Below are 115,343 nucleotides of genomic sequence, written 5' to 3' on the forward strand. Positions count from 1 at the left end.
GAGCGGCCAAAGGGAGCAGACTGTAAATCTGCCGTCACAGACTTCGAAGGTTCGAATCCTTCTCCCACCACCATCTCGAATATTCTCCTGATCTGCCCAAGATAATCTCAATCACCATTTTCTTCGGGGAGAGGGATGAGAACCTTCGACTAAGGTTCGAGTCGAGCAGCGCGAGACAACGCGCGCAAGCGCGGCCCGCAGGGTGAGGCGCAACGCGCCGAATAATCCTTCTCCCACCACCATCACGAAAATGCTGCCTTTCTGCCCTAAGAAACCAAAACCATCATAGTTATCTGGGGAGAAGGATGAGAACCTTCGACTAAGGTTCGAGTCGAGCAGCGCGAGACAACGCGCGTCAGCGCAGCCCGCAGGGTGAGGCGCGACGCGCCGAATAATCCTTCTCCCACCACCATCTCGAATATTCTCCTGATCTGCCCAAGATAATCCCAATCACCCTATTCTGCTGGGAGAGGGATGAGAACCTTCGATCAAGGTTCGGGTTGAGCAGCGCGAGACAACGCGTCGAATAATCCTGACATCAAGCCCTTCTGATACAGCCTGTCTACCACTCGTTGAAATTGCCCTGCTCTGCCATGACTTTTACTGCAAAAATCGCTACCATCCTGCTTATCATTCGCTGAAGGTCATCCCATGAAATTTATTTCATTTAACATTAACGGCTTGCGGGCTCGCCCCCATCAACTTGAAGCGCTGGTCGAAAAACATCAGCCGGACGTCATCGGACTGCAGGAAACCAAAGTTCATGACGATATGTTTCCGTTAGAAGACGTGGCAAAGCTGGGCTATAACGTGTTTTACCATGGTCAGAAAGGCCATTACGGCGTGGCGCTGCTGACCAAAGTTCAGCCGGTGTCTGTGCGCCGTGGGTTTCCTGGCGATGACGATGATGCGCAGCGTCGATTGATCATGGCCGAGATCCCCAGCCCGATCGGTGATATCACCGTAATAAACGGCTATTTCCCCCAGGGCGAGAGCCGTGACCATCCGACGAAATTTCCGGCGAAAGAGAAGTTTTATCGCGATTTGCAAAGCTATCTGAGTGACAGCCTGGCCGCCGATAAGCCGGTACTGATCATGGGTGATATGAATATCAGCAGTACCGACCTTGATATCGGTATCGGTGAAGACAGCCGCAAGCGTTGGTTACGCACCGGTAAGTGCTCTTTCCTGCCTGAGGAACGTGAATGGATGGATCGCCTGCTCAGTTGGGGCCTGGTCGATACATGGCGCGCACAGAACCCGGACGTTAACGACCGTTTTTCCTGGTTCGACTATCGCTCAAAAGGCTTTGATGATAATCGCGGCCTGCGCATCGATCTGCTGCTGGCGAGCACCGGGCTGGCGTCGCACTGCATTGAAACCGGGATTGATTATGACATCCGCGGCATGGAAAAACCGTCCGACCATGCCCCGGTCTGGTCAACCTTCCGTTTCTGATACGGCCCTGACGCGTGGTAAAAAGCCACGCGTTTTTATTTCACAATTTTCCAAATCAAATTGTTGGTACCCAGCGATTTCTCATCGCGCGCGCACTGCAGCAGCACCCCTTCTGACTTCACTACCGCGCCTTCCGTATAGTTACGGTTTTCAAAAATACAGCACTGCAGACAATTCTGCTGGCGGTTTTGTCCCTGCGTCCAGGCTTCCGCTGGCATATTAACGATCACATCGGTATCGCTACCGCCTGCATCACCCTGTTGGTGACGATAGTTAGCCTGTGCCGGGTTGCAAACAGCCATCACAGCCAGGAGGAGCCATGCTGATTTCATTATTCGGTTTCCTTAGTTTTACGCCTTGCTTTACGCTGCGGACGTTTTTGTCCGGTAGATGGTAAACCACGAAACGCCTGTCCCGACGGCTGCTGCCGCGCCTGCTGAATTAACCCGCTCAGCGTTTGTACCAGCGGCTGCATAAACTCATCGTAACGACAGGCTTTTTCACTGATACGCGTCAGGGTCGATTCCCATTGAGCCGTCATATCCGGCCGGGCAGCGAGATCCGGTAATGAATGGATCAATGCTTTGCCTGCATCAGTCGAATGAATATAGCGTCCTTTCTTGTGTAAAAATGAACGGCGGAACAATAACTCAATAATGCCTGCGCGCGTGGCTTCCGTTCCTAAACCATCGGTCGCACGCAGCACTTTCTTTAATTCTTTATCCTGAACGAAGCGCGCAATGCCGGTCATGGCCGACAGCAAGGTTGCATCCGTAAAATGGCGCGGCGGCTGAGTCTGCTTCGCCAGTACCTCACCGCGCTCGCACAGCAGCGCATCGTCTTTCGCGACGACAGGCAACGGCGTGCCATCATTTTCTTCATCACGCTCTTTACCGCCGAGCAGCGCTCGCCATCCTGCCTCAGCCAGAAAACGGGCTTTGGCAACAAATTTACCGCCCGCGATATCCAGATCGATGGTGCATTTACGGAACACCGCATCCGGGCAAAACTGCATTAAATATTGCCGGGCGACCAGTCCATAAACCTGCTGTTCGTTTTCATTAAGCCTGACGGCGCTGGCGCGAGCGGTGGGAATGATGGCGTGGTGCGCATCCACTTTTTTGTCATCCCAACAGCGGTTTTTGCGGTCTGCATCAAACTCCGCTGGTGGCGTCAGGTCAGGTTGATGCGCCTGAATCGCATTGAGTACGGCGTGGCGACCGGCAAAATGTTCGTCGGGCAAATAACGGCTGTCAGAACGCGGATAGGTGATCAACTTATGGGTTTCATACAAACGCTGGCACACATCCAGTACCGCCTGCGCACTCAGCCCAAAGCGTTTAGCCGCCTCGATTTGCAGAGTAGAGAGAGAAAAAGGGAGCGGCGCGATCTCGTTCTCGCGCTTGTCATTGTAGGCGGTAACGATAGCTGGCTGACCGCTGATGCGTGCCACCACATGCTCCGCCAGGGAGCGTTTCAGCAGCCGACCTTCTTCATCCTGCCAGGGCTCACAGGCTTCGCTGGGGACCCAACTGGCGGTAAAGCGACTCTCATCCGGCGTGACAATGTGCGCTTTGACTTCAAAGTAGTCTTTGGGGACAAAATTCACGATCTCTTCGTCCCGACGTACCACCAGCCCCAACACCGGCGTTTGCACCCTTCCCACTGACAGCACACCATCATAGCCCGCATTGCGGCCCAGCAGCGTCCAGGCGCGCGTCATATTGATACCGTAAAGCCAGTCGGCACGTGCACGTGCCAGGGCGGACACGCAGAGTGGAATAAATTCGCGATTCTCACGCAGCCGGTTGATGGCCCGTTCCACCGCTTGTGGGTTCAGGTCGTTAATCAGGCAGCGCTGCACTTTACTGCGTTTCTCTGCGGGGAGTTGCAGATAATCCAGCACTTCATCCACTAACAGCTGCCCTTCCCGATCGGGGTCACCTGCGTGGACCACTTCATCGGCCTGCGCCAGTAATCCCTCCACCACTTTAAGTTGTTTCGCAACGGAAGGCCGCGGCTGCAGACGCCATTTTTCAGGGATAATCGGCAGATCCGCCAGCGACCAGCGCGCATAACGGCTGTCGTAAACATCAGGCTGCGCCTGCTCAAGTAAATGCCCCACGCACCAGGTGACAATCTGATCATTGCCGCAGGCGATGAAGCCATCACCACGCCGGTGCGGTTTAGGCAGCACGTCGGCAATGGCCCGTCCAAGGCTGGGTTTCTCTGCAATAAACAAACGCATTAAATCGGGTAATCCTTAACGTCAGCAAACAACAAGGGTGACAGCGCAAACCGGTCAGCGGAGGGTTGAGCGGCACGATGCCTGCCCCTTAGCCCGCTGAACGGTTGCATCACACGCACAGGCCTGGAGAAGAGTATGCGCTGCCAGATGAAGCAGCGCTATGGTAGCCTGGCGGCGCGCGGCTGATAAGCGCGCCGGGTTCAATGCTGAACTATTCGCACAATAACCGCACAATCTCTCGTCTGGGAGCGTTCAGAAATAGCGAACGAACGGCGCCGTGTCGGGATGTACCACGGTAGTGCTGGATTTCAGCTGCGGTGTGCCCAGGTAAAGGAAACCCACGATAGCGTCCTGTTCCCGGCAACCGAACGCGTCGCGTACCTGCGGATCGTCGGTCCAGGGACCACTTCGCCAGATACCATTAAAGCCCTGGGCGACCGCCGCCATCTGCATGGCCATCACCGCGCAGCTTGCCGACGCGATTTGCTCCCAGCGAGGCACCTTGTGGTTCAGCTCACAGTGGGCCACAACGGTAATAATCATCGGCGCACGAAACGGGGCCTGGCTGGCTTTGTTAATGGCCTTTTCATCCAGTTGATTGTCCCGCGCCGCCTTCTCAAGCAGCTGGCTGAGGCGATCGCGGCCCTCATTTTCCACTATGATAAAGCGCCACGGTTGCAAGGTACCGTGATCGGGCGCGCGCATGGCGGCGCGCAGGATATTATCCAGCACCTCGCCGCCGGGGGCTGGCTCCGCTAAGCGGGAGGCCGAACGACGATTAACCAATAATTCAAGTGCATCCATGTTTTTCTCCTGAGGGGTTAAAGCACGCATAATCCTGGCACAGGTGGATTTTTTGTAACAGTCCAGGGTGATTTCCTGCTGACTTTTGTTGCGCCGCTCTTTAGGATGAGGTCGTCAACGGAGACCTGGCCTACAAAGCGGCTATTTCCGGTATATCAATATGGAGAGTGTGATGCGCACATTGTGGCGAATAATTGCTGGTCTGTTCCGCGGGATCTGGCGAGTGTTGAACTTTATCAGGGAATGTATCCTTAACCTGTTCCTGATTTTCTTGATTGTCGTCTGTGTCGGGATCTGGCTTCAGGTCAGCGGCTCAGGCAGTCATTCTGCCCCGGTGCAACAAGGCGCTTTAAAAGTTGATCTGACCGGTGTGCTGGTCGATAAACCTTCCGTCAGCAATCGCCTGAGTAAAATTGGTCGCCAGTTATTAGGCACCAGCAGCGACCGCCTACAGGAAAACTCCCTGTTTGATGTGGTTGATGCGATTCGTCAGGCAAAGGGCGACAGCAATATTAAAGGCATGGTGTTAGATCTGCGTGACTTTGCCGGCGGCGATCAGCCGTCGCTGCAGTATGTTGGTAAAGCGCTGCGCGAATTTCGTGAGAGCGGCAAACCCATTTACGCCTTCGGCGACAGTTACAGTCAGGCCCAGTACTACCTTGCCAGTTATGCGACAAAAATCTACCTGTCACCTCAGGGGACCGTTGACCTGCATGGTTTCGCCACCAATGGGTTGTACTACAAAACGCTGCTCGACAAGCTGAAGGTCAATTCACATGTCTTCCGCGTTGGCACCTATAAGTCTGCTGTTGAGCCTTTCCTGCGTGATGATATGTCGCCTGCCGCGCGCGATGCGGACACCCGTTGGGTGGGACAACTCTGGCAGAATTACCTTAATACCGTGTCGGCTAACCGTCAGATCACCCCTGAGCAGCTGTTCCCTGGCGCTACAGCCATCATTGCCGGCCTACAGGCCGTTAAAGGCGATACCGGTCAGTATGCGCTGGATAACAAACTGGTCGATGTTCTGGGCTCACGTGCTGATGCCGATCAGATGCTCATCAAGACCTTTGGTTTTGATAAACAGAGCAGCGATTATCGCAGCGTCAGTATTTATGACTACAACGTTAAACCGGACGCCAGCCAACAGAAAGGCAATATTGCCGTTGTTATGGCCAGCGGCGCCATCATGGACGGTGATGAAACGCCGGGCAATGTAGGCGGTGATACCACGGCGGCACAGATTCGTGATGCGCGGCTGGACCCTAAGATCAAAGCGATCATTTTGCGGGTCAACAGCCCTGGCGGTAGCGTAACGGCCTCGGAAGCTATCCGTTCCGAACTGGCCGCGGCGAAAGCTGCCGGTAAACCGATTGTGGTTTCCATGGGCGGGATGGCAGCTTCAGGTGGTTACTGGATTTCCACCCCAGCCAGCTACATTATCGCCAGTCCTGTCACCCTGACCGGTTCTATCGGTATCTTCGGCGTGATTAATACGCTGGAGAATACCCTGGACAGCATCGGTGTCCATACGGACGGCGTCGCGACCTCACCCCTGGCGGATGTCGCCAGCACCAAAGCGCTGCCGCCTGAAGTTCAGCAGTTGATGCAGTTGACCATCGAAAACGGTTACCACAACTTTGTTGGACTGGTTGCGACCTCACGTCACAAAACGCCGGAGCAAATCGACGCCATCGCCCAGGGTCATGTATGGACCGGAAGCGACGCGAAAGCCAATGGACTGGTGGATGCACTGGGTGATTTTGACGATGCGGTGAAGAAAGCGGCCGAGCTGGCGAAGGTTTCACAACCGCAGCTTGACTGGTATCAGGAAGATCCCGGCTTTGTCGATTTGATGCTGAACCAGATGAACGCCTCTGTTCAGGCCGTGCTGCCTGGCCAGCTGAAAGCCTGGCTGCCCGCGCCGATGTACGATGTCATGAGCGCCATGCGAAATCAGCCCGGCCTGTTCGACCATCTTAACGATCCACAAAACCGTTATGCCTTCTGCCTGACCTGCGGTGAAGTGCGATAAACCTCTCAGCCCGACTGCTGGTCGGGCTGCTTTTCCCTGCTGTTCCCCTTATACTGCGCGTTTTACAGCAAGTCTGAGTTCACCTATGCAAAAGAAAAACATCTACGTTGCCTACACCGGCGGTACCATCGGTATGCAACGCTCTGCTCAAGGTTATATTCCGGTTTCAGGTCACCTACAGCAAGAACTGGCAAAAATGCCCGAATTCCATCGCCCGGAAATGCCTGACTTCACGATCCATGAATATCAGCCCCTGATCGATTCGTCCGATATGACGCCTCAGGACTGGCAGTCCATTGCCGAAGATATCCGGCTGAATTACGACCGCTATGATGGCTTTGTAATCCTGCATGGTACAGATACCATGGCTTTTACCGCCTCAGCATTGTCATTTATGCTGGAAAACCTGGCAAAACCGGTCATTGTGACCGGCTCGCAAATCCCGTTAGCCGAATTGCGCTCAGATGGTCAGCAAAACCTGCTGAACTCGCTGTATGTTGCCGCTAACTATCCGGTTAACGAGGTAACGCTGTTTTTTAATAACACCCTCTATCGCGGTAACCGTACGACAAAAGCTCATGCCGACGGATTTAATGCGTTTGCCTCACCCAATCTGTCAGCCCTGCTGGAAGCCGGCATCCATATTCGCCGCCTGAACACACCGCCTGCACCGCAAGGTCAGGGCGAGCTCATCGTACATACGATCACGCCGCAGCCCATTGGCGTGGTGACGATTTATCCCGGCATATCGGCGGATGTCGTGCGTAACTTTTTGCGCCAGCCGGTTAAAGCCCTTATTTTGCGCTCTTACGGCGTAGGCAATGCCCCGCAGAACGCCGAGTTCCTGTCTGAGCTACAGCAGGCCAGCGAGCGCGGCATTGTGGTGGTTAACCTCACCCAATGTATCTCCGGTAAGGTCAATATGGGCGGCTACGCAACCGGAAATGCGCTGGAACATGCGGGCGTCATCAGTGGCTTTGATCTGACGGTAGAAGCCGCCCTGACAAAACTTCACTATCTGTTAAGTCAGGATCTCTCAAGCGAGCAAATCCGTGCCAAAATGCAGCAAAACCTGCGTGGCGAACTGACCGAAGATTGAGACGGAGCAAACGGGAATGAAACGGGCACTGATCATTATTGATATTCAGAACGACTTCTGCCCCGGCGGCCCCATGGCCGTTACAGAAGGCGATCATACGGTAGAGATTGCTAATCGCTATGCCCGTGCCTTTCGCGAAAAAGGTGAGTGCGTTGTGGCATTACAGGACTGGCACCCTGCCAACCATGGCAGTTTTGCCTCCGTGTCTGGTGAGCCGGTTTATACCCTGGGTGAGCTTAATGGTCTGCCCCAAATCTGGTGGCCGGATCATGGGATTCAGCACTCAACCGGCGCAGACTTTCATCCTGGGCTTGACCGCAGCCTGTTTGACGCGGTCTTCCACAAGGGTGAAGATCAGGACGTTGACAGCTATAGCGCCTTTTTTGATAACGGCCACCGGCGTAAAACCGAGCTGGACAGCTGGTTGCGTGCGCGCGACATCACGCATCTGGTGATGCTGGGCCTGGCGACCGATTACTGTGTGAAATACAGCGTTCTGGATGCACTGGAACTGGGCTATCAGGTCAACGTGGTGGCAGAAGGTTGCCGGGGCGTGAATCTCAATCCTGAAGACAGCGAAATTGCCCTGGCGCAGATGGCAGCACAGGGTGCGGTTATTATCTGAAGCTGAACGTGAAGGGTTGGCTTGTTGCCAGCCCTTCACGTCTCGAACGGCCTGTCACTTTCACAGGCTGTCCAGGCTTAATGCAGGTTGATACGAGTCACGTCTGGCTCAATGCCAAACTCGTCTTTCAACTGCTTTTTAGACTTGGTGACCATCTCGCCGTCTTTACCGATCGTCATATGCTGTGGGGCCTCGTTATTCCGCGCCTGCCACATCATCACCAGTTGCAGGCTGTTATCACGCTGCTGCTGGGTAAGCGCCACGCCATCCGGCCATTTTCCGGTTTCCACAGCCATAACCAGACGGTCATAGATTTCAGGCGTCATGGCATCAAGCATCGCGTCAAGTTGCTGTTTCATCGTTATCCTTTCGTCTCGTCACCCTGCTGATCGGTAAAGTTCAGCGAGGCGGAATTAACACAGTAGCGTTCACCGGTAGGTTGTGGACCGTCCGGGAAAACATGACCGAGATGGGCATCACAACTGCCACAACGGATTTCAACACGCTGCATACCATGTGAATTATCTTCCAGATAGCGAATCGCGTCATCGCTTACCGGCTGATAGAAGCTGGGCCAGCCACAACCTGAGTCATACTTGGTGTCAGACAAAAACAGGGGAGCGTTGCAGACCAAACAGTGGTAGATCCCTTCCTGCTTATTGTGCAGCAGCGCACCGCTGTACGGTGGCTCCGTTCCACGCTGCTGCGTGACATAACGTTGCATCTCAGTCAGTTGGGCGATTTTTGCTTCGGGTGCGGTTTCTTTAGGCATTTGAGCAATTCCGGGATGTCATTCTGTAAAAATCGACTACTATTCTAACAAACGATCAACATTAGTCGGGTCTTTTTTTGTGCTCAACCCTTCAGTCCGTATCCTACAAGGTAGATTTGTGACTTCGATCACCTTTTCTCTGGCATATCCCTATATATTCGGCGAAGGATTCAACAGAGCACGTTTTTTTCAGGTGCGCGCAAGCGGTTGCGGCACAAATAATTCCTGTTGAGTGGATTGACCTGTCGCAACAATTGACACGATTCCGCTTGACGCCTGGTAAGGTTTTTGTAATTTTACAGCCAACCTTTTATTCACTAACAACTAGCTGGTGGAATATATGACTATCAAAGTAGGTATCAACGGTTTTGGCCGTATCGGTCGCATCGTTTTCCGTGCTGCTCAACAGCGCTCTGACATCGAAATCGTTGCTATCAACGACCTGCTGGACGCTGACTACATGGCGTACATGCTGAAGTACGACTCTACTCACGGCCGTTTTGACGGCACCGTTGAAGTACAGGACGGCGCTCTGGTTGTTAACGGTAAGAAAATCCGCGTTACTGCTGAGAGAGATCCGGCTAACCTGAAATGGGACGAAGTCGGCGTTGACGTCGTTGCTGAAGCAACCGGTATCTTCCTGACCGACGAGACTGCACGTAAGCACATCACTGCGGGTGCCAGGAAAGTCGTTCTGACCGGTCCATCTAAAGATGACACCCCAATGTTCGTTCGTGGTGCAAACTTCGACAAATATCAGGGTCAGGACATCGTGTCTAACGCCTCTTGTACCACTAACTGCCTGGCACCACTGGCAAAAGTGATCAACGACAAGTTCGGCATCGTTGAAGGCCTGATGACCACCGTTCACGCGACCACCGCGACACAGAAAACCGTTGATGGCCCGTCTCACAAAGACTGGCGTGGCGGTCGTGGCGCGTCTCAGAACATCATCCCTTCTTCTACCGGTGCAGCGAAAGCGGTAGGTAAAGTGCTGCCAGAACTGAATGGCAAGCTGACAGGTATGGCGTTCCGCGTTCCTACTCCAAACGTTTCTGTTGTTGACCTGACCGTTCGTCTGGAAAAAGCAGCGTCTTACAAAGAAATCTGTGCCGCTATTAAAGCCGCTTCAGAAGGCGAAATGAAAGACGTGCTGGGCTATGTTGAAGATGACGTGGTTTCTACCGATTTCAACGGTGAAATCCTGACGTCAGTATTCGATGCTAAAGCCGGTATCGCGCTGAATGACAACTTCGTTAAACTGGTTTCCTGGTATGATAACGAAACCGGTTATTCAAACAAAGTTCTCGACCTGATTGCGCTGGTTTCTGCTAAATAAGGCAGCCAGACAGAAGAGAATAAGGGTGACTTCGGTCACCCTTTTTTTGATCCATTTCGTAAGGAGTCGGGCATGCAAGACAAACTCTTTTCTCTCCCCGTGGTTAAACAGATTACACCTTACCTGTCACAGCGTCAGGTCGGGGATCTTCCGGCAATCGTTGTCAGCCATCCTCGCGTGCGTGCGGCCATAACGTTACAGGGCGCTCACCTTATTGCCTGGCAACCCAGCGGGGAAAAGCACGTGCTGTGGCTGAGCGATAAAAGCCCTTTCTCGTCAGGCAAAGCGATTCGTGGCGGCGTCCCCATCTGCTGGCCCTGGTTTGGACCTGCGGGTGAACCGGCGCATGGATTTGCCCGTAATCAATCCTGGAAGCTGTCTGCTCATGATGAAAACGAAGAAGGCGTGATCTTAACGCTGGTGCTGGAAAGCAATCCACAGACGCTAAAGTTATGGCCACACGAATTTACGCTGATAGCACGTTTTCGTCTTGGGCAGCACTGTGAGATCGAACTGGAAGCCTATGGTGACTATGAGTCCACCGCTGCGCTGCACAGCTACTTTAACGTGGCAGATATCAATGGGGTCGATGTCTCCGGACTGGGTGATACCTATATCGATAAGGTTAACGACAATCAGGAAGGCACCAGTGACGGTAAGCAGCGTTTTACCAGCCGGGTTGACCGTATCTTTACTGCGGCAAACGACTGCTCCGTGATTAACGATCAGGTGGGTCAGCGGCAAATCGAGGTTTATCATCACCACCAAAGTGACGTTGTCACATGGAACCCAGGCGTTGAGCTGTCCTGCAGCATGACAGACATGCCCAACGAAGGTTACAAAACCATGGTTTGTGTGGAAACGGCTCGCATCAGCAAACCGTTACGCAGTGCGGGCGAAAAACCGGCCCGACTGGCGACCACGATTCGTCTGAAAGGGAAATCGAGTTAAGGCTTAAGGGCGCTATTCATACGACGTCCAGTGGCATTTTGTGCCGCGGCGGCGGGAAAGCTTTGTCGATCAGGAAACACTCCTCATCACTCAGGCTAATATCCAGCGCCGCGGCATTTTCCTGCACATGCAGCAGTGAGCTGGCTTTAGGGATAGCAATCATACCCGGCGCGCGGATAACCCACGCCAACAGAAGCTGAGCAACCGTAATCCCCTTCTGCTGAGCAATGGCGACCAGGGTTGGCTCTGAAAACAGCCGATTGCGTAAGCGTCCTGCCTGAGCCAGCGGACAATAGGCCATTACCGGCATCGCATGCTGCTGGCACAGGGGCAGAAGATCATATTCGATACCGCGTGAAGCCAGATGATAAAGCACCTGATTGGTTGCGCAGGCTTCACCACCGGCTTCGGCCCACAGCTCATCCATATCATCGCTGTCGAAGTTTGAAACGCCCCAATGCACAATTTTTCCCTGCTGCTGCAGGCTTTGCATTGCGCTTATGGTTTCGTCCAGGGGCACGCTGCCACGCCAGTGCAGCAGGTAGAGGTCAAGGCGGTCGGTTTGCAAACGCCGCAGGCTGGCTTCACAGGCGGCTATCGCGTCATATTCTCCGGCATTCCATGGGTAAACTTTCGATACCAGCAACGCGCTGTCACGGCGCCCTTTTAGCGCCTCGCCGACCACCTCTTCCGCCCCGCCATCGGCGTACATTTCGGCCGTATCAATAATTTTCAAGCCCGCATCCAGCCCAGCCTGAAGCGCGCTGACTTCCTGCTGTCGGCTGTTGCTGTCTTCACCCATGTACCAGGTCCCAAGCCCTATCGCCGGTATTGCCTGTTGACCTGCCACGTTAACGTATTTTGCCATTTTACGCTCCTGCACTGTTATAGGGCAGACAAACTAACAGAGGGCAACGCCTGCCCTCTTAAGGTGCAAATCAGAAAGTGTAACTTACGCCTGTCCAGATCGTAAACTGTCCACTTTTATCAACCATGGGACTGTCTTTGATTTCACTGGCAAAACGGGTGTAGCGTCCTGACAGGTTAGCATTCCACTGTGGCGTAATGCTGTAGCTGGCATTCAGCTCCGCATAAGGTGACCAGCTGTCATCGGGATGATAGCGGTTGATACCGGTACGATCGCTCTCATGGCCAGACACGCCATAGTAGTAACGGTTCTGATTCGCGCTGTTCCACATGGCCCCAATCCCCGGCGTTAAGGTAAAATCACCGAAGTTAAAGCGGTAGAGGTAGGTAAGATCCCAGATGATGCCATTACTGTTGTTGAGCACGTCACCGAGCAGTGAAGTACGAACAATCCCCCAGTCTGCGGTATGTCTGTAGGTCGCACCGCCCATCAGCGTCATGCGGCGCTTATCCAGCCCTTTCATATCGCCCAGATCGTTGTCACCCGGGTCATATTCTTGTGGTGAGCCCAGCAACGTCAGAGACAGCTGATCCTGAGGGTCTTTCCACAGGTAGTAACCGCCCTGTAGCGTGTTAAACCAGAAGTTTTCTCCTTCATAATTGATGATGGGCACGGGCAAATAGCGGTCCTGCCCACCACGATACGGGGATTGCGCATAAATCACTGATGCACCGAGTGATAAAGGCGCGGCCTGAACTGACTGCCCCAGAAAATAACAAGGGAGAAGTGCGATAAGCGTGTTAAGTTTGAATTGGTTCACAATTTATTCATTCCATAAATATAACAATCACTCATACAGTCTAACGCTTTTTACAGACTGAATTAACCTTATATGAAAATCATCTACCCAATTTAAGGCAGGATGTGGCATAACCGGGTTAGAGACATCACAAATTTGCCATTTATGCGTCAAAAAGGTTTCGCAACAAAATGATTTTGTTATTGATATGTGGCTCACTAATCAAAAATCTATGATGAAATTTCCTGAATGCCTTCTACAGTTAAACTTAATACCGAGGGTTTTGTTGAAAGAGAGTAACCATAAAAGTTGTGCATCCCGATAACAATGATCAGGTTGGCATAAGGGTTGCTGTAGTAAAAGATAATATCTTCCGGGAGCTGTACGAGCACTGATTATTGCTCCTTTACCTGTGCTAAAAACGAAAGGACGGGCATCGCTATGAATATATTCGATCATTATCGTCAGCGTTATGAAGCTGCCAAGGACGAAGAGTTCACACTGCAGGAATTTCTTACCATCTGTAAACAGGATCGCAGTGCATACGCCAACGCCGCAGAGCGACTGTTAATGGCTATCGGTGAACCCGTGATGGTTGACACCGCTCAGGAGCCACGCCTTTCCCGAATCTTTTCTAACCGGGTGATGGGACGTTACCCGGCATTTGAAGAGTTTTACGGTATGGAAGAAGCGATTGAACAAATCGTTTCTTACTTGAAACATGCGGCACAAGGCCTTGAAGAGAAGAAACAAATTCTTTATCTGCTGGGTCCGGTCGGCGGCGGTAAGTCCTCTCTGGCAGAGCGACTGAAATCGCTGATGCAGCGTGTGCCCATCTTTGTATTGAGCGCCGATGGCGAACGCAGCCCGGTCAACGATCACCCCCTGTGCCTGTTTAATCCGCAGGAAGACGCCAATATTCTGGAAAAAGAGTACGGCGTACCCCGCCGCTACCTTGGCACCATTATGTCGCCATGGGCGGCTAAACGCCTGCACGAATTTGGTGGGGATATCACCCGCTTCAAAGTGGTGAAAGTATGGCCGTCGATTCTGGAGCAGTTAGCCATCGCCAAGACCGAACCCGGTGATGAAAATAATCAGGATATCTCCGCACTCGTCGGTAAGGTCGACATTCGTAAACTGGAAAACCATGCTCAGAACGATCCTGACGCCTACGGTTACTCAGGTGCGTTATGCCGGGCGAACCAGGGCATCATGGAATTCGTTGAGATGTTTAAAGCACCCATTAAAGTGCTGCATCCCCTGTTAACCGCCACCCAGGAAGGTAACTATAACGGTACAGAGGGCATCTCTGCTCTGCCGTTTAACGGTATCATTCTGGCGCACTCGAACGAATCTGAGTGGGTGACGTTCCGTAACAACAAAAACAATGAGGCGTTCCTTGATCGTGTTTACATCGTTAAGGTGCCTTACTGCCTCCGCGTATCCGAAGAGATTAAGATCTACGAGAAACTCCTGAATCACAGTGAGCTGTCCACGGCGCCTTGCGCGCCCGGCACGCTGGAAACTCTGGCGCGATTCTCCATTCTGTCACGCATGAAAGATCCGGATAACTCCAGTATCTACTCCAAGATGCGTGTATATGACGGTGAAAGCCTCAAGGATACCGATCCCAAGGCGAAGTCCTGGCAGGAATACCATGACTACGCCGGCGTAGACGAAGGGATGAACGGATTGTCGACCCGTTTCGCCTTTAAAATTCTGTCCCGCGTCTTTAACTTCGATCATGCTGAAGTGGCAGCCAACCCTGTTCACCTGTTTTACGTGTTGGAACAGCAAATAGAACGTGAGCAGTTCCCGCAAGATCAGGCGGAAAAATACCTTGAGCACCTGAAAGGTTATTTAATTCCGAAATATGCAGAGTTTATTGGCAAAGAGATTCAGACAGCTTATCTGGAATCCTATTCCGAATATGGTCAAAATATCTTTGACCGCTATGTCACTTATGCCGATTTCTGGATTCAGGATCAGGAGTATCGCGATCCTGATACAGGGCAGCTGTTTGACCGTGAGTCACTTAATGCGGAACTGGAAAAAATTGAGAAACCTGCGGGGATTAGTAATCCTAAAGATTTCCGTAATGAAATTGTCAATTTTGTGCTGCGTGCACGGGCCCATAATAACGGCCGCAATCCGAACTGGACCAGTTATGAGAAACTGCGTACGGTGATTGAGAAAAAAATGTTCTCAAATACCGAAGAGCTGTTGCCGGTTATTTCATTCAATACGAAAACGTCCACGGATGAGCAGAAGAAGCATGATGATTTTGTCGATCGCATGATGGAAAAAGGCTATACCCGCAAACAGGTTCGCCTGCTGTGTGAATGGTATCTGCGCGTACGTAAATCGTCCTGATCAGAGTCTGTAAGCAAACCGGTGCGGGATAGCACCGGTCACTTAAGGACGGGACAGCCCGGCCTGCTTGCAATGTAGTTTGGGGGAACATCATGGCCTATTTTATCGATCGCCGACTAAACGGTAAAAACAAGAGCGCGGTCAACCGCCAGCGCTTCTTGCGTCGTTATAAGTCCCAGATTAAGCAGTCGATCTCCGAGGCCATCAATAAACGCTCGGTGACCGACATCAGTAGTGGCGAATCCGTTTCCATCCCGATTGATGACATCAATGAACCGATTTTCCATCAGGGTCGCGGCGGGCAACGCCATCGTGTCCATCCGGGCAACGATCACTTTATACAAAATGACCGTGTTGAGCGGCCGCAGGGCGGCGGTGGCAGCGGTTCCGGTCAGGGCAACGCCGGTCAGGACGGTGAAGGTCAGGATGAGTTCGTTTTTCAGATCTCCAAAGATGAATATCTGGACCTGCTGTTTGAAGATCTGGCGCTGCCCAACTTGCGTAAAAATCAGCACCGCCAGTTAAACGAGTATAAAACCCACCGTGCGGGTTTTACCTCTAATGGTGTGCCGGCCAACATCAGCGTGGTGCGTTCTCTGCAGAACTCTCTGGCGCGTCGTACTGCCATGACCGCAGGTAAACGTCGCCAGCTGCATCAGCTTGAAGATGAACTCGCCACGGTTGAAAAGTCAGAACCGGCTCAGTTGCTCGAAGAGGAGCGCTTACGCAAAGAGATTGCCGACTTGCGTGCGCGTATCGCTCGGGTGCCCTTTATCGATACCTTTGATTTACGCTACAAAAACTTTGAAAAACGCCCTGAACCTTCCAGCCAGGCGGTTATGTTCTGTCTGATGGACGTCTCGGGCTCCATGGATCAGGCTACCAAGGATATGGCAAAACGCTTTTATATTTTGCTCTACCTGTTCCTGAGCCGCACTTACAAAAATGTCGATGTGGTTTATATCCGGCACCATACACAGGCCAAAGAAGTCGACGAGCAGGAGTTTTTCTATTCACAGGAAACCGGCGGGACCATCGTGTCGAGCGCCCTGAAGCTCATGGATGAAGTGGTCAAAGAGCGTTACGATCCGGCACAGTGGAATATCTACGCTGCTCAGGCGTCAGATGGCGACAACTGGGCGGATGATTCACCGCTGTGTCATGAGATTCTGGCGAAGAACATCTTACCGGTCGTCCGTTACTACACCTATATTGAAATCACCCGTCGTGCTCACCAGACCCTGTGGCGCGAATATGAACACCTGCAGTCGATATTCGATAACTTTGCGATCCAGCACATTCGTGAACCCGAGGATATCTACCCGGTGTTCCGTGAGCTGTTTCACAAGCAGGCAATGGAAGCCTGAGACACGAAGCCGACGCCCTGTCGGCTTTTTTTTGTCTAATAACCTGTTAAAACATGGCCTTCCCCGTCACAAACCCTCCAACTACTCTATTAATATCGTTAAACTGGAGTAACAAAGGCATTAGCAATTGATATAAATTGCATAATGACCATGACAACTCATTGATAAAACATTATCTTGCAGACATAGCATGGGTGTTTCTACACATTAGCTAACATTGATTGCCGTATCTCAGGAGACCGGGTTTGAACCACACTATTGTTTATAGTCTTTTTATTATTGGGTCCGTGCTGGTTGCGTCGAGTATCTTACTCAGTTCCTTTTCATCCCGTCTGGGCATTCCTATCCTGGTCATTTTCCTGGCGCTGGGAATGTTAGCCGGGATTGATGGCATCGGCGGTATCGCCTTCGATAATTACCCAGCCGCTTACCTGATTTCTAACCTCGCCCTGGCGATTATTCTGCTGGATGGCGGAATGCGCACCAAAGCCAGCTCGTTTAAGGTGGCGCTGGGCCCGGCACTGTCGCTGGCAACGGTAGGCGTCATTATTACGGCTGGATTAACCGGCCTGGTCGCCGCATGGCTTTTCCGGCTCGATATGATGCAGGGCTTTTTAATTGGCGCCATTATCGGTTCCACCGATGCGGCGGCAGTGTTCTCACTGCTGGGCGATAAAGGCCTGAATGAACGCGTAAGCTCAACGCTGGAAATTGAGTCTGGCAGCAACGATCCTATGGCGGTGTTTCTCACCATTACGCTGATAGAGATGATCGAGCAGGGCAAAACCGGCCTTGACTGGATGTTTGTGGTACACCTGATTCAACAGTTTGGTCTGGGCATTGTGCTGGGCCTGGGCGGCGGCTGGGCCCTGCAGCAGCTGATTAACCGCATAAACCTGGCTCCTGGCCTTTACCCTTTACTGGCACTCAGCGGCGGTATTCTGGTGTTTGCCCTGACCACGGTCCTCGAAGGCAGTGGGATTCTGGCCGTGTATCTGTGTGGTTTCTTGCTCGGAAACAGCCCTATCCGCAACCGCTTTGGTATTCTGCAAACCTTTGATGGTATGGCCTGGCTCAGTCAGATAGGCATGTTTATCGTGCTGGGCCTGTTAGTCACGCCGTCGGATCTTTGGCATATCGCGGTCCCTGCCATGATTCTCTCGCTGTGGTTGATTTTGGTTGCGCGCCCCCTGTCCGTCTTCATCGGCTTATTGCCCTTCCGTGGCTTCACAGGGCGCGAGCGGGTTTTTATCAGTTGGGTGGGCCTGCGTGGCGCGGTGCCGATTATCCTGGCGGTGTTCCCGATGATGGCGGGCCTGGAAAACGCGTCGCTCTATTTTAATATTGCCTTCTTTGTCGTGTTGGTCTCACTGATGCTGCAGGGCACCTCGCTGGGATATGCCGCGAAGAAAGCCAAAGTGGTGGTACCGCCTACGGCGTCGCCCATCAGCCGCATCGGGCTGGATATCCATCCGGAAAATCCCTGGGAGCAGTTTGTCTATCAACTTAGTGCCGACAAATGGTGCGTAGGCGCCGCGCTGCGCGATCTACAGATGCCGCGTGAAACCCGCATCGCCGCCCTGTTTCGGGATAACGTGTTGATGCATCCAGATAGCGCGACGCGTTTAAAAGAAAACGACGTGATTTGCGTCATTGGTCGTGAGCGTGATCTGCCTGCGTTGGGAAAAATGTTCAGCCAGTCGCCGCCTGTCTCGCTGGATCAGCGTTTCTTCGGTGACTTTATTCTTGATGCCGACGCTCGCCTGAACGATGTGGCGCAAATATATGGTCTTGAACTGGATGAACACACCAACGCGCAACAATCACTGGGACAACTGATGCTCGGCATGCTCGGCGGCACGCCCGTCGTAGGCGATCAGATTGAATGGAATCAGCTGACCTGGACCGTGGCGGAAAAAGAAGATAATCAAATCGTGAAAATTGGTGTGCGCCCAAGTGAAGACAAGGAATAATCTTAATTAATTGGCGCGGTTAATTGGCTGAATTGCACTAAGCTTTTATGACATTCAGTTAAAACGGGAGTTATCCATGGGTCACGTGGTTAAAATTGGTCGCTACGAAATTGTCGATGCAGAATTCAGCAGCGAAGAACCTGTGACAGTGAGTATTCCCTGCCACACCAACCCCGGCCTGAGTTATCAGCTCGACGGCTGGGATCACGACACCAGCGTTCCTGCCTGGATTGATGACCAGGAAGTCATCTTGCACATCGGGCATTACGATAAGCAACAAGACCGCTGGGTATTAAAAAAACCAGCATGATCCTGTGAATTGCCGCCAGACAGTGGATTTGGCGGTAATTCCTAAAAAAAGCCCCTGTACGCACTGCTCATAAGTTATACTTTTAAAATATTATCTTTCAAATTAGCCACTTAAACCAAACTCACGCGATTATCGCCTGGTTTTTTAAGAATTATTCCGTATTAACTCTGTCAAATATCTCCTGCATACTCTTCCCCAGTGCTGCATTTTTACGTGACTCAACTCACGCTTAGCGAAATTTTTTCTTGCAGCGTTAATGGCTCTAATGACTGTAACAAACTGAAAACATCCCGGTTTTGGATTTTCAGTCGTTAACCCCTGAACGCGTACTTGATTCTGGTCAGGCCATCTTTTACTTAATTAAGAGAGCAGGTTTTATGGCAAGTACAATGGTAATAAACAATGCGAGTCGCTCATGGAGCGGTCTTCGTAAGAATATTCTTGTAAAGTTTGCACTCAGTTTTTCCGACCTTATTGCGCTGAATTTAGCGCTGTTTCTCTCTGCTGCCACTATTCAGGGTATTTGGGGAGATCTTGATGCGTTTATTCCACCGCATCAAATTGAAAACCGTTTTATTGCGCAGTTTATTATGTCGGTATTATGTACTGGCTGGTTTTGGATGCGTCTGCGCCACTACACTTACCGCAAACCCTTTTGGTTCGAACTGAAAGAGATTATCAAAACACTGGTTGTTTTCTCTCTGCTCGATCTGGCATTAATCGCGTTTTCTAAATGGGACTTTTCCCGCATGGTGTGGGTGTTCAGTTGGAGCTATGCCCTGCTTCTGCTGCCACTGATGCGCGCCGGCGTAAAAAAAGCCATTAATAAAGCCGGTCAATGGAAAAAAGAGACCATCATCATTGGTTCAGGTCGCAACGCCACCGAAGCCTTCGCGGCCTTACAAAGTGAAGAAATTCTCGGTTATAACGTTCAGGCGTTTATCTCTGTAGAAGACGCGCCGCAGCAGCAGAGTGTTAACGGCGTGCCCGTCATCTCGGCGAAGGATATCAACTGGAACACCATCGACCGTGACAATGTGCAGTTTATTGTCGCGATGGAGTATGAGCAGCAGCCGGAACGCGATCGCTGGTTGAAGTTTTTATCCAAAATGAACTGCCGTTCCGTGTCAGTGATCCCGACCTTACGCGGCGTGCCGCTGTACGGTACGGACATGTCGTTTATTTTTAGCCATGAAGTGATGATTCTGCGCGTAAGTAATAACCTGGCGAAGCATTCCTCACGCTTCCTGAAGCGTGGCTTCGATATTGTGGTGGCATCATTGCTACTGCTCTTCCTTGCACCGGTCTTCGCCCTGCTTTGCTACATGGTCAAGCGTGACGGCGGCAATGCGATTTACGGTCACGAACGTATCGGCCAGGATGGCAAAAAGTTCAAATGTCTCAAGTTCCGCTCGATGGTCACGAATTCCAAAGAGGTTCTGGAAAAACTCCTGGCGACCAGCGAAGAGGCCCGCCGGGAATGGGACAAAGACTTTAAGCTTAAGAAAGACCCACGCATTACAGGCATTGGCGGCTTCCTGCGTAAAACCAGTCTTGATGAGTTACCGCAGCTCTGGAACGTGATCCGTGGCGAAATGAGTCTGGTGGGACCACGACCGGTGATTGAGGCTGAGCTTGAGCGTTATGCCGGCGATGTGGATTACTATCTGATGGCAAAACCGGGCATGACCGGGTTATGGCAGGTCAGCGGTCGTAACGATATTGATTACGATACCCGCGTCTATTTTGACTCCTGGTATGTTAAAAACTGGGCGTTGTGGACGGACATCGCCATTCTGTTTAAAACGGCGGGCGTGGTATTCCGCCGCGACGGCGCTTACTGATGTAGCCAGCGATGCCTGTTTCGGACAGGCATCGCGATTTCGCCCGGTAATTCGCTTTCCTTTTGTCCTGTTAATCATTACCCTCTTCCCTCGCTTTATCGAACGTTTACCCTCTGGTTGCTATGCAAAAATATACCTTATTGTTATTGAGCCTGGTGTTACTGGCACCTTTAGGCATCGATCTCTATTTACCGACGCTGCCCCAGATCGCCGAAGGCTTATCAACACCTGTTGCCCTGGTGCAAACGACTATCCCACTCTTTTTGCTGGTGATGGGCCTGGGGCAACTGGTCAGTGGCCCGCTGGTGGACAACTATGGACGTAAGCCCATCGCCTTGCTGGGCCTGGCGCTCTATATTGCTGGCAGCGCCATCGCCGCCACAGCGACCTCTTTCCCGCTGTTTTTACTGGCCCGTCTGGTACAGGGTTGCGCGGTATGTTGCAGCGCGGTGGTGGCCTTTAGCGGCGTGCGCGACCGACTGAGCGGCGATGATGCCGCCCGGGCTTATGGCTTCCTGAATGGCGCACTGAATATTGTGCCCGCACTGGCTCCGTTACTGGGTGGGCTGTTGGCCAGCGCCTTTGACTGGCGAGCGCCCTTCTGGTTCCTGTGCGCTTACGCGGCAGTAGTGATGCTGATGGTTATCGTCTGGCTTCCTGAAACGCGCCCGGCGGATACGCTGCGCGTTAAAGGCCTTCCCGTGAATCAGTACGCCACCATTCTCCGTCAACCTCGCTTCCTGGCCTTTGCTTTTGCCAATGCGGGGGCCCTGGGCATGGTGCTGACCTATGTGTCACTGGCCCCACAGGTATTAATGACCGAAGGCGGTCTGTCCCCTCTGGCTTTCTCTTTCGTCTTCGGCGCCAATGGTTTTTGGATCATGATGGTTAGCGTGGTGGTGAATAAAGCGATTCGTAAAGCGGGCCGACCGTTTTGCCTGGCCATCGGCTTTATTACGATGCTAACGGGTGCCGTGCTGCTGGTGGCAGGCATGACGTTATTCCCTGCGAGTATGCAATCCCACTGGGCGCTGTATATGTTTCCGGTCGCGGTTGCCGTCGCTGGCCTGGCCTTCACCGTTGGGCCAGCCACCAGCTATGCGCTGGAGCCCTATCAACAACAGGCGGGCGTCGCTTCAGCGCTGCAGGGGTTTATTCAGATGGCGGGAGGCGCAGCAGGCAGTCTGATCGTCGTGGCCCTGCCGATGGCAGAAAAGCTGTCGCTGACGTTAATGATGCTGCTGGGCGCAGCGCTGGCCTTCCTGGCCTGGCGCTGCAGCAAAAACATGCAAAGTCGTATTACCGCTGTTAAATAAGCTTAACCGGAACGCGGGGGGCCAGTGCGCACATGAGCTCATAGCCCACGGTTCCGGCTGCTTTCGCCACCTGATCGATTTTGACGTTTTCGCCCCATAACTCGACAGACGAGCCAATGCCAGCCTGCGGGCAAGGCGTGAGATCAACCGTAATCATGTCCATAGACACCGCGCCGACAACCTGCGTCATAATGCCGTCAACAGCAACCGGGGTGCCTGTCGGTGAATGGCGCGGATAACCATCTGCATAACCGCAGGCTACCACGCCGATGCGCTGTGGCTGCTTTGCATGATAGCGGTAGCCATAGCCTACGCCATCTCCAGCCTGAAGTTGCTGCACGCCAATAATCTCACTGGTGAGCGTCATCACCGGCTTCAGACCACTGCTGGCGATATCCTGCCAGTCACCGCTTGGTGAGGCGCCGTACAGTATGATCCCCGGGCGCACCCAGTCGTGATGTGCTTCGGGATGCCACAGCGTACAGGCCGAATTGGACAATGAAAGCGGGCTTTCCAGCCCTTCCGTGGCCTGCGCGATGCGCTTTAACGGCTCGACAATACCGTCAGGATTTTCCGCATCGGCAAAGTGCGCCATCAACGTGATATCCCCGACGTTTTCAATCGCACGCAGTTTATGCCAGATCCCATTGACCTGCTCAGGACGGAACCCCAGACGGTTCATACCGCTGTTGATCTTCAGATAAATATCAACAGGCGCAGAAAGCGTGGCATTGGCCAGGGCGTGAATCTGCCAGTTGCTGTGCACACTGGTGGTCAGTCGGTAGCGATCGATTAATGCCAGGTCATAAGGGTGAAAGAACCCTTCGAGCAGTAATATCGGCTTTTTCCAGCCCTGCTCGCGCAACATAATGGCCTCTTCCATGTTAAGCAGAGCGAAACCATCGGTCGCTGACAGGCTTTCCCATACGCGGGCAATGCCGTGACCATAGGCATTCGCTTTGACCACTGACCAGATGCGTGACGCAGGAGCCGCCCGGCGCGCAATCGCCAGGTTATGTCGCAACGCGTGTTGATCGATGGTAGCGACAATTGGACGTGACATACTTCCTCTCCCTGAAGGCTTAACGGGTAGCGTTAACGTTGCGAAGCGGCGATCGGCTGGCCGCAAAACCGGGTAAATAGCGAAAGACGGTGAGATCATCTGCGGCTATCGCGGATGATGTCCCGGACATAACGTCAGCGAGTAACTGACCGGAGCCGCACGCCATTGTCCATCCCAGTGTACCGTGTCCGGTATTCAGATAAAGGTTCGAGAGCGGCGTAGCGCCAACCACCGGCGTTCCATCTGGCGTCATAGGGCGCAGGCCGGTCCAGAAACTCGCCTGGCTGACATCACCGCCTTCAGGATAAAGGTCTGTGACCACCATCTCCAGGGTTTCACGACGCGCCTCCAGCAGTTTGGTGTTAAAACCAACAATCTCGGCCATGCCGCCGACGCGAATACGGTTATCAAAGCGCGTCACTGCCACTTTATAGGTTTCATCAAGAATTGTAGAAACCGGTGCCGCATCGGGATTGGTCACCGGAATCGTCAGGGAATAGCCTTTAAGCGGATAGACGGGAATATCGACGATATTCTTCATCAGCGAGGTCGAATAAGAACCCAGCGCCACGACATAGCTGTCGCCTTTAATCACTTCCTCACCGCACTTCACGCCATAAATACGATTGCCGTCGCGTAGCAACTGATCGATTGGCGTATTAAAACGGAAGACAACTCCGGCTTCTTCGGCCATTTTAGCCAGACGTTGAGTAAAAAGTTGGCAATCCCCGGTTTCATCATTCGGCAGGCGTAATCCGCCGGTGAGTTTATGGTGGGTCGCCGCCAGTGCAGGCTCGACGCTGGACAGCTGATGCGCCTCCAGCAACTCGTAGGGCACGCCGGCTTCGCGCAGTACAGCAATGTCTTTACTGGCGCTGTCAAACTGCTGCTGGGTACGAAACAGCTGCAGCGTGCCGCCCTGGCGGCCTTCGTAGGCAATGCCGGTTTCGGCACGGAGCGCTTTCAGGCAATCACGGCTGTATTCTGCCAGGCGGACCATGCGGCTTTTGTTTTGCTGGTAATGACGCATATCGCAGTTACGCAGCATGTTCCACATCCATTCAAGCTGAAAGCGACTGCCGTCCAGCCGGATTGCCAGTGGAGCATGACGCTGGAACATCCATTTCATTGCCTTCAGCGGTACACCCGGTGCCGCCCAGGGCGCAGCATAGCCCGGAGAGATCTGTCCGGCATTCGCGGCGCTGGTCTCCATAGCGGGCTGAGGCTGACGATCGATCACGGTGACCTGGTGCCCGGCACGCGCCAGATACCATGCGCTTGTTACGCCTACTACGCCACTTCCAAGAATCACTACGTGCATAAGTCCCCCGCGAAATTAAAAAGCATAATCCACTGTTCACTGGTTTACATTCAGTGTGATCACAAAGTGGAAACATCCTCTAAACAATTCAACTATTTCACCTCTTTTTCCGTCAGCAGGTAACTAAAATCATTTCACAGACTGAAATTCAGAGATTTATGCGCCCTGATGCAAAAAATCAGGCATAAATGACATTGTTTATAGTTAATTCATCCTCTTGCAGGAGAATCATTTGACGCGCGCCTTTATCCTAAAAAGCAGTGCTTTATGCTAAAAAAAACCCACAGCACAGCAAGTAGGGCTATTTAATCCCAACCCTTTCAACCTGAAATGATTTTTCTGCCAAAGAATTCGTTTGAGTTCCCCGATCGGATAAGCGACAGTGAACTATCATTGATATGTTCACTCAGTTTTTTTGGGTTTCCTTTCTCAGGAAGAGCCTTAAATAAATCGTAACGGGCAGCCAGTCAGCGTTAGCTCGTTCGCCAAAACAGAGGTGCGCTATGACCACAATCTTTGACGATTCCCTCATGGACAGCAAACGAATTAGCGATGGTCCTGACTGGACATTCGAATTACTGGATGTCTATCTGGCTGAAATTGACCGTGTAGCCAAACACTACGGTCTGGACACCTACCCGCACCAAATTGAAGTGATCACCTCTGAACAGATGATGGATGCCTACTCCAGTGTCGGCATGCCGATTAACTACTCGCACTGGTCATTCGGCAAAAAATTTATCGAGACCGAACAGCGCTATAAACACGGACAGCAAGGCCTGGCTTACGAGATTGTGATTAACTCCAATCCCTGTATCGCCTACCTGATGGAAGAGAACACCATGACCATGCAGGCGCTGGTGATGGCCCATGCCTGCTACGGACATAACTCCTTTTTTAAAAACAACTACCTGTTTCGGAGCTGGACCGACGCCAGCTCCATCGTCGACTATTTGCTGTTTGCTAAAAATTACATCTCTGACTGTGAAGAGCGTTACGGTGTAGAGGAGGTAGAGCGCCTGCTTGACTCCTGCCATGCCTTAATGAACTACGGGGTTGATCGCTATAAACGTCCGCAGAAAATCTCGCTGCAGGAAGAGAAAGCACGGCAGAAAAGCCGTGAAGAGTATTTACAGAGTCAGGTGAATACGCTGTGGCGTACGCTGCCACGACGGGAAAAAGAAGCCACTCAGATTGAAGCGGCGCGTTACCCGTCAGAGCCGCAGGAAAACCTGCTCTACTTTATGGAAAAGAATGCCCCGCTGCTTGAATCCTGGCAGCGTGAAATTTTGCGTATCGTCCGTAAGGTGAGCCAGTATTTTTACCCGCAGAAACAAACCCAGGTGATGAATGAAGGCTGGGCAACCTTCTGGCACTACACCATCCTGAATCACCTCTATGATGAAGGCAAAGTGTCTGAACGCTTTATGATGGAGTTTTTGCACAGCCATACCAACGTCATTTTTCAGCCGCCTTATAACAGCCAGTGGTACAGCGGGATTAATCCGTATGCGTTAGGTTTTGCCATGTTCCAGGACATCAAACGCATTTGCCAGTCGCCAACCGAAGAAGATCGCTACTGGTTCCCGGATATTGCGGGTTCTGACTGGCTTAAAACGATGCATTTTGCGATGCGTGAATTTAAAGATGAGAGCTTTATCAGCCAGTTCCTGTCGCCTAAGGTCATGCGTGACTTCCGTCTGTTTACCGTGCTGGATGACGATCGTAATAACTTTCTGGAGATTGCAGCTATCCACGATGAATCCGGCTACCGCGCCGTTCGCCAGCAGCTTTCGGCGCAGTACAACCTGAGTAATCTGGAACCCAACATACAGGTTTATAACGTCGACTTACGCGGCGATCGTTCACTGACCCTGCGCTATGTACCGCAAAGTCGTGCACCGCTGGATAAAAGCCGCCGGGAAGTGCTTAAGCACGTCCATCGCCTGTGGGGGTTTGATGTGATTCTGGAACAACAGAATGAAGACGGAACGGTAGAGCTACTGGACCGAAATCCACCGCGTAACTCCCCGCTGTAAATGGACAAAAAAAAACCGGACGTCACGTCCGGTTTTTTATTAACGCTTGCTGCCTAAATCGTCAGGCATCGTTTTTTGCATTGAATGCCAGATATCCCCGCTCTGACGGCCATAGCGGCGCACGCACTCGACAATTTCGTCCTGAGTGGGCTCTTTATCACACAGGGCAAGCAGCGTCTGATAGAAATCCCGGGCCACTTTGCGGGCTTCCGGATTAGAAAAGTAGTGTCGTCCAACCCGGGTATAGAGCCCTTTTAGCCCGTTCAGGATCAGGCCATAGATTGGGTTGCCGGAGGCAAACGCCAGGCCACGGAACACCTTGTAATCCAGTTCGGTATAGCTATCGACCTGGTCTTCAGCACTATTGACGGCCTCCAGCACTTCGCGCGCCTTCTCAGGATAATGGCGTAATGCGCGGCTAATAAAGATAGAGGAAATATTGGTGCGAACGGATAACAGGTTATCGATCAGTGCGGGCACGCTGTCGTGATCGAGACGCGCGAGGGTTTCAAGAATATTAAGACCCGAGGTTTCCCAGAAGTTGTTAACGCGCGTGGGTTTACCGTGCTGAATCGTCAGCCAGCCGTCACGTGCCAGACGCTGTAAAACTTCACGTAACGTGGTGCGCGTCACGCCAATCAGTTCAGAAAGCTCACGTTCAGCAGGAAGAATCGATCCGGGTGGAAAACGGCTGTTCCAGATGCTTTCAATTATATACTCTTCAGCAAATCCGGCTGGACTCTGCGCCTTAATAACCATAACTGTGTGTTCTCATTGCTTTCTGGATCGTAATGGGCACTCATCATACCAGACGCCCTATAGCGGATATAGCCTGCACAACGATTAAAAGCGCGGTTTAGCACAAAATTAAGACAGATTACCCTGATAATCTTTGACGCCATTTAAGCCCGCATCACACCTCATTTTTGCGCCTGCACCACCGCAACGGCTGCGGTCTTGCCTATCCGGTTTAGCGCCACCGACGAACAGCAATAACATGCTGTGTGGCGGTTTGCGTGAGGTCATTAATCTGGAGCAGTGTCAGGTCATGTTTGTACATGATTTTTTATCCACGCAGGATGGCGTGCAGCGACTTTTGGTTTACACTGCGGGCTTGACGTTTACAGGGAATGCAATATGTTGCGATATTTAAACCAATGTTCGCGTGGTCGCGGTGCCTGGTTATTACTGGCACTCACAGCACTGGCCTTGGAGCTTACGGCGTTATGGTTTCAGCATGGTTTGGGCTTCAAACCCTGCGTAATGTGTATTTATGTCCGCTGCGCGCTGTTCGGCGTAGTGGCGGCAGGCGTTATCGGCTTTCTTCTGCCTCGCTCACCGTTACGCCTGGTGGCGATTCTGGTGTGGATTTACAGCGCCTGGAAAGGGCTGCAGTTGTCTTACGAACACACGATGATCCTGCTGCATCCCAATCCCTTTGTGACCTGTGATTTCGCTGCGCGTTTCCCGACATGGTTGCCGCTGGATAAATGGCTGCCGTCGGTATTTGTTGCCAGCGGGGATTGCTCAGATCGCGGATGGGATTTTCTGTCTCTCAGCATGCCACAGTGGATGATCGGTATTTTCGCCGCCTATCTGTTAGTCGGCGTGCTGGTACTGATCGCTCAGCCGTTGAAACCTAAACGCCGCGACTTATTTGGTCGCTAACGTAAAAAAGGCTGCCGCTGGCAGCCTTTCGTTTATGTGCATCATCCGTTCCGATCTGGCCGGTCGATAATATGATCTTCCCAGTCGCGGACTTCACTTTCCCGCACGGCAATGTAGCGCACCGAAATGCGCTGAGCGTGCATCTCGGTTTTTGACCCTGCGCGCAGCGGGTGCCAGGCCGGTAACGGTTTCCCCTCGCCCAGGAGTCGATAGGCGCAGGTGCGAGGCAACCAGTTAAAGGTCGTCAGGTTTTCGCGCGTCAGCTTGATGCAGTCTTCTTCATATTCAAACCGGCGCTCGTAATTGCGACACTGGCAGGTTTTGATGTTGAGCTGGTTACAGGCGACGTTGGTGAAATAAATTTCATCGGTATCGGCGTCCTGTAACTTGTTCAGACAGCACTGGCCACAACCATCACACAAGGATTCCCATTGCTCATCGCTCATTTGTGCCAGGCGCTTGTGTTGCCAGAAAGGGGTTTCAGTCATGATGGTTGTCCAGATTTAGCGTAAACCGCACCTTATAAAGATATTGGCCCAATGATGCAAGTTTTACAGTACCCGCGTGCTGATGCCATGGCCCGCGATGGAAACCTCTAACGTATCGCCAGCGTGCATTGGCCCAACGCCTTCCGGCGTACCGGTCAGGATGACGTCACCCGCGTGCAGGGTAAAATACTGGCTCATATGGGCAATCAGCGGCAGGATTTTGTGAATCATATCGGCGGTATTGCCGTGCTGACGAACCTCACCGTTCACGACCAGCTTCAGTTCGGTGTTCTGTGGATCACCTGAAAATTCCGCAGTTGGAATAAAACCCGACAGAGGACAGGCGTTATCAAAGGCTTTCGCTTTTTCCCAGGGCTGCCCGGCTTTTTTTAAGCCCGCCTGGAGATCGCGCAGGGTTAAATCCAGTGCCACACCATAACCGGCAATGGCTTTGGCCACATGCGCGTCTGAAGCCTGTTTCAGGGTGGTGCCAATCAGCACCGCCAGCTCAACCTCATGATGCACTTCACCAAACGCATCAGGAATCGATAAAGGCTGACGCATATCGCATAAGGCCGTTTGCGGTTTAATAAAAATTACCGGTTCGGTTGGTGTCGCACTGCCCATTTCTTTAATGTGCTTCGCATAGTTACTGCCAACACACACCACTTTACCCACGGGATAATCTAACAAAGCGCCTTGCCAGTTACGATGCTGATACATGCTAATCCCCTGCTTATGTTGCCGAAATGTCAGCCATATCGGCGGGTTGACGTTACGGACAGACGGCACGCAAAGCCAGCCTGTTCATAACGGTTAAGAGTGGTTAAACCTGACAGATGCGTGAAAATTGTCAACAATTCAGCCAGGCTATTTGTGCGTCACCGCGAACCGATGACCGATCGGATTGCGCGGAAAAAGCAAAAAAACAGCGGTGCTGCACAATTATTATTCACCCCGGCTGGGAATATAAATTGGCCGCCGACAGTCGCGCAAAATTTATATTAAAGGAACAATCCGAGTTAATCTTTTCTGTCGTGTTCAAGATGCGTTTTTAACAAACTTTCGATCGGTGGGGGAATTTGCAAATAATATCCCTGCTCGCTTAAACCCTGCTTAACGTTATTGATGTCTGCATTGGCCAGTTTGTCGCGTTGGGCAAGGTTTACCACCATCGCGAGTTGCGGCTTACCGAAGCCTTTGAGCAGGGCGTCAGGAACGCGTGAAAAATCGTCCTTTTTTTCAACGTAGAGATAAGTTTGGTCGCGGACCGGACTTCTGTAGATCACACAAAACATATTTTTTACTCGAATTAACCAGCGCTGAGGCTTGTTTGAATATAGCGGTAACTATAACATGCTTGCAGTACTTCGAATATTCGCCGATCGCGCTTTAACGATGCTTTTATCATCGCTTAGCACAGGGTAGTAAAACAGGACTGAGTCGGGACAGATGCCGCAATCGCCAATCGAATTTAAGGGAAGCAGTTTTACCTTGTCCGTCGTTCATTTGCATCACCATGAGCCAGAGGTGATCCGCAAAGCGCTCCAGGACAAAATTGACCAGGCTCCAGATTTCCTGAAGAACGCACCCGTGGTGCTGAATGTTGCGGCCCTCGATGCCGCGGTGAACTGGAAACAGATGCAGCAGGCCGTGAGCGAAACGGGACTGCGTATCGTCGGGGTCAGTGGATGCAAAGATGATGCGCTGAAAAAAATGATTGCCCGCGTCGGACTTCCGGTGCTGGCTGAAGGCAAAGAGAGCCACAAGCGTGACGCGCAGGAGCCGGAACTCAAGCCCGTTGCAGCCGAACCGCTGGTGGCGAAAACACGCATCGTTAACACGCCGGTGCGCTCTGGCCAGCAAATTTATGCCCGCAATGCGGATTTGATCGTCACCAGCAGCGTGAGCGCCGGTGCGGAACTGGTCGCTGATGGCAATATTCATATCTATGGCATGATGCGTGGCCGTGCTCTGGCAGGCGCCAGCGGTGACAGAGATTGCCAGATTTTTTGCACCAACCTTGCAGCAGAGTTGGTTTCTATCGCCGGAGAGTACTGGATCATGGATCAAATTCCCGAAGCGTTTTTTGCTAAAGCAGCACGCCTCTGTCTTCAGGATGGCGCGCTGACTATACAGACACTTAATTAGGCCCCTTTTCTTTCGTTAAGGAAATCAACATTTATGGCACGCATTATTGTAGTTACATCCGGTAAAGGGGGCGTTGGTAAGACCACGTCAAGCGCGGCCATCGCCACCGGTTTAGCGCAGAAAGGCAAAAAAACGGTTGTCATCGACTTTGATATCGGCCTGCGTAACCTTGATTTAATCATGGGCTGCGAACGCCGGGTTGTTTACGATTTTGTTAATGTCATTCAGGGTGATGCCACGCTGAACCAGGCATTGATTCGTGATAAGCGCACTGAGCAACTTTATATTCTGCCTGCCTCACAAACACGTGATAAAGACGCCCTGACTCGTGAAGGTGTCGAAAAGGTCCTGAACGATCTTGCAGAGATGGCGTTTGACTTCATCGTCTGTGATTCGCCAGCCGGCATTGAAACCGGGGCGTTAATGGCACTGTATTTTGCAGATGAAGCCATTATTACCACGAACCCGGAAGTCTCCTCTGTCCGCGACTCTGACCGTATTCTCGGCATCATCTCTTCAAAATCCCGCCGCGCTGAAACCAGCCAGGAACCGGTTAAGGAGCATCTGCTGCTGACCCGTTATAACCCGGGTCGCGTTAATCGTGGCGATATGCTGAGCATGGAAGATGTGCTGGAAATTCTGCGCATTCCTCTGGTCGGCGTAATCCCGGAAGATCAGTCCGTGCTTCGTGCCTCTAACCAGGGCGAGCCGGTGATTCTGGACGATGAGTCTGATGCTGGTAAAGCCTATGCCGATACCGTTGACCGGTTACTCGGTGAAGTTCGCCCCTTCCGCTTTATTGAAGAAGAGAAGAAGGGTTTCCTGAAACGCCTGTTCGGGGGATAAACCATGGCATTACTTGATTTCTTTTTATCCCGGAAGAAGAACACTGCCAATATAGCCAAGGAAAGGCTACAGATTATTGTGGCAGAACGGAGAAGGGGCGACAGTGAGCCCCATTATCTTCCGCAACTTAAGCGCGACATTCTTGAAGTGATTTGCAGATACGTGAAGATTGATCCGGACATGGTGACGGTTCAACTCGATCAGAAAGGGGATGATATCTCCATTCTTGAACTGAACGTCACGCTACCCGAAACGGAAGACGTGCCTAAATGACGTCAACCGTTTCCTGACTTTCCCCTGCGCAGTTGCAGGGGAAATTTTTTACAGCCCGGCAAGGATGTCGGTAATACCGGGTTTCAGCACCTCGCCACGCCAGCCTGTTAACAGCTCGGGTTTGCGGTTCTGTGGCTTAAGCCCCCAGTGCTGACTTAGCACCTGATTGATCTGGCGACGAGACGCCAGCAGTTCCTGACTAAAACCACTCTGCTCACTCACCTGCTGTACCAGCGCTTTGATTGCCTTAAACGCCCGCTTGTAATTCACATGATCCACCAGATTGCTTAACGGCGGCGGTAACGCACTGTCATCCAGCTCAGCGGCTTCTGCCACCTGCGCCAGCATCGCCCTGCCGTGGAAACGAATCTCATGGCCCGATAAGCCCAGATGATCTAACTCACCCTGAGAACCCGGCATAAAACGTGCGACTTTCCACAGGTTCTCTTCACGCACCACAAAATTGACCGCCATGTCTTTTTCACGCGCCACTTTCAGGCGCCATGCCGCCAGGCGTTGCAGCGCCGCCAGCTGGCGCGGACGCAACTGCCAGGCGTTAGTGATGTCACGCCACGCATCCTCCGGCGCTAACGTATCCAGCCGACGCTGACACAGGTTTTCGCATTCACTCAGTGCCGCGGCCATATTACCGGCCTGCTCAACCTGCTGTATCAGTTGATGAGCAATCGGCAGCAGGTAATGCACATCCGCCGCCGCATACTGGCACTGCCGTTCCGTGAGCGGACGGGCTAACCAGTCGGTCCGCGCTTCACTCTTATCTAATTCAACCTGCGTAAAGTGCGCCACCATTGAGGCAAATCCCCAGGAAAGCGGCTGACCACTGAAAGCCGCCAGAATCTGTGTATCAATCATCGGCTGTGGCAGGACACCGAAACGGTGCAGGAACACTTCCAGATCTTCCCCGCCCGCATGGAGAAATTTCGTCACGCGGGTGTCCGTTAGCAGTTCAATAAACGGTGACCAGTCACGAACGGGTAACGGATCGATCAACACTAACTGTTCGCCATCAAACAGCTGAATCAGTCCCAGCTGCGGATAGTAAGTACGGGTACGGACAAATTCGGTATCCAGGGCGACGGCCGCATGCTGGCGTGCTTTGTGGCACACCTCGGCCAGGTGATCATCGTTCTCGATCAGGGAATAGTTCACGTTCAGTTTTCACCGCAGCCGACAACGTGCGGTGCTCCATGTTAAAAGCAATAAAAACGCCGGACAGCGCCGGCGTTCAACCTGAATCCTGACGGTGAATCAGCCTGTGCTGGTTTTCACCTCGTCGCGCAGTTCACGACGCAGAATTTTTCCTACATTGGTTTTTGGCAGTTCATCGCGAAACTCGACGATTTTAGGCACTTTATAGCCTGTGAGCTGGCGACGACAGTGATCCAGCAGTTCTTCTTTGGTCAGCGAGTGATCTTTTTTAACTACGCAGACTTTAACGGCCTCGCCGGACAGCTCGCTGGGCACGCCAATCGCTGCCGCTTCACGCACTTTGGGATGCTGCATCAGGACGTCTTCAATCTCATTAGGATAGACGTTAAAGCCCGACACCAGAATCATATCCTTTTTGCGGTCCACGATACGGATAAATCCTTCGGGATCAACGGTAACAATATCCCCGCTATGGAGCCAGCCATTTTTCAGGACTTCTGCTGTGGCCTCCGGGTGCTGCCAGTAGCCGAGCATCACCTGAGGGCCACGGATGCACAGTTCGCCAGGCTCTCCGGTAGGCACTTCATTCCCGCTCTCATCCAGAATAATCACGTCCGTTGAGGGCACAGGCAATCCGATACTGCCCGTGTGACAGCTGATGTCATAAGGGTTTACTGAGACCAGCGGGGAACACTCCGTCAGACCATAGCCTTCCAGCAAATAGTGTCCTGTGAGCTTTTCCCAGCGTTCGGCCACCGCTTTTTGTACTGCCATGCCGCCGCCCGCTGAAAGGCGTAACGTCGAGAAGTCGAGTTTGTTAAAGTTGTCGTCATTAAGCAGCGCATTAAACAGCGTATTCACGCCGGTAATGGCGGTAAACGGATATTTGGCGATCTCTTTAACAAAGCCGGGAATGTCGCGCGGATTGGTGATTAACAGATTCTGCCCGCCTAACTCAACGAACAGCAGGCCGTTAACGGTTAATGCAAAGATATGGTAGAGCGGTAACGCCGTGACGACGCACTCTTTACCGTCACGTAACAGCTTGCCGTAGGTCGCTTTGGTTTGCTCCAGATTGGCCTGCATATTGCGGTGGGTAAGCATGGCGCCTTTGGCCACGCCGGTGGTGCCGCCCGTGTATTGCAAAAATGCCAGATCATCGTTGCTGACTTCCGGACGCTGGTACGCCATTTTTTCACCGGCATCCAGCACATGGCGAAACGATATCGCGCCTGGCAGATGATATTTGGGCACCAGCCGCTTCACATACTTCACCACAAAGTTCACCAGCGTGGCTTTAACCGGCGCAAGCTGGTCGCCCATGCGGGTCAGAACAACGTGTTTCACGGCGGTTTCACTGACGACTTTTTCCAGCGTATGCGCAAAGTTAGAAACAATGACAATCGCACTGGCACCGCTGTCATTGAGTTGATGTTTTAATTCGCGCGGCGTGTAGAGCGGATTAACGTTGACCACCACCATCCCTGCCCGCAGAACACCAAACAGCGCCACCGGATATTGCAGGAGGTTCGGCATCATCAAAGCAACACGGTCGCCGGGCTGCAGTTTCAGCGCATGTTGCAGATAGGCGGCGAAGGCCCGGCTTTTCTCGTCCAGTTGGCGATAGGTCATCTTTTGACCCATGTTATAAAAAGCAGGCTGTTCCGCGTAGCGGACAACGGCCTGCTCAAACATATCAACCAGAGAGTGGTAACGATCAGCATTGATTTCGGCAGGTACGTCTGCCGGGTAGCGTTTTAGCCAAACCTTATTCAAGGATTCACCCCGATAATCTTGTTGTGTACTCATCGCCGCCTCGACAATTGTATTTTTAACAATATTTTAACTGATTGTACCAGTTTGCTCTGCTTGTCATGTTGAGGTTGCGAAGTACATCACTAAATTTCGTGTTAGTTAACAATACAAATAAAAAGCCCGGCTGCGAGCACCGCGACCGGGCTTATAAAACGGCTAACGCTTACGGCGTCAGGATAGTTTCCACCTGGGCAGGCCCGGTGTTATACATGCCCCAGTAAGGATTGGGCCCCCAGTAACCGCCGCGATGGCGCGTTGGCCCGTACCAAATCCACGGATCGATCGGCTGTGGTGGCGCAACGATCTGGCGCGTGAGATGCCAGCGCTGGTAGCCCCGCACGTCAATGACCACAAACTGGTAATTTGCCTCGCCAATCTTGCCCTGCTCGGTGCCTTTTAGCGTGCCGAGCACCGTTACGTACTGATCTTTCACATCGGTAGGATCAACAAAGCCCGGAATATCAGCATAGATTCGGCCAAGCGAGCTGGCACCCAACACCGGTCTTGCGCTCTCATCCAGCGGCTGCGTTGCGATTTCCAGCCGGGTTTTGCCGTTGCGGTTGATAACGTTAACCACTTTACCGCCGAAGCGAGATTCCTGACCAACATAGATGGCCGGATCTTTCATTACGCGCAGCAAGTCCTGCTGGGGCATCGGCGAGTTGCCCTTAATATTATCCGGCACGGAAACACAACCACTTAAAACCAGGGCACAGGCCAACATCAAACCTGCAACACCGCGACGACACATTGACATGGGTATTCTCCTGAACGTTGCTGTTTAGAGTGCCTGGATAACAATAAGTTGCGTCATATTTTACCGTCCGGGCAGTTTTTTCCATGCCACTTCGTTTCTCAGATAAGTGGGCTCGGCATGTTCAGGTTGCACGGTAGCGCCCTGCTGTAATGCGGCGACCGCCAGTGGCAACATATCTTCAGCGGCCGGCAGCGCCACATTGCTGTTGACCAGTTGCAGCGCGTGCCCCTGCTGCAGGTCCGGCCAGGCCTGCCAGCCCGTTCCAGCTGTGTACCATTCCCCTTCCAGCGCCTGCATCCGGGCCAGCGCGGCGGCGGGCGACAGCACGCTCTCAGTCGCTTCCCCCTGCCAGTTGCCCTGTTCATCGCGCTGATATTCGGCCCAGTAGACTTCACCCATACGGGCATCAATCGCGGTTAACACCCGGTTTGCGCCGTGCTGCCGCCAGGCACCCTGTGCCAGCGTGGCCAGGGTGGAGATGCCCGCCATCGGCAAGGCGGCACCTAACGCCAGGCCCTGGGCAATCCCGATACCAATACGGACGCCAGTAAAACTGCCCGGCCCGCGGCCAAATGCCAGCGCGTCGAGTTCGGTCAGTTCAAGCTGCTGAGACTCAAGCAGCTCTGCGATCAGGGGTAAAATGCGTTGCGTGTGATCGCGGGGCGCTATCTCAAAGCGCGCGTCAATCTGTTGCCCGTTGAGCAATGCCGCAGAACAGGCTTCTGTCGCTGTATCCAGCGCTAAAATTCGGACCGACATAACGACCTCTGAAGATTCAAAAACGGCGCGCATCTTAGCACACAATTACTCGCCAGGTTGCTGACGAATAAAGGCAATAGCTTGCGCAATATCACGTGTTCGTGGCGTTGGCGGCAGACTGTTAAGAAACAGCGCGCCATATGGACGGGAAACCAGCCGCTGGTCGCAAATCACCAGCACGCCACGATCGTCCGTATCACGAATCAAACGGCCAACGCCCTGTTTAAGCGTAATCACCGCGTCGGGCAGTTGCACGTCGCTGAAGGGATCGCCACCCCGAATCCGGCAGTCTTCCATGCGTGCTTTAAGCAGAGGATCTTCCGGCGAGGTAAACGGCAGTTTGTCGATGATCACCAGCGACAACGCATCGCCACGGACATCCACACCTTCCCAAAAGCTGCTGGTGGCTACCAGTAGTGCATTGCCTTTATCAATGAACTGCTTCAGCAGTTGCCCTTTGCTGGTTTCACCCTGCACTAACACCGGCAACGTCATAGAGGCACGGAACTCCGCGGCCAACTCACGCATCATCAGATGCGAGGTACAAAGAAAGAAACAGCGGCCTTTGTTCGCGTCGATCAGCGGCTTCATCATTTTTGCCAACTGACGCGCACCACCCGGACGATTGGGTTCAGGCAGATTGCGCGGCACGCACAGCAAAGCCTGCTGTGAATAGTCAAACGGACTGTTGAGGATCAGATTCTTAGCCTGGCTCACGCCCAGCCGGTCGGCAAAGTGGTCCATCTTTTCATCGACGGCCAGGGTCGCAGACGTGAAAATCCATGCGGCTTTACGGTTATCCATCACTTCGCGGAAGCGTTCGGCCACCGATAACGGCGTCAGCGCCAGCACAAAGTGACGCGATGTGCATTCATACCAGTAACTGAAGCCGGGTTCACTAATGGCGCGTATCCGTTTCAGTCGTGTGCGATAGAGCGCTGCACGTTCAAACGCCGCATCAAGCAGCGCCGAACGCCCTAGCGAGAGTTTGATCACGTCGTAACAAAGCTCCAGCGCATCATCGAGCAGGGTAAACATGCGCATGATGTTGTTATCGCTGAGTAGATCACGCAGGTTACCGCGATAACCCGGCTCGCCCAGCGCCAGACGGAAGTCCTGCGCGCATTGTGCCAGACGGTCGGCTGATTTTTGCAGCTGCTGTACGTCACGGACTTCCGTGCGATAGGCAATAATGATGTCTTTTGCCAGATCGCCTAACTGGCGGCTGGAGAGCTGCTGACCGAAATACTGGCTGGCGATGTCCGGCAACTGATGAGCTTCATCAAAAATCATCACGTCCGCTTCGGGGATAAGCTCACCGAATCCGCCCTCTTTCACCACCAGATCGGCAAGAAACAGATGATGGTTAACCACCACGACATCAGCGTCCATGGCCTTCTTACGCGCCTTCACCACAAAGCACTCTTTGTACAGCGGGCAGTCGCTGCCCAGACAGTTGTCATTGGTGCTGGTCACCAGCGGCCAAATCGGACTGTCTTCGGTAACGCCGGCACAGGAACTGATGTCCCCATCCGTGGTTTGCGATGACCAGGCGCGCAGCGTCACCAAATCCGTGAGCGCCTGAACGCTCAGATCGCCGCCGGTCGCCGACTGTTGTTCCATGCGCTCAAGGCAAAGGTAGTTAGAGCGACCTTTCAGCAGCGCCGTTTTACCGGTGAACTTCAGCGCGTTGGCAATGGTAGGCAAATCGCGGGCGTAGAGCTGATCCTGCAGGGCTTTAGAGCCAGTGGACACGATCACTTTTTTATTGGCGCGTAAAGCCGGAGCCAGGTAGGCATAGGTTTTGCCTGTCCCCGTCCCCGCTTCAACCACCAGCTCGCCGCTATTCTGCACGGCTTCCGCGACGGCCTGCGCCATTTCACGCTGGGCTTCACGCGGTTTAAATCCCGCAATGCCCTTTGCCAGCGCGCCATCAGTTGCAAAATCGTCTGCCACGTACCCTCTCAATAACGGCAAAAAACACTGTATATTATGCCAGCATTCCCTGACTTAAGGAAATCGCTGACGGTGGCGTCTTTATTACCCAGCCGTCCTGTTGCCTGCAGACCCAGGGATGACGCCGTTTTCAGCGCTAATGACTGATGTAAAGCGCGCCGGCAATCAGAAGCACCAGTAACACCGCCAGAGTGATAAACCCCTGTTTGGCCGTGCGTGACATGCCGACAAAGGTCGATATCACGATAAACAGCAGTGCCAGTGCTCCAAACATCACCCAAAACAGATATTGCGTATTCGCCATGCCTTCATCCTGATAGTCCTGAACCGGTAAGCGACGTTTTATACCATTTTTCCGCCCGTGATGCGCGGCTGACGCCCAGTGCGCGCTGCAACGGATGACAATCGCACCGGGATTATGGCAGGCTAGGCGTTCAAAAAAACAGGGAGAAGATGATGAGCATTACGCGCATTGATCCAGAACATCGTATGTCCGAAGCGGTCATTCATAACGACACGATTTATTATACCAGCGTGCCTGAAAACCTGGAGGCGGATGCCGAAGCGCAAACCGCCAATGCGTTAGCGGTGATTGATGCCCTGCTTACGCGGGTGGGCAGTGACAAAAGCAAAATCCTTGATGCCACCATTTTCCTGGTGGATAAAGCTGATTTTGCCGCAATGAACCGCGCCTGGGACGCCTGGGTTTCGCCCGATAATGCGCCCGTTCGCTGCACGGTTCAGGCAGGTTTAATGAATTCACAGTATAAAGTCGAAATAAAAATTATCGCTGCACGCTAAAACGCTTGCCGGGCGTTAGCCTTCGTCGTCTTCATCTTCGAAGCGCGCCCGGATCAGTTCACCGGTGTGGCTTTCGCGAATCTCCTGCGCAACCAGAGTAATCGCTTCACCGCTGGACATGCCACCAGCCATTAATTGCTGAATACGTTCAACAGCGCGCTGTTGCTGGTCGTGTGAAAGTGCGGGTAATCCTGTAATCATGTTTTACTCCTGCTATGAGGCTGCCATTATTTCATGGGGAACAAACAGGTGCCAGTCAGGAAAAAATATGTCAGTCTAACGGCCTTACTGATGTCAGATTTCGTGCTCAATGATCGTTCAAACTCATAACCTAAGTTATTCGCCTGACGCCATCACCCACTATTTTTCCCGTATTGCGCATCTGCCGTGGGCGATGCTGTTGTCTTCAGGGCAAGCTGATCACAGCGATAATCGTTTTGATATCCTGACCGCCGATCCGCTGACGACGCTGACGACCCGGGGCAGGATAACAGAAATTCAGCAGGGCGATCGCTCCCAACGTAGCCAGGACGATCCCCTGTCCCTGGTACAACAGCAGTGCGACGCGTTGGGCATTGCCCCGCAACGCCATCCGGACTTGCCGTTTTTAGGCGGCGCGCTGGGTCTGTTTGGCTATGATCTGGGCCGGCGTTTTGAGCAGTTGCCGCAGACCGCCCTCGCCGATCTTCACACACCGGATATGGCCATCGGCATTTATAGCTGGGCGCTGATTGCCGACCATCACCGTCATACATTAACGCTGGTTGCCATTGATGATGTTGCGCGACGTCTTCGCTGGCTTGAAGGCTGGCCCGAACGTGAAACCGCGCCTTTCTCTCTGACCAGCAAATGGCAGTCCAACCTTAGCCGGGATGAATACGCGCAACGCTTCCACAAAGTGCAGGCTTATATTCAGGCGGGCGACTGCTATCAGGTTAATCTGGCACAGCGCTTTAAAGCAGGCTATCAGGGCGATGAATGGCGTGCTTTTTGCCTGCTGAACCAGACCAACCGCGCGCCGTTCAGCGCCTTCTTACGTCTGCCGAAAAGTGCCATCCTCAGCCTGTCCCCCGAGCGCTTTATGGCGCTGGATCAACACGTCATTACGACCCGGCCGATTAAAGGCACCCGCCCGCGTAACCGCGATCCTGTTGCTGACGCGGCTCAGGCCGAAAGCCTGCGTACCTCGACCAAAGACCGCGCCGAGAACCTGATGATTGTCGATCTGCTGCGTAATGATATTGGTCGGGTCGCCGTTGCGGGTTCCGTCAGCGTCCCGGAACTGTTTGTGGTGGAGCCCTTCCCTGCGGTTCATCATCTGGTCAGCACTATTCGCGCCACGCTGCCTGATCACCTACAGGCCTGCGATCTGTTGCGCGCCTGCTTTCCCGGCGGCTCGATCACCGGCGCGCCTAAAATTCGTGCCATGGAGATTATTGATGAGCTGGAGCCGCAACGCCGCAACGCCTGGTGTGGCAGCATCGGTTACCTGAGTTTATGTGGCCGTATGGATACCAGTATCACTATCCGCACGCTGGTGGCCGAAAATCATCACCTTTACTGCTCTGCCGGCGGCGGGTTAGTGGCGGACAGCGAAGTCGAATCTGAATATCAGGAAACCCTGGATAAAGTCAGTCGTATTTTACCTGCGCTGGAAAAAGGGGCCTGAATGGCATTGACGCTCGCGGATTTCCGCACCCGTTTTTTACTGCAACAGCCCCTGGAGCCTGCACAAGCACTCTCAGGTCGTCATGCTGCGGTGTTAATTCCCATAGTGGCACGCCAGCAGCCGGGTTTACTGCTCACCCAGCGTTCGCACGGATTACGGAAGCACGCCGGACAGGTGGCCTTTCCCGGCGGCATGCAGGACCCTGAAGATGCCTCTCTGGTTGCCACCGCATTACGCGAAGCGCACGAAGAAGTGGGTATTTCGCCTCTGCAGGTCGATGTCCTGGGCTGTCTGCCGGCTGTCACCAGCAGCACGGGGTTTCAGGTCACGCCGGTGGTGGGCATCATTCCAGACCAGATTGCGCTGCGCATCAATCCGGATGAAGTGTTAAGTGTGTTTGAAATGCCGCTCACGGAAGCTTTACGTCTGAGCCGTTATGCCGAGCTTGATTACTATCGCGCCGGGATTCGTCATCCTGTCTGGTTGTCGCGCTATCAGGATTACCTGGTCTGGGGAATGACAGCAGGGATTATTCGTTCGCTGAGTCAGCAGATTGCTTTTTAATTGACGCAGCCTCCATTTTTAAGCCTGTTTACAGGCTTCCGCGCAATATCACACTATAATTTTTTCTCGTGGTGTTAATTAGTTTATTTCATGCGAAAAGCAGCGCGTTTACCCTGCTTAGCCGTTTACTATTAGCGCCATAAACTGCTGCGGCAGTCTGAACGTTTTTTGTGAGGAGTGTCACCCATGATTTCGGTTTTTGACATGTTTAAAGTGGGCATTGGCCCATCCAGTTCTCATACGGTCGGTCCGATGAAAGCGGGTAAACAGTTTGTGGATCTGTTGTCTGAACAGGGCAAACTGCATGAGGTGACACGCATCGCCGTCGATGTCTATGGTTCCCTGTCGCTGACCGGCAAAGGTCACCATACGGATATCGCCATTATTATGGGATTAGCGGGTGAGTCAGCTGACAGCGTCGATATCGATGCTATCCCCGCCTTCATTAAAGATGTGCAACAGCGGGAACGTCTGCTGATCGCGAAAGGTGCCCATGAAGTCGATTTCCCTCGCGAAGGCGGCATGGTGTTCCGCAGCGAGAATCTCTCGCTGCATGAAAACGGCCTGCGTCTGCTGGCGTTTTCCGGCGATCTGCTGGTGCTGTCAAAAACCTATTACTCCGTTGGCGGTGGGTTTATTGTCGATGAGGAGCATTTCGGTCAGTCTGCGCTGGATGAAGTGTCCGTGCCCTGGCCGTTCCATTCTGCCAAAGAATTATTATCCCACTGCCGTGAGACCGGGCTTTCCCTGTCCGGCCTGGTGATGAAAAACGAACTGGCGCTGCATTCGCGTGAAGAGATTAACCAGTATTTCACGACAATTTGGCAAACCATGCAGGCCTGTATCGATCGCGGTCTCAACACCGAAGGCGTCCTGCCTGGCCCGTTGCGCGTTCCACGCCGCGCTGCCTCGCTGCGTCGTTTACTGATCTCCTCCGCCAAGCACTCTAACGATCCCATGGTCGTTATCGACTGGATCAACATGTATGCGCTGGCGGTAAACGAAGAGAATGCCGCCGGTGGGCGCGTCGTTACCGCACCCACTAATGGTGCCTGCGGTATTGTGCCGGCGGTGCTGGCTTACTATGACCACTTCATTGAAACGGTTACACCCGATATCTTTATTCGCTATTTCCTTGCCTCCGGTGCCATTGGTATTCTTTACAAAATGAATGCCTCTATTTCCGGTGCTGAGGTCGGTTGTCAGGGTGAAGTTGGCGTGGCCTGTTCGATGGCGGCGGCAGGTCTGGCAGAACTGTTAGGCGCAAGCCCGGAGCAGGTTTGCGTCGCCGCAGAAATCGGCATGGAGCACAACCTTGGCCTGACTTGCGATCCCGTAGCCGGCCAGGTTCAGGTGCCCTGTATTGAACGTAATGCTATCGCATCAGTGAAAGCCATCAATGCCGCACGCATGGCCCTGCGTCGTACCAGCGAACCGCGTGTTTCACTGGATAAGGTGATAGAAACCATGTACGAGACCGGCAAAGACATGAATGCGAAATATCGCGAGACGTCACGGGGCGGCCTGGCAATAAAAGTTCAGTGTGACTAATCATTTTTGAGATTTAATTCTAATTTTTTGCTTTTTAACCAGTGCATTAGTCAGTCCTGCCTGCTATAAATATTAACGATATTAAAGCGACCTGCGGGTCGCTCTGCTTTTCTTCTAGCCTTTCATTTTACGCTCGGGTCCTAAATTTGCGTTGGGCCGTGCCGATAACAACCCAGCTATATCTATTTTCTGGTTTTGGGAAGGTGATTCTTGATGTTCATGGCCCAGCAATATGTTGGACAATACAGACGTAAGCGATTGCTTATTGCTGTGGTGATTGCTTCGATTGTTCTTTCGTTAACGCTGGCTTTTCGCTACTTTGAAGAAAAATCACATGTTCAACAGCGAGCAATCAGTTTTGCCGATAATGCGATTACGCGTTTTGATCGCATGTTTTCACCGCTTGATGTCTCCGCCAACAATATGCAGGGATTGGTCGGAATGTCCTGTCAGGATGCCCGTTTTCCCTTAATCGAAAAGATTTCTTCGCTACAAACCGTGCGCGCTATTTTGCTGGTCGATGAGGACAGGCTTTACTGTTCCAGTATTTTTGGCTCACGAGATATCGCGTTCAGCCAGGTCTACCCTGAACTCGCCCTTAACGAGAAGCGCATGCTGCTCTCCACGGATGACTATTTGCTCAAAGGTTCGCCCGTCTTGTTATTGTGGACGCCCACGACGCTGGATAACCGTTCCGGAATACTTCAGGCCATCAATATTGAATTAATGAGCAGCTACCTGCTGGAGCCGCAGGCACCCTGGGTTGAACGGGCAATTTTTAACGTGAACGGCAAAAGCCTTGAATATGGCAATCCTCTCATTGAGTCCACGCTGCCTTCTGAGGATGAAGTTACCTATACCGAAGCCTCGCTACGTTATCCCTATACCGTTACCCTTTATGGCCCCTCACCTTCGCGCCTGGCCCTGGCCTCTCTGCCTTCGCAGTTGCCCCTGGCGCTCATGCTGAGTTTGCTGATTGGCTATGTGGTCTGGCTGGCAACCGCCAATCGCATGAGCCTGAGCTGGCAGATTAGCTACGGCATCACAGCCAATGAGTTTATGGTTTACTGCCAGCCCCTGATCAATGCCCGAAACGGTAAATGTGATGGCATTGAGCTTCTGTTGCGCTGGCATAATCCGCGTCAGGGCTGGATTCCACCTGACGTCTTTATTCCCCTGGTTGAACGCCAGAACCTGATTAAGCCGTTAACCCGCTTTGTGCTGAACCGCGTCGTCGACGCCTTGCCGGATCTTCCCCACAGTCCAGACTTTCATATTGCCGTTAATGTCGCGGCCAGCCATTTTCGCGAACGTGCCATTCTGGAAGATCTGCAAAATATTTGGTGGCCCGCCAATCCTGTCCCCCAACTGGTGGTCGAATTAACCGAGCGTGATGCCCTGCCCGTGGTCGATCAGACGGTCATTGCTCAACTGCACGACATCGGCGTGCGTTTGGCGATAGATGATTTCGGTACCGGGCACAGTTCGCTGTCCTACCTGAAAGATTTGCAGCCGGACGTGCTTAAACTGGACAAAATCTTTACCGCCTCAATCGGGACGGATGCGATTAACGCCACCGTCACCGATATGGTGATCTCGCTGGCGCAGCGTCTGAATATCAGCCTGGTCGCAGAGGGCGTAGAAACCCAGGAGCAGGCAGACTATTTGCGCGATCGCGGCGTGGATCATCTGCAGGGTTATTACTTTGCCCGTCCAATGCCGCTGGAGGACTTTCCGGCGTGGTTGCGCCATCATCAACTGACCTGTGACCTGTAGTGCCCTCAACGCCATCCATCACGTCAGCAGGTCATGTCTTCGCGCAAAAAAAAACGCATCACTATGTGATGCGTTTTACGCTAAGAAGGTAGGTTAACCTTCTTCTTCCTCATCATGTTGTTGATCTTTGGTCACGCGCACCAGATCGATACGGTACTCCGTGGCTTCGATGATCTGGAAATGAAGCGGCTCAATATCGATGACGTCGCCAGGCTTAGGCAACTGCCCTTTCTGCGCAATCAGCAACCCTGCCAGAGAAGCGTGATCTTCTTCTGGCTTTACCAGCTCGTGGAAGTCGAGGAGCTGCTGCAGTGAATGCAGGTCAGTGCCGCCTTTCACTAACCAGCCATCACCGTCCATGATGATATCCGGCGTTTCATCTTCATCCGGGAACTCACCGGCGATCGCTTCCAGCACATCCAGCGGCGTGATTAAGCCCTGTACCACGCCAAACTCGTTAGTCACGATAACAAAGCTGCCTTTGGCACGGCGCAAGACGCCCAGCAGGTTAATCGGGTCAAGCGTTTCCGGCACGATGATGATCGGTGTATTGGCAGCAAAGGTCGCGACGTCAACGCCGTGATCCAGCGCCACCAACAGTTCTTTGGCTCTGACCACGCCAATGATTTCATCCAGCTCACCCCGGCATACCGGGAACAGGCTGTGCGGCGTATCCAGCAGCTGAATACGAATTTCGTCAACCGGACGGTTGGCATCCACCCAGGAGATATCACCACGCGGCGTCATAATGCTGCGAATCGAACGGGACGCCAGCGTCAGCACGCCATTAATCATATAGCGTTCTTCGTCTTTAAAGGCTTCCTGTGGCATGGCAATGGCAATCGCCTGCTCTTCCGTGCTCGCGGGAGCGGACTGCACCCGATTACGTCCGCCCATCAACCGCAAAATCGCCTCGGCGGTGCGTTCACGCATAGGTCGATGCGACTGATGACGGATAAAGTTGTGGCGGGCAATCTGATTGAACAACTCGATAAGAATCGAGAAACCAATCGCCGCGTACAGATAACCTTTCGGAATGTGAAAACCAAAGCCTTCGGCCACCAGCGACAGGCCGATCATCAACAGGAAGCTGAGACACAGCACCACCACAGTGGGATGCGCGTTGACGAATTTTGTCAGGGGCTTAGACGCCGCCAGCATCACGATCATCGCAATAACAACCGCTGTCATCATCACCGGCAGGTTATTGACCATACCGACGGCAGTAATCACCGCATCCAGGGAGAAGACCGCATCCAGGATGACAATCTGCGTCACAACCGCCCAGAAGCTGGCGTAGCTGCGGTTGCCGTTGTTTTCCAACTCACGGTTCTCCAGCCGCTCATGCAGTTCCATGGTGGCCTTGAATAACAGGAATATCCCTCCCGCCAGCAAAATGAGATCGCGTCCGGCGAAGCTGAAACTTCCCACGCTAAACAGTGGACGCGTCAGAGTCACCATCCAGGAGATAAGCGATAACAGGCCCAGACGCATGACCAGCGCCAGCGACAAACCAATCAAACGCGCTTTATCACGCTGCTTAGGCGGCAGCTTATCCGCAAGAATGGCAATAAAGACCAGGTTATCAATGCCGAGGACGATTTCCAGCACAATGAGCGTGAGCAATCCCGCCCAGATCGAGGGGTCGAACAGAAATTCCATTAGTGACTCCTGAACAAGGATGTGATTACGTTAAAGCGTGCCAGCGTCAGATGACGTGACTGAAATAAGCGCGGAAAAGCAGAGAAAACGCGGTCTGGCGTGAATTGACGCGCTGAAGAGCGCAAAGACAAGGTTAAGCAACGTCGGTGACGATCCATAAGGGTGGGCTGCTGCCCGCTACTCCTGAATAATAAACAGATTGCTAATGTATCAGTTCGTACCACGAGGTCAAAAAATTTTCTTATTTTTACACTCTCTCACGGCCGGGTTCAGGCGTCATAAAAACTCAATTTCCCTCTTTTATGCTGCAAATAGCCAACCAATATCACAAACTTTATTTTTTCGGACACTAAAATAAATCCGGCATTCACGTAGTGAGTTGGTTATCCCAACAATGTTGAAATTAGGTTAATTCACATTAACAAGATTTAGATGTTGTTAACGCGATAATTCTTAACGGTTCCTCACATTATGATGAACCAACAAGCGAACGGAGGTAGCACGTGACCATTGCTCTTGTAATTGGTACACACGGCTGGGCAGCGGAGCAGCTGCTTAAAACGGCAGAGATGCTTTTAGGCGAACAGAAAAATGTCGCATGGATAGATTTTGTACCGGGGGAGAATGCTGACACCCTGATAGAAAAATATCAGGCACGACTGGCAGAGCTGGACACATCACAGGGGGTGCTTTTCCTGGTGGATACCTGGGGCGGCAGTCCATTCAATGCAGCCAGTCGGCTGGTCGTTGATAAAACGCATCACGAGGTGGTCGCCGGGGTAAACATTCCTATGTTAGTCGAAACCCTGATGGCCCGAGACGATAACGCCTCTTTTGACGAACTGGTGGCGATTGCGGTTGAAACCGGCCGTGAAGGCGTCAGAGCGTTAAAAGCACAACCTGAAGAAAAACCGGCTGCTGTTGCCGCCCCGCCGTCTGCGCCTCGCGCAGCGGCCCCCGTCAACCGGCCGCTGACGCCTGACGAACATATGAATATTTGCCTGGCACGCATCGACGATCGTCTTATTCATGGGCAGGTCGCTACGCGCTGGACCAAAGAAACTAACGTCAGCCGCATTATCGTGGTCAGTGATGAGGTGGCTAACGACAAAGTGCGTAAAACGCTGTTAACCCAGGTGGCACCGCCGGGCGTCACCGCGCATGTGGTGGACATCGATAAAATGGTGCGCGTCTGGAATAACCCCAAATATGCCCGCGATCGTGTCATGCTGCTGTTTACCAACCCAACGGATGTCCTGCGGATTGTTGAACAAGGCGTGGATATCAAGAGCGTCAACATTGGCGGTATGGCATTTCGCCAGGGGAAAACCCAGGTGAATAATGCCGTCTCGGTCGATGAAAAAGATATCGCCGCCTTCCGCCAGCTTCACGCGCGCAATATAGAACTTGAAGTGCGCAAAGTCTCGGGCGATCAAAAACTAAAAATGATGGATCTGGTGGCTAAGGTGAGCGCATAACACGCCAGCTATATTTTTCTATCCTGTAGAGGACAAGAAGTATGATGGAAATAACCACACTTCAAATTATTTTAATCTTTATTGTCGCCTGTATTGCCGGTATGGGTTCGATTCTGGATGAGTTCCAGTTTCATCGCCCGTTGGTGGCCTGTACGCTGATCGGGATTGTGCTTGGTGATATGAAAACCGGCATCATCATCGGCGGTACGCTGGAGATGATTGCACTTGGCTGGATGAATATCGGTGCTGCTGTTGCGCCTGATGCCGCGTTGGCCTCCATTATCTCCACCATTCTGGTGATTGCCGGTGGACAGAGCGTGGGTGCTGGTATTGCGTTGGCCATCCCACTGGCGGCGGCCGGTCAGGTTCTGACCATCATCGTGCGTACGCTGACCGTGGCGTTCCAGCATGCGGCGGACAAAGCCGCGGAAAAAGGCAACCTTACGGCCATCTCATGGATTCACGTTTCCGCCTTGCTGCTTCAGGCAATGCGCATCGCGATACCGGCGCTGATTGTTGCCATCTCGGTGGGAACGGATGCGGTTCACTCTCTGCTCAGTTCCATCCCTGAGGTCGTCACCAACGGTCTGAACATTGCAGGTGGCATGATCGTGGTCGTCGGTTACGCCATGGTCATTAATATGATGCGTGCAGGCTATTTGATGCCGTTCTTCTATCTGGGTTTCGTCACTGCCGCGTTTACCAACTTCAACCTGGTGGCTTTAGGCGTGATTGGCGTCGTGATGGCAGTGCTTTATATCCAGCTCAGCCCGAAATATAACCGCGTAGCCGGTGGGCCCGCGGCATCGCCGTCAGCTAACGACCTCGACAACGAACTCGATTAAGGAACAGGTGACAACATGGTTGATATAACAAAAGTCGAAAAGAAACTGACGCCGGGTGACGTTCGCGCTGTATTTTTACGCTCAAACCTGTTTCAGGGTTCCTGGAACTTTGAACGTATGCAGGCGCTGGGGTTCTGTTTCTCAATGGTGCCAGTGATCCGCCGTCTTTATCCTGAAAATAATGACGACCGCAAGCAGGCGATCAAACGCCACCTTGAGTTTTTTAATACGCATCCTTACGTGGCCGCGCCTGTCTTAGGTGTGACGATGGCGATGGAAGAGCAGCGCGCTAATGGTGCAGCGATAGATGACGGTGCAATAAACGGTATCAAAGTGGGCCTGATGGGCCCGCTGGCCGGCGTAGGCGATCCGATTTTCTGGGGAACCGTTCGTCCGGTGTTTGCGGCCTTAGGCGCAGGCATTGCGATGAGCGGCAGTTTGCTCGGTCCGCTGCTGTTTTTTATCCTGTTTAACCTGGCGCGCCTGTTAACCCGTTACTACGGCGTCGCTTATGGTTATCGTAAAGGGATCGATATTGTCAGCGACATGGGCGGTGGCTTCCTGCAAAAACTGACCGAGGGAGCATCGATTCTCGGCCTGTTTGTTATGGGCGCGCTGGTTAACAAGTGGACGCACGTCAATATTCCGCTGGTGGTTTCACGCATTACCGATCAGACCGGGAAAACCACGGTGACGACGGTACAGTCGATTCTGGATCAGCTGATGCCGGGCATTGTCCCACTCCTGCTGACTTTCGCCTGTATGTGGCTGCTGCGCCGCAAGGTTAATGCGCTGTGGATTATCGTTGGCTTCTTTGCTATCGGTATTTTTGGTTACTGGATCGGTTTGCTCGGGCTGTAACGTTAACCGCATCGGGAGCCTCGGCTCCCGATGCTTTTAAGCGGCCCGCTGCGTGAGAAAGCCGGCTTTTATCTGTAAAGGAAGAACAATGTCATTGACCGACGGCATCATCGCCCTCTGCATCATCGCCCTTCTGTTTTTTGCTGTTTATGATGAAGCGGTTCTGCCACGTCGTCATGGCCCCACGCTGTTACGTGTACCGTTACAACGCCGTCATAAAGCCGACAGCCTGATCTTCATAGGTTTACTGCTCATCCTGTTGTGGAACAACGTCGCCCATCAAGGCCCGAAACTTACCACCGCGCTGTTGATGGTGCTGTGTTTTTTATCATTTTGGCTTTTCTGGCTGCGTCGTCCCAAACTGCTGATGAAAAGTCAGGGATTGTTTTATGCGGGCATGTGGACAGACTATCGACGCATACAGGGCATGAATCTTTCAGAGGACGGCATTTTAGTCATGCAGCTTGAGCAGCGACGTTTGCTGATCGCCGTGCAGCAGCTTGACGATCTTGAACGTATTTACCAAACGCTGGTCGAGGCGCGTTAGTCGCGTTGCCAAAGAGTAATCATAAAGTCCGCGTCACAGTGAAATTGCGAGCTTTCAGCGAGGGACTGCCAGACTTCTGGCCGCGCGCGCCAGGCAAACGGGGTCATCTGCAACAGGGTGGTTGCCGCCTGTGCGGTCAACGCCATCGGATAGGTTAAACGGTGCTGGGCCCGTTGCGTAAATCCCTGGTAGACTTTCTCTTCCGACGCGTGAAGCTGCACTTCGCGATAAATCAGCGCCTTGAACTGCTCAAGATGATGAGGCCCCGGCGTAACCGTTAGCAGCAGACCACCCGGTTTGATGACGCGGCTCAGTTCCGCCTCGTTGCAGGGCGCATAGATACGTACCACCGCATCCAACATGTTGTCACTAAACGGCAGGCGCTGGCTTGAGGCCACACAGAATAACACCTGCGGATAGCGCTTAGCCGCCAGTCGAATCGCCATTTTCGCCACATCCAGACCGTATACCTGCCCTTCAGGGGCGAGACTGTCGGCGAATGCGCCCGTGTAGTAACCTTCCCCGCAGCCGATGTCCAGAATCTGCGCAGCCGGTTGCTGCAGGTGCTGATCAAGCACGCTCACCACCCGATCCCGCAACGGCTGGTAATAACCGGCCTGGAGAAACTCACGCCGCGCCTGCATCATGTCAGCACTGTCGCCCGGCTCACGCGAGCCTTTATGTTGAACGGGCAGCAAATTGACATAGCCCTCTTTCGCCTGGTCGAACTGGTGACGATTCTCACAGCGCCAGCTGCGTTCGGTAAGGCTCAGGGGAAAGTGACAAAGTGGGCAAATCAAAGACATCAGGCGCTCCGGCAGAAATCGACGCGCAGAAGTGTACTCGACGGGAAACAATATCGAAAGCGTAAAAAAAGCCTCGGCCAGATGGCCAAGGCTTTAATATCTGAGACTGTGGTGCCTGGCACCCGTCTGAGGCGAAATCAGATAGCAGTAACGTTAACTGCTGCTGGACCTTTCTGGCCGTCCTGAATTTCGAACTCTACGTTCTGGCCTTCAGCCAGTGTTTTGAAACCGTTGCCCTGAATAGCAGAGAAGTGTACGAACACATCTTTGCTACCGTCAGCTGGAGTGATAAAACCGAAGCCTTTAGACTCGTTGAACCACTTAACCTGACCTTTAATCTTTGCCATTTTACTAATTCCTTAAAGTGTTTATTTTGCCCGGAGGCTAACCTACAGATAAAACAGAGACATTACTGAATGAGGCACTGATTAAAGTTCGGCAAGGAAGCGGTATTCAACGTCAACGTCTTTACTCGTAACTTCTTTACTGAAGATGCCATACATAAACAGAACTGTACCTCGTTTAACCCACGAATTGTTATCACATATCCGCTAAATAATGGCAAGCCATTTTTATATTCCTGACCGGCGCTTTTTGCATAATTGCAAAGTGGCTCCCAGAGAATGTACTTCCTGGTACAAAACCCTGGATAGCGAACGCCAGTAATAGCCCTGACATCACTATAAAATAATGCTTTCCTGCCCGGACAGGATGATATCTGACTCCCTTACCCACCTCACTCGCGATGGATAACATTAAAAAAATAACATTGCACTAATATGGCAATATTGCACCAAATAAAGGAGCAGATAAGTGAAGCGTGAGTAATCTATTGCGGCAAGCTTGTACAACAAAACTTATTCCGTACACATATAAATATTATTTTTAGCAAAATCATAAGTTGAGCGTGAACGCAATCATTTATAGCTTGCGCGCAGGCGTTTTTTGAATTAGGCCTGCGCCATGTAGGATATTAAAATGGATTCCAGTCAACACGCAGCGGCGTCTGACGAGAATGTTATCACGACGGATTAATCGGGTTGATATATGTCAGGCTGCGGCTCTCGCCAATCTGCCATGGCGTAAAGTGCCTGCTCGCTTCACCGCTTTGCGTTAAAACACGCTGCAATTCCGCCGGAGGCGCATCCAGCGATTCATCGGCCAGTTCAAAAACCCCCCAATGGATTGGGACAGTAAGAGGCTGGCCGATTGCCCGCCACAACGCCACCGCCTGTTGAGGGTCCATATGTTGTGCCCCCATAAACCAGCGGGGTTCATAGGCCCCGACGGGCAGCGCGGCCAGATTGAACGGGCCGTGACGTTCTGCAATGGCATGAAGATTTTCCGTGTAGCCACTGTCACCCGAGAACCAAAAGCGCACTGAGTCGGTTTTAATGACCCAACCGCACCAGAGAGATCGGTTGCGATCGGTAAAGGTGCGCATACTCCAGTGGCGGGCCGGTACCGCATCAAACTGAATCCCACCCATCGCCTTGTGTTGCCACCAGTCCAGCGCGTGCACCTGTTTAACCCCACGACGTTTACACCAGTCCGCCAGACCCAAGGGCACCAGAAAAACAGCCTCAGGAAAATGGCGTACGATCTGCTTGATGGTTGGCTTATCCAGATGATCGTAATGATTATGGGAGATCAGCACGTAATCCAGACGAGGCAACTGACTGATGGTCAGCGGGGACGGCGTTTTCCGTTCTGGCCCGATAAACGGCAGAGGCGAGGCCCGCGGGGAAAGCGCGGGATCGATTAATATATAGCGTTGATTCAGCCGCAACAGCAGCGCAGCATGGCCCAGCCACCAGAGCCGGTCATCCTCACCGCTCAGGTCGGCAGGTTGCCACCACTTCGCAATAAAGTCGTCATAACCCCGCTGAGGCGGATGGGGTAATCCCTGGGCTTTACGTTCCTTACGCCAGCGCTTCAGGTCACCCTGCTGGCGTGTGTCAGGTTCGGGGTTGCGAAAACCCGCCGGTGTGTGATGGGCTTTACTGCTGTCAAACCAGGGATTCTTCCAGGCCATCCGGCCTCCATGCAGGCGTTAACGTTCCGGAATGAGGCGAATAAAATCGCCATTTTCCGGCTGCGCGTCAGTTTTTTGCTCTGACGTACCACTTTGCTTCTCGATCAAACGCTTCAGCAGGGCGTTTTGTTTCTTTTGCTCTTCCAGCAGCGACGCCAGCAACGCAATCTGTTCATTTGCCCGAACGCTGGCGCGGTTAACGTAGAACCACAGGATCAATGCCACAATCAGCATTATCCCCATCACGCCATAGCTGACCACAGGACCCGCATTAGCGGCTAACTCATTCATAACTGCCTCAAGATACCAGGTGAAACCACTATAAAAGGTGCGACCGTCTATTCTACCCTGCGGCGCAGTAAAAGATAATGGCGGAGTAAGGGATGGGCATCATTCTGCTCATTTCAGTTATCTCTGATCGCTTCCCGCGTCAAAGCGAGGCATGCTGCTGCGGTACATCATGTCAGGCAGCAGTCACTGGAACGCTGCGTTAGGTATCATAAGGAGATACAATGAAACTGTTTATTCGGGCGATTGTTGTTGTGGGGATTATCTGGCTGGCGATGCTGTTTACCGGCTATGGCATTCTTGCTGGCAGTAATAAGAATGCGGCGGGACTGGGACTTAAGTGTAACTACCTTACCGCACGGGGCATGATCACGGCACAGTATCTGCACACGGACAGCGGCGTAGTGGGCGTGACCGACTGCCCGCTGTTGAAGAAAAGTAGTGAAGTGGTTGATAACTGATCACACTGAAGCGGGCCAACTGGCCCGCTTTTTTTTACGAAAACGTGTAATCGTGATAACCCAGCTCGGCGGAAAGACGTCGTCCCGCGTCTTGCAGCATCGTGACATAAGTCTGCTTATTCGACTCTGAGAAGCGAATGGTGGGAAAAGAGATACTCAACCCGGCGACGGCCACGCCAAAGCGATCAAAAATGGGCACGGCGATACAGCGCACGCCCTCTTCCTGCTCTTCGTTATCCTCACCATAACCCTGCTGCTTCACCTGACTCAGCGCCTCCAGCAGCGCACCCGCGTCAGAAAGCGTATTGGCGGTATGAATGCTAAACGTCATGCGCTGCAGAATCTCGTTGACGTCATCACGGCTGCGCCATGCTAATAACACCTTACCCAGCGCAGTAGAGTGCAGCGGATTACGGCGACCGATACGCGACGACATGCGCAGGTTATACAACGAATCGATCTTGTGAACATAGACGATGCTCTCGTCATCCAGCGCGCCCAGATGAATCGTTTCTTTGGTCAGGCGGGACAATTCCCGCATCTGCACATCGGCACTGCGAATCAAATCGATGTTCTGCAGCGCTTTCGATCCCACCTCAAACAGTTTTAGCGTCAGCGAGTATTTCTCACTTTCCCCTTCCTGGGCCACATAGCCCAGTGACTTCATGGTTTGCAGGAAACGGTAAACGGTGCTTTTCGACATCATCAGCCGTTGAGCCAGTTCGGTAATCCCATGCTCGCGCGCGTCACTTAATGCCTGCAAAATGCCAAACACCTTTTGCACCGACGAGACCGAATCAGGCTGTTTGTCCTTTTCATCAGGAACCATGTGCCACCTTGAATACGTGTTTCAAAAAAAACGGAACGAGGTTGCAGTATAGATGGGCCGACATTGCCCCAGCAATCTTTCAACGCCTGTAACATCTGCAAAATATATTTTTCGGCCCGGCGCGATGCATTTTGTCCGGTAATTGATTAGGATCATGATATTCACCCCCTTTAATATTAGCCTCTATGTCACTCTCTTCTTCAGACGGCGGACTTGCTGTGCCACAACGGTACTGGGCCATTCTGACGATCGCCATTGGCCTCATCATGGCGGTGTTAGACGGTTCGATTGCCAACGTGGCGCTTCCCACCATTTCACGTGAACTGCAGGCCAGTCCGGCCCAGTCGGTGTGGGTGATTAACGCCTATCAGATCGCCATTGTTTCTTCGCTGCTGTCATTGTCATTTCTGGGTGATATCGTCGGCTACCGTCGCGTGTATCAGTTCGGCCTGGTGGTGTTTGTCGCGACCTCCGTATTCTGCGCCCTGTCGTCCTCCCTGACGATGCTGACCGTTGCGCGCGTCATGCAGGGGCTGGGCGGTGCCGCGATAATGAGCGTGAATACGGCCCTGATACGCATTATCTACCCACCCCGCTATCTGGGACGCGGGATCGCCATTAACGCACTGCTGGTCGCGATCTCAACCGCCGCCGGGCCTACAGTTGCGGCGGCCATTCTCTCGTTCGCCAGCTGGCGCTGGTTATTCCTGGTTAACCTGCCGCTCGGTGCGGTGACACTGTGGCTGGCGTTACGCTACCTGCCGGATAACCCACAGCGGGCAAAAACACAGAAGTTTGATGTCATCAGTGCCGTGATGAATGCGCTTTTTTTCGGCCTGTTGATTTCTGCGCTGGGCGGCTTTGCACAGGGACAATCGCACTGGCTGATAGCCAGTGAAGTGGTGGTGGTCATCCTGGTGGGTTATTTCTTTATTCGTCGCCAGTTATCGATGGCGGTGCCGTTACTGCCGGTCGATTTATTGCGTATTCCCATTTTCGCCCTGTCTATCTGCACATCAGTGTGCTCTTTCTGCGCCCAGATGCTGGCCATGGTCTCACTGCCTTTCTATCTGCAAAGCGTACTGGGTCGTGATGAAGTTGCTACGGGCTTGCTGTTGACGCCCTGGCCGCTGGCTACCATGCTGCTTTCGCCGGTGGCTGGCCGCCTGATTGAGCGGGTGCATGCCGGTTTACTGGGCGGGATTGGTCTGGCTCTGTTTGCTGTCGGGCTGTTCCTGCTCGCCCGGATGCCAGCCCAACCTGAGGATAGTGATATTATCTGGCGCATGATGCTGTGCGGTGCAGGCTTTGGCCTGTTTCAGTCACCCAATAACCACACCATCGTCACCGCAGCCCCGCGCAACCGCAGCGGCGGTGCCAGCGGTATGCTAGGAACGGCACGTTTACTGGGGCAAAGCAGTGGTGCAGCGCTGGTTGCGTTGCTGTTCAATCTAATGGGAAATGGCGGAACCCACGCCTCGCTGTTACTAGCCGGGGGATTCTCTACCGTCGCCGCCCTGCTCAGCCTGTCAAGGATGAAAGCGTCCTGAGTCCGGCGACAAAAAAGGCGACTGAGCAGTCGCCTTTTTATCGGGGTTTACTTCAGATATTCGCCGCTACGCAGCGCTTCGATACGTTTGTCTAACGGCGGATGGGACATAAAGAGTTCGCTAAATGACTTTCCTTTACCGTTGATACAAAACGCCATCATGCTGCTGGGTTCCTGTGGCTCATAGCTGGTTTTCAGACGCTGCAAAGCCGCAATCATCTTCTCGCGCCCAACCAGTTTGGCCGAACCGGCATCGGCATGGAATTCACGATGGCGTGAAAACCACATGGTAATAATGCTGGCAAGGATACCAAACACCAGCTCAAGCACCATGGAAACGGCAAAGTACACCAGCGGATTACCGTTGCTGCTTTCTTCACCATCACGGTTGCCGGACATAAAACCGGCCGCAATCTGTGCCAGGATGCGCGACACAAAGATAACAAAGGTGTTCACCACACCCTGAATCAGCGTCATGGTAATCATGTCGCCGTTCGCAATGTGCGCAACTTCATGCGCCAGCACGGCCTCCGCCTCATCCCGGCTCATGTTTTGCAGCAGGCCGGTAGAAACGGCGACGAGGGAAGCATTACGTCGCGCACCGGTTGCAAACGCATTGATATCCGGCGCGTGGTAAATAGCGACCTGTGGCATCGCGATGCCCACTTGCTGTGCCTGGCGGCCAATGGTCTCAAGTAACCAACGCTCGGTTTCATTGCGTGGTTGTTCAATCACTTCACCACCGACCGAACGGAGCGCCATCCACTTCGACATCAGCAGTGAGACAAACGCACCGCCGAAGCCAAACAGACCTGCCATTATCATCAGGCCCTGAACACTGCTTGACTGAATTCCTGTCAGGCTGAGAATCAGCCCGAATACCAACATCACAGCCAGGTTGGTCAGCAGGAAAAGAGCAATACGCATCATAACGGTTAATCTTCCTCAGTAGTTCATGCGCTCATGCGCGGATACATATCCTATGAGCATTACGCGGGTTTTCAAGCGACCTTAACGTTTAAGTGCCTAAAAAGACATAACTTTACAATATGACACAACCTTCCGCGTAACCTGCCGAAAACCGCCCGGAAGAACACATTAACTGCGCTAATCACTGCCAAATTAATGATAAAAAAAAGCACCGCGCTGAGCGGTGCTTTTCGTCAATCTGATGCCGTTAGTTGGTCTTTGCCGCGGGAGCGTCGGGTAATGACTTCTCCAGTTGCGCCAGATCATTGGCAATTTTGACCGTTTCATCCAGATAAGGATCGGGCTCTTTATAGTCCTTCGGTAAATCATCCAGGCTTTTCAGCGGCTTTTTACCTTCAGCCTGATAGCGCGCATTAATCCGTTCCAGACGCAGTGCATCTTCTTCATGATTCTCTTTCTCACGCTGGGCAAGATTGAGTGACACGATATTGCGTTTGTCTTTCATGGCATTAAAGCGAGCGATGTCCTTCATGATGTACTGGAACTCGCGATCTTTAGCGATACGTTCGTCGTGTTCTTTGGTCAGCTGCGGTGCCAGCGCTTTGACATCACCGGTCCTGGTGTACGTGGCGGCCGTAATGCTGTCCCACGGTAACGCGTTATCTTCGAACTTCTCGCCCGTTTCTGCCGCTTCTACGCCGGTCGGCATCAGCAGGTCAGGCGTAACGCCTTTGCGCTGAGTACTGCCACCGTTGATGCGATAGAACTTCTGAATCGTGTACTGCACCGAACCCAGTGCCGGCCATTCCGGGCGCAGCATCTGATCGTAAATCCGGTTCAGAGAACGATACTGCTGAACGGTACCTTTACCAAAGGTCGGCTCGCCAACAATCAGCGCACGTCCATAATCCTGCATGGCAGCCGCGAAGATTTCTGATGCTGAAGCACTGAAGCGATCAACCAGCACCACCAGCGGGCCTTTATAGTAAACAATGCCGTCGTTGTCGCTGTCCTGGCGCACGTGGCCGTTGTTATCACGCACCTGCACAACCGGGCCGCTGGGTATAAACAGGCCGGAAAGCGAAACCGCTTCGGTCAGCGCACCGCCGCCGTTGGTACGCAGGTCAATAACAATGCTGTCCACATTCTGCTTCTGCAGTTTCTGCAGCTGGACCTTAACGTCATCGGTCAGGCCAACGTAGAAGCCCGGAATGTCCAGCACGCCGACTTTCTGTTTACCGACGTTATGAACGCTCATTTTAACGGCGCGATCTTCCAGACGGATTTTCTCACGCGTTAACGTCACAATGCGGGTCTTGGTGCCTTTGCCTGCAGGCAGAACCTCAAGGCGAACCTTGCTGCCTTTCGGCCCTTTAATTTTGGCGACCACATCATCCAGACGCCAGCCAATCACGTCTTCCATTGGCTTGCCCGGTTCACCGACGCCGACAATCCGGTCGCCAACGGTAATGGCTTTGCTTTTCGCCGCCGGACCGCCTGCCACCATCGAGTTGATAACGGTATAGTCATCATCCATCTGCAACACGGCACCAATACCTTCGAGCGACAGACTCATTTCAGTATTGAACTGCTCGGTATTACGCGGCGAGAGATAGTTGGTGTGCGGATCGATTTCGTGAGCAAACGAATTCATGGCCAGCTGGAACACATCTTCACTGTTGCTCTGCGCCAGACGGCGTATCGCAAAGTTATAGCGTTTGGTCAGCACTTCACGAATTTCTTTTTCGTCTTTCCCGGCGAGTTTAAGGCTCAGCTCATCGTATTTGACCTTGGCGTCCCACAGCGCATTTAACTCGCTCTGATCTTTCGGCCACGGAGCTTTAGCACGGTCAATATCGATCGTGTCATTGCCGGAAAAGTTCATCGGGCGAGCCAGCACCGTGAGCGCATACTGATAGCGCTCAAAGCGGCGTTTCTGCGCCAGATTATAAAGATCGTAGAAAATATCCAGTTTACCGCTACGCAGCTCATCACCCAGTTGGGCTTTCTTGCTGGCAAACTGCGCGACATCCGACGCCAACAATACGTTGTGGCTGTAGTCGAGCATATTCAGGTAGCGATCAAAAATCTTAGCGGAAAACGTACCGTCAAGATCGAACTGGCGGTAGTGAGAACGGGTAAACCGCGAGGTCACACGCTCGCTCACCGTCGGATCCTGCGGGTCCTCGTGCAATTGAGGAATTTGATCGGCACGCGTGATGTTCTCGGCCGCAAAGGAAGGGCCTGACAACAGCAGGCCCGCGATCAATCCAACTTTTAAAAGGGTGTTCATGCCGGGGTCAGCCTCCGTTTCAGAACTGCAAATGTTCTGCGCGCACAATCATTGCCATGCCGGAAGCGAGCTGCACCCGGACGCCGTCTTTTGATACTTCCAGAACGGTCGCGTCCATCGCACTTTTGCCTGCTTTAACTTTAATACTCTGGCCGGGTTGCAAAGTTGAGGTATCAGTGATGGGTTTAGCCTGCTGCTCCGGGCGTGGTGCCGGTTTGCGATTCTGTGATGCAGTAGGACGCTCAGCAGACTGTGGACGCGGCTTACGCGCGGCCTCACCTTCTGCCGGTTTACGCGGAGCAGGTTTACGTGGGCGACGTGGTGCAGATGCACCTTCTTCGCCTTCACCGGCTTCACGACGCGCGGCTCGCTGCTGGTCGCGTTGTGCCTGAACACGCGCTTTCGCATCTTCAAGCTGCTTGCGGGCATGCTCCACGTGCTGCTCATCGAGCACACCACATGGGTTTCCATCGAGATCCACGCGGGTTGCGCCCGCTTTGATACCGTAGAGATAACGCCAGCTGGAGGTATAAAGGCGCAGGGCCGAACGCAACTGCGTTTTGCTCAGGTTCATTTCGCCCTGAACGCGCTCTACCAGATCCTGAAAGATACCGATTTTGAGCGGACGCGCTTCACCTTCAGCGCTAAAGCAGTGCGGAAAGCGCTCCGCCAGAAAGCTAATGACTTCTTTACTGCTATTCAACTTAGGTTGATTTTCCATGAAATTTCCTGATTACTACGGGTTTGCCGACCAGAGCAGGCATGAACAGGCGACATTATAATGACAACATCGCCAAATGCCATGCAATCCAGTCGATTAGCTGCGCGTCAGTTGCAAATATTTTTCTAAGTCACTGTTCGCGAGCACGTCGCAAAGCCCGTTAGTCAAGGCGACCAGCCCTTTTTCATCTTCACTATCAAAGCGATTGTATTCCACGCTGTCGATGTCCAGAACGCCGACAACCTGACCGTTTATTTTCAGAGGAATCACAATTTCTGCATTACTGGCCGCATCGCAGGCGATGTGTCCGGGGAAAGCATGGACATCATCAACACGCTGAACCTGTTCCTGCGCCAGTGCCGTACCACAAACTCCTTTACCCACCGGAATGCGGACGCAGGCAATCTTACCCTGGAACGGGCCAAGTACCAGCGTGTCCGCTTCCGTCAGCAGGTAGAAGCCTGCCCAGTTCACGCCTTCAAGACGTTCATACAACAGCGCGCTAAAATTACCCATCGCGGCGAGGAACGCCGTTTCTCCCGCCAGTAAGGCGCGCATATCGCGATCTAAATCGGCGTAAAAGGCAGTTTTGTTCATTATTCAACCGTTACTAGTGACATCCGAGCGGCTAACCACTCCGCTTGTTAAAAATAAGCACTAAAAATCCATAGCCATAAGGTGAATCATAGCGTTAGTTACTATAACCTTAACATTCTGTGGATCGAAGCGTGATACCCAAGACAGGTACCCAGGCGATGTCTTACTGACCCTTTGCGTTAATGACAATAAGCGAAACTTGCACTTAATGATGAAAATTCACGCTATCAGCCAGACATTGCCTCACGCACGTTATCAGCGTTGTCCGCAATGCGATACCCTTTTTTCCTTACCAGATGTGAAATCGCATCAGTCAGCGCACTGCCCCCGCTGCAACGCGCAGATTGTGAGCGGCCGTGACTGGTCAATGACGCGTTTACTGGCGATGGCGGCCACCATGCTGGTGCTGATGCCTTTTGCTTTTAGCATGCCGCTCATCGACATTCGCCTCCTGGGTATGCGCATTAATGCCAGCGTGCTGGAAGGCATCGTGCAGATGACGCTGCAGGGCAATGTTCTGACGGCCTCGATGGTGGCGTTCTGTACTATCGGTGCGCCGGTCACCCTGGTGGCGGGCATCGGCTACCTGGCGCTGGGTCAGCGTTTAGGCATGAACCTCCGTCCGGTATTGTTGATGCTGGATAAGCTTAAAGAATGGGTCATGCTGGATATTTTTTTGATTGGCATTGCCGTGGCCTCAATCAAAGTGCAGGATTATGCCGATCTTGAACTGGGCTATGGGCTGGTGGCCTATGTGGCGTTAACCGTGCTGAGCGTGATAACCCTGATCCATCTGAACATGGAGCAACTCTGGGAACATTTTTACCCACAACAGCCTCAGGTGACGCGCCGGGACGATTTGCAGGTCTGCCTCAACTGTCACTATACCGACATTCCTGATGCGCGCGGGCGCTGTCCGCGCTGTCATACGCCGCTCGACTTTCGGCGTCGCCACAGCTTACAAAAATCCTGGGCCGCACTGATCGCTTCTATCGTGCTGTTGATTCCGGCAAATCTGCTGCCGATTTCTGTGGTGTATCTGAATGGTTCGCGCCGGGAGGACACGATTTTTTCCGGTATCCTTTCGCTGGCCTCCGGTAACGTTCCCGTGGCCGCCGTGGTATTTATCGCCAGTATTTTAGTCCCGTTTACCAAAGTGCTGGTGATGCTGGCGCTGCTGATCAGTATCCATTTCCGCTGCGAGCAAGGCATGAAAACCCGCATTCGCCTGTTGCGTTTTGTTACCTGGGTTGGACGCTGGTCTATGCTGGATCTGTTTGTCATTTCACTAACCATGTCGTTGGTCAACCGTGATCAACTGCTGGCTTTTACCATGGGACCAGCCGCGTTTTACTTTGGCGCTGCTGTTGTCCTGACCATTATGGCCGTTGAGTGGCTGGATAGCCGCCTGCTCTGGGATGCACATGCAACAGGAAACGCCGACTACACCGACTAATGCTACGCTGCGCAATAAGCGTAAGATTTCGCCTTTTTGGCTTCTGCCCATTATCGCAATGCTGATTGCGGGCTGGTTGCTCTGGACAAGCTTTCAGGAGCGCGGCACCACCATTTCTATCAATTTCCAGACGGCCGATGGCATCGTGCCTGGGCGGACGCCTATTCGCTATCAGGGCGTGGAAGTCGGTACGGTGCAGGGCATCAATCTGAGCGATGACTACAGCAAGATTCAGATCAAAGCCAGCATCAAAAGCGATATGCGCGATGCGCTGCGTGAAAATACGCAGTTCTGGCTGGTCACGCCGAAAGCCTCGCTGGCGGGTGTGTCCGGTCTTGACGCGCTGGTTGGCGGTAACTACATCGGCATGATGCCAGGTGATGGTAAAGAAAGTGACACCTTCACCGCACTGGATACCCAACCCAAATACCGCGTGAACACCGGTGAGCTGATGATTCACCTGCATTCACCTGACCTCGGCTCGCTAAATACCGGCTCGCTGGTGTATTACCGTAAAATCCCGGTAGGTCGGGTTTATGATTACAGCATCAACGGTCAAAATAACGGCGTTTCGATTGACGTCCTTATTGAACGTCGCTTCGTGAACCTGGTGAAAACCAACAGCCGCTTCTGGAATGTGTCGGGGATGAACGCTGACGTCAGCCTGAGCGGTGCCAAAGTCCAGCTTGAAAGCCTGGCGGCACTGGTCAACGGCGCTATCGCCTTCGACTCCCCTGACGGTGCTGAAGCCGCGAAAACCGATCAGAACTACCAGTTGTATCCCGATCTGGCACACAGCCAGCGCGGCGTGCTGATATCACTTGATCTTCCCAGCGGGGATAACCTCTCGGCAAACCGGACGCCGCTGATGTACCAGGGCTTAGAAGTGGGCACCCTGACCAAGCTGAATTTGCAGGATGGCGGTAAAGTGACGGGCGAGATGACGATCGATCCGTCGGTCGTGGGCCTGATGCGCGCAGGCACCCGCATTGAGATGCGCAGTCCTAAACTCAGCCTTACCGATACCAGCCTGAGCAGCTTACTCACCGGTAACACCTTTGAACTGGTGCCGGGCGACGGTGCGCCGCAGCAGCATTTCACGGTGGTCGCGCCCAACAAGACGTTACTGCAAAAACCCAATGTCCTCATGGTTAAGCTGAGTGCCCCCGAGAGCTATGGCATTGATGCGGGACAGCCGCTGATGTTACACGGCCTGAAAATCGGCCAGGTAATTTCGCGGGATCTGGATGAAAACGGCGTTAACTTTGTGGTCGCAGTCGATCCTGAACAGCGGCAACTGGTCCATGGTGACAGCAAATTCATTGTTAACAGTCGTCTTGACGTGAAGTTTGGTCTGGATGGCATGCAGGTGCTGGGTGCCAGCGCCCGCGAATGGGTTGACGGTGGCATTCGCCTGGAGCCGGGTAAGCAAGGCGCACCTAAAACGGCTTATCCGCTGTTTGCCGATGCCGAACGCGCAGAAGAAGGTATTACCGGCGATGGCCCGTCAACCACACTGATGCTGACTGCCAAAAGCTTACCTGACGTGCAGGCTGGCTCCATCGTGCTCTATCGCAAATTCCAGGTGGGTGAAATTACCAACGTCACGCCGCGAGCCGATGCGTTTGATATTGCAGTCCATATCAAACCGGAATACCGCAAGCTGGTCTCTGGCGAAAGTGTGTTCTGGGCGGAAGGCGGCGCACGTGTTCAGCTTAACGGCAGCGGCTTAACCGTGCAGGCGTCACCTTTGAACCGTGCGTTAAAAGGGGCCATCAGCTTTGATAACCTGACGGGCGCGAAAGTTGATAAAGGCGTTAAACGGGTGCTGTATCCGTCTGAAACTGCGGCCCGTGCGGTCGGCAGCCAGATTACGTTACATACCTATGACGCCAGCAAACTGTCCGCCGGTATGCCAATTCGCTACCTGGGGATTAACGTCGGGCAAATTGAGTCACTGTCGCTGAGCAATGATAACAATCAGGTGGTGGCGAAAGCCGTGCTTTACCCTGAATATGTCCAGAGTTTCGCCCGCGTCGACAGCCGGTTCTCCGTCGTGTCACCAGAGATTTCAGCTGCGGGTGTCAATCATCTGGAAACCATTCTGCAGCCCTACGTTAACGTCGATCCGGGTAAAGGCCGTGGCGCGCGGACGTTTGAGCTGCAGGAAAGCACCATTACCGACTCACGTTACCTCAACGGCCTGAACATCTATGTCGATGCCACCGAGGCGGGTTCCCTGTCACTGGGGACGCCGGTGCTGTTCCGCGGGGTGGAAGTGGGTACGGTGACCGGCACCTCGCTGGGTAATATGGCGGACCGCGTCCAGATCGCCCTGCGCATCAGTAAGAAATACCAACATCTGGTGCGTAATAATTCCGTGTTCTGGCTGGCCTCTGGCTACAACCTGGACTTTGGACTGATTGGTGGTGTGGTGAAAACCGGCACCTTCCAGCAGTTTATTCGCGGTGGTATTCAGTTTGCTACGCCGCCAACGGTGCCGCTGGCTCCGCAGGCGACCGCAGATAAACACTTCCTGTTGCAGGATGAACCGCCTAAAGCGTGGCGGAACTGGGGAACGGCGATTCCGGACCCGAATCAGCCTTAAGACAGACGGGCAGCGCAGGCTGCCCGTTTTCTTTCTGCGTGCTACACTGCCACCTTTGCCTCAAAGAGAACCTATCCGTGTCCGACTCCGCCTCACGCTTCCCTGCCGACTTCCTCGACCTGATACGCCAGAGTTTGCCCGATGACACCAGCCTGCAGCAGTTTATGGATATCAGCCTGCAGCCTTTGCGCCGCAGCCTGCGGGTTAACACCTTAAAGATCAGCGTGAGCGACTTTCTGGCACAAACGGCCCACTACGGCTGGCAGTTAACGCCCGTGCCCTGGTGCAAAGAGGGATTCTGGATCACCCGCGAGGATGAAAGCCTGCCATTGGGCAGCGTCGCCGAGCATCTGAGCGGCCTGTTCTATATCCAGGAAGCCAGCTCGATGCTGCCGGTAACGGCATTGTTTGATGCGCACCCCGATGCGATGAGCGTCATGGACATGGCCGCGGCACCCGGCTCAAAAACCACCCAGATTGCCGCCTGTATGCATAACCAGGGCGTTATCCTTGCCAATGAGTTCTCCTCCAGCCGGGTCAAAGTATTGCACGCCAATATTACCCGTTGCGGCGTCACCCATAGCGCACTCACGCACTTTGATGCCCGCGTCTTTGGACCTGCGCTACCGGAGCAGTTTGATGCGATCTTGCTGGATGCGCCCTGCTCCGGCGAAGGTGTCATGCGTAAAGACGCTGATGCCCTGAAAAACTGGTCGCTTGCCAGCACCCATGATATTGCCGCTACCCAGCGCGATCTGATTGACAGCGCGTTTCATGCCCTGAAGCCAGGCGGTACGCTGGTGTACTCCACCTGTACGCTGAATCAGATTGAGAACCAACAGGTGGTGGCCGGGCTACTTGAGCGCTATCCGAATGCCGTCGAAATTGCCCCCTTGCAGTCATTGTTCGCAGGTGCGGAGCGGGCAGCCACGCCTGAGGGTTTCCTGCACGTTTTTCCTCAGCTGTTTGACAGTGAAGGTTTCTTCGTCGCCCGCTTACGTAAAACGGCGTCCGTCGAGCGTTTGCCCGAACCGACTTATAAAGTCGGTAAGCTGCCGTTTAGCCACCTGAGCCGCAAGCTCGAAAGCGAGATTGTGCAGGCAGCCGCGAAGGTCGCCATTCAATGGGATGACAGTTTGCAGCTCTGGCAGCGTGATAAAGAGATTTGGCTGTTCCCGACCGCGGTTACACCGCTATTAGGTAAGGTGCGCTTCTCGCGGATTGGCCTGAAGCTGGCAGAGACCTTTGCAAAAGGCTATCGCTGGCAACACGAGGCGGTTATCGCGCTGGCCTCACCGCGCCCTGAGCAGACGTTTGCGTTGAGCGAGGCGGAAGCCGAAGAATGGTATCGCGGTCGTGATATCTATCCTGAAAATGCGCCAACCCTCGACGAAATGATAGTGACCTATCAACATCAGCCGCTGGGTCTGGCCAAACGTGTTGGTAGCCGCATTAAAAACAGCTACCCGCGCGAGCTGGTGCGTGATGGCAGGCTGTTCCGCTAAGCGCACGCACGCAGCGTGACACTGTCACATTGCGTGCCCTGTTTTTGTCTCAGGATTGCGGTTAAATCGCGCGTGATGTGATGGAAGATGCGTTAAACAGGACAGGACCACGCCGGACGCCGCCGGCGCGTTCAGCCTTTATGCGTTGCGCAGTTTGGCGGGATGCGTCAGCAGTTTAGCCGCAGGCCGGATTGGCCGCCGGACTAATTCCCCGCCACAGTTTGGACACAGCCCTTTAAGATGCTGCTCAGCACAGGGAGCGCAAAAGGTACATTCGAACGAACAGATGCGCGCATCGTAGGATGCGGCAGGCAAGTCGGTATCACAGCGTTCACAGTTAGGGCGCAGTTCTAACATGGCATCCTCCTTGGCGGTAGCGGCTGTCAGCGTGGCAAAAGCCGCACCGCTTGTCGAGGATTTTCATCTTGCCATCAGGATGCCGTATGGATTTTATCAGCGGTTAGCGTGTTCCTGATTTTGCGTATCCTTGCTGCCCCGATCGTCATCATCCTCTTTATTCTCATCGTCATCCTCGTTCTCTTCGTCGCTATTCACCATCGCCGCCTGAATCGCCTCATCTTCCAGCACAGGGTTAAGCGCCGCGCCTAATGGCGATGTCGCCAGGCTGTCTGGCAAGACCACATGGGGCAGCGGTACTTCGGTGGTCGGCAACGGAAGCGGCGTTTTCATATAGCTCAATGCGGCAATCAGCAGCGTACACAGGGTGAAGAACAGATAAAGCATGTTGCTGCCAAACGGCTGAATTAATGCCCCCACCAGCAAAGGACCGATACTGGCACCGATGCCAAAGGCCATCAATAAACAGGCCGTGAGTGACACGCGCTGCTCGGCAGCCACCTGATCGTTAGCCAGAGCGACCTGTAAAGGATAAAGCGAAAACTGCACCATGCTGGCGACAAACGCGATGCCCAGCACCCAGTTGAAAGAGAGGTTTGGCAATACAACCAGCGGCAGACAGGCCAGCATCAATACGACGGAAATATAGAACAACAGTCGCTGGCGGTCGTAGCGATCGGACAGCCAACTGAGGGGAAACTGTGAAACCAGCCCGGCGAAAATAGTCAGGCTCATGAATATCCCGGTTTGGGCATCGCTGAACCCTTTACTGCTGGCGTAAACCGGTGCAAGGCCATAAAACGCACCGACCACCATACCGGTTAACAAGGTGGTACTGAGCAACTTTGGAATCGTGCGAATAAAATAGCTCAGCTCCATGGGCGCGGGCGACATGGGCCGCACATGGGTGCGCGTTGTCAGGGCGATGGGCACCAGACAGAGCGCAAAACAGAGGGCCACAATCAACAACGTATTGATACCAAAACCGCTTTGCAGCGTCAGCACCACCTGGCCACTACTCAACCCAAGGTAAGTTGCCACCATATAGAAGCCAAAAATCAGGCCGCGCTGTGAAGATTCCGCCTGATCATTGAGCCAGCTTTCCAGCACCATGTACTGACACATCATGCACAGGCCGATAATCAGACGCAGAAAAACCCATAGCGGTATAAAGTCTGTCAGCCCGTGCCCTATCACCGACGCGGTGATAATACCGGCACAGGCCACATACGCACGAATATGGCCAACGCGCGCAATCAGGTTGTGCCCCACTTTTCCGCCGATCACCAGGCCAATGTAATAGGCTGCGATAATCGCGCCGATCACCGCCCCGTTAACCTGTTCATGCGCCAGACGCAGCGACACATAGGTCGTCAGCAACCCCGATCCCAGCAGCATCAGTAACGTAGTGGTGTAAAGCGGCAGAAATGTTCTAAGAATTTTTCGCATACGACTCCCTGTCAACCACGGTAATCGGTGTCCTGTAGTGTTTAAAGATAGTTGATTTTGTGACGGTTTAGGTCGGGACTATTCCGACTATGAAAAAAGCCCGTAAACCTCTCGGCTTACGGGCTGCTGACTCAGGCGTTAGGGAAGGTAATGTTGCTTCCCGGTGCCTCGCGATGAAGGTGGATAAAGTTCAGGTGACGTTCATATTGATCGAGGATATCAATAATCACCTGCTCTTTGCTGTAGTCCATCAGGTCATTGCCCTGACTGCCTTCCAGCAGGAAGGTTTCCAGTCGGTAATAGGTGGACTTACCGCTGCGCGCCCGGTAGGTAAAACCAGGTACCGAGTATTGCTGCGGCCAGACCTGGTAGAGGAAGTCCTGCTCGTCGCCCAACTGAACGCGCAAATCCAGATAACCCAGCGGATGCTCGTCGTCAGCCGCCACCTTATCCAGCGAAACCCTGGCGCCACGCAGCTCCAGCTCTTTTGCCACTTCCTGCATGGCAGGGAAGATGGTCTCTTCCATCATCTTCAGGGTGTAACGCGAGCCGGGGTAGTTCATCAGCCGCGACAGGCGTTTTTTCCAGGTCAGACGATCGGTCGCATGTGCCAGGTAAGGCGCAGTATCGCGTGTCGCACTGGCACGACGGTAGTCCTCTACCTTGAGTGACTTATACAATCCCGCCATAACAAAGAAGATCACGAAGCTAAACGGCAGCCCCATAATCACCGTGGCATTTTGCAACGCGGTGATGCCGTTGGTCATCAACATACTCAACGTCAGCACACCAATCGCCACCGACCAGAAGATACGCAGCCAGTTGGGCGCATCGCTGTTGATGTCTTTCAGTTTTGAGGTGAAGTTACCTAACACCAGCGAACCGGAATCCGCCGAGGTGACGTAGAACAACATACCGGTAATGGTTGCCACCGATGCGCTCAGCTTAAACGCCGGATACTGGGCCAGCAGGCTATAGAAACCGCGCTCTGCGTGCGTCATCACTTCCTGGGCAAAGCCCGCGTCACCATGAATAATTTCATACAGGGCAGCGTTACCGAATACAGACAGCCAAAGCAGCGTAAAGGTAAAAGGAATCACCAGCGTGCCAAGAACGAACTCACGGATGGTACGACCACGTGAAATACGCGCCAGGAACAGGCCAACGAATGGCGACCAGGCAACCCACCAGGCCCAGAAAAACAGCGTCCAGCTGTTCATCCACTGTGTTGGCCGATCAAAAGCAAAGGTATTCAGCGTCATGCCCATAAAGCGGTTGATATAGTCGCCCACATTAAGGACCAGCGCATTAAGCAGGAAGCTGGTATCACCGGCAAACAGGACAAACAGAATCAGGCCAAGGGCCAGTGCCACATTCAGCTCGGACAGAATACGGATACCTTTGTCCACGCCGGAGGTGACAGAGATGGTCGCGATAACCACCGACAGAATGATCAGCGCCGTCTGGGCGGTCAGCCCTTCGGGAACATCAAACAACACCTTCAGCCCGTAATTCAGCTGAACAACGCCGATGCCCAGCGTGGTTGCGATACCAAAAATCGTGCCGACAACCGCCGCAATATCCACGGTATGTCCAATCGGGCCGTTAATGCGCTTTCCAAAGATAGGATACAGCGCCGAGCGGATGGTTAACGGCAGATTATAACGGTAGCTAAAATAACCCAGCGCAATGCCCATTAAGGCATACATTGACCAGCCGGTTAAGCCGTAGTGGAACAGCGTCCAGACCATCGCCTGGCGGGCCGCCTCCATGGTCTGCCCTGCACCTTCCGGCGGCTGCATATACTGTGAAACAGGTTCCGCTACCGAAAAGAACATCAGGTCAATACCGATACCGGCGGCGAACAGCATCGCCGACCAACTCAGTACACTGAACTCAGGCTTTGACTGCTCTGGCCCCAGCTTGATCGAGCCGAAGCGCGAACACGCCATATAAACCACAAAGACAATGTACAGCGTTGCCGCCAGCATGTAATACCAGCCAAACGCGGCTGACACCCAGTTAACTGCCTTTAAAATCCAGCCTGCAGCTTCGTTGCTAAACAGAATGGTGATGAGTGAAAACGTCAGAATCAATCCTGCCGATGTGTAAAACACTACAGGATTGATTCTGTCTTTTTCACTAGTTGGTGGACTCGTCATCGTTTACCTCTGGTTGTTGGCTTGTAAATTCTGCAAGAGATCAATCCGGTTAAAAATCCGGCGCCCTGGCGGCATGTGTTTTTTTACGCTTCGTTTCCTGCTGTTACATTCTGGTCAAAACTAGCAAATCTGCCACACTTACCGCTTCACTTACTCAACTTTTAAGACACATCATCCTAACAAGGTTTCTATTTATATTGAACATCCAATCAAAAAAAGTTTAAATAGAGGCTCGGTTTCAGGCTGGAGTGAAAGTCATGCCAAAGGTAGGGATGCAGCCAATACGACGTCGGCAGTTGATTGATGCCACGCTGGGCACCATCAATGAAGTCGGCATTAATGATGCCACCATTGCCCAGATTGCGCGGCGCGCAGGCGTTTCAACGGGCATCATTAGTCATTATTTCAAGGACAAGAATGGCTTGCTGGAAGCCACCATGCGCGATGTCACCCGACAACTGCGTGAAGCGGTCGCGCGTCGGCTGGCGCCACTGGCGCAGGCTTCGGCAGAAGTCCGGCTGCGCGCTATCGTCGACGGCAATTTTGACGAAAGTCAGGTGGAACGCGCGGTAATGAAAGCCTGGCTTGATTTCTGGTCAAGCAGCATGCATCAGCCTCAGCTTCGACGGCTGGAACGGGTCAGCCACCGGCGCTTGTTTTCAGCGCTGGCAGTGGAATTTCGCCGCCAGTTGCCCAAAGAAAAGGCCCGCCTTGCCGCCCACGGGCTGGCCGCCATGATAGATGGCCTGTGGCTACGCGCCGCACTGAGCGGAAAGCCTTTTGATCCGGCTACCGCCCGGACACTGACCACCCAATTCATTCGTCAGCAGTTAGCTGGCGAACACGAGTAACGGAACCAGGAGAAATTATGTCCCGATTCAACGAGCAACAACTCTACATCAATGGTACTTACGTTGCCGCCACCTCTGGTGAAACCTTCCAGAGCATTAACCCGGTTAACGGTGAGGTACTGGCTGATGTTCAGATCGCCGGACGCGAGGATGTCGATCGCGCCGTTGCCGCTGCCCGAAAAGGACAAAAAGTCTGGGCGGCCATGACCGCAATGGAACGTTCACGCATTCTGCGTCGTGCGGTTGATATCCTGCGCGAGCGCAATGATGAGCTGGCTGAACTGGAGATGCTTGATACCGGTAAGCCGTTCAGTGAAACCGTAAGCGTTGACATCGTTACCGGTGCCGACGTGCTGGAATATTACGCTGGGCTGATCCCTGCGCTGGAAGGCCAACAAATTCCGCTGCGTGATACCTCATTTGTTTATACCCGCCGCGAACCACTAGGCGTTGTCGCAGGCATCGGTGCCTGGAATTACCCGATTCAGATTGCACTCTGGAAGTCTGCGCCAGCGCTGGCGGCGGGTAACGCCATGATCTTTAAACCCAGCGAAGTTACCCCGCTGACAGCGCTGAAACTGGCTGAAATCTACACAGAAGCCGGCGTGCCAGATGGTGTGTTTAACGTGCTGCCGGGCACCGGCGCGGTCACCGGCCAACTGCTGACCGAACATCCGGGCATCGATAAGGTGTCATTCACCGGCGGTGTGGTCAGTGGCAAGAAAGTCATGGCGAACGCGGCAGGTTCCACGCTGAAAGACGTCACGATGGAGCTGGGCGGTAAGTCTCCGCTGATTATTTTTGATGATGCCGATCTCGACCTGGCAGCCGATATTGCCATGATGGCCAACTTCTACAGTTCTGGCCAGGTGTGCACCAACGGTACGCGGGTGTTTGTGCCTGCCGCGCTGCAGTCTGCCTTTGAGGCCAGGATTCTTGAGCGCGTTGCACGTATTAAAGCAGGCGACCTGCGCGATCCTGACACTAACTTTGGTCCGCTGGTCAGCTTTAGCCACCGTGATAATGTCATGCGCTTTATTGCATCTGGCATTGAAGAAGGCGCACGTCTGCTGTGCGGCGGTAAGCGCTTAACCGGCGAAGGCTTTGATCAGGGTGCCTGGGTTGAACCCACCGTATTCAGCGACTGCCGTGATGAGATGAAGATTGTCCGTGAAGAAATCTTTGGCCCGGTCATGTCGATTCTGAGTTACACCTCTGAAGACGAAGTGGTGCGCCGCGCCAATGACACCGAGTTCGGCCTGGCTGCCGGTCTGGTGACGCAGGATCTGAACCGCGCACACCGGGTGATCCATCAGATTGAAGCCGGCATTTGCTGGATTAACACCTGGGGTGAGTCCGCCGCCGAAATGCCGGTTGGCGGTTACAAGCACTCTGGCGTGGGACGTGAAAACGGCCTGATGACGCTACAGAGCTACACCCAGGTCAAGTCGGTTCAGGTGGAACTGACGCGTTTTCAGTCTGTATTTTAATCCCCTAACCTGAGGAACGACGAATGGAATTTGATTACATTATCATCGGAGCCGGATCCGCAGGGAATGTTTTGGCTACCCGACTCACCGAAGACAGCAACGTAAATGTCTTACTGCTGGAAGCGGGCGGCCCTGACTACCGTTTTGATTTTCGCACCCAGATGCCTGCAGCCCTGGCTTACCCTTTACAGGGAAAACGCTATAACTGGGCGTACGAAACAGAGCCTGAGCCCTACATGAACAACCGCCGGATGGAATGTGGCCGAGGCAAAGGCCTGGGCGGTTCATCGCTGATCAACGGTATGTGCTATATCCGCGGTAACGCCATGGATCTGGACAACTGGGCTGACATGCCTGGGCTGGAGAACTGGAGCTATCTGGACTGCCTGCCCTACTACCGTAAATCAGAAACGCGCGATACCGGTGCCAACGATTACCATGGCGGTGACGGTCCGGTCAGCGTCACTACGCCGAAGAAAGGCAATAACGTTCTGTTTGAAGCGATGATTCAGGCTGGCGTTCAGGCGGGCTATCCGCGTACCGATGACCTTAACGGTTATCAGCAAGAAGGCTTTGGCCCGATGGACCGGTTTGTGACGCCTGAAGGCCGACGCTCCAGTACCGCTCGCGGCTATTTAGACAGGGCGAAAAGCCGCCCTAACCTGAAAATCACCACACATGCCACGACTGACCGCATTTTGTTTGAAGGTAAGCGCGCGATTGGCGTCGAGTATTTAATCGGTGACAGCAATACGCTGCACACGGCTCACGCACGTCGTGAAATCCTGCTGTGTGCAGGTGCCATTGCCTCACCACAAATTCTGCAACGCTCCGGCGTCGGTGCCTCAGCGCTACTGAAGCAGTTTGATATTCCCGTGGTACACGACCTGCCAGGCGTCGGTGAAAATCTGCAGGATCACCTTGAGATGTATCTGCAGTACGAGTGTAAAGAACCGGTATCGCTTTATCCGGCCTTGAAATGGTGGAATCAGCCTAAGATTGGTGCGGAGTGGCTGTTTAACGGCACCGGCGTGGGAGCAAGTAACCAGTTTGAAGCGGGCGGCTTTATTCGTAGCCGTGAGGAGTTTAGCTGGCCAAATATTCAGTACCACTTCCTGCCGGTGGCGATTAACTACAATGGCTCGAACGCGGTTGATGCGCATGGTTTCCAGTGCCACGTGGGTTCAATGCGTTCACCGAGTCGCGGTCACGTGCACCTGAAATCACGCGATCCGCGTCGCCATCCAGCCATCCTGTTCAACTATATGTCTCATGAACAGGACTGGCATGAATTCCGCGATGCGATTCGTATCACGCGTGAGATCATTAATCAGCCCGCGCTGGATAAATACCGTGGTCGCGAAATCAGTCCCGGTATTGAATGCCAGACCGATGAACAGCTGGATGAGTTCGTGCGTAATCACGGCGAAACGGCCTACCATCCTTGCGGCACCTGTAAAATGGGCAACGATGAGATGTCGGTCGTTGACAGTGAAGGCCGCGTTCACGGACTGCAGGGGCTACGCGTTGTCGATGCCTCTATCATGCCGCTGATTATCACCGGTAACCTGAATGCGACCACCATCATGATCGGTGAAAAAATTGCCGACAGCATTCGTGGCCTTGAACCACTGCCACGCAGCACGGCAGACTACTATGTTGCAGGGGATGCTCCCGTCCGCACGGCGCCAGAACGCACGGCGTAACGGTTTTCTGTGCCACCACCAAGCCGGACATCTGTCCGGCTTTTTTATTTCTCTGCCAGAACGAAACCGCGCCTCAACCAACGTCATATTCACCTGATATTCTTCAAATATCCGAACAAAAAGACTGTCTCTTCATCTGACTACGTGATATAACGCTGTGGTGTTTATTACCGGAGGCTTTATCCGTCCACTGAAGAGAAGCAACAACGTGGATGCATTGTTAAATTATGAGCAGGACGTTCATTACGCTTTTTACCGCCCTTTTTACCCTTACCGCTTTCAGCGTTAACGCCGTCGATCAGCACTGGCGCAGCGCGCTTTAGTCCCCCCTCTCTGCCAGCAAATTTCTCTTTCTGCCGTTGCGTTACGCATCACGGTAAATCATGACGTTTATTTGTGGAGAAAACCCATGCGCGCCTGGGGATTATTAGCACTCGCTATTGTTACGGAAATCATTGGCACCTTAACCATGAAATGGTCCAGCCTGAATCAAAGCCAGACGGGATATGTGATCATGCTGGGGATGATTGCCTGTTCTTATCTCTTTCTGAGTTTCGCCATTAAGCGCATTGCGTTGGGTGTCGCTTATGCGCTCTGGGAAGGCGTTGGCATTATGCTGATCACCGTATTTAGCGTGCAGCTGTTTGACGAAACCTTATCGCTGATGAAAGCCTGCGGGCTGTTCACCCTGGTTGTCGGCATCCTGTTAATTAAAGCCGGCAGCGGTGAGGTTAAGGAGGCAGAACATGATCCTGCCTGATCTTATTCACTTTGCCTGGCTGGCGCTGGCCGTACTGCTGGAGATCGCCGCTAATATTTTACTTAAGTACAGCAACGGCTTTAAAAAACCCGGTTATGGGATTCTGTCGTTGGCCTGCGTGCTGCTGGCGTTTAGCGCGCTGTCTCAAGCGTTAAAAGGCATCGAGTTGTCGATTGCGTATGCCCTGTGGGGCGGCTTTGGCCTCGTCGCGACCGTGGCAGCAGGATGGATTCTGTTTGATCAGCGGCTCAACCGAACAGGCTGGGCCGGGCTTGCCCTGCTATTACTGGGAATGATTATCCTTAAACTGGCCTGACACTGCGGGGACGGTGACGTCCCCCATTGTCATTTATGACGTCACGCGTATCAGGCGATGCGCAAAAACATCCCTGCGCGCTCGGGAGGCAGTGCCGGTTCAAAACCATAGCGCGCATAAAAAGCGGGCGTACCGTGGCTGGCGATTAAACTGATATAAGCTGACGGCGGTGCGTGACGCTGAATATAATTCATCAGCGCACGCATAATACGATCGCCTACGCCTTTCTTTTGATGCTGCGGGATCACTGCAATATCCGTAATGACAAAAAAGCATCCTCCGTCCCCGATGACCCGGCCAATACCAATGGGGCTATCCTGGTGATAAACAACAATGCTGTATAAGCCATTTTTTAGCCCAATCCCGGCCGCCTTGACCGATTTGTCACTTAGCCCGGCGCGGGTTCTGATCTGACGATAGGTTTCTACAGACGGTATTTCTTCCTGAATGATATAGTCCACGTGAATAACCTCCTGGTAATATAAACGGCCAACCCCTTTTCGGTTTCATTCATCTTAATGGTGAAAAAACGCGGGATATAACGATGATTTCTGAGCCAAAAGGTGAGTTAAACTCACCGTTGACCGCTACCCGGATGCCCTCATTAGTGGCTTTACGTTGTTTTGAGGCGGCGGCGCGCTTTGAGAATTTTGCCCGGGCGGCGGACGAACTGCATCTTACGCCCGGCGCAGTCAGCCGTGCGGTGCGCGTGCTTGAAGAGGATTTGGGGATTGCACTGTTCGAACGGCGTAACCGGAAAGTTTACCTGACCGAGGCGGGCAGAAACCTTGCTGATGCGGTCAGTAATGGCTTTGCCATGATTTCCCGCAGCGTAAGCCAGTTACGCGCGGGGACTCGCCAGCGCGTCCTGTCCTGCGAACCCACGTTACTGATGCGCTGGCTGATTCCGCGTTGGGGAGAATTTGAGGCGCGCTTCGGAAAACATGAAATCCATCTGGTGGCGGCCAGCGGCGCATTCTCCTTTAATCAGGGCATCGACTTTGCCATTCGCCGCAATGACTTCCCTGAAGCGCCGACCTGCCATGTTGAACACCTGTTTATGGAAAAAGTCGGGCCGGTGTGCCGACCCGATCGTGTCGCAGCCTGGTTTGATGAAGGCAGCAGCCTGAAGCAAGAGGCACCTTTGCTGGTTTCCCGCAGCCGATCCAACGCCTGGCAGGCGTGGTCGGCGGCAAGGGGAATAGCGGAACCGACCAATGCACTGCAATGTTTTGAGCACTTCTACTTTAGCCTTCAGGCGGCGGTTGCCGGTATCGGCGTAGCGATAGGACCCTGGCAGCTCGTCAAAGACGATCTGCAGAGTGGCCTGCTGGCCGCCCCGTTGGATTTTGTTGAAGATGGCACGCAGTATTGTCTGTTCTCACCTGAGGTGGCTAAAGCCGGAAGCGTTGAGCGCGATCTAACCGACTGGCTGCACGACATCAGCTGAACGCTCGCCATCGACACTCGCGTTATCCGATCGTGCCCGCGTGCTCTTAGCTGTACTTCACGAGCATTTGCAAAGCCTCATCAAAGTGGCCTTTCGCTTCGGCCTCGCGAAAATAGCGCACGCGCGCCACGCAGACTTCCGCAGGCGTTGCCCCGCTATGCAATAACGTCATCACCTCATCGGCAAACGCATCAAGCGGCATACTGTTGGCATCCTGTGACTGTCCGGGTGCCAGCTCGGTCTGCACCTGGGGCGGGATAATCTCAATCACCTCCACCTTTCCCTGCAATAGCGGCCGAATAGCCGCCGTATAGGAATGGAGTGCCGCTTTGGTCGCACTGTAAGTCGGTGACGCCGGAAAAGGCACAAAAGCCAATCCTGAGGAGACGTTGATGATGGCCGCATCGGGCTGACCGCTGAGATGATCGATCAGCGCATCCGTGAGCCTGATGGGAGCAATAAAATTGGTTTCTGTCATTCTGGCTACCTCGCTCAGATCCCGCCCTGTAGTGATATCTTCGGGGCTGAACACACCGGCATTATTCACTAAAACATTCACGTGCGGGTAGGTGCGCAGTAGTTGAGGAATGGCGTTGTTGACGTCGGCTGCATCCGTAACATCCATCACCCAGGTTGCAATGCGCTCTCGTCCGGCGGCCGCATCGTCTAAGGTTTCCTGCCGACGTCCGGTGATAATCACCTGATTTCCGGCGTCGTGCCAGCGATGTGCCAGTGCCCGCCCAATGCCCGATCCCCCGCCAGTAATCAACAACGTATTGCCACTCTTTTTCATGTTTTCGGTTCCCGTTTGACGTACCAGACAGCGGTAGCGAGCACATCATCTCGCCGTTCAATTATTAACCACAGCGTCAGAATCCTCTCACTTTTTTGTTTGCGGGTGGACTTGGCAACAGCGTTAAGGCTTAGTTACCGCCTTAGAGCCAGTATAACTAACTGATTAACGAGGTTTTACCATGTCTGCGACACGAGGTTGGTCCACGGAGCTGGAGGGGTTGCGTGGCATTGCTTCTCTTTGGGTACTGCTGGGGCACATCAGTTTGCTTATCCATTGCCATATCACCCTGATTTCCTCACCCGGCATTGGTGTGGATCTGTTTATCCTGCTTTCGGGTTATCTGATGGCGAAAAACTACGTAGAACGCCAGCATAAAGAGCCCTGGCAAAGTGCGGACACCATCAAGAAATTCTGGTTACGTCGTTTTTTCCGCATCGCCCCGCTCTACTATTTGCTGCTGGCCGTTGCGCTGATTTACGGCCCCTGGTTTGGTGAAATGCGCGATACCATTGCACAGTTTTATTCCGGCACCGCGACAGAATCCTCCCGCTATGCCGATCAGTCGTTGATGAACGTGCTAACGCACCTGTCATTCCTGTTCGGCTTGCTGCCCGCCTATGGATTCAATACAACGCTGCCCGACTGGAGTATTGGGCTGGAAATGCAGTTCTATCTGCTGTTTCCCTTTATTATGCTGGCGGTGATGCGCTTTGGTTATGCCACCGCCCTGCTGAGCATTATGGCGCTGAGCTGTGCCGGTCGTTACCTGCTGCCCGACTACTATGAAGCGTTTGAAATGCCATCGATGATTCTGATTAAACTGAATATGTTTATTTCAGGTATGCTGCTGGCCGAAGCTGTTCGACGCAAATCCCTGCTTTATATCGTGTTTGCCCTTGCCGGACCGGCAGTCAGCGTTCTTATCGGATTGGGTGCCATTAAGCTGCAGGTGATGCTGGAAGCCGTCATGATTATCGGTATGGCGGCCGTGCTGTGGCAGTATCAGGAAAACAGTCTGATGGCGAAACTGATCCAGATCCCACGCAAGCTTTTGAACAACCGACTGAGTACATGGTTAGGTGACGTCTCGTTTTCGGTTTATTTGCTGCACCTGCTGATCGTGATTCCAGCGATTGCGCTGTTGCTTAATCAGACGGATATCGAGTATCAACATGATCTGACGCGTTTCCTGATCGTGTGCGCCGTGTCGATTCCGCTGACCTATGGACTGGCATCTTTACTGTTCAAATACGTGGAAAAACCGGGGATCAATCTGGGTAAAAGGTTCCTGTCAGCTAAGCCTGCACGCTGACCGAACAATGGCTCGCGAGTGCGAGCCATTTTATTCACTTCACACGGCTTTACCCACCTCGTGCTGCCTTTCCCTCACGTGTTCATCCGGTGACTCCGGCGTATCGGCGATGCTGCTATGGGTTTTTAATCCGGCGACATGAACGCGATCGATCCTGGTGTGCACCAGACCTTGTGCGGTTGCCCCAAATGAAATCATCAAAAATAACCAGGCCACGGCTAACGGTTTCTTCATTGCGCTTTCCCATGCTGTGAATGGAGTCGCTATAGTGAAGAAACTGGCGTAATGAAGTGTCTGATAAACTTAAAATTCGCGTCAAGATTGTTACCTTGATCACATATTCTTGCCGCTGTTTATCCTCTCTTTCTGCGGGCACAGCACCCGGTTGCATCCTGCTATCTCGGCACGCGGTGTTATCCGTTCGGTAATGTTGCGTCATCTCCGCGGAGAGAGGATGGCATCGCCGTGTGCGATAGGCGTTATGCGTTAAGGCACTGGCTAAAGCCTGATAGCAGGTCGCGGGCATGATCCTGATGTCCACTGAATCAGCGCTATCAGGGTTAATCGCAACCACCATTATAATTTATGTTTTCACCGAAAATCCGCGCTCAAACCGATTAAACACATCAACCTGCCATCTTAAATTCCTGACTTCCGCCTGAATATACTGCCCATAACAAAAATATCCCTCTTTATTGATTAAGATCATTTTTCTGATTTATAAAAATAATATTAAAGAAACTTATGTAAATTTTGCTTTTTTCGTTAATCCTTTTCCAGACTGGTGCCGATAGAGAACAAAACGGTAATCCATCGGGAACATCTACATGAAAATCTCTACTCGTCTTTCAATCGGTTTCGGTTTGTTAATTCTGCTTTTTATTATCTGTACCTCCATCTCCCTTAACTCGCTGCATAACGCTAAAACGGGGATGGATGAGGTCGTGAATGTCAAAATGAGGAAGTACCAGCTTATTCTTGATATGCGCGGCGGGCTGCGGGATTTGGCGATAGCCGTGCGAAATCTGGCCTTACTTTCTGACACGAAAGAGATGCAGCCAGAATGGGAACGCATTGAGGCGCAGAAAAGCCTGTTCACCAAAAACCGTGAAACGCTTGAAACCATTATGCAGAGCCAGTCCACTGCTGAAGAACAAGCTGCCTTGAGTCACATCAAAGAACTTGAGGCCACGGTGATGGGTGCCTTTGAGTCCGCCGGGCAACTGGGACTGAAGAATGAGCGAGATGAAGCGACACGTTATCTCATGGAAACCCTGCGTCCGCTGCAACGCGATATGCTGAACGCCCTAAATAAAACCACCGACATTCTGATGCACAACAGCCGAAATGCGGTGGAAGTCAACAGTAATGCCACCAGTCGGGCCTCGCTGACCCTGGTGTTTTTATCCGTGCTTTCCGTGCTGTTCTCGGTGGCCACCGGCTATATGATAACCCGTGTGTTGATGCGCCAACTTGGCGGTGAACCGGCGCAGGCACAAGTGCTGGCGGCCACGATTGCCGCAGGCGATCTGACCTCCAGCGTCACGCTCCGTCGTAATGATTCCACCAGCCTGCTTGCTTCACTGGATGCCATGCAGGCCAAACTTCGTGGTCTGGTATCGGAAATTAAACAGACCTCGGGCAATGTCGCGCTGGCGGCTGAAGAAATCGCCCAGGGTAATACGGAGCTCTCCTCCCGTACCGAACAGCAGGCAGCCGCGCTGCAGGAAACCGCAGCCAGCATGGAACAGCTTACCGCCACAGTGAAAAGTAATGCCGCCGGTGCTCAGAGTACCGCATCTACGGCTCGCGAGACCGCCGTACTGGCACGCAGCGGCGAAAGCGACGTCCACCGGATGTCGGAAACCATGAACGAGATTTCGCTGAGCGCGTCTAAAATTCGCGATATCACCGGCGTCATCGAAGGAATTGCCTTCCAGACCAATATTCTGGCGCTCAATGCTGCGGTTGAAGCCGCACGGGCCGGCGAAGATGGCCGCGGTTTTGCGGTGGTGGCGGGCGAAGTCCGTACCCTGGCGCAGCGCAGCGCTACCGCAGCGAAAGAGATAAAATCACTGATTGAGCAGGCAGTGGAACAGGTTGGTAGCGGCGTGAAAGTCGCCAGCGGTACAGGTGACAGCATCCTGAAGATTGTCAGCATGGTGGGCGATCTGGCCAGTGCGATGGATGAAATCTCACTGGCCTCTTCCGAACAGATGCAGGGCATTTCTCAGGTCAGCGTCGCCGTCAGCCAGATGGACAGCGTCACGCAGAATAACGCCGCCCTGGTGGAAGAGTCATCGTCCGCTTCACAGTCACTTTCTGAACAGGCGCACGCCCTGCGCGGCATGGTCGAAGCCTTCAGGGTATAAATGCGCCCTCTTCACCTGGCAGAGATGACCTGACCGATCAGGTTATGTCTGCCATCCCGTTACGGGGACCGGGCCAGAACAGTGCGGCCTGGCCCCAGCCGGCCTCTGCGTCCCTGTCTGACTGCCATACCTCGCCCTCATAGATGATGAAACTCTTGCCCTGTTTATCTACCCGCGGCCCGCTGTAGCCGATGGCAATGCCGTCGCGTTTGACAATGTCCAGCAGGCGCTGCCGCGCTTCCCTGTCGGAAGGTCCGGCACTCAGTCGTGAAGGCAATTGCAGCATCTCTTCCAGGCTGTATTTGAAGCAGCTCAGTGCACAACGATTGGCATAAACAAATACCGGATCGGCTTCGCTACTGTGGGCCAGAATGCTGTACGGTGCATGTTCATGCAGCCACAGGTAGCGATCAACATGCACATCGGGGCAATAAAGGCCGCGTCCGGTGAGTGCGCGGTAGCGTTCATCAATACGCTGCAATAAAGCCAGTTGGTTTTCCGTCGACATTATCAACTCCGTTACAAAAGGCAGGATGCGAGGAAGTAATGTGGCGGGATGCGTGTTGAAAATCAAGAATGGGTTACGGTGAAGATGAATGGCTCGCAGGTATCTCCCTTGCGCGCTGCGCACAGCGCGGCTATCGCCGCTCACTGCACGTTAGAATATTGGTATCTCCCGCGCCCCATCCACAGGGTGATCCATAACGGCATTCGATTCTGTTGGCTTGCCCTGTGTGCGCTGAAGTCAGCCAGCCTGAACGCAAGCCCAGGCTGGCTGGCGGTTTAGCTCAACGGCGGCCAGAAGGCTTTATTCGCCTCGATAAGATCGTCGAGAATCGCGTTTGCGACCGTCGCACTCGGCACCGTTTTAGACAAGGTAATGGCCTGCCATAACTTTTGCCGGGAACGCGCTTCCCATGCCTCCACCACAAGCTTTTCGACCGCAACCTGCTGACTCATTAAGCCCTTCTGGAAAGTAGGAATGTCTCCAACCTGAAGCGCTTCCGCACCGTTACGACCGACCAGACAGGGAATTTCCACCATCGCTTCCGGGTCTAAGTTAGAAATGGCACCCCGGTTAGGCACAATTAACAGCATACGCGCCTGAGTATTGAAGGCGATCGCGGTCGCCAGATCGACAATGTAGGAAGCATGTTCGTCTATCTCCAACTCGCCGGCAGATGAATGACCTGCATCGCTGATTGCCCTGCAGGCACTGAATACCTGCTTTTCACGATGCTCCATCACTTCATTAGCGCGTGTGCGTGCAGGATTGGAATGCGCGACCACATAATCTGGAAACAGATAATATTTCAGATAGGTATTGGGCAACGTCAGTGGGTCCAGCGCCTGCACATCGCGCGCCTTCACGAAGGTGTCGTTCCAACTCGGCTCTACTGACGACGCATCTGAAGGCGGCACATAGCCGTGTTTCGCCACGTACTCACGCAGTTGTGGCATCAAATCATTTCCCTCCAGATCTTCAACAGCAGTCCACCAGCCAAAATGATTGAGTCCGTAGTAGCGTACCCGCATTTGTTTGCGGTCTTGCAGACCGACAATTTTTGCCATCCGACCTTCTATACCAATCGGCATATCACAAATGTTCAGGATCTTCGCCTCAGGTCGCAGGCGCCGCGTTGCCTCAGCCACGATGGCAGCCGGGTTAGAATAATTCAGCATCCAGGCGTCGGGTGAGTACTGTTGCATATAATCGACGAGCTCAAGGACGCCGCCGATTGAGCGCATCCCATAGGCAATGCCACCCGGCCCACAGGTTTCCTGGCCCAGCACACCATGACGCAACGGGATTTTTTCATCTTGCTCACGCATGGGATATTTACCGACCCGAATATGCGCCATAACAAAATCGACGTCGCTAAATGCTTCCTGCGGATCGGTGGTGTAGCTGAACGCAATCTCAGGTGCCTGTTCCTGCAAGATAATCTGACAGGCCTGTGCAATGGTTTCCTGACGGGCGGCGTCATTATCGTAAAATTTCAGCTGGCGCAAAGGAAAGCGGTGCCGGTTCGCCAGGAGCATCAGCACAATACCCGGCGTAAACGTGCTGCCGCCGCCCGCAATTAAAACTGAGAATGTCTTCATAATGGTTTCTCCATGGAAGGTGTTGCTTCAGATTCGGCCTGGTCTTTCATTTGGCTTTCAAGTTGCTCGCGCACCTGGGGGACCTGTAAGCCCACGATGACCTGAATACCGTTGCCACGCCGGACGACACCGTGCGCCCCCAGCGCCATAAACGCGGCATCGTTTTGCGTTTTAGCCTCATCGACCAGGGTTATCCGCAGGCGGGTGGCGCAGTTGTTGATGTTGGCTATATTGCTGGCCCCACCTAATGCTTGCAGAAATCCCCTCGCCTGATCGCGTTGCGGGTTCTGCCCACCAGATGAAGCAGACGCGTGTCGCGCTGCCCGGTAGTCGGCTTTGTTGTAAAGCCTGACTTCACTGTCCTCACGACCAGGTGTTTTCAGGTTCAACCGCAGGATGAGTTGGTGAAAAACCACAAAGTAGAGGCCCGTAAAAACCAGGCCAATGCCTATTTGGGTCAGGACCATGCCAGCATGATTAGGGAACATGGGTATCCAGTTTTGCGGCAGAAACTGGTCCAGTAAGCCACCGCCATAATTCCCCACGACGCCGCACATATACATTGCTGTCGCCATGCTGGCGGCCAGCACAGCGTGCACCGCAAACAACAGGGGCGAAATAAACAGGAAGGTAAACTCCAGGGGTTCTGTGATGCCGACCAGTACGGCTGTCAACGTGGCCGGAATTAATAACCCTGCGACTTTGATCCGCTGAAGCGGTGAGGCTGTCGAATAGATCGCCAACGCAATCCCCACTGCGCCAAACACTTTGGCATTGCCATGAAGGGCGAAACCGCCTTGAGGAAACAGTTGTTTGAGGGGTTGCGTGCTCTGGCTGAACGCCTGCAGATGCTCGGCCCAGTAAACCTGGATGCCACCTTCAACCACTGCCGGGCCAAAGATAAAAGGTCCATAAATAAAATGGTGCAGTCCGGTGGGGATCAGAATGCGTTCAAGAAAGGTATAAACCCACACGCCAACAGCGCCCGCATCGCGTAAAAACTGTTGAAGCGACTCAATGCCCATTTGAATTTTGGGCCAGCCAAACAGCGTTAACCAGGCGCAGGGGATCATCGCTAAGAAGGCAACAATGACCACAAATGATGAGCCCTGAAAGATCCCCAGAAACACCGGCAGTGGTTTATCAAAATAACGATTGTGTAGCGCCGTCACCAGACCGGCGATGACGATGGCACCGATGATGCTGGTATCCAGCGTTTTTATCCCGGCGATCATGGCCAGTCCGCTTCCGGCTTCAGTGCCTTTGGAAAAATCGACGGAAAAAAAATCGCCCCAGGTGCTGCCCATGGCATTAATCAGGTAATTCCAGGTTAAAAAACTGACGACAACGGCCAGGCAGGCACGTCCCTGGGACTGTTTTGCCAACCCCACCGGCAAGCCAACCGCAAAAATTAACGGCATATTTCTAAAAACCGTCCAGCCGCCTTCTTCAATAATGAACACTATTTGATTAAATAAACTATCTGGATGCGTTAGTGCTTCCCCTACAAATAAAGGATTGCGTAACATAATTGAAAGGCCAACGATGATGCCGACAAAGGGAAATAACAATACTGGGGTAAACATGGCGCCGCCAAAGCGCTGTATTTGACTGAGCATTTTAGTTCCTCACGCAACGACTCTAAGAATATATCGTTATAGTCAATGTAACCGCAGTCAAAATAAGGCAATAGCTCACCTGACATACGTGGTCACTGGCGACTTTGTGAGCACCCTCATGGTTTTATTTTTAATCATGATGTCTATTTTCATGGTAATAACCAGACATCTTGCCGTGCGGTTAAAAAAATAAAAATTGAGTTTATTTATAACCCCTGCACGCCTTAACGTTATGCTACGTATGTTGGCGGTTATGTCCCCATTCCAGGAGGTACAGAAGTGATCTATAAATTTATTGCTGACAAACTTCGTCTCCGGTTAAATTCACCCTATGTGGCGGTCGGTAGTGCTATACCGGCTGAAAAAGTGCTCGCCACAGAATTTGGCGTGGCGAGAATGACCCTACGTAAGGCAGTAGATTTGCTGGTCAGTGAAGGGTTGCTGGAGCGACGACATGGCAGCGGAACCTACGTTTCAGGAAAGGATATTTGTCATGAAACCAGTTCGCTCACCGGGCTGGCTGAGGTATTACGTCTGCAGGGAAAGGAGGTTATTAGTAAAGTTCTGGCATTTGAATTAATCGCCGCGCCTCCCGCCGTAGCCAGTCAGTTACGCATAAACAGCGGTGAACGCCTCTTTTTCTCACGTCGGTTACGATATGTTGATGAAAAGCTGCTGATGCTTGAAGAAAGTTATATGCCAGTTAAAACATTTCCTGATCTTACCCTGGCCCATCTGGAAAAATCTAAATTTGACTATATCGAGCAGGAATGTGGCATTGTTTTAGAGGGCAATTACGAATCTTTGAGCCCGGTTTTATCAGATAAGCGCCTGTCGCACCTCATGAATATCGCTGAGAAAACACTGCTACTCAGAGTCGATTCGCTTTCATACAGCAATACGGGCGCATTTATCAACTACGCAGTGATGTACAGAAACACCTACGATTACCAGGTTAACTATCATTTACGACGCACCGGGTTGAGTGACTAAAGCTATCAGCAGTCTTCATCAAGGCGCGAGCGTGCTTCACTCCCGTGAAAGAAAATCACCGGTTCGAATCGCAGTTTAGTTTTTGAGACAGAGTTTCGTTAACACATTTTAAAATGTCGTTAAATTTAATGTAGCAGGCGATCGGATAAACTTGTCTGTTAATTTAACAAAAACGCCACTCATAAGGAAAATGGAGGCACTTATTTCAAATTAAGGAAAATGCAGTTCTTTCCTCGTGGCACATCTTTAGCGATCCACTGCTGTGCTGCATAATAGCTTTGTAAAAATTATCCTCCTCCCTATCATCAGCCACGTTCAATTGGTTAATTAAATTTATAAGTCCTTTTAAATGACCATTCCCCCAGAAACTTTCACCCTACGTACAGATTTTATTATTTCAAAAATATGCGTTTTTTATTAATTTTTTATATATTTTCTGCCGATAAGAACCCTGAACTTAACTTTCAGGAATTCTAAGATGAAAATCTCAACGCGTCTGGCAATAGGTTTTGGCCTGTTAATTCTGCTTTTTATTATTTGTATTGTTATTTCTTTCAAAGCCCTTAATTCCGCCAGTGCCGGTATGGATGATGCGGTCAATGTTAAGATGCGCAAATATCAACTCGCCGTTGATATGCGAGATGAACTGAGAGATATGGCTATTGCAGCGAGAAACCTCGCGCTTCTTACCGATATCAAATCAATGCAGCCTGAGTGGGAGCGGCTGAAACTGCAAAAAGCGGCTTATTTAAAAAATCGTGAAGCCCTTGAAACCATCATGCGTACGGACTCCACGGCCGCCGGGCGTGCCGCGCTGGAAAAACTTCAGGTCAATGAAGATCAGGTGCTCTCCGGTCTGGAAAAGGCCGGTCAGTTTGGTCTGGATAACCGTTCACAAGAAGCCATAAATTACCTGATGGTAACGGTGCGTCCTGCTCAACGTGCACTTCTCAGTTCTCTTAGCGAAATGACTACCGTTCAGTTGAATAACAGCCGTAAATCAGTCGAAGATAACAGTCGTTCAACCCGAACCTCAACGCTCATTTTGGTTATCCTGGGCCTGCTTTCCATCGTGTTTTCAGTCGTCACCGGATTTATTATCACCCGTGTGCTGATGCGTCAGTTAGGGGGCGAGCCTGCTCAGGCCCAGTCTATTGCGGCTGCGATTGCCAACGGTGATTTGACCTCCGCAGTGCTACTGCGTCGTAACGATACTTCAAGCCTGTTGGCCTCCCTTGACGGTATGCAGGCCAGGCTCCGCAGCCTGGTTTCAGAGATCAAAAGCTCTTCCGCTAACGTCGCGCTGGCCGCCGATGAAATCGCACAAGGCAATACCGAACTCTCTTCCCGTACTGAAGAGCAGGCTGCCGCCTTACAGGAAACCGCTGCCAGCATGGAGCAGTTAACCGCGACAGTGAAGAGCAATACCTCTGGGGCACAGCACACAGCGACATCAGCGCGCGAGACAGCCAATCTGGCTCAACGTGGTGAGGCAGATATGCAACGGATGTCGGAAACCATGAAAGAGATTTCAGACAGTGCGACAAAGATCCGTGATATCACCGGCGTCATTGAAGGCATTGCTTTTCAGACCAATATTCTGGCGCTTAATGCCGCCGTTGAAGCCGCGCGGGCCGGAGAGCAGGGTCGCGGTTTTGCCGTAGTGGCAGGGGAAGTCCGAAATCTGGCCCAGCGTAGTGCTATCGCCGCCAAGGAAATAAAAACGCTGATTGAACAGGCCGTTCAACAGGTTGCAGACGGTGTGACAGTCGCGAGTGGAACCGGTCAAAGTATTCTGAAGATTGTTAACATGGTGGGTGAACTGGCAACGGCAATGGATGAGATCTCTCTGGCCTCGTCCGAACAGATGCAGGGGATTTCGCAGGTCAGCATCGCCGTGAGTCAGATGGACAGCGTTACCCAAAACAACGCCGCACTGGTTGAGGAGTCCTCCTCGGCATCACAGTCACTTTCTGAACAGGCACACGCCCTGCGCGGCATGGTTGCAGCGTTCCAGGTGTAACGCCCTTTAGCACAAGGCAATGAAACGTGACCGCGCCGGTTACGTTTCGGCCCTCCGGTTGCGGGGGCCGGGTGCTGTCTGACCAACCCTGTGAAAACAGGGCTAGATTGTCGCAAACGCAGTTCCCCTATATCTTCAGGGCTGGGGTTAAAGTACTTTAGTGCACAATGATGACACCCTGTCTGCTACACCGCTTTAGCCAGAGCTGTAACGCGCTTATTAACACAGTCATGAATAGCCGTCATCGACATCATAAAGGCGGTGAAGCCCACATCGGCTGAGTTAACTGGAAAATTGATCGATACGCTGCTTAAGGCCAGCATTTTTTAGATAACATTACTCTCTGTGCAGCAAGAAGCCTGATGCGAGGGAGAAAGGTAGTGGGCTCTTATTGAACATCAAAAACTCGATATTAGGTGTTATATGCACATGCATGTAAAAGTTAGATACTGATATCAGCATGTCAGGGTGCACATAAAGAGAAAAAGACGACATCAAATTTATTTAATGTCGCCATGATTACGTAAGACCTTTTCATTCTGCAAACCAGCTTCAATCAGAGATCATAATCAGCAATTATATCTTCCACCTGCTTGTTACCTCTGTATTTCTTCTTTAACTGTTTTTGTTGCTCACGGGCCTGTGTACAATATTTGTCCACACCAGCTTCAATTTCCTTTTTCCGGCTTTTAGATAAAGAGCTGTCCCACTCACCCGCGAAATGCTGACAGTCCTCAGCGTTGTCCTGAAAAGCCTTTACATCAGCTTGTAATGGCTCAGCTTGCACGGAGGAACAACTGACTGTGACTAATAAGGTTGTTAGCACCATTATTATTTTTTTCATATTATCTCCCATCCGATGACCAGTGGGGCTTATCTCTGGCACCACCATGATATTTAATTACGCCATAACTTCTGCCTACCAGATGAAGCGCTGTATTCATTCCATCCCTCGGGGGGGCTTTTATAATGACAGTTCTGTTATTTTTGTCGACGATGTTTAGATCACCTGACCATGAAATGTTCATATCAATAGCATTACCCTCGGTATGCCGACTCCGTAATGCTGGAGCTACATGCAATCCAGTCATGCCGTAGGCGGCTACCATAGCGTTAGCTTCATGCAAACTTTTAGCATCGTTTTTATGGTCCCATTCGATGTTTACACCAGCCATCGGAGGTACATCGGAAACGTGGACGATCCTCCGGCTTATTTTCCAACACCAATGCATGAGGTAAGCTCTTTCTGGTGGGCGAAGCGTAGCTGCAATGGTAACGCTGGCTCCGGCCAGCTTCAATGCAGACAAAAATTGCTCAACATTTGTTCTAAATGGGTAACTTAATGTTTGAGTCGATGCACTGCCCTGAAATTTATTGACCCAACGTGCGCCACTTAACTCCTTCATAATACTCTCCTTTTTTAGCACACTTAATAATAATTGAATTTGAATGGATTGAAAAGTCATAATTAAAATTTCATTAAAATTCACCTGTTAAAAATAGCTTTTTATTTTTTTCTTAAATTACCCCCATCATCGAAAGCACATTTTTAGGCGACAAAGACGAACACTACCAATTTTTATTGGTAGTGCAATTAATTTGAAGCGTGTTTACACGGTATCTAAATCTACGCCTTCCAAAGATGAATTCCTGTGCTTGACTATGGCTTGTGAACCTAAACTCAGTATTGAAATAATCTGGAGTTGAACGATCAGTGCTGTCTTCACAGAGCACGCCCTATAAAAGCGCAAAGAATTGGCCAATAAACATCAAATCATCCCTGAAAAACCATCCATCGACTGGATAAATCAGAGTCATCAGAACCCTTTATCCAAAAACACCCCTTATAAATATAAACTATTGTATTAATAAAGCATTATTTAGAAATTCATCCGCGACTGTACGTCAGGAAAAGAGTGCGAGTTTTCGAAAAGAATCAGTGAGCCAGTTGAGAAAAATATAAAAAGCAGACAGAAAAAACGATGAGACGGTTAAATTTTTATAACGCCCTATTCAGTAACCGGAGGCGAGTTAAGCGTAAGTCGCTCATAATAATGCTGCAACAAAGCATATTGAAGTGCTAATAACTTTAAAATAAACGGTAATCAGCTTAACTCAAAATACGCTTCACATGAGGGTTGCGAGAATGAGTACGAGCCATGATAAATTGACGTGTATTAGTCAGACTCTGATTTTGTATATTTTTATTGATTTATTAAATTTGTAGCTCGTTCTTAATCGACAAATGTATTTTTATATTTAATTTCCTTCCTGCCAAATCTGGCATCATAGGTTGAATGATCCTCGGGCCATGAATCATGCTTCCGCATAGTATTTGGCCTATGTCCGTCGTTCAGTTCTTTGACCGGTGGTTACCTGACGCCGCTCAAAGAACTGAACGACGGGTTCTAAAAGTTTATCCCAAAGCACTCCGATATTGGTTCGACTAAAGGGCCAGGTTATGCCAAATCCCCACCTGTTTATCTAAAACAGGAAAACCAAAAATCAGCGAAAGCACAAGAATTAACGTATTGATTTTAATGAAAATTAAAATTAATGGTATAAAAAAAGACCGAACACGATTCCTGTATTCGGTCCAGGGAAATGGCTCTCAAGGAGCCGTGCGCTAAAAGTTGGCATTGATAGAGGCTCTCGCCTTGCTAATAAAGCGTAGGACAACCCTGTAGATTTTCCAGCCAGCGCAGCGGCTCAGTCCATAAACCCGACAGGTTTGTGACCGGTAAGACAAATTTGCGGTGATTCGGGCACGTCACCGTGCCCTGAGTCTTATTGGGTGCAGAGCGCCTGGGCGCGTTCAACAATCGGTTGCAGACTCATCATCTGACCCGGATGTGCTTTATCGGGTGCCTGAATCACACTGATGGGCTGCGCTGTCACCCGCTTAGCATTGAGCTGGGCATCCGCTTTATCATTGAGCGGATACTGCATCAGAGTACTGGGATTGATGGCAAACAGCGATCCGTCTTTCTCGCAGGTTAACATCACCTCTTCACGATTAAATGGCCATTTGTCTTTGCCAATTTCAAAACGGCTGACGGTGATGATTTGCGCCGCCAGCGCCTGACCAGCCAGCGTTAATAACAGCAGTGTGGGGATCGCTCTCTTCAGCAACATAACTTACCTTTATCGGGTTCTTATCAATCAGGTTGGCGACAACGTGGCGAACACGCTGACCAACCCCACTACGCCGCATGCCAGCACAATTTCCAGCTGAGTCATACGAATAAACAGACGTTGCGCAGCAAGGCCCGCAACATGAAAGCGCGGGACCAGCCAGTAGCGGTTCCAGAGCGCAATCAGCACCATAAGTGACACCAGCCCTGCCTTGCACAACAACAGTACAACATAATCATTGAGATGCCAGTCTACTGGCGACCCGGCAATCAGCAGGCTGTTAATCACACCGGTGACGATCGTTAAGGCTACAGCAATGTGACCATAACGGGAAAAACGCATCATGGTTCGGATGGCATCAGTCCGGAATTCAATATTACGTGCCACTCGCATCAGCACCAGTATCGGCACTAACCCGCCCGCCCAGAAGGCGGCGGCGACTAAATGTACTGCGTGGTTACCTTGTTGCAGCAGTCCGGTTATACCTTCGCGCATTGCGGCATGGCCGGTGAGCGCCAGGGAGCCGGTCTGCAGCAGGCCAGACAACAACCAGACCTGCTGACGTAGCCGCCCGCGCAGGATTATCGCGGCCAGGCCGCACAGCGCAAACAGTAGCTGCCATTGCCATACCGATCCCCAGCGGGTTGAGAACACCGCCAACCAGACAGACATGTCTGACAGATTGTGCCAGTCGCCGCTCATCAGCACATTTTGCGTGGCCAGCATCCCTAGCGCCGTTAACAGCGCCAGCCAGGCGCTTGCCTTCAGCAAGGGAAACAGACGGGTTGCCAGTGATGGCCGAAACGCAGCAGGCGCCAGCAGCGTGGTATAAAAGGTGCTTCCCACCAGCAATATCAACGCCGTGAAATGCAGCGCGCGCAGCACCAGCCACAACAGGGTCACAGATTTATTTCACGGTAAAAGCGTAACGTCCGTGCGTCTTGTGCCCATCCACGGACAGCACGTGCCAGTTGACCTGATAGCTGCCCTGCGCCAGCGGTTGGACAAAATCCACCAGCAGGCGGTTGTGCTGCTTGCCATCCAGCCGGGCCTTTTCGCCTACGGCTTTATGCTGTGCATTGGTTACCTCAACGCCACTGAATGCGGCTTCCACATCTTCTGTGAACGTCAGCGTAATGTTCTGTGGGGCGGGTGAAACCGCCGCGTTGGCTGCAGGCGTCGAAGACTGCAGATGCGCATGGGCTAGCGCGAACTGGCTAAAAGCCAGGGCACCAGTGGCAACCAGGCCGATTACCACACGAGAAATCGCTGTTTTGTTCATCACATCATCCTGTTAGCTGTCGTTAAGGCCACGAGCGTGGCGCAAGAATACGCCGCAGCGATTTAACTGTCGAGGCCAGCAATGCTATCCTGTACCTTGCGCTATGCGGAGGAAAACATTCCGTTTGGCCACGTTTATCGGGAGAACATCATGAGTCATAACCTTGCCTTGCTGTCGCAGGAAGAGAAAGACAAAGTTAATGTCGATCTGGCGGCGGCAGGCGTTGCGTTTAAAGAGCGCTATAACATGCCTGTCGTGGCTGAAATGGTCGCGAATGAACAACCAGAAGCCCTGCGCGACTGGTTTCGTCAGCGTTTAATGCATTACCGTCAGGCCTCTCTCAACTTGTCACGCCTGCCCTACGAGCCTAAACAGAAATAATGATGCTACGCGTAATTGATACAGAAACCTGCGGGCTGCAAGGCGGCGTGGTGGAGGTTGCCTCGGTCGATGTGGTTGACGGCCAGATCGTCAATCCAATGAGCGATCTTGTGTCACCTGACCGGCCAATCAGTCGCCAGGCCATGGCCGTGCACCGCATTACGGAAGCCATGGTCATCGGCAAACCGCCGATTGAAGAGGCCGTCGCCCGCTATCACGGCAGTGCCTTTTATGTGGCACATAACGCCAGTTTCGATCGCCGGATGTTGCCGGAAATGCACGGCGAGTGGATCTGCACGATGACGCTGGCACGTCAGCTGTGGCCGGGCATCAAATATGGCAATCAGGCGCTGCGCCATAGCCTTAAGCTGGAAGTTACCCCGCCTGCGGAGTTACATGCCCACCGGGCACTTTACGACTGCTATGTGACGGCCGCCCTGCTCATCAGGATTATGGCGATCTCCGGCTGGAATGCGGAAGAAATGTGTCAACGCTCGCAGCCTGCCGCTCAACGTGATGATGTGCTGCCATTTGGCAAGTATCGTGGTCAGGCGTTGGCCGTGATTGCCCGTAAAGATCCGGGTTATTTGAAATGGATGCTGGATAACGTAAAAGATTTGCGCCCACCGTTGCGGCAGGCGCTGCGGAAGTGTCTTAGTCAGCTTCCGTAAGATCTGCCGGTGGCAGGCTGCCCTGCGCAAGGGCGACAATGAAGGTGAGCTCAAGGGCTACGCCTTCATAAGCCTTATATCGACCGGACTTGCCGCCGTGCCCCGAGTCCATGTCGGTACAGAGCAGCAGCAGATTGTCATCCGTTTTATGCTCCCGCAGTTTTGCCACCCACTTAGCCGGTTCCCAGTATTGCACCTGTGAATCATGCAATCCGGTTGTCACCAGCAGGTGGGGACAGGTTTTTGCTTCAACATTGTCATAAGGACTGTATTGCCGGATATAGCGGTAGTACTCCGCCTCATTGGGATTCCCCCACTCCTCATATTCTCCGGTCGTCAGAGGAATAGACTCGTCCAGCATGGTGGTTAACACATCGACAAAAGGCACCTGTGCGACCACGCCATGATAAAGCGTTGGGGCCAGATTAATGATCGCGCCCATCAGTAATCCCCCCGCACTTCCGCCCATCGCGTAAAGCCGGTCTGAATGACCGAATCCGCGAGCCACGAGCGCATTCGTCACATCGATAAAATCGGTGAAGCTGTTCATTTTATTCAGCAGTCGACCACCGTCATACCACTGCTGTCCCATCTCCCCGCCGCCTCGCACATGCACCAGTGCATAGACAAAACCGCGATCCAGCAGACTGAGGCGACTGACGCTAAAATCTGCATCCATGCTACTGCCATAGGCGCCGTAACCGTAAACCAGCATCGGGTTTTGCCCCTTCTGGAAATACTTGCGGTTGTACACCAGCGAGACCGGTACTTCTGTCCCGTCAGAGACGGTGATCCAATGGTGCTCGCTTTTGTAATCATCCGGATTAAAGTCTTTTACCGCACTCTGTTTCAAAATGCGGCGTTCACCCGTGTCCATATCCAGTTCAAACAACGTGGCGGGCGTGGTCATTGACGAATAACCATAGCGCAGCTTGCTGGTGCGGGTCGTGGGGTTGTATGCCAGCCAGGTGACATAGGTGGGATCGTCAAACGCAATGCCGCTGGTTTCTCCCGTTTGCCAGTTGATTTGCCGCAGGCTGGTCAGCCCACGCTGGCGCTCTTCCACCACCAGCCAGTCACGGAAGAGCTGAAAGTCTTCCATCACAATATGGTCGCGCGCCGGGATCACGGTTTCCCAACGTGACTCCTCCAGATAGCGGCTGCGATACAGGCCGAAGTTTTTCCCATCGCGGTTCGAGCGTATAAAAAACGTATGGTCATAATGATCGAGACTGTATTCGTGATCGCGCCGTCTGGGCAAAAAAACCTGAGGAATAGCGTCCGGGAAACTGGCATCAATCAGCTGAATTTCACTGCTGCTGGTGCTGTACAGCACGACCAGGATGAATTGTTTCGATGTGGTTTTATGGATGCTGAGGTGATAGGTATCGTCTTTTTCTTCGTAAACTAACCGATCGTCGCTCTGCGGCGTGCCCAACTCATGTTGCCAGAGCTGGTAAGGCAACAGGGTTTGCGGATGTTTACGTACGTAATAGAGCGTGCGCGAATCGCTGGCCCACGCGAAGCTGGAGGACGCATCGTTGAGCACCTCTGGATACCAACTGCCGTTATCCAGATTGCGAAAGCGGATACCGTACTGACGCCGGGAAAGGAAGTCTTCTGCCAGCGCCATTACCCGGTTATCCGGGCTGATGTGCAGCGCGCCCATGGTGTAAAAATCACTGTGCGACGCACGCTGATTCGCATCCAGCAGCAACGTCCACGCCTCGCTCTCCTCGCTGGCGGCTGGCTGTCGGTAATAGGCAGCGTATTCATTGCCGCTTTCATACCGGCTTTGATAGCGATAGCCATTTTTCACGTAAGGTACGGAGTGATCCTGCGGTGGCAGGCGGTCGATAATTTCATGCAGAATACGATGCTGTAAGGGCTGCTGTGAGCCCATGATTTTTTGGCCGTAATTGTTCTCAGCGCGCAAATAGTCCAGTACGTCGCTGTCTTCACGTCTGTCATCACGCAACCAGTAATAATTATCAACGCGCGTCTCGCCATGCAACGAGAGTTCATAAGGTATTTTTTTTGCGCTCGGTGCTTTCATGTCATCCGTCCCGCTGAATGTAATGAACACTAAGCGTGGCACTAATGTAATCAGATGCCAAGTTAAGTACGAACATTGTTAATTAATTCAGGGCCATGTGGCGGCCCTGTTCGGGATTAGCTGGCTTTCTGCTGGAGGATATCTTGCTGAATGCCATCACGGACATCCTGTGGGATTTTTAACGCATCGCCCAGTGCCGATAGATAGCTGCGCTCCATAAAATGGTCTACATCAATGGCGGCACAGCTCAGAAAATAGAGTTCAAGCGCCTCTTCTTCATTTTTGACATCAGCGGCGAGCCACTCAGGGTCCAGCGGTCGCTGCATAGCCTGCTGGATGAGCGTTTCGGCATCCTGACCGTAGCCTGCCTGATGGATATTTTGCTCAATCGCTGCGCGTTCCCGATCGTCGATATGACCATCACTTTTGGCGGCAAAGACCAGAGCGGTTACCAGACGTTCTGCCCGCTGATCCACAGGCGTTTGCCATTCGCCAAAGCCGGGGTCATTCTGATGGGTTTCCCGCACCCGTTGTTTGTATTTGTTCCACAGTACAGCCCCTGCTGCTGCACCGCCGCCGATAATCAATGCTTTGCCGCCATAGCGGGTTAACAACTTCCGGGATGATTTACTGGCCACCAGCATGCCCGCCAGCCCACCCAGTGCCCCCGGAGCCAACATATCGCTCAATCCACCGCTGGATTTGCCATCGCTGCTTTTTTTAGCCAGCAGCGATTGAATCTGTTGCAGCCAGTTATTCATCGTTCACTCCCTTTACCATTCGGAAACATCATCATTACCAAAAAGATGTCAGGAAACGTCAGAGCAGGAAAAGTAGCGCAAACCCTGCCTCAAAAGCAGAAGGGGTGAGAACGCAAACGTTTTCGTATATACTGCGCGCGCATTTTGACTGCTTTGATTTTAGGTGGATTTATGACGACTCTCGGAACTGCGCTGCGCCCTGCCGCAACGCGCGTTATGCTGTTGGGCTCAGGTGAACTGGGCAAAGAAGTTGCGCTGGAATGTCAGCGTCTGGGTGTGGAAGTGATCGCGGTTGACCGCTATGCCGATGCGCCTGCTATGCATGTTGCCCATCGCAGCCATGTGATTAACATGCTGGATGGCGATGCACTGGCCGCCGTTATCGCGCAGGAAAAGCCTCACTTTGTCGTGCCCGAAATTGAAGCTATCGCGACCGAAAAGCTTCTGGAGCTGGAGCAGCAAGGCCAGCACGTGGTGCCCACCGCACGCGCCGCGCGCCTGACCATGAACCGCGAGGGCATTCGTCGTCTGGCGGCAGAGGAGCTGGCGCTTCCTACTTCCAGCTACCGTTTTGCCGACAGTAAAGATAATTTTGTGTCTGCCGCCGCCGAGATAGGGTTTCCATGCATCGTTAAACCGGTGATGAGCTCTTCAGGTAAAGGTCAGAGCTTTATCCGGGATGCCAGCCAGCTGGAAAAAGCCTGGGACTATGCCCAACAAGGTGGCCGTGCGGGCGCAGGACGCGTTATCGTCGAAGGCGTGGTGAAGTTTGATTTTGAGATCACGTTGCTGACCATCAGTGCCGTTGACGGCATTCATTTTTGTGCACCCATTGGTCATCGTCAGGAAGACGGCGATTACCGCGAATCCTGGCAGCCTCAGCAGATGAGCGAACTGGCACTGCAACGTGCTCAGCATATCGCTGAAACCGTGGTAAAAGCCTTAGGTGGCTATGGACTGTTCGGCGTGGAGCTGTTTGTCTGTGGCGATGACGTGGTATTCAGTGAAGTCTCACCCCGGCCACACGATACCGGTATGGTGACGCTGATATCACAGGACCTGTCTGAGTTCGCCCTTCACGTTCGTGCTTTTCTTGGTCTGCCCATTGGTGCCATTCGTCAGTACGGCCCTTCTGCGTCAGCCGTGATCCTGCCGCAGTTAACCAGCCAGAATGTGCAGTTCGTGAATGTGGAAGCCGCGCTGGGTGCAGGTTTACAGTTGCGCCTGTTTGGCAAACCGGACATCGAGGGCCAGCGCCGTTTGGGCGTCGCCCTGGCCTGTGCTGATACAACCGAAGAAGCCGTTGCGCGCGCGGTCGCCAGCGCGGCAGCAGTCAGCGTTCAGGGTTAATGCCGTTTGCGGTGAGTCCAGGACTCACCGCACACTTTTGACTTGCTTTACTTCGCGCCAGCGACGGCGTCACGCGCCAGTTGGGTAATGCGTTGCCAGTCACCCGCTTCCAGTGCATCGTTGGGCACCAGCCAGGAGCCGCCGATGCAAAGCACGCTTTTCAGCGCCAGATAGTCACGGTAATTCGCTGGTGAGATACCGCCCGTCGGACAGAAACGGACCTGAGGGAAAGGCCCGCCGATAGCCTGCAGCGCTTTTACCCCGCCGTTAGCCTCCGCCGGGAAAAATTTGAATTCCCGCAAACCATAATCCATACCCGTCATTAATTCTGATACCGTGCTAATACCAGGAATCAGCGGGATCGGGCCTTCCACCGCAGCCTTGAGCAACGGCTCAGTAATACCCGGACTGATCACAAACTGAGCACCCGCGTCTGTGACTTCCTGCAGCTGTTGAGGGTTAAGCACGGTGCCGGCCCCTACAATGGCGTCAGGCACATGTTTGATAATGGCACGCAGTGCCTCCATCGCCACGGGGGTGCGTAACGTCACCTCAAGCACCTTGACGCCGCCTGCGACCAGCGCCTGCGCCATAGGAACCGCATGTTCCAGTTTATTAACCACAATTACCGGCACGACCGGTCCGGTTTTCAGAATCTGTTCGGCACTCGTTTTCCAGTTTTTCATCACATCCCCTGATGCATAACATTGGGAGCGGCACGCCGGAGAAAACACAGCGTCAGCCCTGTTAACAGCGCTACTACCATACAGGATTCGCGGTTTATCCGTCTATTGCCGGTTGAGATTTTTAAAACAGCAGTTCATTTTTGAGAGTGAGTGCAAAAAAAAGCCCGCACGCGGCGGGCTGAGACATTTATTCAAATTCGTTCCAGGAACGACCATCACGGGTAATCATGGCGACGGAAGCAACCGGCCCCCACGTCCCTGCCTGATAAGGCTTGGATGAATCGCCATCTGCGGCCCATGCATCGATAATCGAATCCACATACGTCCAGGCAGCTTCCACTTCATCGCGACGCACAAACAGCGCCTGAATACCGCGCATGGATTCCAGTAACAGGCGCTCGTAGGCATCCGCCAGATGAGACTGGTTGAAGGTTTCTGAGTAGCTCAGATCCAGCTTGGTGGTTTGCAGTTTATGTTTGTGATCCAGGCCTGGCACTTTGTTCAGGATCTCGATATCAACACCTTCGTCAGGCTGCAGACGAATAGTGAGTTTATTCTGTGGTAACTGAGAGTAGGAATCTTTGAACAGGTTCATCTCAGGGTTTTTGAAATACACCACAACTTCTGAACACTTTGTCGGGAGACGTTTACCGGTACGCAGGTAGAAAGGTACGCCTGCCCAACGCCAGTTATCGATATCCACGCGGATAGCCACAAAGGTTTCAGTAGCGCTGGTTTTATTCGCGCCTTCTTCTTCCAGGTAGCCTGGTACCTTCTTGCCCTGCACAAAGCCAGACGTGTACTGACCGCGCACCGTTTTTTCGCGGACGTTGGTTTGATCGATTGGACGCAACGAGCGCAGCACTTTCACTTTCTCATCGCGAATACTGTCCGCGCTGAGATCGGACGGTGGAGACATGGCGATCATCGTCAGAACCTGTAACAAATGGTTCTGGATCATATCGCGCATCTGCCCGGCTTTATCAAAATAGCCCCAACGGCCTTCGATACCGACTTCTTCGGCCACGGTAATTTGCACGTGATCGATCGTGCGGTTATCCCAGTTATTCACAAAGATGGCATTGGCAAATCGCAGGGCTAACAGGTTCAGCACCGTTTCTTTGCCCAGATAGTGGTCGATGCGGAAAACCTGGCTCTCGTCGAAATATTCGCCCACGCTGTCGTTAATTTCTTTTGACGTTTCCAGCGAGGTGCCCAGCGGCTTCTCCATCACGACACGCGCCGGCTTGTCATTCAGCTTCGCTTTGCCCAGTCCCTGACAAATGGCACCAAAGGTGCTTGGCGGCATGGCAAAATAGTTGATGGTGGTACGGTTTTTCTGATCCAGCATCTTACCCAGACGTGGGAAATGCGAGGTATCATTCACATCAAGATTACAGAAGTCGAGACGGCTGCTGAGCTTGTCCCAGAGCGCTTCATCAATCTTTTCCTTCATGAAGGTTTCTAACGCTTCACGCACCACTTTGGTGTATTCAGCTTTATCCCACTCAGCCCGGCCCACACCGATGATTCGGGTTTCTTCATGAATCTGGCCCGCTTTTTCTAACTGATACAGCGAGGGCAATAGTTTACGACGGGCGAGATCGCCTTTGGCGCCGAAAATTACCAGATCGCATGCCTGGGCTATTTGTGTTACCGCCATTTTCCTCTCCTCGTTGCAGGATTGTCCCGGTGGCGTTGCGTCCTGAGCACCGGGTCCACGTTGTCATGTTCTTTCAGCACAATGTACTTTTTTCCCCAGGCCAGGTAAACCAGCCAGCGGCGTCACCACGCTAACTCTGCACCCAATTAGCATCTGAGGTAGGTTGACCCGTGCGCTTTCCTCTATTTTTCTGTGTCAAATATTGTCTGGCAAAAATCCAGCGTGGGCCTGATTATCGCAAAAAAAAGTGCTGCAGACTTATCAGACCTTGCGCCCCTGTCGGTCAGGCAGGGTATATTCTCTGTTAATTAACTGTAACAACAGCAATTATTCATTTTAACAGATACGCCATGCTTAGCAGGTCAGGACTATGTTGGATAAAATTCGTGCGCAGATGACTGTGCTCAGTAAGTCAGAACGTAAAGTGGCACACCATATTCTCGCCGCACCTGAGCAAGCGATACATTCCAGTATTGCCACGCTGGCTCGGGCAGCCGAGGTCAGTGAGCCCACGGTAAACCGCTTTTGCCGACACCTGGGCACGGCGGGTTTCCCCGACTTTAAACTTCAGCTTGCCCAGGCCCTGGTGAAGTCACCTAACTGGCTGAGCCGGGATGTGCAGGAAGATGACAGCGTTGAGCGCTACAGCGAGAAAATCTTCGATTCCGCCCTGGCCGGTCTTCAGCGGGTACGGGACAGCCTCGATCTGGCCGCCCTGCAACAGGCCGTGGTTTATTTAACGCGTACCGACAAAATTACCTTCTTTGGTTTAGGTGCGTCCGCCGTGGTAGCGCATGACGCCTTCAACAAGTTTTTGCGGTTTAACCTGCCGGTTATCTGGTCAGACGATGTGGTGATGCAACGCATGAGCTGTATCAACAGTCGCGACAACGAGGTGTTTGTTTTGATCTCCCATACCGGGCGCACCCGCAATATGGTCGAGCTGGCGCAGCTCGCGCGCGCCAACGGTTCTACCGTTATCGCCATGACGTCAGCAGGCTCGCCGCTGGCGCTTAACGCCACGCTGGCGCTGCTCGTCGATGTGCCGGAGGACACCGATATCTATCTGCCAATGGTCTCGCGACTGGCTCAACTCACCGTGATCGATCTGCTGGCTACCGGATTTACGCTGGAACGGGGGCCGTCCTTCCGGCAGAACCTGAAGCGGGTTAAAGAAGCCCTGAAGGCCTCGCGCTACGACAAAACCGCTATCGCCGATAACGATATCTCCTGATTCACCGGCTGGTCGGGCAGCATCTGGCTGGCGCGTAAGCCTGTGCGAAAAAGCGACCTGGCTTGCGTCTGGTCAATTAAGCTTTCGCTAAAGCCGTCCGGGGGATGACTTCCTTGGTGAGTCTCAGTATTGTATCTAAGAAAAATGCCTTTACTTTACTTCGTAAAGGCCCGGTGCCACAGTTCTGACACACTCGAATGTATAATAATACCTCTGTGTGGTAAGCATGATCTGATAGGTTAACCCCTTAAAATGTAATGATTCAGCTCAGTTCCAACCTCCAAAGGAATCCCTATGTCCCGACGTTTAAGAAGAACCAAGATCGTAACCACCCTCGGCCCAGCCACTGACCGCGACAATAACCTCGAAAAAATCATTGCTGCTGGCGCTAACGTCGTGCGTCTTAACTTTTCCCACGGCACCGCTGAAGATCACCAACTGCGTGCTGACAAAGTGCGCCAGATTGCGGCAAAACTGGGGCGGCATGTTGCCATTCTTGGCGACTTGCAAGGGCCTAAAATCCGCGTTTCAACCTTTAAAGAAGGCAAAGTCTTCCTGAACGTCGGTGACCCTTTCCTGCTGGATGCGTCAATGGGGAAAGGTGAAGGCGATAAAGAGCGCGTGGGCATCGACTATAAAGGTCTGCCTGAAGACGTGGTGCCTGGCGATATCCTGCTGCTGGATGATGGGCGCGTACAGTTAAAGGTGCTGGAAGTTCAGGGCGTAAAAGTCTTTACCGAAGTCACCGTTGGTGGCCCGCTCTCTAACAACAAAGGCATTAACAAACTGGGTGGCGGTCTGTCGGCCGAAGCGCTGACCGAGAAAGACAAAGCAGACATCCTTACTGCGGCAAAAATTAACGTTGATTACCTGGCCGTTTCCTTCCCGCGCTGCGGCGAAGACATGCACTATGCACGTCGTCTGGCGCGTGATGCCGGCTGTGATGCCCTGATGGTCGCCAAGGTGGAACGTGCTGAAGCGGTTGCCTCTCAGGAAGCCATGGACGACATCATTCTGGCCTCAGACGTTGTTATGGTCGCCCGTGGTGATCTTGGCGTCGAGATTGGCGATCCTGAACTGGTCGGTATCCAGAAAGCGCTGATCCGCCGCGCCCGCCAGCTTAACCGTACCATCATCACCGCGACCCAAATGATGGAATCGATGATCACAAACCCAATGCCAACCCGTGCAGAAGTTATGGATGTGGCCAATGCCGTGCTGGATGGGACGGATGCCGTAATGCTGTCAGCTGAAACCGCCGCAGGCCAGTATCCTGCTGAAACGGTGGCTGCCATGGCAAAAGTCTGTCTGGGTGCAGAAAAAATCCCGAGCGTTAACGTCTCCAAACACCGTCTGGACGTACAGTTTGACAATATCGAAGAAGCTATCGCTATGTCGGCGATGTACACCGCCAACCACCTGCAGGGTGTAACCGCGATTATCACCATGACGGAATCCGGTCGTACGCCCCTGATGACTTCGCGCATTACCTCTGGCTTGCCCATCTTCGCCATGTCTCGTCATGAGCGCACGCTGAACATCACGGCCTTATTCCGTGGTGTCACACCGGTGTTCTTTGACAGCAACAATGAAGGTGTGGCTAACGCCCATGATGCCGTAAATCTGCTGCGCGACAAGGGCTTCCTGGTGTCTGGCGATCTGGTTGTGGTAACCCAGGGTGACGTCATGGGTGCCACCGGCACAACCAATACAGGTCGTGTGCTGCGCGTCGATTAATTCCGCCTTTTTAGCCTCACCTGTATTACCATTGGAAACGCGACTGCCCTGCAGTCGCGTTTTTGTTTTTTGATAAGGAGGCCGGATGGCCCGTTACCAACCCATCAGCCAGCTCACTGGTCGCATGATGCTGTTTCCGCTGGCGATGGTGCTGTACGAATTTGCGACCTATATTGCTCACGATATGATTCAACCCGGCATGTTGCTGGTGACTGCCGAATTCGATGTAGGCGCAGAATGGGTATCCACCTCTCTCACAGCCTATTTACTGGGCGGCGTTGTGCTGCAGTGGTTACTTGGCCCGCTGTCAGATAAATATGGCCGTAGGCCAGTATTGCTGTTTGGGATTCTGTTTTTCGCTGCCGCCTGCATTCTGACCACCTGGGTCAGTGATATTCAGGAGTTTGTCAGCCTGCGTTTCGTCCAGGGCATCAGCCTGTGTTTTATTGGCGCGGTAGGTTATGCGGCCATCCAGGAAGCTTTTGACGAAGCCTTAGCGGTGCGCATCATGGCGCTGATGGCAAACGTGGCCTTACTGGCTCCCCTTGCCGGCCCGCTGGCGGGCGCAGCCTGGCTGACAGTGGGAAGCTGGCGCAGTATGTTTTGGCTGTTCGCCGCCTGTAGCGCTGTGGCATTTATCGTTTTATGGCGCGTCATGCCTGAAACCGCCGGGGATCGCACCCAGTCTGTTGCGCTGCCTGTGCTGGCACGCAACTACGGCCGTCTTCTCAAAGATCGTCAGGTGATGTTTGGCTCTTTCGCTATTGGGCTGGTGTTTATCCCCATCCTGACCTGGGTTGCGCTGTCCCCGGTGATTTTAATGCGGGATGAAGGGCTTTCCCGTATGCAGTACGCCCTGCTCCAGCTCCCGGTTTTTCTGGCGATGATCGCCGGCAACGTGACGTTGAGTAAGCTAGTAGGCCGGATGCCGATTGAACAACCCGTCCGGTTTGCGGCATGGCCGATACTGCTGGGCCTGAGCCTTGCCCTGTTAGCCACACTGCTTAACGCGCACAGCTACCTGTTTATTACGGCGGGACTCAGTTTGTATGCGTTTGGCGGCGGAATGGTCAATGCCGGTCTTTATCGCCTGACGCTGTATGCCAGCGATGAGGGCAAAGGCAGCGTAGCGGCGATGCTGGGCATGGTCAGCATTATGACGCTGGCCACGGGCATTGAGCTGGCTAAGCATTTTTATTTTAACAGCGGGGTGATCGGGTTTAGCCTGATTAACTTTATCAGCGGCATACTGTGGTTTGGTTTGGTGCTGATGTTTCTGCGCGAACGTAAGCGCCACGCAAAAGTGACGCCACTTTAAATCATGCAGGCCGCAATGCGGCCTGCATGTTATTTGCGCGGATACAGCTCGTCACGCGAATAGGGTTCTTTGTCTCCCGCTTTGCGTGTTTTAAGCAGCTTTAATATCCAGGTATATTGTTCCGGATGAGGGCGCACAAACACTTCCACTTCTTCATTCATCCGGCGAGCCAACTGACGGTCATCGGCTTCAACTAAATCGTCCATCGGCGGACGGACATAAATGTCCAGCTTGTGGCTTTCGGCATTATAAACCGGAAACATCGGTATAACCCGCGCACGGCAGACTTTCATCAACCGGCCAACGGCAGGCAACGTGGCTTTATAGGTCGCAAAGAAATCCACAAACTCACTATGTTCAGGGCCGTGGTCCTGATCAGGCAAATAATAGCCCCAGTATCCCTGACGGATCGAGCTGATAAAGGGTTTAATGCCGTTTTCGCGCGCATGCATACGTCCACCAAAGCGGCGTCGGGCGCGGTTCCAGACATAATCCAACAGCGGGTCGCTCTGGTGATGGAACATCGCAGCAATGCTTTGCCCTTCTGACGCCAGCAGCATGGCGGGAATATCGATGGCCCAGCCATGCGGCACCAGGAAAATCACGTTCTCCTTTTCGGCGAGCATCTGATCGATAATTTCACGACCGTGCCACTCAACGCGCTTTCGCACCTGAGCCGGATCGCGCATGCCCAGTTCCGCCATCATTGCCATGGCCTGTGGCGCAGTCGCAAACATCTGATCCACGATCGCTTCACGCTGAGATTCACTGAGTTCAGGCAGGCAATAGTAGAGATTAATCAGCGCACGGCGACGCGCCCCTTTCGCCAGCTTTCCGGCAAATTTACCCAGCCGCCCCAGAAGCGGATCGCGCATTTTTGCCGGTACTAACGCAATGCCAGCCAGCGCACCAATGCCCAGCCAACTGCCCCAGTATTTTGGTTTTAAAAAAGAACGTTCAAAAACGGGAATAAATTCACTGTTATTTTTTTTACGGGTTTCCATGCACTCGCCTCAATCAATGACGGGCTAATGATAGTGGCGACGAGTAAATTTGCAATCATCCTGCGCCAGAGATAAAAAAAGTCGACGGCAATACCGTCGACTTTATCAAAAACTTACTTCAGTCCCAACTGGGGTAGCCAGCCTTTCACCTGAGCAAGATACTGTGTTCGTTCTTTACCCGCCAGCCCTTCCATACGCGGCAGCTTGGCCGTTAAGGGGTTCACAGCCTGGTTATTAATCCAGATCTCGAAATGCAGGTGTGGACCGGTTGAACGACCGGTGTTGCCAGAGATCGCAATACGATCGCCACGCTTCACTTTTTGCCCCGGTTTCACCAGCACTTTTTTGAGGTGCATATAGCGCGTCATATACTGACGCCCGTGCCGAATGGCAACATAGTTACCGGCTGCGCCGCCATTTTTGGCCACCACGACTTCACCATCGCCAACCGCCAGAACAGGGGTACCGATCGGTAAGGCGAAATCGACGCCTTTATGAGGCGCAATGCGTCCCGTTACCGGATTAAGGCGACGGGGATTAAAATTAGACGACACGCGGTACTGCTTGACGGTCGGGAAACGCATAAAGCCACGAGCCAGGCCTGCGCCACTGCGGTCATAGAACTTGCCGTCATCCGCACGGAAGGCGTAGTAATCTTTACCCCCACTGCGTAAACGCACACCCAGCAGTTGGCTTTGAGCACTCTTGCCGTCCATCATTTCACGTGACATCAGCACGCTAAACTTATCGCCTGCACGCAGCTTACGAAAGTCCATTTGCCACTGCATCGCTTTGATGACGCTGCTGGCTTCACCACTGGTCAGGCCGGCACGGCGGGCACTGGCGGCAAAGCTGCCGTGTACCTCACCCTGCATCACGCTATTGCGCCACTCGCCCTGCTGCATCTGCGACTGCATTTTAAAGCCACCGTTATCGGTGCGCTCATAGGTGCGGGTTTCCCGACGCGAAATTTCCCAGGTAAAGGTGTTCAGTGCGCCGTCGTCGTTTAACGTCCAGCTAAGCTGCTGACCGACCTGTAAATTACGCAGATCACGATCGCTGGAGGCCAGGGCGTTAATATCGCCCATGTCGATACCGTACTGATTCAATGCACTACTGAGCGTGTCACCAGAAGAAACCGTGTATTCATGCGTACCGGCGCTGTCTGCAACATCCTGATCGACATCATCCGCAGGAAGCTCTTCATCCGGTTCAGGGGTGCTTTGATCGATGGGTTCACTGGCTTCAGGAAGCAGTGTCCGAAATTCGTTTTTGTCCAGTTCGATGGTTTTGACGATAGGGGTCACATCGTTACTGGGATGGTAGACGTAAGGCCGCCAGACTGCGACGGCCAAAGTGACAACGGTTAACGATCCCAGCATAACGCGGTGGGGGCGCGGCAAATTATTAAATGCGAGGGCGACAGAGCGGGCTATCTGCTGCACGTTGAACTATTCCTCTATGCTCCTTTCAGGCAGGTCTCATACTGGCTCGACAACTGTGAGAGGAATTTCACATAGCTGTCTTTTCCTAAGCTGATGTCTGTGCCCAGTGGATCGAGCGTGCCTTTTCGCACCTGGGTTCCACGGGCAACAGCATCGATGACCGCCGGCCTGAATTGTGGCTCAGCAAAGACGCAAACGGCCTTTTTCTCAACCAACTGTGTTCGAATTTGATGTAAGCGCTGTGCTCCAGGCTGAATTTCTGGGTTAACGGTAAAATGCCCTGTGGGCGAGAGACCGTAGTGTTTTTCAAAGTACGTGTAAGCGTCGTGAAAAACGAAATACCCTTTATCTTTAACCGGAGCAAGCTGTGAGATAATGCGCTTATCTGTGTTCGCTAATTCTGCCTCAAAGTGCTGCAGGTTGGCGTCAAGTTTGGCTTTATCCTGCGGCATAAGTTCCAATAATTTGCCATGGATTGCAACCGCGGTTTTTTTCGCTATCTCTGGTGACATCCACAAGTGCATATTAAACTCACCATGATGATGGTGATGCTCTGCATCGTGATCGTGCTCAGTATCGTCGTGGTCATGATGATCATCGTCTTCACCACCGCGGAGCAGCATCGGTTTTACGCCGGAAATTTGCACTATCTCAAGATTCTTTTTCTCGGGCAGTGCTGCGGCCGATTTGGTCATGAAAGCTTCCATTTCAGGACCAACCCAAACAACTAACTCCGCGTTTTGTAAGCGTTTTACGTCAGAGGGACGCAAGGCATAATCGTGTTCGGATGCCCCATCAGGCAGCAAAACGTCCACGGGCGTCACGCCATCAGCAATGGCCGAGGCGATAAACCCTACGGGCTTAATTGAGGCCACGATAGTGGCATGCGCGGGTAAGGCAGCAGAGGTCGCAAAAGCCATCGCAGTCAGGGTAAAAAATACCCCTTTTTTATTATGTAACATAATGCGTCATTCCTTCGTCATCAACAGATTAGATGTGATATTATAACATTCGAAATTCTGTGCAACCTGTAAATCTTATGCCATCACTTGTCACACTTGAGAACGTATCCATTAGTTTTGATCATCGCCCGGTGTTATCTGGCGTGAGTTTAGAACTTCATCCTGGTAAAATTTTAACGCTGCTGGGTCCTAACGGCGCGGGTAAATCGACGCTGGTTCGGGTGGTACTTGGCCTGCTTGCGCCCACGTCCGGTCAGGTTCGCCGAAGTGCGGACTTGCGTATCGGTTACGTGCCACAGAAACTGCATATCGATCCTACGCTGCCGGTGACGGTCGAGCGGTTTATGCGTTTGTCACGCGGCGCCCGTAATCAGGATATTTTGCCGGCCCTGAAGCGCGTTCAGGCCGGACACCTGCTGAAATCACCGTTGCAGAAACTGTCGGGCGGCGAAACCCAGCGCGTGTTACTGGCCCGCGCCCTGCTCAGTCAGCCTCAGTTGCTGGTGCTGGATGAACCGACTCAGGGCGTGGACGTTAACGGGCAAGTGGCGCTTTACGATCTGATCAATCAGCTGCGTCATGAACTGAATTGTGCCGTGCTGATGGTTTCCCATGATTTGCATTTAGTCATGGCAAAAACGGATGAAGTGCTCTGTCTTAACCATCATATTTGCTGTTCAGGTACGCCTGAAGCGGTGTCACAGCATCCCGAGTTTATCGCGATGTTTGGACCGCGTGGCGCGCAGGAACTGGCTATCTATCGTCATCATCATAATCACCGTCACGATCTTCAGGGACGTATCGTATTACGCAAAGGACCGGGTCCATCATGATTGAATTACTGCTTCCGGGCTGGCTGGGCGGCGTGATGCTGGCGCTGGCGGCCGGTCCACTGGGCTCGTTTGTCGTCTGGCGCAAGATGTCCTATTTCGGCGATACGCTGGCGCATGCCTCACTGCTCGGTGTCGCCTTTGGTTTACTGCTCAACGTCAATCCCTATTACGCCGTGATCATGGTGACGGTCTGTCTGGCGTTGGGTTTGGTCTGGCTGGAACGCCGCCCACATCTGGCGATTGATACGCTGCTGGGGATTATGGCACACAGTGCACTCTCACTTGGGCTGGTCGTGGTGAGCCTGATGTCGAATGTCCGGGTGGATTTGATGGCCTATCTGTTTGGTGATTTGCTGGCGGTAACGCCCAGCGATCTGTGGGCGATGGCGGCTGGCGTGCTGTTCGTCCTGGCCGTGATGGCCTGGCAGTGGCGCGCACTGTTGTCGATGACCATCAGCCCGGAGCTGGCTCAGGTTGACGGCGTCAATATTCAACGCACCCGACTGATGCTGATGCTGGTAACCGCATTGACCATTGGTGTGGCGATGAAATTTGTTGGCGCACTGATCATCACATCGCTGCTAATCATTCCGGCCGCCACTGCCCGGCGCTTTGCCCGTTCACCTGAAATGATGGCGGCGGTCGCCGTACTGATTGGGATCATAGCGGTAACCGGTGGATTAACCTTCTCGGCATTTTATGACACGCCTGCCGGCCCTTCAGTGGTGCTGTGCGCAGCCATACTTTTTATGCTCAGCATGGTGCGCAAACCGGCGCTGTAATCACGCGTCTTTGGTGATACCAAAGTGGCGATAGGCATGCTGCGTGGCCATCCGGCCGCGCGGTGTGCGCTGAATAAAGCCCTGTTGAATCAAGAATGGCTCGATGACATCTTCGATCGTTTCCCGCTCTTCACCAATTGCCGCCGCCAGGTTGTCCAGCCCCACCGGGCCGCCGGTGAATTTATCAATAATGGCCAGCAACAGTTTACGATCCATATAGTCGAAGCCTTCACTGTCCACATTCAACATATTGAGTGCTGTTACCGACACCTCGCCGCTCAGAAGACCGTTTGCACGCACCTCCGCAAAATCGCGTACCCGACGCAGCAGGCGATTGGCGATACGTGGCGTGCCCCGTGAGCGACGGGCAATTTCCAGCGCGGCTTCTTCGCTCAGCGCCAGGCCAAGGCAGGCGGCACTCCGGCCTACGATATGCTGGAGATCTTTTACCTGATAAAACTCCAGACGCTGTACGATGCCGAAGCGATCGCGCAAGGGCGAGGTCAGCGAGCCTGCCCGCGTCGTGGCACCGATCAGGGTAAAGGGCGGCAGATCAAGTTTGATTGAGCGCGCTGCCGGGCCTTCGCCAATCATAATATCCAGTTGGTAATCTTCCATGGCCGGATAAAGGACCTCTTCCACCACCGGAGAAAGGCGGTGGATCTCATCAATAAACAACACATCGTGAGGTTCGAGGTTGGTCAGCATCGCCGCCAGATCGCCCGCTTTCTCCAGCACCGGGCCAGAGGTTGTGCGCAGATTAACGCCCATCTCGTTTGCCACAATATTGGCCAGTGTGGTTTTACCCAATCCGGGCGGACCAAAAATCAGCAAATGATCCAGCGCATCGCCGCGCAGTTGCGCAGCCTTGATGAAAATTTCCATCTGCTCGCGCACCTGAGGCTGGCCCACATATTCGGTCAGCATTTTCGGACGAATAGCGCGGTCGAGGCCCTCTTCTTCGTTAATGCTGACAGCGGAGATCAGGCGATCGGCTTCAATCATGAATTACCTCAAATAGCAGCGCGGAGCGCTTCACGGATCAACGTTTCGCAATCCGCATCAGGGCGGCCAACTTTGCTGATCATACGGCTCGCTTCCTGCGGTTTATAACCCAGGGAAACCAGCGCTGCAACCGCTTCCGCTTCTGCGTCGTTGGTCTCCGGCTCCGGGCCAGGCGTGGTAAGCGTAAAGGCCGAATCCCCGCCGAACAGATCGCCATGCATGCCTTTAAAGCGATCTTTCATTTCCACCACCAGACGTTCAGCGGTTTTCTTGCCCACGCCCGGCAGTTTAACCAGCGCGGCGATCTCTTCTTTTTCCACTGCCGTGACAAACTGCTGTGCCGACATGCCCGACAGAATCGCCAGCGCCAGCTTAGGGCCAACGCCGTTCACTTTAATTAACTCGCGGAACAGCGCGCGTTCCTGCTTGCTGTTAAACCCAAACAGCAGTTGCGCATCTTCACGTACCACAAATTGGGTGAAGATCACCGCTTCGTGATTAAGATCAGGCAGCTCATAAAAACAGGTCATTGGCATATGTACTTCATAGCCGACGCCATGCGCCTCAAGCAGCACCAGCGGCGGCTGCTTTTCCAGAATAATGCCCCGTAAACGACCAATCACCTGATGCCTTCCTTATCCAAAGTATGTGGCGGAATTTATACCATAAAAAAGGCTGGATGAATATCCAGCCTGATAGCGATTAAGATGCGGTTGCTGTTAACTCTGGCGCAATCTGCCACGGCTCAGCATCAGCTTGCTGTCACTCATGCGCGCCGCGTTTTGTGCAACGTGGCAGTGCGTGATGGCGATTGCCAATGCATCGGCGGCATCGGCCTGCGGATTCGCCGCCAGTTTCAGCAGGGATTTGACCATATGCTGAACCTGGCTTTTTTCCGCACCACCTGTACCCACCACCGTTTGCTTCACCTGACGCGCCGCATATTCGAATACCGGCAAATCATGGTTAACCGCCGCCACGATAGCAGCACCTCGCGCCTGCCCCAGCTTCAGGGCAGAATCCGCATTCTTCGCCATAAAAACCTGCTCTATCGCGAAAAAATCCGGGGAAAACTGCGTAATGATTTCGCAAACCCCGGCATAGATCAGCTTGAGACGTGCTGGTAATTCCGTTGTGTTGGTACGAATACAGCCGCTGCCCAGATAAGTGAGCTGGCGACCGGTCTGACGAATCACCCCATAACCGGTAACGCGTGAGCCGGGGTCAATCCCCAAAATAATCGACATAACGCGTCTCCAGCCTGAGCGTGCGGCAGTACAGCATTAAAGCGTTTCCGCCACCTCGTCGGAGATTTCACCGTTATGGTAAACCTCCTGCACGTCATCACAGTCTTCCAGCATATCGATAAGACGCAGCAGTTTGGGGGCCGTTTCCGCATCCATTTCCGCTTTGGTTGACGGGATCATCGCCACTTCGGCCGTGTCGGCTTTCAGGCCAGCTGCTTCCAGCGCATCACGCACTGCACCCATCTCTTCCCACGCGGTAAACACGTCGATGGCACCGTCATCGTAACTGACCACGTCTTCTGCGCCCGCTTCCAGCGCCGCTTCCATGACCGCATCTTCGTCATGTCCCGGTGCGTAGGAGATCACGCCTTTTTTGCTGAACAGATAGGCCACGGAGCCGTCGGTACCCAGGTTGCCGCCGGTTTTGGTGAAGGCATGACGTACTTCACCAACGGTGCGGTTGCGGTTGTCACTCAGGCACTCAATCATCACGGCTGACCCGCCTGGACCGTAACCTTCATAAATGATGGTTTCCATATTGGAATCATCTTCACCGCCCACGCCGCGTGCAATCGCCCGGTTCATGGTGTCACGCGTCATGTTGTTGGACAGCGCTTTATCCATCGCCGCACGCAGACGCGGGTTCGAGCCAGGATCGCCGCCGCCCAGTTTGGCCGCCGTGACCAGCTCACGAATGATTTTGGTGAAGATTTTACCGCGCCTGGCGTCCTGAGCCGCCTTGCGGTGCTTGGTATTCGCCCATTTACTGTGTCCAGCCATCTTACTTTCTCTCCAATCTTTTATTTCGCCCGAGCTATCTGACGTGCGATCCCGACTCCCGCCAGTGCTCACCCAGGTTGCAGACAACCTGAACGCCCGGAAAAGGCGGCCCCGAAGGGGAGAGCATCACCCGTCATCCTCACGTACCCAAGTACGCGTCGGTTGCGGTACGCTGGCGGTAACCGGCCTCGCTGCGCCGTTTACGCTCGACTGTTCAATGCGTTGGTGAAGTTGTGTGGCAACTTACCCGCTTCATAAAACTTAATGCATTCGCCGCGCAAATAACGCGTTGCGGCAAGCATTCAAATAAATTCTTCAATCGCCTGACGATTACTCCAGGACTTAGTGAGGGCCGCGGCGGCGGCAGGCTCAAGCCAGCACGCGGCAAGATGCTCAGTGAGCAGCAGGTCGCGCTCAGTCGGTAAGGTCAACCTGAACCAGTGCTCACGATTGTGCGTGGTGCCGGGCGCGTAACGATGCCGATAGTGCGGGAAAATCTCAAAGTCGATTTCACGCTGACAGTCTTCTATCGTTAGCTGCTCGGCCTGCACATCAATGCCTAATTCCTCACCCACTTCGCGCTCAGCGGCCTGAAGCGGCACTTCATCCGCTTCAAGGCTGCCGGTGACCGATTGCCAAAAGTCCGGGTCATCACGGCGCTGCAGCATTAACACCCGGCCACTGTCCTGCGCAACAATCACCACTAACACAGAAACCGGATGTTTATACGGCATTACTTATTCTCAAGCTTATCTTTCTTCACCACCTGAATGCCTAATTCAAGCAGTGAGGCCGGATTGGCTTCGCTTGGCGCTTCAGTCATCATACAGGCCGCTGCCGTAGTTTTCGGGAAGGCGATAACGTCACGAATATTATCGGTACCGGTTAACAGCATGGTCAGACGATCCAGACCAAAGGCCAGGCCAGCATGCGGCGGCGTGCCGTACTTGAGTGCATCCAGCAGGAAGCCAAACTTCTCACGCTGTTCATGCTCTTCAATGCCCAGAATGCTAAACACCGTCTGCTGCATTTTACCGTTATGGATACGCACAGAACCGCCGCCCACTTCATAGCCGTTGATCACCATGTCGTAAGCATTCGCTACGGCCTGGGTAGGATCGGCCGCCAGCTGTTCCGCACTCATCGCTTTCGGTGCGGTAAACGGGTGGTGCATTGCGGCCAGACCACCTTCGTCATCTTCTTCAAACATCGGGAAGTCGATAACCCACAGCGGAGCCCAGGCTTTCTCATCGGTGATCTGCAGGTCGCGGCCCACTTTCAGACGCAGTGCGCCTAACGCATCTGCCACCACTTTGGCACGATCGGCACCGAAGAAGAGGATATCGCCATCCTGAGCGCCAGTGCGGCTGAGAACGGTTTCGACGATCTCAGCGTTAAGGAATTTCGCCACCGGACTCTGCACGCCGTCCAGACCGTTCGCGCGTTCATTTACCTTCATCCATGCCAGACCTTTGGCACCGTAGATCTCGACAAACTTGCCGTATTCATCAATCTGTTTACGGCTCAGCTGCGCACCGCCGGGTACGCGCAGCGCAGCAACACGGCCTTTCTCGTCGTTAGCCGGGCCGGAGAACACCTGGAATTCCACCGTTTTCAGCAGATCGCCAACATCCACCAGTTCCATCGGGTTACGCAGGTCTGGTTTGTCAGACCCGTAGCGATGCATGGCTTCGGCAAAGGTCATCTGCGGAAACTCACCGAGGTCCACGCCCTTCACGCTCTGCCAGAGTTCGCGGATCATGCGTTCCATAATCTCACGCACCTGCGGCGCGGTCAGGAAGGAGGTTTCCACGTCGATTTGCGTAAATTCAGGCTGGCGATCAGCGCGTAAATCTTCATCACGGAAGCATTTGACGATCTGATAATAGCGGTCAAAACCCGACATCATCAGCAACTGCTTAAACAGCTGCGGTGACTGAGGCAGTGCGTAGAACTTCCCTTTGTGCACGCGGCTCGGCACCAGGTAATCACGCGCGCCTTCCGGCGTAGCCTTCGTCAGCATCGGCGTTTCAATATCCAGGAAGCCCGCCTCATCCATAAAGCGACGCACAAAGCTGGTGATTTTCGCACGGGTCTTTAAGCGCTCCACCATTTCCGGGCGACGCAGATCAAGATAGCGGTACTTCAGACGCGCTTCTTCGCTGTTGTTCTGATTGGAATCGAGCGGGAGCGGTTCGGAACGGTTAATGATATTCAGCGTTTCGGCAAACACTTCGACTTCACCAGTCGCCATATCGGCATTTTTGTTTTTCCCGTCACGCGCACGCACAGTTCCGCTGATCTGGATACAGAATTCGTTACGCAGTTCAGAAGCCAGCTTGAATGCATCCTGACGATCGGGATCAAAAAATACCTGCACAATACCTTCACGGTCGCGCATATCGATAAAAATCAGGCTTCCCAGATCGCGACGGCGGTTGACCCAGCCGCAAAGCGTGACTTGCTGACCTACATGAGACAGATTGAGCTGTCCACAATACTCTGTACGCATAACACTATCCTTTTAACTTCGCCGCTGCAGCTGACAGCACCGGGCCGCGTAACCTGATGAGGTGCTGTCGTAAAAAAGGCCGCTATTATAATGGAAAAAGGCAAACAGGATAAGTGGAGCCACGTTAAAGCGCGGCATTTCCTGTTCGCTTTTCACCGGTTTGCGTCAATATACTGCCTTACAGGATAATTACTATCACACTCAACGGCGGGAGTCAGGCGTGACACTTCGTATTGGTTTGCCACAATGGCACCATGCGCACTGGAAGCGATGGGGCATCGAAACCCTGGCTGACTATGCGCGTTATTTCGGCACGGTGGAGGGCAATACCACGCTGTATGCGCTGCCGGATACCGAAACGGTCCTGCGCTGGCGGGATATGACACATGACCAGTTTCGTTTCTGTTTTAAATTT

Annotated in this window: 107 protein-coding genes, 2 other RNA genes and 1 pseudogene (1 of these 110 running past the window's edge); 52 read left to right on the plus strand and 58 right to left on the minus strand. The window is 53.0% G+C overall.

Going from position 1 to position 115,343, the window contains the following annotated elements:
- Positions 1 to 114: 114 nt before the first annotated feature.
- From NR177_RS02460 to xthA, 3 genes are all read left to right on the plus strand, one after another.
- Positions 115 to 242, plus strand: a non-coding RNA gene (locus tag NR177_RS02460) — RtT sRNA.
- Positions 243 to 284: 42 nt separating this feature from the next.
- Positions 285 to 412: non-coding RNA, RtT sRNA (locus tag NR177_RS02465), on the plus strand.
- A gap of 239 nt (positions 413 to 651) precedes the next feature.
- A complete protein-coding gene (xthA, locus tag NR177_RS02470; RefSeq protein WP_063879808.1) occupies positions 652 to 1,458 on the plus strand; it encodes an exodeoxyribonuclease III in 807 nt (268 codons plus the stop codon).
- A 35-nt stretch (positions 1,459 to 1,493) separates the two neighbouring features.
- On the opposite strand, the gene NR177_RS02475 is transcribed toward xthA, so the two are convergent.
- The 3 genes from NR177_RS02475 to NR177_RS02485 all read right to left on the minus strand — a co-directional run bounded on the left by NR177_RS02475 (position 1,494) and on the right by NR177_RS02485 (position 4,510).
- Entirely contained in the window at positions 1,494 to 1,790 is a 297-nt protein-coding gene (locus tag NR177_RS02475; protein ID WP_063879809.1) for a YnjH family protein, read from the minus strand.
- Positions 1,790 to 3,706, minus strand: coding sequence for a DNA topoisomerase III (locus NR177_RS02480; RefSeq protein WP_256852233.1), 1,917 nt, complete (start codon positions 3,704 to 3,706; stop codon positions 1,790 to 1,792). The genes NR177_RS02475 and NR177_RS02480 overlap by 1 nt, the downstream gene beginning before the upstream one ends.
- A gap of 252 nt (positions 3,707 to 3,958) precedes the next feature.
- A complete protein-coding gene (locus tag NR177_RS02485) occupies positions 3,959 to 4,510 on the minus strand; it encodes an NAD(P)H nitroreductase (protein ID WP_063879811.1) in 552 nt (183 codons plus the stop codon).
- 172 nt (positions 4,511 to 4,682) lie between these two features.
- Between NR177_RS02485 and sppA the strand changes: the two genes are divergently transcribed.
- From sppA to pncA, 3 genes are all read left to right on the plus strand, one after another.
- Entirely contained in the window at positions 4,683 to 6,545 is a 1,863-nt protein-coding gene (gene sppA, locus NR177_RS02490) for a signal peptide peptidase SppA (RefSeq protein WP_256852234.1), read from the plus strand.
- An 85-nt stretch (positions 6,546 to 6,630) separates the two neighbouring features.
- Positions 6,631 to 7,644: an asparaginase gene (ansA, locus tag NR177_RS02495; RefSeq protein ID WP_063879813.1), complete on the plus strand. Its 1,014-nt coding sequence runs from the start codon at positions 6,631 to 6,633 to the stop codon at positions 7,642 to 7,644.
- 16 nt (positions 7,645 to 7,660) lie between these two features.
- Positions 7,661 to 8,269: a bifunctional nicotinamidase/pyrazinamidase gene (gene pncA / locus NR177_RS02500; RefSeq protein ID WP_109716438.1), complete on the plus strand. Its 609-nt coding sequence runs from the start codon at positions 7,661 to 7,663 to the stop codon at positions 8,267 to 8,269.
- A gap of 77 nt (positions 8,270 to 8,346) precedes the next feature.
- Here the strand turns inward: pncA and NR177_RS02505 are convergent, their stop codons facing one another.
- Positions 8,347 to 8,628 (minus strand): YeaC family protein, encoded by a 282-nt coding sequence (locus NR177_RS02505; RefSeq protein ID WP_063879815.1) that lies wholly within the window; start codon positions 8,626 to 8,628, stop codon positions 8,347 to 8,349.
- Between the two features lie 2 nt (positions 8,629 to 8,630).
- The gene (msrB, locus tag NR177_RS02510) at positions 8,631 to 9,041 is read right to left on the minus strand and encodes a peptide-methionine (R)-S-oxide reductase MsrB (RefSeq protein ID WP_063879816.1); all 411 of its coding nucleotides are present in this window, start codon (positions 9,039 to 9,041) and stop codon (positions 8,631 to 8,633) included.
- Between the two features lie 340 nt (positions 9,042 to 9,381).
- On the opposite strand from msrB, the gene gapA reads away from it, so the two are divergent.
- On the plus strand, positions 9,382 to 10,380 hold the full coding sequence (gene gapA, locus NR177_RS02515) for a glyceraldehyde-3-phosphate dehydrogenase (protein ID WP_256852235.1): 999 nt from the start codon (positions 9,382 to 9,384) through the stop codon (positions 10,378 to 10,380).
- Between the two features lie 72 nt (positions 10,381 to 10,452).
- Positions 10,453 to 11,331: a D-hexose-6-phosphate mutarotase gene (locus NR177_RS02520; protein ID WP_256852236.1), complete on the plus strand. Its 879-nt coding sequence runs from the start codon at positions 10,453 to 10,455 to the stop codon at positions 11,329 to 11,331.
- A gap of 16 nt (positions 11,332 to 11,347) precedes the next feature.
- Here the strand turns inward: NR177_RS02520 and NR177_RS02525 are convergent, their stop codons facing one another.
- Together NR177_RS02525 and NR177_RS02530 are read right to left on the minus strand one after the other, a co-directional pair.
- Complete coding sequence (locus NR177_RS02525; RefSeq protein ID WP_256852237.1) at positions 11,348 to 12,199, minus strand: aldo/keto reductase; 852 nt, start codon at positions 12,197 to 12,199, stop codon at positions 11,348 to 11,350.
- A 70-nt stretch (positions 12,200 to 12,269) separates the two neighbouring features.
- The gene (locus NR177_RS02530) at positions 12,270 to 13,019 is read right to left on the minus strand and encodes a MipA/OmpV family protein (protein WP_256852238.1); all 750 of its coding nucleotides are present in this window, start codon (positions 13,017 to 13,019) and stop codon (positions 12,270 to 12,272) included.
- A gap of 420 nt (positions 13,020 to 13,439) precedes the next feature.
- Between NR177_RS02530 and yeaG the strand changes: the two genes are divergently transcribed.
- From yeaG to NR177_RS02560, 6 genes are all read left to right on the plus strand, one after another.
- Positions 13,440 to 15,374, plus strand: a complete 1,935-nt coding sequence (gene yeaG / locus NR177_RS02535; RefSeq protein WP_063879821.1) for a protein kinase YeaG — start codon at positions 13,440 to 13,442, stop codon at positions 15,372 to 15,374.
- Positions 15,375 to 15,466: 92 nt separating this feature from the next.
- Entirely contained in the window at positions 15,467 to 16,741 is a 1,275-nt protein-coding gene (locus tag NR177_RS02540; protein ID WP_063879822.1) for a YeaH/YhbH family protein, read from the plus strand.
- Positions 16,742 to 16,986: 245 nt separating this feature from the next.
- The gene (locus tag NR177_RS02545; protein ID WP_063879823.1) at positions 16,987 to 18,714 is read left to right on the plus strand and encodes a potassium/proton antiporter; all 1,728 of its coding nucleotides are present in this window, start codon (positions 16,987 to 16,989) and stop codon (positions 18,712 to 18,714) included.
- 76 nt (positions 18,715 to 18,790) lie between these two features.
- Complete coding sequence (locus NR177_RS02550) at positions 18,791 to 19,024, plus strand: DUF1480 family protein (protein WP_096010503.1); 234 nt, start codon at positions 18,791 to 18,793, stop codon at positions 19,022 to 19,024.
- Between the two features lie 377 nt (positions 19,025 to 19,401).
- Positions 19,402 to 20,868 (plus strand): undecaprenyl-phosphate galactose phosphotransferase WbaP, encoded by a 1,467-nt coding sequence (gene wbaP, locus NR177_RS02555; protein WP_256852239.1) that lies wholly within the window; start codon positions 19,402 to 19,404, stop codon positions 20,866 to 20,868.
- 122 nt (positions 20,869 to 20,990) lie between these two features.
- Positions 20,991 to 22,184, plus strand: coding sequence for a multidrug effflux MFS transporter (locus NR177_RS02560; protein WP_256852240.1), 1,194 nt, complete (start codon positions 20,991 to 20,993; stop codon positions 22,182 to 22,184).
- Here the strand turns inward: NR177_RS02560 and dadX are convergent.
- Positions 22,177 to 23,247, minus strand: coding sequence for a catabolic alanine racemase DadX (gene dadX, locus NR177_RS02565; protein WP_256852241.1), 1,071 nt, complete (start codon positions 23,245 to 23,247; stop codon positions 22,177 to 22,179). The genes NR177_RS02560 and dadX overlap by 8 nt on opposite strands.
- A 19-nt stretch (positions 23,248 to 23,266) precedes the next feature.
- A complete protein-coding gene (locus tag NR177_RS02570; protein ID WP_063879828.1) occupies positions 23,267 to 24,568 on the minus strand; it encodes a D-amino acid dehydrogenase in 1,302 nt (433 codons plus the stop codon).
- A gap of 503 nt (positions 24,569 to 25,071) precedes the next feature.
- Here NR177_RS02570 and NR177_RS02575 point away from each other — a divergent pair.
- Positions 25,072 to 26,607: a SpoVR family protein gene (locus NR177_RS02575; protein ID WP_063879829.1), complete on the plus strand. Its 1,536-nt coding sequence runs from the start codon at positions 25,072 to 25,074 to the stop codon at positions 26,605 to 26,607.
- Between the two features lie 39 nt (positions 26,608 to 26,646).
- Here NR177_RS02575 and fadR read toward each other — a convergent pair whose 3' ends face one another.
- Positions 26,647 to 27,366, minus strand: a complete 720-nt coding sequence (gene fadR / locus NR177_RS02580; RefSeq protein WP_063879830.1) for a fatty acid metabolism transcriptional regulator FadR — start codon at positions 27,364 to 27,366, stop codon at positions 26,647 to 26,649.
- A 378-nt stretch (positions 27,367 to 27,744) separates the two neighbouring features.
- On the opposite strand from fadR, the gene dsbB reads away from it, so the two are divergent.
- The gene (gene dsbB / locus NR177_RS02585) at positions 27,745 to 28,275 is read left to right on the plus strand and encodes a disulfide bond formation protein DsbB (RefSeq protein ID WP_063879831.1); all 531 of its coding nucleotides are present in this window, start codon (positions 27,745 to 27,747) and stop codon (positions 28,273 to 28,275) included.
- A 41-nt stretch (positions 28,276 to 28,316) separates the two neighbouring features.
- Here the strand turns inward: dsbB and NR177_RS02590 are convergent, their stop codons facing one another.
- From NR177_RS02590 to NR177_RS02600, 3 genes are all read right to left on the minus strand, one after another.
- Positions 28,317 to 28,763: a YcgN family cysteine cluster protein gene (locus tag NR177_RS02590; protein ID WP_256852242.1), complete on the minus strand. Its 447-nt coding sequence runs from the start codon at positions 28,761 to 28,763 to the stop codon at positions 28,317 to 28,319.
- A 63-nt stretch (positions 28,764 to 28,826) separates the two neighbouring features.
- Positions 28,827 to 29,486, minus strand: a complete 660-nt coding sequence (locus NR177_RS02595; RefSeq protein ID WP_063879833.1) for a fumarylacetoacetate hydrolase family protein — start codon at positions 29,484 to 29,486, stop codon at positions 28,827 to 28,829.
- 299 nt (positions 29,487 to 29,785) lie between these two features.
- Positions 29,786 to 30,061 carry a YcgL domain-containing protein gene (locus NR177_RS02600; RefSeq protein ID WP_096010498.1) on the minus strand — a complete coding sequence of 92 codons (276 nt, stop codon included), beginning with the start codon at positions 30,059 to 30,061 and terminating at the stop codon, positions 29,786 to 29,788.
- A 154-nt stretch (positions 30,062 to 30,215) separates the two neighbouring features.
- On the opposite strand from NR177_RS02600, the gene minC reads away from it, so the two are divergent.
- The 3 genes from minC to minE are packed head-to-tail and all read left to right on the plus strand — an operon-like array spanning position 30,216 to position 32,033.
- Positions 30,216 to 30,914, plus strand: a complete 699-nt coding sequence (gene minC, locus NR177_RS02605) for a septum site-determining protein MinC (protein ID WP_256852243.1) — start codon at positions 30,216 to 30,218, stop codon at positions 30,912 to 30,914.
- A gap of 33 nt (positions 30,915 to 30,947) precedes the next feature.
- Complete coding sequence (gene minD / locus NR177_RS02610; protein WP_256852244.1) at positions 30,948 to 31,760, plus strand: septum site-determining protein MinD; 813 nt, start codon at positions 30,948 to 30,950, stop codon at positions 31,758 to 31,760.
- Positions 31,761 to 31,763: 3 nt separating this feature from the next.
- Positions 31,764 to 32,033: a cell division topological specificity factor MinE gene (minE, locus tag NR177_RS02615; RefSeq protein WP_063879837.1), complete on the plus strand. Its 270-nt coding sequence runs from the start codon at positions 31,764 to 31,766 to the stop codon at positions 32,031 to 32,033.
- A 48-nt stretch (positions 32,034 to 32,081) separates the two neighbouring features.
- Here the strand turns inward: minE and rnd are convergent, their stop codons facing one another.
- From rnd to NR177_RS02645, 6 genes are all read right to left on the minus strand, one after another.
- On the minus strand, positions 32,082 to 33,203 hold the full coding sequence (gene rnd, locus NR177_RS02620) for a ribonuclease D (RefSeq protein WP_256852245.1): 1,122 nt from the start codon (positions 33,201 to 33,203) through the stop codon (positions 32,082 to 32,084).
- A gap of 99 nt (positions 33,204 to 33,302) precedes the next feature.
- Positions 33,303 to 34,979 carry a long-chain-fatty-acid--CoA ligase FadD gene (fadD, locus tag NR177_RS02625; protein ID WP_128604249.1) on the minus strand — a complete coding sequence of 559 codons (1,677 nt, stop codon included), beginning with the start codon at positions 34,977 to 34,979 and terminating at the stop codon, positions 33,303 to 33,305.
- Positions 34,980 to 35,181: 202 nt separating this feature from the next.
- Entirely contained in the window at positions 35,182 to 35,775 is a 594-nt protein-coding gene (locus NR177_RS02630) for a Slp family lipoprotein (RefSeq protein WP_256852246.1), read from the minus strand.
- A gap of 60 nt (positions 35,776 to 35,835) precedes the next feature.
- A complete protein-coding gene (tsaB, locus tag NR177_RS02635) occupies positions 35,836 to 36,534 on the minus strand; it encodes a tRNA (adenosine(37)-N6)-threonylcarbamoyltransferase complex dimerization subunit type 1 TsaB (RefSeq protein ID WP_172897604.1) in 699 nt (232 codons plus the stop codon).
- Between the two features lie 45 nt (positions 36,535 to 36,579).
- Positions 36,580 to 38,490: an ATP-dependent DNA helicase gene (locus NR177_RS02640; RefSeq protein ID WP_096010494.1), complete on the minus strand. Its 1,911-nt coding sequence runs from the start codon at positions 38,488 to 38,490 to the stop codon at positions 36,580 to 36,582.
- A 136-nt stretch (positions 38,491 to 38,626) separates the two neighbouring features.
- A complete protein-coding gene (locus NR177_RS02645) occupies positions 38,627 to 38,794 on the minus strand; it encodes a hypothetical protein (RefSeq protein WP_186440800.1) in 168 nt (55 codons plus the stop codon).
- A gap of 152 nt (positions 38,795 to 38,946) precedes the next feature.
- Here NR177_RS02645 and NR177_RS02650 point away from each other — a divergent pair, with 152 nt between their 5' ends.
- The gene (locus NR177_RS02650; RefSeq protein ID WP_256852393.1) at positions 38,947 to 39,291 is read left to right on the plus strand and encodes a RidA family protein; all 345 of its coding nucleotides are present in this window, start codon (positions 38,947 to 38,949) and stop codon (positions 39,289 to 39,291) included.
- Positions 39,292 to 39,306: 15 nt separating this feature from the next.
- On the opposite strand, the gene NR177_RS02655 is transcribed toward NR177_RS02650, so the two are convergent.
- On the minus strand, positions 39,307 to 39,492 hold the full coding sequence (locus tag NR177_RS02655; RefSeq protein ID WP_063879843.1) for a YoaH family protein: 186 nt from the start codon (positions 39,490 to 39,492) through the stop codon (positions 39,307 to 39,309).
- Between the two features lie 109 nt (positions 39,493 to 39,601).
- Here NR177_RS02655 and pabB point away from each other — a divergent pair, with 109 nt between their 5' ends.
- From pabB to NR177_RS02675, 4 genes are all read left to right on the plus strand, one after another.
- Positions 39,602 to 40,960: an aminodeoxychorismate synthase component 1 gene (gene pabB / locus NR177_RS02660; protein ID WP_256852247.1), complete on the plus strand. Its 1,359-nt coding sequence runs from the start codon at positions 39,602 to 39,604 to the stop codon at positions 40,958 to 40,960.
- Positions 40,961 to 41,524: a CoA pyrophosphatase gene (locus tag NR177_RS02665; protein WP_063879845.1), complete on the plus strand. Its 564-nt coding sequence runs from the start codon at positions 40,961 to 40,963 to the stop codon at positions 41,522 to 41,524. It begins immediately after the preceding gene.
- A gap of 186 nt (positions 41,525 to 41,710) precedes the next feature.
- On the plus strand, positions 41,711 to 43,075 hold the full coding sequence (locus NR177_RS02670) for an L-serine ammonia-lyase (RefSeq protein WP_256852248.1): 1,365 nt from the start codon (positions 41,711 to 41,713) through the stop codon (positions 43,073 to 43,075).
- 213 nt (positions 43,076 to 43,288) lie between these two features.
- Complete coding sequence (locus tag NR177_RS02675; protein WP_256852249.1) at positions 43,289 to 44,851, plus strand: EAL domain-containing protein; 1,563 nt, start codon at positions 43,289 to 43,291, stop codon at positions 44,849 to 44,851.
- 93 nt (positions 44,852 to 44,944) lie between these two features.
- Here the strand turns inward: NR177_RS02675 and NR177_RS02680 are convergent, their stop codons facing one another.
- Positions 44,945 to 46,513 (minus strand): TerC family protein, encoded by a 1,569-nt coding sequence (locus NR177_RS02680; RefSeq protein ID WP_096010490.1) that lies wholly within the window; start codon positions 46,511 to 46,513, stop codon positions 44,945 to 44,947.
- A gap of 503 nt (positions 46,514 to 47,016) precedes the next feature.
- Between NR177_RS02680 and manX the strand changes: the two genes are divergently transcribed.
- From manX to NR177_RS02700, 4 genes are all read left to right on the plus strand, one after another.
- Positions 47,017 to 47,991: a PTS mannose transporter subunit IIAB gene (gene manX / locus NR177_RS02685; protein ID WP_256852250.1), complete on the plus strand. Its 975-nt coding sequence runs from the start codon at positions 47,017 to 47,019 to the stop codon at positions 47,989 to 47,991.
- A gap of 44 nt (positions 47,992 to 48,035) precedes the next feature.
- Positions 48,036 to 48,836: a PTS mannose/fructose/sorbose transporter subunit IIC gene (locus tag NR177_RS02690; RefSeq protein ID WP_063881190.1), complete on the plus strand. Its 801-nt coding sequence runs from the start codon at positions 48,036 to 48,038 to the stop codon at positions 48,834 to 48,836.
- Between the two features lie 15 nt (positions 48,837 to 48,851).
- The gene (locus tag NR177_RS02695) at positions 48,852 to 49,697 is read left to right on the plus strand and encodes a PTS mannose transporter subunit IID (RefSeq protein ID WP_013026024.1); all 846 of its coding nucleotides are present in this window, start codon (positions 48,852 to 48,854) and stop codon (positions 49,695 to 49,697) included.
- An 88-nt stretch (positions 49,698 to 49,785) separates the two neighbouring features.
- Entirely contained in the window at positions 49,786 to 50,244 is a 459-nt protein-coding gene (locus NR177_RS02700) for a DUF986 family protein (protein WP_096010488.1), read from the plus strand.
- On the opposite strand, the gene rlmA is transcribed toward NR177_RS02700, so the two are convergent.
- The 5 genes and pseudogenes from rlmA to NR177_RS02725 all read right to left on the minus strand — a co-directional run bounded on the left by rlmA (position 50,241) and on the right by NR177_RS02725 (position 53,376).
- Positions 50,241 to 51,050 carry a 23S rRNA (guanine(745)-N(1))-methyltransferase gene (rlmA, locus tag NR177_RS02705; protein ID WP_256852251.1) on the minus strand — a complete coding sequence of 270 codons (810 nt, stop codon included), beginning with the start codon at positions 51,048 to 51,050 and terminating at the stop codon, positions 50,241 to 50,243. The two genes, NR177_RS02700 and rlmA, sit on opposite strands and share 4 nt — an antisense overlap.
- Positions 51,051 to 51,187: 137 nt before the next feature.
- Positions 51,188 to 51,397: a transcription antiterminator/RNA stability regulator CspE gene (gene cspE, locus NR177_RS02710; RefSeq protein ID WP_001062678.1), complete on the minus strand. Its 210-nt coding sequence runs from the start codon at positions 51,395 to 51,397 to the stop codon at positions 51,188 to 51,190.
- A 37-nt stretch (positions 51,398 to 51,434) separates the two neighbouring features.
- Positions 51,435 to 51,553, minus strand: a pseudogene (locus NR177_RS02715) (DUF2627 domain-containing protein).
- Between the two features lie 518 nt (positions 51,554 to 52,071).
- Positions 52,072 to 53,085 carry an MBL fold metallo-hydrolase gene (locus NR177_RS02720; protein ID WP_256852252.1) on the minus strand — a complete coding sequence of 338 codons (1,014 nt, stop codon included), beginning with the start codon at positions 53,083 to 53,085 and terminating at the stop codon, positions 52,072 to 52,074.
- Positions 53,086 to 53,103: 18 nt separating this feature from the next.
- Complete coding sequence (locus tag NR177_RS02725) at positions 53,104 to 53,376, minus strand: YebO family protein (RefSeq protein ID WP_063879852.1); 273 nt, start codon at positions 53,374 to 53,376, stop codon at positions 53,104 to 53,106.
- A 221-nt stretch (positions 53,377 to 53,597) separates the two neighbouring features.
- Between NR177_RS02725 and NR177_RS02730 the strand changes: the two genes are divergently transcribed.
- Complete coding sequence (locus NR177_RS02730; protein ID WP_063879853.1) at positions 53,598 to 53,834, plus strand: YobH family protein; 237 nt, start codon at positions 53,598 to 53,600, stop codon at positions 53,832 to 53,834.
- 34 nt (positions 53,835 to 53,868) lie between these two features.
- Here NR177_RS02730 and kdgR read toward each other — a convergent pair whose 3' ends face one another.
- Positions 53,869 to 54,663, minus strand: coding sequence for a DNA-binding transcriptional regulator KdgR (gene kdgR, locus NR177_RS02735; protein WP_218994472.1), 795 nt, complete (start codon positions 54,661 to 54,663; stop codon positions 53,869 to 53,871).
- A 185-nt stretch (positions 54,664 to 54,848) separates the two neighbouring features.
- Between kdgR and NR177_RS02740 the strand changes: the two genes are divergently transcribed.
- Complete coding sequence (locus NR177_RS02740; protein WP_109716460.1) at positions 54,849 to 56,213, plus strand: MFS transporter; 1,365 nt, start codon at positions 54,849 to 54,851, stop codon at positions 56,211 to 56,213.
- 47 nt (positions 56,214 to 56,260) lie between these two features.
- Here NR177_RS02740 and htpX read toward each other — a convergent pair whose 3' ends face one another.
- From htpX to NR177_RS02760, 4 genes are all read right to left on the minus strand, one after another.
- Positions 56,261 to 57,142, minus strand: coding sequence for a protease HtpX (htpX, locus tag NR177_RS02745; RefSeq protein WP_063879856.1), 882 nt, complete (start codon positions 57,140 to 57,142; stop codon positions 56,261 to 56,263).
- 247 nt (positions 57,143 to 57,389) lie between these two features.
- Positions 57,390 to 59,435 carry a carboxy terminal-processing peptidase gene (prc, locus tag NR177_RS02750; protein WP_063879857.1) on the minus strand — a complete coding sequence of 682 codons (2,046 nt, stop codon included), beginning with the start codon at positions 59,433 to 59,435 and terminating at the stop codon, positions 57,390 to 57,392.
- Positions 59,436 to 59,454: 19 nt separating this feature from the next.
- Positions 59,455 to 60,156, minus strand: coding sequence for an RNA chaperone ProQ (gene proQ / locus NR177_RS02755; protein ID WP_013026035.1), 702 nt, complete (start codon positions 60,154 to 60,156; stop codon positions 59,455 to 59,457).
- A 96-nt stretch (positions 60,157 to 60,252) separates the two neighbouring features.
- Complete coding sequence (locus NR177_RS02760; protein ID WP_063879858.1) at positions 60,253 to 60,753, minus strand: GAF domain-containing protein; 501 nt, start codon at positions 60,751 to 60,753, stop codon at positions 60,253 to 60,255.
- Positions 60,754 to 60,964: 211 nt separating this feature from the next.
- Here NR177_RS02760 and yebS point away from each other — a divergent pair, with 211 nt between their 5' ends.
- From yebS to rsmF, 3 genes are all read left to right on the plus strand, one after another.
- On the plus strand, positions 60,965 to 62,209 hold the full coding sequence (yebS, locus tag NR177_RS02765) for a membrane integrity lipid transport subunit YebS (protein ID WP_063881191.1): 1,245 nt from the start codon (positions 60,965 to 60,967) through the stop codon (positions 62,207 to 62,209).
- On the plus strand, positions 62,178 to 64,817 hold the full coding sequence (locus tag NR177_RS02770; RefSeq protein WP_256852253.1) for a PqiB family protein: 2,640 nt from the start codon (positions 62,178 to 62,180) through the stop codon (positions 64,815 to 64,817). The genes yebS and NR177_RS02770 overlap by 32 nt, the downstream gene beginning before the upstream one ends.
- A 77-nt stretch (positions 64,818 to 64,894) precedes the next feature.
- Complete coding sequence (gene rsmF, locus NR177_RS02775; protein ID WP_109716463.1) at positions 64,895 to 66,322, plus strand: 16S rRNA (cytosine(1407)-C(5))-methyltransferase RsmF; 1,428 nt, start codon at positions 64,895 to 64,897, stop codon at positions 66,320 to 66,322.
- Positions 66,323 to 66,460: 138 nt separating this feature from the next.
- On the opposite strand, the gene NR177_RS02780 is transcribed toward rsmF, so the two are convergent.
- The 3 genes from NR177_RS02780 to NR177_RS02790 form a co-directional block, all read right to left on the minus strand.
- The gene (locus tag NR177_RS02780; protein ID WP_063879861.1) at positions 66,461 to 66,679 is read right to left on the minus strand and encodes a DUF1272 domain-containing protein; all 219 of its coding nucleotides are present in this window, start codon (positions 66,677 to 66,679) and stop codon (positions 66,461 to 66,463) included.
- Positions 66,680 to 66,775: 96 nt separating this feature from the next.
- The gene (locus tag NR177_RS02785) at positions 66,776 to 68,128 is read right to left on the minus strand and encodes an MFS transporter (RefSeq protein ID WP_172897369.1); all 1,353 of its coding nucleotides are present in this window, start codon (positions 68,126 to 68,128) and stop codon (positions 66,776 to 66,778) included.
- A 131-nt stretch (positions 68,129 to 68,259) separates the two neighbouring features.
- Positions 68,260 to 70,290 (minus strand): choline transporter, encoded by a 2,031-nt coding sequence (locus tag NR177_RS02790; RefSeq protein ID WP_063879863.1) that lies wholly within the window; start codon positions 70,288 to 70,290, stop codon positions 68,260 to 68,262.
- A gap of 257 nt (positions 70,291 to 70,547) precedes the next feature.
- On the opposite strand from NR177_RS02790, the gene betI reads away from it, so the two are divergent.
- From betI to mdtI, 5 genes are all read left to right on the plus strand, one after another.
- The gene (gene betI, locus NR177_RS02795; protein ID WP_145393928.1) at positions 70,548 to 71,141 is read left to right on the plus strand and encodes a transcriptional regulator BetI; all 594 of its coding nucleotides are present in this window, start codon (positions 70,548 to 70,550) and stop codon (positions 71,139 to 71,141) included.
- Between the two features lie 17 nt (positions 71,142 to 71,158).
- Entirely contained in the window at positions 71,159 to 72,631 is a 1,473-nt protein-coding gene (gene betB / locus NR177_RS02800) for a betaine-aldehyde dehydrogenase (protein WP_145393926.1), read from the plus strand.
- A gap of 23 nt (positions 72,632 to 72,654) precedes the next feature.
- Positions 72,655 to 74,337, plus strand: a complete 1,683-nt coding sequence (gene betA / locus NR177_RS02805) for a choline dehydrogenase (protein WP_256852254.1) — start codon at positions 72,655 to 72,657, stop codon at positions 74,335 to 74,337.
- A 409-nt stretch (positions 74,338 to 74,746) separates the two neighbouring features.
- Entirely contained in the window at positions 74,747 to 75,097 is a 351-nt protein-coding gene (gene mdtJ / locus NR177_RS02810) for a multidrug/spermidine efflux SMR transporter subunit MdtJ (protein WP_109716466.1), read from the plus strand.
- Complete coding sequence (gene mdtI / locus NR177_RS02815; protein WP_145393922.1) at positions 75,084 to 75,413, plus strand: multidrug/spermidine efflux SMR transporter subunit MdtI; 330 nt, start codon at positions 75,084 to 75,086, stop codon at positions 75,411 to 75,413. The genes mdtJ and mdtI overlap by 14 nt, the downstream gene beginning before the upstream one ends.
- A gap of 50 nt (positions 75,414 to 75,463) precedes the next feature.
- Here mdtI and NR177_RS23940 read toward each other — a convergent pair whose 3' ends face one another.
- A complete protein-coding gene (locus tag NR177_RS23940) occupies positions 75,464 to 75,874 on the minus strand; it encodes a GNAT family N-acetyltransferase (RefSeq protein ID WP_145393920.1) in 411 nt (136 codons plus the stop codon).
- An 83-nt stretch (positions 75,875 to 75,957) separates the two neighbouring features.
- On the opposite strand from NR177_RS23940, the gene NR177_RS02825 reads away from it, so the two are divergent.
- Positions 75,958 to 76,863 carry a LysR family transcriptional regulator gene (locus tag NR177_RS02825; RefSeq protein WP_145393918.1) on the plus strand — a complete coding sequence of 302 codons (906 nt, stop codon included), beginning with the start codon at positions 75,958 to 75,960 and terminating at the stop codon, positions 76,861 to 76,863.
- 46 nt (positions 76,864 to 76,909) lie between these two features.
- On the opposite strand, the gene NR177_RS02830 is transcribed toward NR177_RS02825, so the two are convergent.
- Positions 76,910 to 77,656 carry an SDR family oxidoreductase gene (locus tag NR177_RS02830; protein WP_256852255.1) on the minus strand — a complete coding sequence of 249 codons (747 nt, stop codon included), beginning with the start codon at positions 77,654 to 77,656 and terminating at the stop codon, positions 76,910 to 76,912.
- Positions 77,657 to 77,837: 181 nt separating this feature from the next.
- On the opposite strand from NR177_RS02830, the gene NR177_RS02835 reads away from it, so the two are divergent.
- Positions 77,838 to 78,971 carry an acyltransferase gene (locus NR177_RS02835; RefSeq protein WP_256852256.1) on the plus strand — a complete coding sequence of 378 codons (1,134 nt, stop codon included), beginning with the start codon at positions 77,838 to 77,840 and terminating at the stop codon, positions 78,969 to 78,971.
- 39 nt (positions 78,972 to 79,010) lie between these two features.
- Here the strand turns inward: NR177_RS02835 and NR177_RS02840 are convergent, their stop codons facing one another.
- Positions 79,011 to 79,205 carry a hypothetical protein gene (locus NR177_RS02840; RefSeq protein ID WP_063879871.1) on the minus strand — a complete coding sequence of 65 codons (195 nt, stop codon included), beginning with the start codon at positions 79,203 to 79,205 and terminating at the stop codon, positions 79,011 to 79,013.
- Between the two features lie 593 nt (positions 79,206 to 79,798).
- On the opposite strand from NR177_RS02840, the gene NR177_RS02845 reads away from it, so the two are divergent.
- Complete coding sequence (locus NR177_RS02845; RefSeq protein WP_256852257.1) at positions 79,799 to 81,343, plus strand: methyl-accepting chemotaxis protein; 1,545 nt, start codon at positions 79,799 to 79,801, stop codon at positions 81,341 to 81,343.
- Between the two features lie 37 nt (positions 81,344 to 81,380).
- Here NR177_RS02845 and NR177_RS02850 read toward each other — a convergent pair whose 3' ends face one another.
- The 3 genes from NR177_RS02850 to NR177_RS02860 form a co-directional block, all read right to left on the minus strand.
- The gene (locus NR177_RS02850; protein WP_256852258.1) at positions 81,381 to 81,851 is read right to left on the minus strand and encodes an MEKHLA domain-containing protein; all 471 of its coding nucleotides are present in this window, start codon (positions 81,849 to 81,851) and stop codon (positions 81,381 to 81,383) included.
- Positions 81,852 to 82,126: 275 nt separating this feature from the next.
- Entirely contained in the window at positions 82,127 to 83,449 is a 1,323-nt protein-coding gene (locus NR177_RS02855; protein WP_256852259.1) for a 6-phospho-alpha-glucosidase, read from the minus strand.
- Entirely contained in the window at positions 83,446 to 85,068 is a 1,623-nt protein-coding gene (locus NR177_RS02860; protein ID WP_256852260.1) for an alpha-glucoside-specific PTS transporter subunit IIBC, read from the minus strand. Before NR177_RS02860 ends, NR177_RS02855 begins: the two co-directional genes overlap by 4 nt.
- Positions 85,069 to 85,347: 279 nt before the next feature.
- On the opposite strand from NR177_RS02860, the gene NR177_RS02865 reads away from it, so the two are divergent.
- Both NR177_RS02865 and NR177_RS02870 read left to right on the plus strand, forming a co-directional pair.
- Positions 85,348 to 86,061, plus strand: coding sequence for a GntR family transcriptional regulator (locus tag NR177_RS02865; RefSeq protein WP_256852261.1), 714 nt, complete (start codon positions 85,348 to 85,350; stop codon positions 86,059 to 86,061).
- 478 nt (positions 86,062 to 86,539) lie between these two features.
- Complete coding sequence (locus NR177_RS02870) at positions 86,540 to 88,084, plus strand: methyl-accepting chemotaxis protein (RefSeq protein ID WP_256852262.1); 1,545 nt, start codon at positions 86,540 to 86,542, stop codon at positions 88,082 to 88,084.
- A 556-nt stretch (positions 88,085 to 88,640) separates the two neighbouring features.
- Here the strand turns inward: NR177_RS02870 and NR177_RS02875 are convergent.
- The 5 genes from NR177_RS02875 to copC form a co-directional block, all read right to left on the minus strand.
- The gene (locus NR177_RS02875; protein ID WP_306277974.1) at positions 88,641 to 88,976 is read right to left on the minus strand and encodes a hypothetical protein; all 336 of its coding nucleotides are present in this window, start codon (positions 88,974 to 88,976) and stop codon (positions 88,641 to 88,643) included.
- Complete coding sequence (locus NR177_RS02880; protein ID WP_256852264.1) at positions 88,930 to 89,490, minus strand: peptidoglycan-binding domain-containing protein; 561 nt, start codon at positions 89,488 to 89,490, stop codon at positions 88,930 to 88,932. The genes NR177_RS02875 and NR177_RS02880 overlap by 47 nt, the downstream gene beginning before the upstream one ends.
- A 1,381-nt stretch (positions 89,491 to 90,871) precedes the next feature.
- A complete protein-coding gene (locus NR177_RS02885) occupies positions 90,872 to 91,219 on the minus strand; it encodes a YebY family protein (RefSeq protein WP_063879880.1) in 348 nt (115 codons plus the stop codon).
- Between the two features lie 27 nt (positions 91,220 to 91,246).
- Positions 91,247 to 92,122, minus strand: a complete 876-nt coding sequence (copD, locus tag NR177_RS02890) for a copper homeostasis membrane protein CopD (RefSeq protein ID WP_256852265.1) — start codon at positions 92,120 to 92,122, stop codon at positions 91,247 to 91,249.
- Positions 92,123 to 92,126: 4 nt separating this feature from the next.
- Positions 92,127 to 92,501 (minus strand): copper homeostasis periplasmic binding protein CopC, encoded by a 375-nt coding sequence (gene copC, locus NR177_RS02895; protein WP_241567532.1) that lies wholly within the window; start codon positions 92,499 to 92,501, stop codon positions 92,127 to 92,129.
- A gap of 150 nt (positions 92,502 to 92,651) precedes the next feature.
- Between copC and NR177_RS02900 the strand changes: the two genes are divergently transcribed.
- Entirely contained in the window at positions 92,652 to 92,882 is a 231-nt protein-coding gene (locus NR177_RS02900) for a DNA polymerase III subunit theta (RefSeq protein ID WP_019105100.1), read from the plus strand.
- Between the two features lie 2 nt (positions 92,883 to 92,884).
- The gene (gene exoX, locus NR177_RS02905) at positions 92,885 to 93,553 is read left to right on the plus strand and encodes an exodeoxyribonuclease X (RefSeq protein ID WP_063879883.1); all 669 of its coding nucleotides are present in this window, start codon (positions 92,885 to 92,887) and stop codon (positions 93,551 to 93,553) included.
- On the opposite strand, the gene NR177_RS02910 is transcribed toward exoX, so the two are convergent.
- Both NR177_RS02910 and NR177_RS02915 read right to left on the minus strand, forming a co-directional pair.
- Positions 93,537 to 95,609, minus strand: a complete 2,073-nt coding sequence (locus tag NR177_RS02910; protein ID WP_256852266.1) for a prolyl oligopeptidase family serine peptidase — start codon at positions 95,607 to 95,609, stop codon at positions 93,537 to 93,539. The two genes, exoX and NR177_RS02910, sit on opposite strands and share 17 nt — an antisense overlap.
- 116 nt (positions 95,610 to 95,725) lie before the next feature.
- A complete protein-coding gene (locus NR177_RS02915) occupies positions 95,726 to 96,370 on the minus strand; it encodes a tellurite resistance TerB family protein (RefSeq protein WP_096011159.1) in 645 nt (214 codons plus the stop codon).
- 171 nt (positions 96,371 to 96,541) lie between these two features.
- Between NR177_RS02915 and purT the strand changes: the two genes are divergently transcribed.
- Positions 96,542 to 97,720, plus strand: a complete 1,179-nt coding sequence (gene purT / locus NR177_RS02920) for a formate-dependent phosphoribosylglycinamide formyltransferase (RefSeq protein ID WP_256852267.1) — start codon at positions 96,542 to 96,544, stop codon at positions 97,718 to 97,720.
- A 47-nt stretch (positions 97,721 to 97,767) separates the two neighbouring features.
- On the opposite strand, the gene NR177_RS02925 is transcribed toward purT, so the two are convergent.
- Positions 97,768 to 98,406, minus strand: coding sequence for a bifunctional 4-hydroxy-2-oxoglutarate aldolase/2-dehydro-3-deoxy-phosphogluconate aldolase (locus NR177_RS02925; RefSeq protein ID WP_096011157.1), 639 nt, complete (start codon positions 98,404 to 98,406; stop codon positions 97,768 to 97,770).
- A 187-nt stretch (positions 98,407 to 98,593) separates the two neighbouring features.
- A complete protein-coding gene (gene zwf, locus NR177_RS02930; protein WP_063879888.1) occupies positions 98,594 to 100,069 on the minus strand; it encodes a glucose-6-phosphate dehydrogenase in 1,476 nt (491 codons plus the stop codon).
- A 370-nt stretch (positions 100,070 to 100,439) separates the two neighbouring features.
- Here zwf and NR177_RS02935 point away from each other — a divergent pair, with 370 nt between their 5' ends.
- From NR177_RS02935 to NR177_RS02945, 3 genes are all read left to right on the plus strand, one after another.
- Positions 100,440 to 101,303 (plus strand): MurR/RpiR family transcriptional regulator, encoded by an 864-nt coding sequence (locus NR177_RS02935; protein WP_145393900.1) that lies wholly within the window; start codon positions 100,440 to 100,442, stop codon positions 101,301 to 101,303.
- Positions 101,304 to 101,597: 294 nt separating this feature from the next.
- Positions 101,598 to 103,040 carry a pyruvate kinase gene (gene pyk, locus NR177_RS02940; protein ID WP_063879890.1) on the plus strand — a complete coding sequence of 481 codons (1,443 nt, stop codon included), beginning with the start codon at positions 101,598 to 101,600 and terminating at the stop codon, positions 103,038 to 103,040.
- 85 nt (positions 103,041 to 103,125) lie between these two features.
- On the plus strand, positions 103,126 to 104,358 hold the full coding sequence (locus tag NR177_RS02945) for an MFS transporter (protein WP_063879891.1): 1,233 nt from the start codon (positions 103,126 to 103,128) through the stop codon (positions 104,356 to 104,358).
- Positions 104,359 to 104,387: 29 nt separating this feature from the next.
- Here the strand turns inward: NR177_RS02945 and lpxM are convergent, their stop codons facing one another.
- From lpxM to znuA, 3 genes are all read right to left on the minus strand, one after another.
- Complete coding sequence (lpxM, locus tag NR177_RS02950; protein ID WP_096011155.1) at positions 104,388 to 105,362, minus strand: lauroyl-Kdo(2)-lipid IV(A) myristoyltransferase; 975 nt, start codon at positions 105,360 to 105,362, stop codon at positions 104,388 to 104,390.
- 113 nt (positions 105,363 to 105,475) lie between these two features.
- Positions 105,476 to 106,807: a murein DD-endopeptidase MepM gene (gene mepM, locus NR177_RS02955; RefSeq protein ID WP_063879893.1), complete on the minus strand. Its 1,332-nt coding sequence runs from the start codon at positions 106,805 to 106,807 to the stop codon at positions 105,476 to 105,478.
- A gap of 14 nt (positions 106,808 to 106,821) precedes the next feature.
- Positions 106,822 to 107,769 (minus strand): zinc ABC transporter substrate-binding protein ZnuA, encoded by a 948-nt coding sequence (znuA, locus tag NR177_RS02960; protein WP_256852268.1) that lies wholly within the window; start codon positions 107,767 to 107,769, stop codon positions 106,822 to 106,824.
- A gap of 77 nt (positions 107,770 to 107,846) precedes the next feature.
- Between znuA and znuC the strand changes: the two genes are divergently transcribed.
- Complete coding sequence (znuC, locus tag NR177_RS02965; RefSeq protein ID WP_096011152.1) at positions 107,847 to 108,602, plus strand: zinc ABC transporter ATP-binding protein ZnuC; 756 nt, start codon at positions 107,847 to 107,849, stop codon at positions 108,600 to 108,602.
- Positions 108,599 to 109,384: a zinc ABC transporter permease subunit ZnuB gene (gene znuB, locus NR177_RS02970; RefSeq protein ID WP_063879896.1), complete on the plus strand. Its 786-nt coding sequence runs from the start codon at positions 108,599 to 108,601 to the stop codon at positions 109,382 to 109,384. The genes znuC and znuB overlap by 4 nt, the downstream gene beginning before the upstream one ends.
- Here znuB and ruvB read toward each other — a convergent pair whose 3' ends face one another.
- The 6 genes from ruvB to aspS all read right to left on the minus strand — a co-directional run bounded on the left by ruvB (position 109,385) and on the right by aspS (position 114,928).
- Positions 109,385 to 110,389 (minus strand): Holliday junction branch migration DNA helicase RuvB, encoded by a 1,005-nt coding sequence (gene ruvB / locus NR177_RS02975; RefSeq protein ID WP_063879897.1) that lies wholly within the window; start codon positions 110,387 to 110,389, stop codon positions 109,385 to 109,387.
- An 8-nt stretch (positions 110,390 to 110,397) separates the two neighbouring features.
- Positions 110,398 to 111,012 (minus strand): Holliday junction branch migration protein RuvA, encoded by a 615-nt coding sequence (gene ruvA / locus NR177_RS02980; protein ID WP_063879898.1) that lies wholly within the window; start codon positions 111,010 to 111,012, stop codon positions 110,398 to 110,400.
- A gap of 96 nt (positions 111,013 to 111,108) precedes the next feature.
- Positions 111,109 to 111,636, minus strand: a complete 528-nt coding sequence (ruvC, locus tag NR177_RS02985; protein ID WP_256852269.1) for a crossover junction endodeoxyribonuclease RuvC — start codon at positions 111,634 to 111,636, stop codon at positions 111,109 to 111,111.
- Between the two features lie 36 nt (positions 111,637 to 111,672).
- A complete protein-coding gene (locus NR177_RS02990) occupies positions 111,673 to 112,416 on the minus strand; it encodes a YebC/PmpR family DNA-binding transcriptional regulator (protein WP_256852270.1) in 744 nt (247 codons plus the stop codon).
- Positions 112,417 to 112,718: 302 nt separating this feature from the next.
- Positions 112,719 to 113,150, minus strand: a complete 432-nt coding sequence (nudB, locus tag NR177_RS02995; protein WP_063879901.1) for a dihydroneopterin triphosphate diphosphatase — start codon at positions 113,148 to 113,150, stop codon at positions 112,719 to 112,721.
- Positions 113,150 to 114,928, minus strand: a complete 1,779-nt coding sequence (aspS, locus tag NR177_RS03000) for an aspartate--tRNA ligase (RefSeq protein WP_096011151.1) — start codon at positions 114,926 to 114,928, stop codon at positions 113,150 to 113,152. The genes nudB and aspS overlap by 1 nt, the downstream gene beginning before the upstream one ends.
- A 220-nt stretch (positions 114,929 to 115,148) precedes the next feature.
- Between aspS and NR177_RS03005 the strand changes: the two genes are divergently transcribed.
- Positions 115,149 to 115,343 carry the 5' end (the start) of a DUF72 domain-containing protein gene (locus tag NR177_RS03005; protein WP_256852271.1) on the plus strand. The gene runs 627 nt beyond the window's last position, so 195 of the gene's 822 nt are visible here — the first part of the coding sequence; its start codon is at positions 115,149 to 115,151; the stop codon falls past the right edge of the window.

Origin of the sequence: Pantoea sp. Fr+CA_20, assembly GCF_024520835.1 — a bacterium.
In the GTDB taxonomy this organism is placed as follows: Bacteria; Pseudomonadota; Gammaproteobacteria; order Enterobacterales; family Enterobacteriaceae; genus Pantoea; species Pantoea allii.

Coding starts and splice junctions, on each gene's coding strand:
- ruvC (WP_256852269.1), bottom strand. CDS start 111,636: ATGTCGATTATTTTGGGGATTGACCCCGGCTCACGCGTTACCGGTTAT.
- NR177_RS02595 (WP_063879833.1), bottom strand. CDS start 29,486: ATGTATCAGCATCGTAACTGGCAAGGCGCTTTGTTAGATTATCCCGTG.
- znuB (WP_063879896.1), top strand. CDS start 108,599: ATGATTGAATTACTGCTTCCGGGCTGGCTGGGCGGCGTGATGCTGGCG.
- NR177_RS02925 (WP_096011157.1), bottom strand. CDS start 98,406: ATGAAAAACTGGAAAACGAGTGCCGAACAGATTCTGAAAACCGGACCG.
- prc (WP_063879857.1), bottom strand. CDS start 59,435: ATGAACACCCTTTTAAAAGTTGGATTGATCGCGGGCCTGCTGTTGTCA.
- NR177_RS02760 (WP_063879858.1), bottom strand. CDS start 60,753: ATGAACAAAACTGCCTTTTACGCCGATTTAGATCGCGATATGCGCGCC.
- copC (WP_241567532.1), bottom strand. CDS start 92,501: ATGAACAAAACAGCGATTTCTCGTGTGGTAATCGGCCTGGTTGCCACT.
- rlmA (WP_256852251.1), bottom strand. CDS start 51,050: ATGTCTTTGATTTGCCCACTTTGTCACTTTCCCCTGAGCCTTACCGAA.
- NR177_RS02785 (WP_172897369.1), bottom strand. CDS start 68,128: ATGCGAAAAATTCTTAGAACATTTCTGCCGCTTTACACCACTACGTTA.
- NR177_RS02560 (WP_256852240.1), top strand. CDS start 20,991: ATGCAAAAATATACCTTATTGTTATTGAGCCTGGTGTTACTGGCACCT.
- NR177_RS02840 (WP_063879871.1), bottom strand. CDS start 79,205: ATGAAGAAACCGTTAGCCGTGGCCTGGTTATTTTTGATGATTTCATTT.
- NR177_RS02990 (WP_256852270.1), bottom strand. CDS start 112,416: ATGGCTGGACACAGTAAATGGGCGAATACCAAGCACCGCAAGGCGGCT.
- dsbB (WP_063879831.1), top strand. CDS start 27,745: ATGTTGCGATATTTAAACCAATGTTCGCGTGGTCGCGGTGCCTGGTTA.
- NR177_RS02645 (WP_186440800.1), bottom strand. CDS start 38,794: ATGGCGAATACGCAATATCTGTTTTGGGTGATGTTTGGAGCACTGGCA.
- NR177_RS02675 (WP_256852249.1), top strand. CDS start 43,289: ATGTTCATGGCCCAGCAATATGTTGGACAATACAGACGTAAGCGATTG.
- yebS (WP_063881191.1), top strand. CDS start 60,965: ATGAAAATTCACGCTATCAGCCAGACATTGCCTCACGCACGTTATCAG.
- aspS (WP_096011151.1), bottom strand. CDS start 114,928: ATGCGTACAGAGTATTGTGGACAGCTCAATCTGTCTCATGTAGGTCAG.
- ansA (WP_063879813.1), top strand. CDS start 6,631: ATGCAAAAGAAAAACATCTACGTTGCCTACACCGGCGGTACCATCGGT.
- NR177_RS02650 (WP_256852393.1), top strand. CDS start 38,947: ATGAGCATTACGCGCATTGATCCAGAACATCGTATGTCCGAAGCGGTC.
- xthA (WP_063879808.1), top strand. CDS start 652: ATGAAATTTATTTCATTTAACATTAACGGCTTGCGGGCTCGCCCCCAT.
- NR177_RS02915 (WP_096011159.1), bottom strand. CDS start 96,370: ATGAATAACTGGCTGCAACAGATTCAATCGCTGCTGGCTAAAAAAAGC.
- NR177_RS02850 (WP_256852258.1), bottom strand. CDS start 81,851: ATGTCGACGGAAAACCAACTGGCTTTATTGCAGCGTATTGATGAACGC.
- NR177_RS02480 (WP_256852233.1), bottom strand. CDS start 3,706: ATGCGTTTGTTTATTGCAGAGAAACCCAGCCTTGGACGGGCCATTGCC.
- exoX (WP_063879883.1), top strand. CDS start 92,885: ATGCTACGCGTAATTGATACAGAAACCTGCGGGCTGCAAGGCGGCGTG.
- mdtJ (WP_109716466.1), top strand. CDS start 74,747: ATGCGCGCCTGGGGATTATTAGCACTCGCTATTGTTACGGAAATCATT.
- NR177_RS02935 (WP_145393900.1), top strand. CDS start 100,440: ATGTTGGATAAAATTCGTGCGCAGATGACTGTGCTCAGTAAGTCAGAA.
- proQ (WP_013026035.1), bottom strand. CDS start 60,156: ATGGAAAATCAACCTAAGTTGAATAGCAGTAAAGAAGTCATTAGCTTT.
- yeaG (WP_063879821.1), top strand. CDS start 13,440: ATGAATATATTCGATCATTATCGTCAGCGTTATGAAGCTGCCAAGGAC.
- NR177_RS02725 (WP_063879852.1), bottom strand. CDS start 53,376: ATGAATGAGTTAGCCGCTAATGCGGGTCCTGTGGTCAGCTATGGCGTG.
- NR177_RS02835 (WP_256852256.1), top strand. CDS start 77,838: ATGTCTGCGACACGAGGTTGGTCCACGGAGCTGGAGGGGTTGCGTGGC.
- fadR (WP_063879830.1), bottom strand. CDS start 27,366: ATGGTTATTAAGGCGCAGAGTCCAGCCGGATTTGCTGAAGAGTATATA.
- NR177_RS02830 (WP_256852255.1), bottom strand. CDS start 77,656: ATGAAAAAGAGTGGCAATACGTTGTTGATTACTGGCGGGGGATCGGGC.
- lpxM (WP_096011155.1), bottom strand. CDS start 105,362: ATGGAAACCCGTAAAAAAAATAACAGTGAATTTATTCCCGTTTTTGAA.
- NR177_RS02825 (WP_145393918.1), top strand. CDS start 75,958: ATGATTTCTGAGCCAAAAGGTGAGTTAAACTCACCGTTGACCGCTACC.
- NR177_RS02770 (WP_256852253.1), top strand. CDS start 62,178: ATGCAACAGGAAACGCCGACTACACCGACTAATGCTACGCTGCGCAAT.
- NR177_RS02720 (WP_256852252.1), bottom strand. CDS start 53,085: ATGGCCTGGAAGAATCCCTGGTTTGACAGCAGTAAAGCCCATCACACA.
- purT (WP_256852267.1), top strand. CDS start 96,542: ATGACGACTCTCGGAACTGCGCTGCGCCCTGCCGCAACGCGCGTTATG.
- htpX (WP_063879856.1), bottom strand. CDS start 57,142: ATGATGCGTATTGCTCTTTTCCTGCTGACCAACCTGGCTGTGATGTTG.
- NR177_RS02550 (WP_096010503.1), top strand. CDS start 18,791: ATGGGTCACGTGGTTAAAATTGGTCGCTACGAAATTGTCGATGCAGAA.
- NR177_RS02520 (WP_256852236.1), top strand. CDS start 10,453: ATGCAAGACAAACTCTTTTCTCTCCCCGTGGTTAAACAGATTACACCT.
- NR177_RS02485 (WP_063879811.1), bottom strand. CDS start 4,510: ATGGATGCACTTGAATTATTGGTTAATCGTCGTTCGGCCTCCCGCTTA.
- NR177_RS02570 (WP_063879828.1), bottom strand. CDS start 24,568: ATGCACGTAGTGATTCTTGGAAGTGGCGTAGTAGGCGTAACAAGCGCA.
- minC (WP_256852243.1), top strand. CDS start 30,216: ATGCCGCAATCGCCAATCGAATTTAAGGGAAGCAGTTTTACCTTGTCC.
- gapA (WP_256852235.1), top strand. CDS start 9,382: ATGACTATCAAAGTAGGTATCAACGGTTTTGGCCGTATCGGTCGCATC.
- sppA (WP_256852234.1), top strand. CDS start 4,683: ATGCGCACATTGTGGCGAATAATTGCTGGTCTGTTCCGCGGGATCTGG.
- betA (WP_256852254.1), top strand. CDS start 72,655: ATGGAATTTGATTACATTATCATCGGAGCCGGATCCGCAGGGAATGTT.
- kdgR (WP_218994472.1), bottom strand. CDS start 54,663: ATGGTTCCTGATGAAAAGGACAAACAGCCTGATTCGGTCTCGTCGGTG.
- NR177_RS02855 (WP_256852259.1), bottom strand. CDS start 83,449: ATGAAGACATTCTCAGTTTTAATTGCGGGCGGCGGCAGCACGTTTACG.
- NR177_RS02790 (WP_063879863.1), bottom strand. CDS start 70,290: ATGACGAGTCCACCAACTAGTGAAAAAGACAGAATCAATCCTGTAGTG.
- NR177_RS02875 (WP_306277974.1), bottom strand. CDS start 88,976: ATGGTGGTGCCAGAGATAAGCCCCACTGGTCATCGGATGGGAGATAAT.
- NR177_RS02600 (WP_096010498.1), bottom strand. CDS start 30,061: ATGTTTTGTGTGATCTACAGAAGTCCGGTCCGCGACCAAACTTATCTC.
- NR177_RS02885 (WP_063879880.1), bottom strand. CDS start 91,219: ATGTTGCTGAAGAGAGCGATCCCCACACTGCTGTTATTAACGCTGGCT.
- NR177_RS02655 (WP_063879843.1), bottom strand. CDS start 39,492: ATGATTACAGGATTACCCGCACTTTCACACGACCAGCAACAGCGCGCT.
- NR177_RS02575 (WP_063879829.1), top strand. CDS start 25,072: ATGACCACAATCTTTGACGATTCCCTCATGGACAGCAAACGAATTAGC.
- pabB (WP_256852247.1), top strand. CDS start 39,602: ATGATCGTTCAAACTCATAACCTAAGTTATTCGCCTGACGCCATCACC.
- mdtI (WP_145393922.1), top strand. CDS start 75,084: ATGATCCTGCCTGATCTTATTCACTTTGCCTGGCTGGCGCTGGCCGTA.
- NR177_RS02730 (WP_063879853.1), top strand. CDS start 53,598: ATGAAACTGTTTATTCGGGCGATTGTTGTTGTGGGGATTATCTGGCTG.
- NR177_RS02680 (WP_096010490.1), bottom strand. CDS start 46,513: ATGGAATTTCTGTTCGACCCCTCGATCTGGGCGGGATTGCTCACGCTC.
- zwf (WP_063879888.1), bottom strand. CDS start 100,069: ATGGCGGTAACACAAATAGCCCAGGCATGCGATCTGGTAATTTTCGGC.
- NR177_RS02945 (WP_063879891.1), top strand. CDS start 103,126: ATGGCCCGTTACCAACCCATCAGCCAGCTCACTGGTCGCATGATGCTG.
- NR177_RS02700 (WP_096010488.1), top strand. CDS start 49,786: ATGTCATTGACCGACGGCATCATCGCCCTCTGCATCATCGCCCTTCTG.
- betB (WP_145393926.1), top strand. CDS start 71,159: ATGTCCCGATTCAACGAGCAACAACTCTACATCAATGGTACTTACGTT.
- NR177_RS02695 (WP_013026024.1), top strand. CDS start 48,852: ATGGTTGATATAACAAAAGTCGAAAAGAAACTGACGCCGGGTGACGTT.
- NR177_RS02870 (WP_256852262.1), top strand. CDS start 86,540: ATGAAAATCTCAACGCGTCTGGCAATAGGTTTTGGCCTGTTAATTCTG.
- NR177_RS02590 (WP_256852242.1), bottom strand. CDS start 28,763: ATGACTGAAACCCCTTTCTGGCAACACAAGCGCCTGGCACAAATGAGC.
- NR177_RS02845 (WP_256852257.1), top strand. CDS start 79,799: ATGAAAATCTCTACTCGTCTTTCAATCGGTTTCGGTTTGTTAATTCTG.
- pyk (WP_063879890.1), top strand. CDS start 101,598: ATGTCCCGACGTTTAAGAAGAACCAAGATCGTAACCACCCTCGGCCCA.
- znuA (WP_256852268.1), bottom strand. CDS start 107,769: ATGTTACATAATAAAAAAGGGGTATTTTTTACCCTGACTGCGATGGCT.
- NR177_RS02505 (WP_063879815.1), bottom strand. CDS start 8,628: ATGAAACAGCAACTTGACGCGATGCTTGATGCCATGACGCCTGAAATC.
- pncA (WP_109716438.1), top strand. CDS start 7,661: ATGAAACGGGCACTGATCATTATTGATATTCAGAACGACTTCTGCCCC.
- NR177_RS02910 (WP_256852266.1), bottom strand. CDS start 95,609: ATGAAAGCACCGAGCGCAAAAAAAATACCTTATGAACTCTCGTTGCAT.
- NR177_RS02630 (WP_256852246.1), bottom strand. CDS start 35,775: ATGTCAATGTGTCGTCGCGGTGTTGCAGGTTTGATGTTGGCCTGTGCC.
- nudB (WP_063879901.1), bottom strand. CDS start 113,150: ATGCCGTATAAACATCCGGTTTCTGTGTTAGTGGTGATTGTTGCGCAG.
- NR177_RS02690 (WP_063881190.1), top strand. CDS start 48,036: ATGGAAATAACCACACTTCAAATTATTTTAATCTTTATTGTCGCCTGT.
- NR177_RS02880 (WP_256852264.1), bottom strand. CDS start 89,490: ATGAAGGAGTTAAGTGGCGCACGTTGGGTCAATAAATTTCAGGGCAGT.
- NR177_RS02670 (WP_256852248.1), top strand. CDS start 41,711: ATGATTTCGGTTTTTGACATGTTTAAAGTGGGCATTGGCCCATCCAGT.
- NR177_RS02525 (WP_256852237.1), bottom strand. CDS start 12,199: ATGGCAAAATACGTTAACGTGGCAGGTCAACAGGCAATACCGGCGATA.
- NR177_RS02860 (WP_256852260.1), bottom strand. CDS start 85,068: ATGCTCAGTCAAATACAGCGCTTTGGCGGCGCCATGTTTACCCCAGTA.
- cspE (WP_001062678.1), bottom strand. CDS start 51,397: ATGGCAAAGATTAAAGGTCAGGTTAAGTGGTTCAACGAGTCTAAAGGC.
- NR177_RS02740 (WP_109716460.1), top strand. CDS start 54,849: ATGTCACTCTCTTCTTCAGACGGCGGACTTGCTGTGCCACAACGGTAC.
- NR177_RS02900 (WP_019105100.1), top strand. CDS start 92,652: ATGAGTCATAACCTTGCCTTGCTGTCGCAGGAAGAGAAAGACAAAGTT.
- znuC (WP_096011152.1), top strand. CDS start 107,847: ATGCCATCACTTGTCACACTTGAGAACGTATCCATTAGTTTTGATCAT.
- dadX (WP_256852241.1), bottom strand. CDS start 23,247: ATGTCACGTCCAATTGTCGCTACCATCGATCAACACGCGTTGCGACAT.
- ruvB (WP_063879897.1), bottom strand. CDS start 110,389: ATGATTGAAGCCGATCGCCTGATCTCCGCTGTCAGCATTAACGAAGAA.
- minD (WP_256852244.1), top strand. CDS start 30,948: ATGGCACGCATTATTGTAGTTACATCCGGTAAAGGGGGCGTTGGTAAG.
- msrB (WP_063879816.1), bottom strand. CDS start 9,041: ATGCCTAAAGAAACCGCACCCGAAGCAAAAATCGCCCAACTGACTGAG.
- betI (WP_145393928.1), top strand. CDS start 70,548: ATGCCAAAGGTAGGGATGCAGCCAATACGACGTCGGCAGTTGATTGAT.
- NR177_RS02780 (WP_063879861.1), bottom strand. CDS start 66,679: ATGTTAGAACTGCGCCCTAACTGTGAACGCTGTGATACCGACTTGCCT.
- NR177_RS02540 (WP_063879822.1), top strand. CDS start 15,467: ATGGCCTATTTTATCGATCGCCGACTAAACGGTAAAAACAAGAGCGCG.
- NR177_RS02475 (WP_063879809.1), bottom strand. CDS start 1,790: ATGAAATCAGCATGGCTCCTCCTGGCTGTGATGGCTGTTTGCAACCCG.
- wbaP (WP_256852239.1), top strand. CDS start 19,402: ATGGCAAGTACAATGGTAATAAACAATGCGAGTCGCTCATGGAGCGGT.
- NR177_RS02665 (WP_063879845.1), top strand. CDS start 40,961: ATGGCATTGACGCTCGCGGATTTCCGCACCCGTTTTTTACTGCAACAG.
- tsaB (WP_172897604.1), bottom strand. CDS start 36,534: ATGTCGGTCCGAATTTTAGCGCTGGATACAGCGACAGAAGCCTGTTCT.
- minE (WP_063879837.1), top strand. CDS start 31,764: ATGGCATTACTTGATTTCTTTTTATCCCGGAAGAAGAACACTGCCAAT.